This window comes from Mesorhizobium silamurunense (assembly GCF_014843905.1).
Lineage (GTDB): Bacteria > Pseudomonadota > Alphaproteobacteria > Rhizobiales > Rhizobiaceae > Mesorhizobium > Mesorhizobium silamurunense.
Genome location: NZ_LPVS01000069.1, coordinates 1 through 114,417, shown reverse-complemented (window position 1 = coordinate 114,417; position 114,417 = coordinate 1). Strand labels below are relative to the sequence as shown.

The following is a 114,417-nucleotide window of genomic DNA, read 5'->3' as shown; positions in this document are numbered from 1 at the left end:
TTCGATCCGGACTATACGACCCGGCCACTGGAATTCTTCGCGCCGATGGTGCGCGAAGTCTTCGCCCGCATGAGCTATGATCCCGCCGTGATCCGCGCGGGCCAGAGGGAGGCGCTGGCGAATGCCGCGCTCGCCGCGGCACGCTCGGCGATCTAGCGAGCGCTCTTCGGCTGGGCACATGGGGACACGACCCAGAGCGCGCGGACGCTACCACAAAGCGCCGCCGGTGATCTGTATGTTTTCCATGGTGATCCCCTTGGCGAGATCCGAGCACAGGAAGACCGCGAGCGCGGCGATCTCCTCCGGCTGCAGCATGCGCCCCTGGGGGTTGCCTTTCCTGAATTCGTCCATCGCGTCCTCGACGCTGCGGCCTTTGCCCTCGCGCTCGACGACCTGCGCGACGTTGCGGCGCATCAGCTCGGTCTCGACCCAGGTCGGGCTGATCATGACGCAGGTGACGCCATGCGCAGCACCTTCGAGCGCGACGCAGCGGGTCAGCCCGAGCAGGCCGGCCTTGGACGCGCAATAGGCGGGGTTGTCCTTCCAGCCGACGGAAGCGGCGGTTGAGCCTATGTTGACGATGCGACCCCAGCCGCGTTCGATCATGGCGGGCAGCACGGCGCGGGTGACGCGGAACGCGCCGGTGAGATTGGTGTCGACGATCTTGTCCCAGAGCTCATCGGAATGGCCGCAGACCGGTTGCTCGGCGGTGGTGCCGGCGGCATTGACGAGGATGTCGATCGGCCCGAGCGCCGCCTCTGCCTCGACAACGAAATGGTTGGTGAGAAAACTGTCGCGCACATCGAGATGGGCGGCATGCACCCTGGTGCCGTGGGTGGCAAGCGCCGACTTCACGCGCTCGATCTCCTCCGCGCCGGGATAATAGGCGGCGTCCGCCCTACCTGCCTGTGGCAGCGCCACATAGGAGCCGACGGCGACATTGGCGCCGGCCTTGGCAAGTGCGGTGGCGATGGCAAAGCCCATGCCGGAAAAGCCGCCGGTGACGATGGCGCTGCGGCCGGTGAGGTTGGTCATCGCAAGCGGTCTCCGTATTCACACTGCAAGATAGCCTCCGTCGACGACCATTTCGGAGCCGGTGACGAATTTGGATTCGTCGGACGCCAGGTAGAGGACCATGTAGGCGATGTCGTTGGGCTCGCCGAGGAAGCCGATCGGATGGCGCGACAGCGCCTTGGCCTTTTCCTGATCGAGCGTGCCGAGGTCGCGCAGATAGTTCTCGGTCTGCGGCGTCCAGATGTAGCCGGGATGGATGGAGTTGCAGCGGATGCCGTAGCGCCGCTCGGCACAGTGCACGGCGACGGCCTTGGTCAGGGTGCGCACACCGCCCTTGGAGGCGCAGTAGGCGGCAAGCTCTGCCTCGCCGATGATGCCGTCGATGGAGCACAGGTTGATGATCGATCCGCCGCCGGATTTCTTCATCAGCCTGATGCCCTCCTGGCAGCCGAGGAAGACGCCGTCGAGGTTGACCGCCATGGTGCGCCGCCATTCGGGTAAAGAAGTGTCCTCGATGTTCCTGGCGATGGCGATGCCGGCATTGTTGACCAGTACATCGAGCCGCCCGAAGCGCTGCTCCGTCGCCGCCATGACGGCCGGCCAGTCCTCGGGCTTCGACACATCGTGGCGAAGAGCCAGCGCCTCGCCGCCTGTCTTTACGATCTCGGCCGCCGTATTGCCGGCGAGACCTTGGTCGATGTCGCTCACGACCAGTTTTGCGCCTTCCAAAGCCAGAAGAAGCGACGACGCCCGCCCGAGGCCGAGACCGGCCCCGGTAACCAAAGCTACCTTGCCTGCGACGCGACCCATTCTGGCATCAGCCTCCCTTGTTAGCCGGCTCCAGCGGCTTGCCCAGCCAGTCGCGATAAAAACCTTCGAGATCCGGCTCGAAGTCGTGGACGATCGGATACCCCGGGGCGGCCGCCTCGACCTCGTGCAAGGTGCCGCATTGCGGGCAGATGAACTCGCGGATTTCCATCCACTCCGGATCCGGCAGGTCGCTGTTGGGATAGATCTCGCGCAGGGATTCCTCTGTGTCGCGCACGATGATCGACGCCTTCAGCTTCCAGTTCTTGCGGTAGTCGCCGAAGGAATGGCCGCATTCGCATCTCGTCACCCGCTCGTCGCCGCTCTGGCAGATGAAGAGGTGGTCCCCTACGGGGAGCAGGATCGGATCGCTCCAGCCGACGCGGTCCTGCAGCACCGACACATATTTGAAGAAACGGTCGTCGTCCTTGTAGGCGCTCATGATGCGGCGCGTCTGCGGCCAGGGCAGCGTGCCGGCAACCAGATCGGCGATGACTTCCTTGCTGTATGAGGTCATGGTCCCTTACTCCGCGCCGAAGGCCGATTTGGCGTCGACATCCCAGAAGGTTGAAAAGTCTTTTGCGAAGCGCGGCGAAAGCTTGATGGCGCTGGCGTACATCTTCTTCACCTCCGGCGCGAAATCGGCCGCCTTCACGCGCTCGCGCTCCTTGGCCATCCACTCCGAAACCGGCCTGGCGCGCGCCAGGCGCCTGGCCCGCATCTCGGCGCGATGGCGTTTGGTGGCCTCCAGATTGGCGACGGGGAAGCCGTCCTCGTCCTCGTCGAGCACGATGCCGAAGATGCCTTCCGCCGCTTCCCTGGTGAGGAAGCCGTTCTCGACATCCCAGGAGGTCTTGACCGGATCGCGCTCCAGCACGTCGCCATAACCGCCGCCGCCATTGTAGGAGTGGGTGAAGACATCGCCCGTCTTGTGCGGCGCGGTGATGTAGGGCCCCTCCATTGTCACATGCTCGCCTTCCAGCCGGATTTCCAGTTCCGAACGGTAGGGGTTAGTTCCGGTGTGGTGCGCCAGCGGCGCCCCCTTCTCCGCCAGCTCGAAGATGTTTGAGTCGCGCACCGCGCGATGCTTCTGGCAGGTCGGCGCCGGATAGCCGCCGCACAGGCCGCCATTGTCGAAGACGCGCGAGGAATGCTCGGACGTCACCAGCCTCAGATGATCGGTCTTTGAGACCAGCCAGGTCGACAGGAACGAGCAGCCGCCGCGATATTTGCCGGCGCCGCCGGAATTGGGAACGATGGAGCGGCCGATATAGAGCATCGGCATGTTCTGTTCCCAGATCTCGATATTGCCCATGTCGGATTCCGGGTTCCAGCCGACATAGGCGGTGTCGAGCCCATCCTTGATGGCCAGCGCGCCCGAGCCGGCGGCGGCGCATTCGAAATGCGCCATGCCGAAGGCCGTGCCGTACTGGCTGGTACCGCCCATCTCGATCATCGGGCTGTTGACCTGGCCGACAAAGGCCTCCTCGACGAAGCCGCGGGCGATGAAGGAGCGCGACAAGAGCCGCTGGAAGACGCCATAGGCGGGCAGCAGCAGCGCCCAGGAGGTGGCCGTCGCCACCATCTCGTTGTCGGGATTGGTCCAGGTACCATGCGGCAGCTTCAGCTCGGTCGCCATCCAGGCGCCGTCATTGACCAGGCCCTCGAAATTCATGTGCTGGGTCAGCGTCACGAACATGCCGCCGTCCATGCCGGCCGGGGTGCAATTCATCGAATGGTAGCCCCAGGGCTGCGTACCCTCGAAGTCCATCTTGATCTTGCCGTCGGTGGCGATCTCCATCTCGATCGGAATGTTGTAGAGCCAGTCCGGATCGCCGAGCGGCTGGTAGCCTGGCTTGCCCTTGGTGACGTGGCCATAAAAAGTGTGGCCGCGATAGATGCCGGGTACGGCGAGCTGGCGCGTGCGGGCAAGCTGGGCGCGGCGGCCCTCCTCGATGAACTCCTTCGACACCTGCATCCAGTAGTCGAAGCCGATCTCGTCGATCAGCGCCTTGACGCTTTCCCGCATGTCGATGCAGGAGGCGACCTTGGCCTTCTCGTCCAGCACCCAGTAGATCGGCATGCGGAGATTGCGCTCGCAGCGGATGACGTAGTCGCGCCTGAGCTCGTCATTCTCGCCGACCTTTTCGGCGCAGACGAACAGGCCCTCGGTGAAGCGCTCCTGCGCCAGCGCGACATCGCCGCCTGGCGTGATGCCTCCGGCTTCCAATTCATGGCAGACCGCGCCGGCCCAGCCGACGAGCTCGCCCGAATGGAAGATCGGCACGACGTCCATCACGTCGGGCACCTGAACGGTGCCGATGAAGGCGTCGTTGTTGGCGAAGATGTCGCCGTCGCGGATCTGCGGGTTCTCCTCGTAGCCGTTGCGGATCATCCATTTGATGAACCGGCTCATCGTGTGCACATGCACCATGATGCCGTTGGAGAGCGCGATGGCGTCGCCTTCCGGCGTGTAGATGGCGACGACCATCTCGCCGACCTCGCGCACGCCGGGCGAAGCCGAGATGCGGCGGGCCATCTCGCGGGCCGAGACGCAATAGGCGCGCAGCTTGGTGTGCAGCGTCTCGAACTTCAGCGGGTCCTGGTTGCGCAACTTGAGCTCGGTGATGCCGTCATAGCAGCCGGTCTCGTCCATCAGTCTTTCGGATTCGATCAGCCGCTCGCGAATGCGGAGCGCGGAGGCGGGTTTGTCCAGCATGGCGTTCGCCCTCTCAAGCATGGGAGTAGTGGAGCAGCGTCCATTCGTCGACGAAGACGCGGTCGTGCGGATGGACGACGAGCGTCGTCGCCGGATGTTCGATGATGGCCGGGCCGATCACTTCATGGCCTGGCTGCAGAAGGTCCATCTCGTAGAGATTGGCCTTGTGCCAGCGGCCGCCGATATAGGCCTCGCGCACGCCCTTGTGAGCCGGCGTTGGATCGGGCTTGCCGAGCGGCCGCTTGACCAGCATGGGCTTCACCTTGTCGGCGGTGGCGATCAGCCCGAGCTCGGTGATCGAGAAGCCGGCCTCGCCATAGCGCGAGACGCGGTGGTTGACCTTGGCGTAGACCGCCTCGAACTCGGCGATGACCTTGCGCATGTCATCGGCGGAGTGAACCACCGACAGCGGCGCCATCACCTCGACGTCCTCGAGCTGGCCGGTGTAACGCATCATCAGGAACGGCACGGTCTTGACCTTGGAGAGCGCGTGGCCGTCGGCGACCATCTCGTCGACCGCTGCCCTGGTCAGATCGTTCCAGACCGCGGTGACCTTCGCGCCGAACGGGTGCAGCTCGTCATCGCTTGCCCGCGCGCCGATATCGATCTGCGTCGACACCGAATGCCGGCGCATGAAATCGGCGGTGGTGCAGCCAAAGGCCGAGAAGGCGGCGGCGAACTGGAAGGTGATGATGTCCTTGAAGCCGATGCCGCGCGAACAGCCGGCGAGATGCAGCGGCCCCGAGCCGCCATAGGACAGCAGCGTGAATTCCGACGGATGAATGCCCTGGCCGGAGATGACGCGGCGCAGCGCGTTGTTGGCGTCGGCTTCCAGCATGTCGATCATGCCTTCCGCGGCCTCCTCGACGCCGACGCCGAGCACGCGGGCGCATTTCTCCTCGAAGGCTTTCCTCGCCTTCTCGACCTGCAGCACGACCTTGCCACCGAGGAAGTAGTGGGGATTCAGCCGGCCGAGGATGGCGTCGCAGTCGGCGATGGTCGGTTCGGTGCCGCCCTTGGCGAAGCAGATCGGGCCGGGATCGGAGCCTGCGCTTTCCGGTCCGAGCGAGACCTTTTTCGTCAGCGGATCGACCTTCAGGATCATGCCGGCGCCGGCGCCGATCGTGTCGAGATGCAGCGTCGGCACGTTGAGCTTGAAGCGGTCCATCAGCGGTTCGTTCTCGATCCGCGTTTGGCCGCGCGTGATGACGCCCATGTCGAAGGACGTGCCGCCCATGTCCGAGCAGATCAGCGAGTCGTTGCCGATCAGCTTGCCGACATAGGCCGCACCCAGGATGCCGCCGATCGGGCCGGAGATCATCGTCTCGTGCAGTCGCGGATGGTCGATCGAGGTCAGGCCGCCGAATGAGAGCAGCGTCTGGACGCCATATTTGAAGCCGTATTTCTTCGAGACGTCCTCGATGCCCTTCAACTGCCTGCGGCCGCGCGAGGTAGCGTAAGCTTCGATCAGCACCGAATTCAGCCGCGACTGCTCGCGGATGACCGGGCGCACCTCGTGGCTGGTGTAGACGAGGATGTCAGCGCCGGCGGCGGCGATCTCCTCGCGGCAGATCTCGGCGATGCGCTTCTCGTGCGCCGGATTGACGTGCGAGAAGACGGTCATGATGCAGATCGCCTCGACCTTGTCGGCGATCAGCTTTTTCGCCGCGGCATGCACCTCGTGCTCGTAGAGCGGCAGGATGACGTCGCCGAACTGGTCGATGCGCTCGGTGACGCCGTGGGTGCGGCGGCGCGGCACCAGCGGGTCGGGATGATGGTGGGTGACCGCGTGCAGCCGGTCGGCGTAGGAATAATCCGCCCAGGCCTGCAGGCCGCGGCCCATCAGGATCATGTCCTCCAGGCCCTTGGTGGTGATCAGCCCGAGCTTGCGGCCGGTGCGCGACAACAGCGTGTTAAGCATGCCGGTGCCGGAATAGAGCACCACGTTTACGCCCGAGAACAGGTCCTGCAGCGAGATGCCCCAGGCGTCCGCCGCGTCCTCGGCCGAGGCGAGGAAGCCCTCGGCCTCGTTCTTCGGCGTCGTCGCCGACTTGCCGATCTTGAAGTGGCCCTCCTGATCGACAAGAATCGTGTCGGTCATGGTGCCGCCGGCGTCGATGCCGATGACGATTGGGTTGGTGGTGATCTGGTCCACGGTCGCTTTCCCTTGCCGAGAATGACCACAGGCTAGATTCGCGCGGCCTGATCGCGCCATATGCCTAAAGACACAATGACGGGCAGGCCGGGTTCGCCGAAAAAAGGGCATGCGCATGGGCAATATCTGGGCGCCGCTGGCAAAGGCGATCGCGGCCACCGGCACGGACCGGCATGTCGATTGCCTGATCGACCTGATCGGTGCCGACATCGCGCATGACCTGGTGACCGTGACGCGCTATTCGGCCACCAAGACGCCTGAATTCGTCAAGCACCGGCGCTTCTCCGACGAGATGGTGCGGCGCTACCTCGACAACTACTACGTCTTCGATCCCTTCTATGCCTCGTGGCGGCGCGAGCGCCGGCTCGGCATCATGCCGCTCAAGGGACTTGCCGACGAGGAGGCCAAGCGCGGCCAGTACATAGCCGGCTTCCTGGCGCAGTCGGAGATCTGCGACGAGGTCGGCATCATGCTTGCCGATGGCGGCGACTGGTGTCTCGGCATCTTCCTCGATCGCTCCACCGTGTCGTTCAAGGACAGCGAGATCGCGCTGCTGACCGACCGGCTGCCGGTGTTCGAGGCGCTGCATGCGCTGGACATCAAGGCCCGCGGCAGCGATTTTTCGCGCACCTCGGCGCCGAGCGGCCCCGGCGCCTCGCCGCAGCAGAAGCCGAGCATCCCTGTGAGCCTTTGGCCGGAGCTTTCATCGCGCGAGCGCGAGCTGGTGCAGCTTATCCTCGCCGGACACCCGACCGCCAATATCGCCGGGCGGCTCGGCATCACCGTCGGCACGGTGAAGAACCACCGCCGCCGCATCTATGAGAAGCTCGACATCACCACCGAGCGCGAGCTGTTCCTGCAATTCTTCCAGCACCGGGTGGACGGATAGCGCCGCGTCAGTCGTGCAGGTCCCTCGCGATCGGCGGACCGACCACAAAGTCGGAGAAAGTGACCTCCAAGCCTTCGCGCTGCGGCGAGCAGCACATCATGCCGACATCGACGGTCCTGGAGGTCGGGAACCAGGCCAGCCGCACCGGTTTCCAACGGCCGTCCGCGACATCCCGATACTGGATGCGGATCGCCTCGGCGTGGCGGGTGAGACGGATCCGGACGCCGTTCGGATCCGCGGGAATGGCGACCAGCGACCAGTCGGACCTGTCGTTGGTGACGACGACGGAGAAATAGGCCAGTCCATCGGTGTACTCGATGCCGGCCTTGATCCAGTGTGTTTCGCTCAGGCGCAGCATCAGCCCGGCCTGATCGTAGAGCGCCTTGTATTCGCCCTTGATCGTAACCTCGACGCTGAAGTCGCCCGCGACCGGACGGTAGAGGAAGTGGCCGTTATCTCGCCGGAAGCCGTAGAAGGTCTCACGCCAGAAATCGGTCTCCTTGCCGGTGCGGACATGGAGCGTCCCGTCACCGAACACATGGTGCGGCGGCGGGTTGAGCCAGGTCATTGCGGCAAGGTCGGACGTCATCGACCCTGCCCGTCAGCCGGCAAACGTATAGGCCGTCTTCACGGTGGTATAGAACTCCATGGCGTAACGGCCTTGCTCGCGCGGGCCATAGCTCGAGCCCTTGCGGCCGCCGAACGGAACATGGAAGTCGACGCCCGCCGTGGGCAGGTTGACCATCACCATGCCGGCTTCGGAATTGCGCTTGAAATGCGTCGCGTGCTTCAGGCTCGTCGTGCAGATGCCGGACGTCAGGCCGAACGGCGTGTCGTTGGCCACAGTCAGCGCCTCGTCATAATCCTTGACGCGGATAACGTTGGCGACCGGACCGAAGATTTCCTCGCGCGAGATGCGCATGGCATTGGTGGCGCCGGTAAACAGCGCCGGCCTGAGATAAAAGCCGGGCGTCTCGCGTTCCAGCCGTTCGCCGCCGAAGGCGAGCTCGGCTCCTTCCTGGCGGCCGATGGCGATGTAGTCCTCGTCCTGCTTCAGCTGGGTCTGATCGACGACCGGGCCGATCTGCGTCTTGGCATCCAGCGCGTCGCCGATGACCAGCTTGTCCAGGCGCTCCTTCACCGCTTCGACGAAACGGTCGTGGATGCCTTCGGTGACGATCAGGCGCGAGGACGCGGTGCAGCGCTGGCCGGTCGAGAAATAGGCGCCATTGACGGTGCAGTCGACGGCGACGGCCAGGTCGGCGTCGTCTAGCACGACGAGCGGGTTCTTGCCGCCCATCTCGAGTTGGAACTTGCGCATATGCTCCACACTTGCCTCGGCGACGCGTTTTCCCGTGCCGACCGAGCCGGTGAAGGAGATGGCGTTGACGTCCGGGCTGTCGAGCATGGCCTGGCCGACCACCGAGCCCTTGCCCATGACGAGGTTGAGCACACCCTTGGGCAGGCCGGCGCGATGCAGGATATCGACGATGGTCCAGGCGCTTTCGGGAACCAGTTCCGCCGGCTTGAAGACGATCGTGTTGCCGTAGGCGAGCGCAGGCGCAATCTTCCAGGCGGGAATCGCGATCGGGAAATTCCACGGCGTGATGATGCCGACGATGCCGACCCCATCGCGCGTCATCTCGACGCCGACGCCCGGCCTGACGCTCGGCACCAGTTCGCCCGTCAGGCGCAGCGTCTCGCCGGCGAAGAAATCGAAGATCTGCGCCGCGCGGATGGTCTCGCCGACGCCTTCGGCCAGCGTCTTGCCTTCCTCGCGGGCGAGAGACCGGCCGATCTCGTCCTTGCGCGCCATGATCTCGTCGGAGGTCTTCTTCAGCACGGCGTGGCGCGCCAGCGGCCCGGAGCGCGACCAAGCCGGGAAGGCCGCCTTGGCGGCCGCAATGGCTTGTTTTGCTTCCTCCGGCCCGGCCGAGGCGTATTCGCCAACGACGTCATCGGTGTTCGACGGGTTGATGTTGCGCGAGCCGGCCTCGCCCAGCCACTCGCCATCGATCAGGTTCTTGCGGAGCACGGTCATCTTCATTCCTTCGAGATTGGCTTATTTCTTCGAGATTGGCTGGGGCGGCAAAGCGCCGGTCATTTGTCAGACAAATGATATACGCATTGTCCGGCAAAAGGTCTACCCGAGACCCTTGGATAAACCTAGGCGCGCGGCGGCGGAAGTCCATCGAGCCGTCCGCGACCACCTGTCACGATGTGGTGGCTCTCAGACGGAGAACGACCAGAACAAGCAGGCGAGCGTTACCGCGGCGAAGACGACGAAGAACAGGCTTCTGAGCAGGATGTTGCGGCGAAGCTCGTTCATGGTGAGATGCGCCGCCACGATCGCCGCGACGAAGACGAAGCGCCAGTTGAGAAGCGCCCATATCACGTCGTGCTGACCGAAGGCCCATCGGGCGAGAAGTGCACCGACAATGGTCGCGAACAGCACGATCGTCGCCCAGAAGATCGCGTCGGCGGCATGCGTCAGCACCACGCCGGCGGCGCGGATGGGCAGGATCATCATCAGCAGCGCGCTGAAGAAATAGATTGCGGCGATGGCGAGGAAGGACCCCGCGTCGGCGACGCCGTCGAGACGCTTCACGCCGAAGGCGCCTTGGGGATAGCCGTGCCTGGCGACCGCGAGCGAGAGCGCCATCAGCAAGGCGCTCAGGACCGTGACCAATGCGAATGTGCCGAGGGCCTTGCTCATGCCGTTTCCTGTCAAGACGAATCAACGAGGGCCTACTAGAGCAATTCCAGGAACAGTGTGTAACGGTTTTCCATCCGGAATTGGGCGGAAGCAACCGGTTACAACATGGTCACGAAAAGCCGCCATTCACCTCTCGACATTCTCGAAGGCCTCAGGCTTCTGCGAAGCCGCAACGAGCTCGCCCTTACGCCGGGCCGTCTCCAAGCCGACTTCAATGAAGCGTCTGGCATGGCGGGCAAGCTCCATGTTGTCGGTCCACAGATTGCGCCAGATCGCCGTCTTCTTCGACAGGTTCTCGTCGACGATCTCGGAGGAGAAGGATTCGAAGCTGAGTTCGTCGCTGTAGCCGATGGCCGTCAGCGCATCGAAGATCGCGGCGAAGTCGATGCTGCCGGTGCCGAGGAAGCCGCGATGGCTTTCGCCGATATGGACATAGCCGATCTTGTTCGCGGCATGGCGAATGGCCAACCCGACATCGGCCTCCTCGATGTTCATGTGGAAGGTGTCGAGATGCAGGAAGATGTTGTCGGAGCCGGTATCGTCGATGAAGGCAAGCCCCTGCGAGGCGGTGTTGAGCAGGTTGCTCTCGAAGCGGTTGACGATTTCGAGGTTGAGCGTGACGCCGGCAGCCTTGGCGGTTTCCGCGACGCTCGCGAGCGTCGCGGCGCTGCGGTTCCACTGGTCGCGCGTCGGCGGCTCGGTCTGCAATCCGTGGCTGGTCGAGAGGATGCCGCCGACTTTGCGGCCGCCGAGATCGCGGGTGAGCGCTATGGTGCGGTTCAGGATGTCGACGCCGTGCGCGGCGACCGCCTTGTCGGCGCTGGAAATGTCGCCCTCGGCCGGCAGGCCGATGCTGATCGCGACGCCGAGGCCGAGATCGGCGATGCTTTTGGCCAGGCTGCCGATATCGACATTGGCCGGGTCGAGATAGGAGAACTCGATCAGGTCGAAGCCGGCCTCTTTTGTGTTGGCCAGCGTACGCTCGAGGTCTTTCTGCGCCGAGCTCGCCGACCAGACGAAAGAGTGGATACCAATGCGCGACATGTTCGTCTCCGTCTGCTGCGAAGGATCAGACCCGAGAACCGGTCCTGGTCCGACGACTGGATAAGGGTGCGGCCGGCGCCGCCGGCCGCACTGCGCTAGAGAGGATCAGCGGGCCGCGGTCCAGCCCTTATAGTCCTTGAGGTTCTCGGCGGTGATCAGCTTCGGATCGAGCAGGACGACCGGCTCGGCCGGCTTCTTGCCGGCAAGCACGTCGGCCGCCATCTGCAGCGACTGGCCGGCCATCACATAGGGATCCTGCGAGGCCGAGGCCTTGATCATCGAGGTGCCGGAGGCGAATTCCTTCTCGATATCGGGAGCGCCGTCGACCGCGGTGAAGATGAATTCCGAGCGGCTGAGCTGCTTGGCCGCGAGCTGCGCGCCGATCGCCGTCGGGTCGTTGATGGCAAACACCGCGTCGATCTTGTCGAAGCGGGTGAGCAGCGACTGGAACACCTTCAGGCCGCCGTCGCGCGAGCCTTCGGCGTTCTGGTCGTCGGACAGGACCTTGATGTCCGGATGCTGCGCGAGAACGTTCTTGCACCCCTTGACGCGCTCCAGGATCGACGACGATGCCGGGCCGTTGAGGATGACGTAGTCGCCCTTGCCGCCGGTGTGGTCGACCAGGTACTGGCAGGCCTCCTCGCCGGCCTTGACGTTGTTGGTCATCACGGTGACGTCGGCGCCCGGCGCCGAAACGTCGAAGGCAGCGACCACGATGCCCGCCGCCTGCGCCTTCTTGACGGCAGGCGCGATCGCCTTGGCGTCGACGGCGTTGAGCATGATCACGTCGACGCCGGCGGCGATGAAGGAGTCGATCTGCGAGACCTGCTTGTTGAGATCGTAGTCCGCCGATACCGACGTCACCTCGACCTTGGGATTGATCTTCTTGGCCGCATCCTCGATGCCCTTGATGGTGGCGACGAAGAAGGGGTTGCCGAGCAGGCCGACCGAGATGCCGACCTTGTTCAGGTCCTTGGCCGATGCCGGCGCGACGGCGAGAGCCGCGAGGGCTGCGCCGCAGAGCAGTTTGGCGATGGTCTTCATTTACTTGCTTCCTCCGATTGCCCCGCGCCTCTCACGGTGCGTTAAACACAGTCCGGCCCGTCCGGGCCGGCGACCAAGGTCAATCACGTTCTTGCTCCGGCCTGGAGCCGGTAACGGTCGAGGGCGACCGCCACGATGATGACCAATCCCTTGATGATGTACTGCCAGATGTCCGAAACACCGGCCAAAATGAGCCCGTTGGAGAGCACGGCGATGATCAGGCCGCCGATCAGCGTGCCCCAGATCGAGCCGACGCCGCCGACGAAGCTGGTGCCGCCGAGAATGACGGCGGCGATGGCATCGAGCTCGTAGGACTGACCGAGCTGCAGGCCGTTGGCGGCGTAGAGCCTCGCTGCCGACATGACGCCACCGAGGCCGGCGAGCAGACCGGAGACGCCATAGACGAAGAGCAGCACCAGCGGCACCTTGATCCCGGTGAGGCGTGCCGCCTCGGCATTGCCGCCCACGGCATAGATCCAGGTGCCGAGCACCGTGCGCTTCAAGACCAGCCAGGACAGCACCACCACCGTCAGCGCGATGATGACCAGCCACGGAATGCCGAACAGCGAGCCATTGCCGATGAAGTCGAACGGCAGGTCGGAATTGAACACCGTCGTGTCCTCGCCGAGCAGGCGGGCGACGCCGCGCACCGCAGTAAGCGAGCCCAGGGTGACGATGAAGGGCGGCAGCCTGATATAGGCGACGAGCAGCCCGTTGACGACGCCGAAGCCGAGGCCGATCAAGATGGCGGCGGGAATGCCGAGCATGCCCAGTCCGGCACCAGCGACACCAGCACCGCCACCATCGCCGACGCAGCGAGGACCGAGCCGACGGAGAGATCGATGCCGCCGGTGAGGATGACGAAGGTCATGCCGGCGGCGAGCACGATGTTGATCGACGATTGCTGGGTAACGATGAGCAGGTTGGTGCCAGTGAGGAAGCGCGGGTTGATGAACTGGAAGCCGGCCGCAAGCAGCACCAAGACAGGCAGCATGCCGAGCGCGGCGAAGGCCGTGCGCAGCCGCCGGCTCCTGACCGCCGCCTGATCCGCTGTCTTCGTCACGGTTGTGCTGCCGGTCATCTTGTCGATCATTCCTGGGCCGCTCCCGTCGCAAGTTCCATGATCGCTTCCTGGCGAAGCGGTTCGCCCGCGGACGCCGTCACCTCGCCGGCGATGGCGCCGTCGCGCATCACCAGCACGCGGTCGGCGACTCCGATCACTTCCGGCAATTCGCTGGAGATCATCAGGATGGCGATGCCCTTGTTGGCGAGACTGTCGATCAGCCGGTAGATCTCCGACTTGGCGCCGACATCGACGCCGCGCGTCGGCTCGTCGAGGATGATCACCTTCGGCGCGGTCTCCAGCAGGCGGGCGAGCAGCACCTTCTGCTGGTTGCCGCCCGACAGCGAGCCGGCATTGGCCTGCGCCGACCTCGTGCGGATCGACAGTTCGGCGACCGCCTTGGCGGCGCGCCGTTCGGCGGCGGCGAAGTCGCGAAAACCGCCGGCGCGCGCATCGCTCGCCAGTACGCCCATGTTGATGTTGTCGGAAATCGACATGTCGAGGAACAGGCCAAGTTCCTTGCGGTCCTCGGTGAGATAGGCGATGCCGGCCTCGAGCGCCTCGCGCGGCGAGGCGATCGCGAGCGGTTTGCCGTCGAGCTCCAGCTCGCCAGCGCTGCGCCGGTCGGCGCCGAAGATCAGCCTGGCGAGCTCGGTGCGGCCGGAGCCGACCAGCCCGGCCAGCGCCAGGACCTCGCCGTGATAGAGGTCGAACGAGCAGTTCTTCAGCAACCTGCCGTCCGACATACCGCGCACCGACAGCGCCACCTGGCGCTTGCTGTCCGGCGGGCGGTGATCCTTCTTGTAGAAGGCCGACAGATCGCGGCCGACCATCATCGAGACGAGGCGCGAGGCGTTGAGATCGGCACGTTCCAGCGTGCCGACATAGCCGCTGTCGCGCAGCACGCTGACCCGGTCGGCAAGCTGGTACACCTCTTCCATGCGGTGGCTGATATAGATGATGGCGATGCCTTGCGCCTTGAGCGTGGCAATGACCTCGAACAGCCTTTCGGTCTCGCGCGACGTCAGCGAGGTGGTCGGTTCGTCCATGACGATGATGCGGGCGCTGGTCGACAGCGCGCGGGCGATCTCGACCAGCTGACGCTCGCCGAGCGACAGGCTGGAGACCAGGGCACGCGCCGAGAAGGAAACGCCAAGCCGCCCGATGATGTCCCGGGCACGCCGGTTGCATTGGTCGCGGTCGACGATGCCGAACCTGCGCGGCTCGTTGCCGAGGAAGATGTTCTGCGCCACCGTGAGGTTCGGCGCCAGCGACAGCTCCTGGTAGATGACGGCGATGCCATGGGCGCGGGCCTTGATCGGATCGCCGGTGGCGACCGGCGCGCCGTCGATCAGTATTTCACCGCCGGCATCGGGCCGATAGGCGCCGGACAGCACCTTCATCAGCGTCGACTTGCCGGCACCGTTCTCGCCCATCAGCGCGTGCAGCTCGCCGGCATTGACGGTGAGCGACACGTCCTGCAGGGCGCGGATGGGGCCGAAGGTCTTGGAGATGTGACGCATCTCCAGCACCGGTCTCTGCACCGCCTCGACATGGGCGATGGCGCTCATTGCGCACCTCCCGCCGACCGGGCGATGCCGCGCCCGGCAATGAGGGCGCGCCAGCCGTCGCGGTAACCGGCCAGGCCTTTGAAGCTTGCGGCGCGCACCGGCTCCGGCGTGTCGGCGGCGAATTCGCGGCCGACGCTCTCGAAGGCGAGCGCGGCGGCGCCCGTGGCGCTGCCTTCCAGCGTGGCGCCCTGCATGAAGGACTGGCCGGGGCGCAGCGCGGCCAACAGGCCGGCGAGCAGGCCGCCCGCGTTCAGCCCGCCGTCGACGATGACGGTGTCTCGCGACCGGATCAGGTCGAGCGACAGGTCGACCATTAACGCAACGTAGAGCAGCGCCACGGCCGCACGTTCCTCGGCCTCGGAAACGCGGCCGACGATTTCGCCTGTCCGGCCTGGCATCGGCCCGCCGGGCGCGAAACTCGGCAGCGCCATGACGCCGGCATCGATCGCGCGTTGTATCGAGGCCGGAGCAATCGTGCCCTGCCAGTTGCCGCTGATGGTCGCGAATTCGCGCCCGCCCATGAAACGGATGGTCGGCACCGGACCGCCATCGACATCGACGTTGACCAGCATGTCGCGGTCGCGGTCGAGCGCGTCGAGCGGGCAGTCCGGATTGAGCACGATCACCCAGGTGCCCGTCGACACCACGGTGAGCGGTCCGAGTTCCTGCCGCCGATAGGCATGGAGCGCGGCGTTGCTGTCATGGACGCCGTTGTGGATGGCGACCGGCAGGCCGGATCTGCCGAAGCGCCGCTCGCCGATGACGGCGCCGGCGCGCGCGAAGGCGGGCATGCGGCCGCGCCAGCCTTCGGCGTCGACCAGCGAGGAGAAGTCGCGCCGGCGCGGCGCCCACAGATGCGAATGACAGCCGAGATAGGACACTTCCGAAACGGCCCGGCCGCCGAAGCGCCAGCTCCAATACTGCGGATAACCGAGGATCGCCTTCGCGGCGGCGAAGGCGCCGGGCTCCACTTGCTCAAGCCACAGCATGTGGCGGCCGTAGTTGAAGCCAAGCGGGAGGCGCGGCGAAAAGGTCTCGGCGAAATCGGGAATGCGGCGATCGATCCGCGCTGCGATCTCGGCCGACGGTTCCTGCTCATAGTCGAGAATGGGATGCGTCAGCGCCGCCTCATCGACCAGGGCGAAGGTGCAGCCATGGCCGGACACCATCAGGCCTTCGATGCCATGACCGTCGACGGCCTCGTTGACGGCATCGAGCGCCCAGTCATACACGGTCGCCTCGTCAAGCACGCTGAGGCCGCCCCTGCGAATCCAGTCAGGACTGGTGCGCCGCTCGTCGACGATGCGCCCGTCCTGACCGAAGACGAACAGCTTCGAGTTGGTCTTGCCGAAGTCGAGCACCGCCACCTTCACGGGAGGGCTCCCGAGGCCGGGGCGATGCGCACGCTGACACCGGCGTCCTCCAGCATGCGCGCATCGGCATCGGAGAGGCCGTCATCGGTCACCAGCGTGCCGATGCGCGACAGCGGCATGGCGACGTTGCGGGCGTGGATCGACAGCTTGCGGCTGTCGGCCAGCACCACGATCTGATCGGCGCAGAGGCTGAGATCGACGATCGAGCGCACCAGCAGCGGATGCGATTCCAGAACGCCTTCATGGCTGAGGCCTTGCGCGCCGAGAAAGAATTTCGAGGCGTAGAACGGAACGGCCTGGGTGAGCGAATGGATGATGCCGGGCTCGCGGTGCAGGTCGCCGCCGGCGATGGTCAGGCTGCAGTGGCCATGATCGCTGAGATAGGCCGCGAGCGGCATGGAATTGGTGAAGAGGCGGATGTTACGGTCGGCAAGCCTCACGCCGAGATGGAAGCAGGTCGAGCCGCCGTGGACGATAACGGCGTCGCCATCGCGCACCATGGTCGCGGCGACGGCGGCGATCTGCCGCTTGGCGTCCACCGCCAGGTCGCGGTTCTCGTCATAGGGCCTGGCATAGGCGACCCCCGCATGGGCAGCGCCATCAAGGGCGGATATGCCGCCATAGACCTTCCGCGCCTCGCCAGCCTCGTCGATCTTGTCGATGTCGCGCCTGACCGTCGCAGCCGAAACGCCGAGCCGCTCCTGCAGTTCGCGCACCGATGCAAAGGGGCGATCGCGCAAGAGCTCGACGATCTGACGCTGGCGGCCGGAATCGCTCAACTCTCTCCTCCTCACATGCCATTTTCCACGGCAATTGGCGCAACTTACTCAACATTAGTCAGATTGCAAGCCAGTTTTGACGATACTAGATCACTGTTGACGTATATCGCTCGCATCTGCGATATCACACCAAATGCTCCCGACGACGGGAGATCATGCGAGAACCAGGCCCGAGAACCAGGGCAAGCCGTTGGAGGAGAAGCGCCATGGCGACCCAAGCTGATGCGCAGGAACTGGCCGCCTTGCGGGCGCTTTCGGCCAGGATCGGCAGCAACCCGCACCTGACCCAGGCGGCCGGCGGCAACACGTCGCTGAAGGCCGGCGACACGCTGTGGATCAAGGCCTCCGGCACCTGGCTGAAGGATGCGCTGTCCGACGACATCATGGTGCCGGTGGCGATGGTGCCGCTGATCGAGGCCGTCGAACGGCGCGATCCGGCTGCCGATAAGCCGCAGGCATTTGCCATCGGCGCCCTCAATCCACGCGGCTTGCGCCCGTCGATCGAGACCACCGTGCACGCGCTGATGCCGCAGCGGGTCGTGCTGCATGTCCATTGCGTCGATACGATCTCGCTCGCGGTCCAGGCCGATTGCGAGATCAAGGCCGCGCGGCGACTAGAGGGCGTCGAATGGGCCTATGTTCCCTATCGCCGGCCGGGCCTGCCGCTTGCCCAGGGCATTGCCGAACGGCTGCGGCCCGGGGTCGACGTGCTGATCCTCGGCAATCACGGGCTGGTCGTCGCCGCCGAAACCGTGACCGATGCGGAGCGCCTGCTGCATCGGGTCAGATCGCTCCTGGCGCGGACGGCGCGGACGGCGGCGAATGCCGATGCCGCGGCGCTGACGGCGCTTGCCGGCGACAGCAGCGGCTACAGATTGCCGGCGGATGTCGAGGCGCATGCGGCGGCGCTCGACGCGGACAGCCGCCGCATGGCCGAAGCCGGCAGCCTCTATCCGGACCATGTCATCTTTCTCGGCCGGAGCTCCGTGGTGGCAAGGCCCGGCGAACATGTCGCCGACGTCATCGCGCGGCTGGGCGTCAAGCCGGCCGCGATCCTCTTTCCCGGCGTCGGCGTGCTGATGCGCGGCGATGCCAGCACCGGCGCGGACGCCATGCAGCGCTGCCTTGCCGATGTGACTGCCCGGATCGACATCACGGCACGCCTGAATTATCTGACCGCCGCCGAAAACGACGAACTGATCAACTGGGATGCCGAGCAGTATCGCCAGAAACTCAACGCCGCGGGCTAGGCGCATGGCGCCGCTTGCCATAGGCATCGACGTCGGCACCTCCGGGTCGCGCGCCGTCGCGATGCGTCCGGACTTTTCCATCGCAGCACGCGCCGCCGCGCCGCTCGATCGCTTCGGCGCGAACGGCCGCGATCCCGCTGTCTGGTGGGCCGCGGTCGAGGCGACGCTGAAGGAGTTGCTCTCCGGCGTCGATCGCGCCGCGGTGCGGGCGATCGCCGTCGACGGCACGTCGGGCACCGTGCTGCCGGTGGACGGCGCCGGGCGGCCGCTGGCCGAGCCGCTGATGTACAACGACAAAGTTTCGGACGACGCCATGCTCGCCGCGATCGCCCGCACGGCGCCGGAAACCAGCGCCGCGCATGGGGCGACGTCCGGGCTTGCCAAGGCGCTCTGGTTCCAGCGCATGCCCGGCGTCCATGCCGTGCTGCACCAGGCCGACTGGATCGGCGGGCAATTCTCCGACCGTTTCGACGTCAGCGACGAAAACAACAGCCTGAAGACCGGCTATGACGCCGAGGAACGCCGCTGGCCTGACTGGATCGCGGAAACCGGCATGCGCCTGACGCTGTTGCCTGGAGTCGCCAGGCCGGGCAGCGTGACCGGCAGGCTCACGGCCGCGGCAGCCGACCTGTTCGGACTGCGGCGCGAGGTGGCGGTGGTTGCCGGCACCACGGATGGCTGCGCATCGTTCCTGGCGACGGGCGCGGCGGATGCCGGCGACGGCGTCACCGCGCTCGGATCGTCGCTGACCATCAAGATGCTGTCCGACCGGCCGATCTTTGCGCCGCGCTACGGCATCTACAGCCATCGGCTGGGCGACGCCTGGCTGGCGGGCGGTGCGTCGAATACCGGCGGCAAGGTGCTCGCCCAGCATTTCCCGCTCGCGCGCATCGTCGAACTCAGCGCCGCAATCGATCCGGCGGCCGAGACCGGCCTCGACTATTATCCGCTCGGCGCGGCCGGCGAGCGCTTCCCCATTGCCGATCCTTCGCTGCAGCCGCGCCTTCTGCCGCGGCCAGAATCCGACGCCGAGTATCTGAAGGCGATGCTCGAGGGCATCGCAGCCATCGAGGCGCTCGGCTACCAGAGGCTTGCCGAACTCGGCGCGCCGAGATTGACCTCGGTGCGGAGCGTCGGCGGCGGCGCCGCCAATGCTGCCTGGACCGAGATCCGGCGGCGCAAGCTAGGCGTCGATTTCCTGCCGGCACTCTCCGATGATGCCGCAGCCGGGACGGCAAGGCTGGCGCTGATGGGTGCAAGAGAGGCGGGGCTGCTGTGAGCATGAAGCAAGCCAGACATCTCGGCGGGATCGGAGCGCTCGCCGATCGCTACGACGTGTTCCTGCCCGACCAGTTCGGCGTGCTGCATGACGGGCAGCAGCCCTATGCGGGTGCGGTCGAAGCCCTGTCGGCGCTGAAGCGCGCCGGCAAGACCGTGGTGCTGATCTCCAATTCCGGCAGGCGGGCGGAGCCCAACGAGCGGCGGCTGCTGAAGCTCGGTTTCGAGGCGGGAAGCTGGGACCATTTCGTCTCGTCCGGCGAGGTGGCCTGGCGGATGTTCAAGGACATGGTGGGCTCGGGCGTCTTGAAGGCGGGCACAAGATGCCTGCTGATCAGCCGTGACGGCGACCGTTCGGCGATCGAAGGCCTGCCCTTGACCCTGACCGAGCGGGGCGACGACGCAGAGCTGGTGCTGCTCTCGGCCAGCGAGGGCGACCGCTATGATCTCGATCATTACGGCACGCTGCTTGACCCGGCCGCCGCACGACGGGTGCCGTGCTTCTGCACCAATCCCGACCGGATCATGCTGACCGCGGTCGGACCGCGTTTCGGCGCCGGCGAGATCGCCGACCTCTATGAACGCCTCGGCGGCAGCGTCACCCGTGTCGGCAAACCCTATCCGGCGATCTTCGAAGCGGCGCTGGCGCTGGCCGGAAATCCGGCGCGCGGCGACGTTGTCTGCGTCGGCGACAGCGTCGAGCATGACATCGCCGGAGGCAGCCGCGCCGGCGTCGCGACCGCACTGGTCATGTCCGGAATATTGGCCGATGCCGGCGACCTGACCGGGCTGTTCGAAGAGCTTGGCGCGTGGCCGGACTACACGATGGATGCCTTCCGCTGGCGTTGACCTACCCTATACGACTGCCGGCTGCCGGATCGAACAGATGCAGTGACGTCGGATCGGCGGCGAGGTGGATGATGTCGCCCGGCTTCACGTCGCTGCGGCCCATGACGAAGACGCAGATCTGCTGGTTGGCCAGCCTGACATAGAACTGCGTCGACAGGCCGAGCGGCTCGACGACCTCGACCTCGGCCTTCAGCGCGCCGTCGTCGGCGAGCCTGATGTGCTCGGGCCGGAGCCCAATGGTGAGCGCATCGCCATCGCTCAGCGGCAGGCCATCCGGCAGCCGCAACTTCTGGCCATCGGCGAGCACGGCGTCGACCTTGCCGCCCTTGGCAACCTTAGCCGGCAAAAAGTTCATGCCGGGCGAGCCGATGAAGCCGGCAACGAAAGTGTTGACCGGCCGGTCGTAGAGTTCCAGCGGATGGCCGACCTGCTGCACGTAGCCGTCATGCATGACGACGATGCGGTCGGCCATGGTCATGGCCTCCACCTGGTCATGCGTGACATAGACCGATGTGGTCTTGAGCTGCTGGTGCAGCGCCTTGATCTCGGCGCGCATATGAACGCGCAGCTTGGCGTCGAGGTTGGACAGCGGCTCATCGAACAGGAACACTTTCGGGTCGCGCACGATGGCGCGGCCCATGGCGACGCGCTGGCGCTGGCCGCCGGACAATTGGCGCGGAAGACGGCCGAGATAGCTGTCGAGGCCGAGGCGCTTGGCGGCGGCGCCCACCCTGCCGTCGATCGTCGTCTTCTCGGCCTTCTTCAGCATCAGGCTGAAGCCCATGTTGGAGGAGACGTCCATATGCGGGTAGAGCGCATAGGACTGGAACACCATTGCGATGTCGCGGTCCTTCGGCGCGACATCGTTGACCAGCCGCTCGCCGATGCGGATCTCGCCGCCGGTGACCTCCTCCAGCCCGGCGATCATGCGAAGCAGCGTGGACTTGCCGCAGCCTGACGGGCCGACCAGCACGACGAACTCGCCATCGGCGATCTCGAGGTCGACGCCGTGCAGGATGCGCAGCGAGCCATAGTCCTTCTCGACATGTTGCAGCGTGACGGAAGCCATCGATTATCCTTTGACCGCGCCGGCGGTGAGGCCGGTGACGAGATAGCGTTGCAGGAAGGCGAAGAAGACGCAGACCGGGATCAGCGCCAGGATGGAGGCCGCCATCATCTGCCCCCAATCCACCGCGAACTTGCCGATGAAGGTGAGCAGGCCGACGGCAAAGGTCTTCTGCGCGTCGCTGGAAATCAGCATCAGCGCGAACAGCAATTCGCTCCAGGCCGCGGTGAAGACGAAGCCGAGTGTCGCGCCCATGCCGGGCAAGGTCAGCGGCACGATCACCCTGCGCATGGCTTGGGCACGCGTGCAGCCGTCGATCATCGCCGCCTCCTCCAGATCCTTCGGGATGCCGTCGAAGAAGGACTGCATCAGGAAAGTGGCGAAGGCGGTGTTGAAGGCGGTGTAGATGATGATCAGCCCGGTCAGGCTGTTGGTCAGGCCGAGATCCCCCATGATGCGGTAGATCGGTGGGATGACCATGACCAGCGGGAAGGTCTGGGTGAGCAGCAACAGGATGGCTAAAGTCGCCTTGCCGCGGAAGGTGAAGCGCGACATCGCATAGCCTGCGAGCGTGGCGATGACTGTGACCAATGCCGCCGTCGACAGCGAGACGATGACGCTGTTCAGGAAATAACGCGGGAAGTCGGAGGCTTCGAGCACGGTGACGAAGTTCTGGAAAGTCATCTCGGACGGCCAGAAGGTGATGCCTTCGGAATAGAGCAAGCGTTCGGGCGTCACCGAGATCTTCAGCGTCCAGAAGATCGGGAACAGCGCGAAGATCACGTAGGCGGCGATCGCCGCGTAAAGGCCGATGCCGCCGACGATGCGCGAGGAGGTGGAGCGACCGGCGATCATCAGACGTGCCTCACAAGCGTGCGGCGAATGGCGATCAGGCCGATGGCATAGGCTATCAGCAGCACCAGAAGCAGCACCGCGACCGCCGAGGCGTAACCTTTGTCGAGCGACTTGAAGGCGCTGACATAGATGTAGACGGGCACCGTGCTGGTGGAGCCTGCCGGTCCGCCCTCGGTCATGACGAAGATCAAATCGGCGAAGGTGGCGATCCAGATGGTGCGCAGCATGACGGTGATGACGATGGTCGGCGCCAGGAACGGCAGCGTCACCTTGGTGAAGCGCTGCCAGGGCGAAGCGCCGTCGATGGCCGCGGCTTCATGCAGCTCGGAGGGGATCGACTTGAGCGCCGCAAGCAGCGTGATGGCGAAGAAGGGGATGCCGAACCAGATGTTGGCGACGATCGGCCCCCACATGGCGGTGGCCGGATCGGACAGCACGTTGGTCGGCTCAGCCTTCAGCCCGAGCGCGAAGAGCCAATGCGGCAGCGGACCGATGATCGGATTGAACAGCCAGGCCCAGGTAAGGCCGGAGAGGAAAGACGGTACGGCCCAGGGCAGGAACACCACTGCCTGCACGACCTTGCGGCCGTGGAACGGCTTGTCGAGCAGCAGCGCGAGAGCCAGGCCAAGGAAGAACTGGAAGAACAGGCTGGCGACCGTCCACCATAGCGTGTTGACCAGCGCCTGGCCGAGCACGGCGTCGGAAAGCATCGCCTGGTACTGGCCGAGGCCGACATATTCCGACTTGAAGGCCGAGAATTTGCGGAAGGAATAGCTGATGCCGATGATGAGCGGCACCAGAAGCACCACGACCAGCAGGACAATAGCCGGCGAAAGATACAGCCATGGCTCGATTGCCGCCCTGCTCAACCGTTGCTTTCGCGGCCGGCCGGCGGCTCGGATTTCGGACACTGCGTAGGTCATGCGGGTGGCGCTCTTTAGCAACTTGCGGCGGCAGACTTGATGTGGCGACGGCGACAGCCTCCTTCCCTCCGTTCACGGGGAGAAGATGCCGGTAGGCAGATGAGGGGCGGCGCTAGCATGGCAGAACTCGGCACTGCCCCTCATCCGGCTCTTCGAGCGACCTTCTCCCCGCAAGCGGGGAGAAGGAAGGCCGCCTACTTCTTGTTCTTGGCCAGCCAGGCCTGCTGTTCCTTGGTCAGGAACGCCGCCCATTCGTCGGCCACCTGCTTGGCCGGCTTCTGGCCGAGCAGCACTTCCTGGAAGTTCTTGATCGCCACCTGGTCTACGAAGTTGCCGAGGTTCTCCAGATGGGTCGGCGGCGTCACCATTTCATATTTGGAGCTGTCGCTGAGCTCGGTGAACCAGCCCTTGAACTGCTCCGTCTTGAAGTGGGCATCCTGGTCGGCACCGTTATGGATCGGGACGACGCCAACTTCCTTGGCCCATTCCAGATTGTCCTTCGGCGACAGCAGCGTCGCCATCAGCTTCCAGGCCTCGTCCTTATGCTGGGAATTGGCGAACATCGCCCAGCCGGCATAACCCAGCGTCGGATAGGACTTGCCGCTCGGGCCGACCGGCAATGGCGCGACCGCGAAATCGTCGGCGCTCATCTTGTCGGCGATGCCGAGCAGCGCGTCCGGGTCCTGGTTGAGCATGGCGCAGGTGCCGGAATAGAAACCGGTCACCGTTTCGTTGAAGCCCCAGCTCACCGCGTCTTTCGGCGCCAGGCCGTTCTTGTACATGTCGGCCAGCATCTGCAGGCCCTTGACCGAACCCTCGTCATTGATGGTCGAGGTGCCGTCCTCGGTGAAATAGCCGCCCTTGCCGTCGGCGATGTTCATGAACATGTGCATGCCGTTGAAGGCGCCGGGGCCGCCGCGCAGGCAGTAGCCGTATTTGCCGGGAATCGCCGAGATTTTCTTCGAGAATTCCACGAACTCGTCGAGGGTTGCCGGCGGACGGTCGAGGCCCGCTTCCTTGAACAGCTTCTTGTTCCAGAACAGCGCGTTCACATAGTAGCCGTAAGGGATCATGAACTGGGTGTTGTTGACGGTCGAGCCGAATTGCTTGGCGCGCTCGCCGAGCGTCTTGGCGTCGTCCCATTTGGCCATGTAGGGGCCGAGATCCTCGAGCTGGCCGTTATTGGCATAGAGGCCCATCCAGCGCTCCGGCATCTCGACGACATCGGGCGTGTCGCCGGCCTGCACCATGGTGAGGAATTTTTCGAAGGCCTGGCCCCAGGGCAGCGAAACGAGCTCGACCTTGATGCCGGGATTGGCCTGCTCGAACTCGGCGATCTGCTTCTTCAGGAATTCGGTGCGCGGCGGGCTGGTGATGACCTCGACCATCTTGACGGTGGTGTCGGCCAGCGCGGTTCCGGCGGAGATCGCCAGGCCGGCAGCGGCGGCAAGCATGATTGTCAGTCTTTTCATGTTCAGGACTCCCATTTTTGAACACATTATTTTTTTGCTCTGTCGAAGGCCTGGGCGATGTCGGCCCAGAGGTCCTCGACATTTTCCAATCCGACATTGAAGCGGATGGTTCGGGGGCTGACGTCGAAGCGAGCCATCGAATTGAGACCCGGCGTCTGCTCGAGCGAGGCCTTGGCCGGCACGACCAGGCTTTCATGGCCGCCCCAGCTGACGCCGATGCGGAAGAGCTTCAGCGCATCGACGAAGGCAGGAATGTCGACATCCTCGGTGACCTCGAAGGAGAACAGCCCGGCATAGCCGGCGAGCGTCTTCTTGCCGGGATGATTGGAATAGGCGGGGTGGTTGACCCGCTCGACCTTGCCATGCGCCTTCAGCCGCTCGGCAAGGATGAGCCCGCTCTTCATGTGGTGCGGCAATCTCAGCGGCAGCGTGCGCAGGCCGCGCAGAAGCAGCCAGCCCTCGAAGGGCGACAGCTTGCCGCCGAGCGAGGAATAGGTCTGCTCGTTGATGTGCTTGATGTGCGCGGCCGAGCCCGCCACCACGCCGGCGACGGTGTCGCTGTGGCCGCCGAGATATTTCGAAGCCGAATGCAGCACCAGATCGACGCCATGCGCAATCGGCTTTTGGAAGACGGGCGTGGCCCAGGAATTGTCGATGGTGGTGACGATGCCCTCTTCCTTCGCCAGCCGCGTCAGATGCTCAATGTCCTGCAGCTCGAACATCATCGAGGTCGGGCTTTCGAGATAGAGCAGCTTGGCGCCGGGAAGTGCCGCCGCGACCGCGTCGGGATCGGAGCCGTCGACGTAGTCGACCTTGATTTGCAAGCGCGGGAACAGCCGCTCGAACAGCCGGTAGGCATCGCCATAGCAATTGCGCACGGCGACGATGCGCTCGCCGGCGCCGACGAAGGCAAGCACCGTGGCGCTGATCGCCGCCATGCCGCTGGAGAAGCCGCGGGCGGCTTCGGCGCCTTCCAAAGCCGCGACGCGCGCTTCGAATTCCATCACCGTCGGGTTGTCGCCGCGCGAATAGATCGGCTGCCTTCTCCTGCCGGCAAAGGTGTCGGCCATATCGGCATAGTTGTCGAAGGTGAAGAGCGAGGTCTGGTAGATCGGCGGCACCACCGCGCCGCCGGGAAACGGATCGTCATGCGCGAGAAGCGTCGCCGCCTCGCCGAGATAGTCGCTGGCCAGGGAAGCCGGATCGAAGGCGGCGGGGTGCTCGTTCATTTGCGGTCCAAAAGTTTGAGGTTGGCGGCGCCGCGCTTCAGGTCGTCCTCGACCGTGGCGATGAGCTTCAGCGCCTCGCCGCGGGCACCCTCGGGATCGTGCGCGGCGATGCAGTCGAAGATTGTGCGGTGATAGGGAAAGCTGGCGTGGCCGAAGTCGCGCACACCCAGCGGATGTTCCCAGAAGCGGTGGAACAGCTCGTGCATGGCGCTGATGATCTGCTCGAACAGCGGATTGCCGGAGGCGCGGTAGACCGACTGGTGGAATTCCCAGTCCTCTTCCGACGACATGCCCGCGCGGGTGTGGAAGGCTTCTTCCATGATGTCGAGCTTGTGCTCGATCTCGGCGATCTCGGCCTTGCCGGCGCGGATCGCGCAAAGTGCTGCCGCCTCGGCCTCCAACGCGCGGCGGATCTCCAGCGTGCGCATCAGGCCGGCGAAATCGTTGCCGCCAGCAAGCGTCAGCGGCATGTGCAGCATGTCGGGCGAGACGGCCGCCTTGAGATAGGTGCCGCTGCCCTGGCGCCGCTCGACGAGGCCTAGCCCCTCCCAGCGCGTCAGCGCCTCGCGCACCGTGTTGCGGCTGACCTTCAGGCGTTCGGCTAGGATGCGCTCGGTCGGCAGTTTTTCACCGGGCCCCAGCGCCTCCTGCCTGACGAAGCCGGCCAACGCCTTCAGCACCGCGTCATCGCGGGCCGTCGTCTGAATGGGCGGGAGGCTGTCTGTCACGCCAGCGGGGGCCTAAAGTGGTTCAATGGTCCAACCAATTTCTGCACAGACCGAATGGCGAGTCAACAGCCGAAATCGAGATAGGACCGAACGGCGCGGCGATACGCCATTCGGTCCGACCGGCTCAGAGCGGTTCACCGTTTCACGGAAACGGCAAACCACTTATCTCTTTGTTTTGACGCAATTCCGGACGGAAAACCGTTTCACGCTTTTCCCGGAATTGCTCTAGCCGTGGACGCGCTCCGGTATGGCGCGATCGCTGCGCCAGCGGGCAAACATTTCCTCGCGAGCCAGTCGCGAAGCCGCAAGGCGTGCCTTCGCCTCCGCCAGCACGGCCGGCGAAGCCTCGGCGGGCGTGCCAGACCGGAAGGGAGGCGCCGGAGCGTATTCGAGCGAAAGCTGCACCGTTTCGGCCTCGGCCTGTCCGAGCAGCCTCGCGACCAGCGCCAGACCGAAATCGATTCCCGAGGTGACGCCTCCGGCGGTGATCAGGTTGCCGTCCTCCACAATCCGCTCGTCGACAGGAATCGCGCCGAACTCGGCGAGGAAATCATGCGCGTACCAATGCGTCGTCGCCCGCTTGCCCTCGAGCAGCCCGGCCGCGCCGAGCACCAGGGCGCCGCTGCACACCGAGGTGACATAGCGGGCCTGCGCCGCGCGCTGCCTTACGAAGTCGAGGACCGCCCGGTCCTCCAACAGCGCGTTGACGCCTCCCCCGCCCGGAACGCACAGCACATCGAGAGGCGGGCAATCGTCGAAGGTCACGGTCGGGTTGAGGGACAGTCGCGTCGACGACATTACCGGATTGCGGTCCTTCCAGATCAATTCCACTTCGGCGCCCTTGGCCGTCGCCAGGACTTCGTAGGGCCCGGTGAGGTCGAGCTGCTGGACGTTGGGGAATACGAGAATGCCGAAACGAAGGGACATGGAAATCTCCGTGGGTTGACTCCCGGTAATCTACGGCATCATGTTTTGGCACGATTGCCAATCATCCCTCGTTTCAAGCCAAACCTATGCGCCGTATCGAAATCCTCGCCTATCCCGACGTCCAGCTCCTCGATGTCAGCGGACCGCTCCAGGTTTTCGCCAGCGCCAACGACTTCAGGACGCAGGCCAGCGAACCGCCCGTCTACGAAGTCTTGGTCGTCGCCGCTTCGCCGCGGATCAGGACATCGTCCGGTCTCGTGCTGGAGGCAGCAGCGCTGCCGGCGCACGGGCTCGAGATCAACACGGTGATCGTGCCCGGCGGGTGGGGCGTCAACGCTGCCTGCGAGGATCCTGAGCTGGTCCAGTGGATCATCGGCCGGTCGCACGACGCCACGCGAACGGCGTCCGTCTGCAGCGGCGCCATGCTGCTGGCAGAGGCGGGCCTGCTCGACGGCCGTCGCGCGGTCACCCATTGGGGACGCTGTGCCGAGTTCGCCCGGCGCTTTCCGGCGGTCCGCCTCGAACCCGACCCGATCTTCATTCGTGACGGCAATGTCTGGACGTCCGCGGGCGTGACGGCGGGCATAGATCTTGCCCTTTCTTTCGTCGAGGCCGACCTTGGCCGGCGCATGGCGCTTGCGGTGGCGCGCGAGTTGGTCGTCTTCCTGAAACGCCCTGGCGGCCAGGCGCAGTTCAGCCAGACCCTCAAGCTGCAGGATGGCGACGAGCGCTTCGATAAGCTGCATGGCTGGATCCTGGACAATCTGGGCGGCGACCTTTCGCTGACGAGATTGGCCGAACGCGCCAATATGAGCCCGCGCAGCTTCTCGCGGCACTATCGGGAGGCAACCGGCCGTACGCCCGCCCGCGCGATCGAGGAGATACGGATCGAGGCGGCGCGGCGGATGCTGGAGCAGGGACTGGCCGTCAACCAGGCGGCCCGCCGCTGCGGCTTCGGCTCGGAAGAGACGATGCGACGCGGCTTTTTACGCACCCTCGGCACGAACCCGCGCGACTATCGCGAGCGTTTCTGAAGCATCGCCTCGTCTATGAATGCTCGCTACAACGGGCTCACCCCATCTGATAGCACGGCGGCATGGCCGAGCTCGGTCAGCGCGTAGATGCCGCGCTCGGCCCGGGCGAACCAGCCATAGTAATTGTGCAGCAGGATGCTGGCCGCGCGCGGCGAAAGAGCCTTGAGGTCGCGCGGCCGCTTCGGGCCGTCGGCCATGGCGGCGGCGCAGGCAATCGCTTCCTGGCGATAGGCGGTCATGATCGGCCTTTGCCGCGTGCTGCCGCCGATGGACGGATCGCCCTTGCGGCGGTGATGTTCCTCGACCAGGCGCGAGCGCCGCCTCGGGTCGCGCCGCGGCGGCGCGGCGGCGGGGCTGAGCAGCAGCTCGACCTTGCCCTTTCCGTCAACCGCCAGCAACCCGAAACCGAGACGCCGGCATAGCGCGCGAAAACGGCGGTCATGCTCTCGGCCCTTGCCGCGCGCCGACATCCGGGCGGCGAGCCAGACCTCGTCGCAGGCGGCCGCGCGATCGACCCCCTGCAGGACGAGCTCGAGATTGAACTGCAGCTTCAGCTCGCAGATGACGACCACGGGCGGCTCGCCTTCGCGCAGCCCGACGATGTCGCAGCCGCCGACTTCGCCCTTGACGGTGAAATCCAGGCTCTCGAGGAATCGCTTCACCGGGGCATAGAGGGATGTTTCCTGCATGGCAGAGGCATAGCCGATTCGGACCGGTCCGGCCCAGCAGACGACGGCACTATGGCAATAGGTCAGGCCGAGGGAGGGTCGTGGTCGATTGCCAAGAGAGTTCCGTGGATTATTGCCTGGCGAACGAGCCCGTATAGGTATGGCCGGCAAGTGTGTAGGTGACCGCCAGCGTTCCGTCGGGGAGCATCGCAAAGGTGATGTCGGCGCCATTCGGAAGGCGGCCGAGCTTCAATGTGTTCCCGGCAATCCTGCCGGCGCCGTCGGCCACTCCCGGCTTGTTGTCGGCCACATCGCCCCAAGCATAGCTGACCGTCACCTGCCCGCCTGGGGAAACCGTCAGCACGGCCAGCTTGCCTTCATACATGCCATCCAGCCGTCCGGCCCATATGCCTGAGAATGCGGCATACCTGGCCGGAACGCCCTTGCCGGGAGGCGTGACCGCCACGGTTTGGTCCAGCACCGCCAAATCCGGAGAAGCCGGAGCCGCGACGGCAGCCGGGGCAAGTTGGGGCGGCGGAGACGGCGGCGCTTCAGGCGCCGATTGGCAAGCAGCGAGCGTGAATGCCGCGAAACCGAGCATCACAGAAAGACTGTTTGGTGGAGCCAATCGGAATCGAACCGACGACCTCTTGAATGCCATTCAAGCGCTCTCCCAACTGAGCTATGGCCCCACTCCCGGCAGTCAGCCGGCGCCGTTTCCGGCGAAGAGATCCGGCGCGGCTGGGAACCGCGCCGTCGTTTAGTGCTGGCGGCTTCTAGCGCCGCCTTCGGTCAAGATCAAGCCTTCAAAAGCCGCTTTTTCGTCACAGGCCGAAATGGCCGGCAAACGATCGCGCCAAGGGCTAATCAGACCTCGTCCTCGTCGTCGCCGACGCCGATCATGTCGGCGACGTCGTCGTCCTCTTCTTCCTCGTCGGCAAGGAAGGTGTCGTCGTCATCGTCCCCGAGATCGACATCGTCTTCATCGTCGCCGAGATCGGGAAGATCGTCGCCGCCGCTCTTGGTCTCTTCGTCCGCGTCTTCCAGCGAGACGATTTCGGCGCCTTCTTCTTCCTCGGCGTCGATTTCCTTATCGGCGACGTCCTCATCGTCCTCGATAGCGGAGATCTTGCCTTCCTCGAAATAGGAACGCGGATAGCTCTTGCCGGTATAGGGCGAGACGATCGGGTCCTTGTTCAGGTCGTAGAATTTCCGACCCGTTTCGGGGTCGACACGTTTTGTGCCAAGTTCGGGTTTTGCCACGGCAAGCCTCGTCAAAAAAAGAATGGTCCCCTTAACCGCAGTTTACGGCGCTGTCAAAGCCAAAAGCCGGCATCGCAAAACCTTGCGTTCGAAGGCCTCCGCCAGGGGATGACCATTGCCGCGCGCCGTGATACGAGACCGCCGCAACATGACGAACCGAGCCGGCCAGCCGGCATTACATTTGGAAGACAAGGATGTCTCACTCCGCCGCCCCGAAGCCGGCCACGGCCCGCAAATCAGACGCGTTGAGCGGCACGGCGCGGGTGCCGGGCGACAAGTCGATCTCGCACCGCTCCTTCATGTTCGGCGGCCTTGCCTCAGGCGAGACGCGCATAACCGGCCTGCTCGAAGGCGAGGACGTGATGCGCACGGGTGCCGCGATGAAGGCAATGGGCGCGCATATCGAAAAGAAGGGCACCGAATGGGTGATCCGCGGCACCGGCAACGGCGCTTTGCTGCAGCCCGAAGCCCCGCTCGACTTCGGCAATGCCGGCACCGGCTCGCGGCTGACCATGGGCCTCGTCGGCACCTATGACATGGAGACGACCTTCATCGGCGACGCCTCGCTTTCCGGACGGCCGATGGGCCGGGTGCTGGAGCCGCTGCGCCAGATGGGCGTGCAGGTGCTGAAGGCGGCGCCCGGCGACCGCATGCCGATCACGCTGCGCGGGCCCAAGCACGCCGCGCCCATCACCTATCGCGTGCCGATGGCTTCGGCCCAGGTGAAATCGGCGGTGCTGCTCGCCGGCCTCAACACGCCGGGCATCACCACGGTGGTCGAGCCGGTGATGACGCGCGACCACACCGAAAAGATGCTGAAAGGTTTCGGCGCCAACCTGACCGTCGAGACCGACGAACGCGGCGTGCGCCACATCTTCATCGAAGGCCAGGGCAAGCTTACCGGGCAGACGATTGCCGTCCCGGGAGACCCGTCCTCGGCCGGCTTCCCGCTGGTGGCCGCACTCATCGTGCCGGGCTCCGACATCGTGATCGAAAACGTGCTGATGAACCCGACGCGCACCGGCCTGCTCCTGACCCTGCAGGAAATGGGCGGCCGCATCGACATCCTCAACCCGCGCAACGCCGGCGGCGAGGACGTCGCGGACCTGCGCGTGCGTTCCTCCGATCTCAAGGGTGTCGTAGTGCCGCCGGAGCGCGCGCCGTCGATGATCGACGAATATCCGGTGCTGGCGGTTGCCGCGAGCTTCGCCGAAGGCGAGACGCTGATGCAGGGCCTGGAGGAACTTCGGGTCAAAGAGTCCGACCGGCTGTCGGCGGTCGCCAACGGGCTGAAGCTCAATGGCGTCGATTGCACCGAGGGCGAAGCTTCGCTCGCCGTCCGCGGCAAGCCAGGCGGCAAGGGGTTGGGCGCCCACCCCAACGGCCCCGATACGGCGGTGAAGACGCATCTCGACCACCGCATCGCCATGAGTTTCCTGGTGATGGGGCTGGCGACAGAAAAGCCTGTGACGATCGACGACGCCAATATGATCGCGACGAGCTTTCCGGAGTTCATGGGGCTGATGAAGGGACTGGCCGCGGAGATCGAGTGACGGGCGATGGCAATCGCAAACTTTCGAGATTGGCACCCGACATCCTTCCCGTCGTCATCCTGGGGCGGAGCAAGGAGCGAAGCGACGCGGCGAAGACCCCAGGATCCATGCCGTGACGCCGACGCGGTGCAACGGTGCAGAATTCTGGCTCGCAGCATTCTTCGGCTGATGTCACGGCATGGATCCCAGGGTCTCTGCTTCGCTACGCCCTGGAATGACGGAGGCGCGAGGGTTTGTCGCCAAGCACACGAAGCGATGGCCAACCAATGACCCACACCTTCACCATCGCCATCGATGGCCCCGCCGGCGCCGGCAAGGGAACGCTGGCGCGGCGGCTGGCCGACCATTACCGGCTGAACCTGCTCGACACCGGCCTCACCTACCGCGCCGTCGCCCATAAGCTGCTCGAGCTCGGCCTGCCGCTCGACAACGTCTCGGCCGCCGAAACCGCGGCGCGGCAGGTCGATCTCTCGAACCTCGACCGGACCGTGCTTTCGGCGCATACGGTGGGCGAGGCTGCCTCGAAGGTCGCCGTCATTCCCACTGTACGGCGCATCCTGGTCGAAAAGCAGCGGGAGTTCGCCAAGGCACCGCCCGGCGCCGTGCTCGACGGCCGCGACATCGGCACGGTCGTGTGCCCGGACGCCGACATCAAGCTCTATGTGACGGCGAGCGCCGAGGTGCGGGCCAAGCGCCGTCTGGCCGAAATCGAGAGCATGGGCGGCAGCGCCGATTTCGCCACGATCCTCGCCGACATAGAGCGCCGCGACGAGCGCGACATGGGCAGAACCTCCTCGCCGCTCAAGCCCGCCCCTGACGCGCACTTGCTTGATACCAGCGAAATGGCTATAGAGGCCGCGTTTCTCGCGGCGATGGCGATCGTCGACGACGTGCTCGCCAAGAGAGACAAGGCCTGATCCGGGTTTTTCCTTGGGCTTCCGTTGCCGGAGGCGAAGAAAATACCCATATCGGGCACGAACCAGCCTGCCAGCATTCTTCATGCGCCGGACTTGCCGCTTGAAAGCGGCCGAGGGCTCTTCAGCCCGGAACGCCGGCAGGCTCACGCAACGCTAACCCACGGCGCCCGCTCCGCTCGTATGCGGAGCACTCCAGGAGAAACAATGTCAGCTGCAAATCCCACTCGCGACGATTTCGCGAGCATGCTCGAAGAATCATTCACCGCCGGCCATTCCGGCGAGGGCCAGGTTGTCCGGGGCACGATCACCGCGATCGAAAAGGACATGGCCATCATCGACGTCGGCCTCAAGGTCGAAGGCCGCGTGCCGCTGAAGGAATTCGGCGCCAAGGGCAAGGACTCCTCGCTCAAGGTCGGCGACACCGTCGAGGTCTATGTCGAGCGCATCGAGAACGCGCTTGGCGAGGCCATGCTGTCGCGCGAGAAGGCCCGCCGCGAGGAGAGCTGGGTGCGCCTCGAGGAGAAGTTCACCAAGGGTGAGCGCGTCGAAGGCGTGATCTTCAACCAGGTCAAGGGCGGCTTCACCGTCGATCTCGACGGCGCCGTGGCGTTCCTGCCGCGCAGTCAGGTCGACATCCGTCCGATCCGCGACGTCTCGCCGCTGATGCACAACCCGCAGCCCTTCGAAATCCTCAAGATGGATCGCCGCCGCGGCAACATCGTGGTGTCGCGCCGCACCGTGCTCGAGGAGAGCCGCGCCGAACAGCGTTCGGAGATCGTGCAGAACCTCGAGGAAGGCCAGGTGGTCGAAGGCGTGGTCAAGAACATCACCGACTACGGTGCGTTCGTCGACCTCGGCGGCATCGACGGCCTGCTGCACGTCACCGACATGGCATGGCGCCGCGTCAACCATCCGACCGAGATCCTCAACATCGGCCAGACGGTCAAGGTGCAGATCATCCGCATCAACCAGGAAACCCACCGCATCTCGCTCGGCATGAAGCAGCTCGAGAGCGATCCGTGGTCGGATATCGGCACCAAGTTCCCGATCGGCAAGAAGATCAAGGGCACCGTCACCAACATCACCGACTACGGCGCGTTCGTCGAGCTGGAGCCGGGCATCGAGGGCCTGATCCACGTTTCGGAAATGTCGTGGACGAAGAAGAACGTGCACCCCGGCAAGATCCTGTCGACGACGCAGGAAGTCGACGTGGTGGTGCTCGAGGTCGATCCGGCCAAGCGCCGCATCTCGCTCGGTCTCAAGCAGACGCTTGAGAACCCGTGGGAAGCCTTCGCGCGCAGCCATCCGGTCGGCAGCCAGGTCGAGGGCGAGGTCAAGAACAAGACCGAGTTCGGCCTGTTCATCGGTCTCGAAGGCGACGTGGACGGCATGGTGCACCTCTCCGACCTCGACTGGACCCGTCCGGGCGAGCAGGTGATCGAAGAGTACAATCGCGGCGACATGGTCAAGGCGCAGGTGCTCGACGTCGACATCGAGAAGGAGCGCATCTCGCTCGGCATCAAGCAGCTGGCCCGCGACACCGTCGGCGAGGCGGCGAGCAGTGGCGAGCTGCGCAAGAACGCCGTGGTCACCTGCGAGGTCATCGCGGTGAAGGATGGCGGTCTGGAAGTGCGGCTGGTCGACAGCGGCCTCGAGACCTTCATCAAGCGTTCGGACCTTTCCCGCGACCGCGACGAGCAGCGCCCCGAGCGCTTCACCGTCGGCCAGAAGGTCGACGCCCGCGTCATCGCCTTCGACAAGAAGACCCGCAAGCTGCAGGTCTCGATCAAGGCGCTGGAAATCGCCGAGGAGAAGGAAGCGGTCGCCCAGTATGGCTCGACCGACTCCGGCGCCTCGCTGGGCGACATCCTGGGCGCGGCGCTGAAGAAGCAGGGCAACTAGAGCATTCCAGGAAAACTGCTTAGCGGTTTTCCGTCCGGAATTGCGTAAGCCCTTCGCCAGGACCAAACAAAACCCCGCCGGAGCGATCCGGCGGGGTTTTTGTTTGTCCTTTGATCTGTGAGGTCAGGCCCGCCCGTAGAGCGGCACCAGCGTGCCGCTCATCGCCTGGTTGGCGGGCGAAGCAAGATAGGCGATCGCTTCGGCGGCAGCTTCGAGGCTGACCCATTTGGTGAAATCCGCGTCCGGCATGTCGGCGCGGTTGGCGGGAGTGTCGAGCGTCGAGGGCGCCACGGCGTTGACCAGGATGCCCTTGTGCTTCAGCTCCTCGGCCATCGCCTGCGTCATCGCGGCAACCGCCGCCTTGCTCGCGGCATAGGCGACCATTCCGGCCCCGCGCCTGGGATCGACCCCGGCGCGCGCGGTGACATTGACGATGCGCCCCGCCGTGCCGGAAGCCAGCAGCGAGCGCACCGCGGCGCGGCTGCAGAGGAAGGCGGTGCGGGCGTTAGTGTCCATCATCTCGGCAAAGGATGCCGATTCGATCTTTTCCACCGGCGCCATGGTGAAACCGCCGGCGAGGTGGATCGAAGCCCAAAGCTCCGGAACCTGATGGTAGAAGGCCTCGACCTTGGCGGAATCCGAGAGGTCGACATTGTGCGCCAGGTGGACGCTGGCGTGGGCGGCGTAAGGAAAGTGCGGCGGAGCCGCGGCATGGGCATTGGGCACATGGCAGATCGCTCCCTGCTCCAGCAACCTGCCGACAACCGCGCCGCCGAGCGCCCCAGTGCCGCCCGTCACCACGACATGCCTGCCGTTAAGCGTTTCCGTCATATTTCGACTGCTCCTGTCGTATTCTTATGGTTATGCCGCCCCAGCATCGAACGTCGCGCCTTTCGCGCTGTCACTCAATTGAAATATCGACATGGCAGGCGTCCCGTCTTTGCATGCGTCGAGACGCCGCCGCTTGACGTCACGCGGTGGCGTCTCGGCTGATGGATGGGATGGCCGCCAAGACCTTCAATCGACCGTGATTTCGATAACGCGCGGCTTGCCGGCCGCTCGCGCCCGCTTTAGCGCATCGGCGAGGTCGCCGATGCCGGCCAGCCGCTCGGCCTCTATGCCATAGGCCTCGGCGAGCTTGCAGAAATCCGGCGGCGCCGGCGACACGCCGACCGGCTCGACGCCGACATCGAGCATCGAGGTCTCGATCTCGCGATAACCGCGATTGTTCCAGACGACGAAGATCACCGGCGCCCCTGCATCGAGCGCCGCACCCAGCTCGGGCAAGGTGAACTGGAAGCCGCCATCGCCGGTCAGGCACACCACCGGCGCCTCCGGCACCGCAAGCGCTGCGCCGATCGCGGCCGGCGGGCCGTAGCCCAGCGCGCCGAAGCCGGTCGCGGCGTTGAACCAGCCAGCCGGACGGTCGTGGTCGTAATAGAGGTTGGCGGCGTAGATCGGCTGGGTCGAGTCGCCGACGATGATCGCGCCGGGCAGCGCGTCGCGAATTGCCTCCACCGCGCGCACCTGTGCCAAGTAGTCCGGTTTCAGTTCGGCCAATGCAGCCGCGCGCCCAGCGGCGGCGCGGGCCTCGCCGTCCTTCGCGGCGACATGAGCGGGCCCAAGCTCGGTCAGCAGCGCACCAAACGCCTCGGCGCAATCGGCCTGGAGGCCTACCGTCACCGGACGGCGGGAGAGCTGGTCGGCACCGATGTCGATGCGGATGAGGTTCGGCGGCAGCACGAAACCGCCGTCGCCATAGCCGTCATAGTCGGTCGGGCCGAATTCGGTGCCGGCGGCAATCACCAGATCGGCGTCCGCCATCAGAGCGCGCACCGCCTTCAAGCTCGGGCTCGCCGGCACACAGAGGGGGTGAGCATGCAGCAAGCCGCGCGCATTGGCGGTCTCGACGACCGGAGCGCCCAGCGCTTCCGCGAAGCGCCTGAGCGCCGCGTCGGCCTTCTTGGCGCCGCCCCCGGCAAGGATCAACGGCCGGCGAGCCGCCTTGATCAACCTTGCAGCGTCGGCGACCGCCGCAGCTGCCGGAGCGGGCGGCGCGCTGTTGCTGAGCACCGGCGCGAGCCCTTCGGCGGACTTCACCATGACGTCGGTCGGGATCTCGATATGGACCGGACCCGGACGCGACGAGGAGAAGACGGCGAAGGCATGGGCGAGAGCGCCCGGCAGCTCTTCGGCCTCGGTGACACGCTCAGAGAACAGCGCCACCTTCTCCATCATGCCGCGCTGGTCCGGCAATTCGTGCAGGAAGCCGAGCCCCTTGCCCAGCGTATCCGTGGCATTGACGCCGGAGATCACCAGCATCGGCACCGAATCGGCGCGCGCCTGGCCCATGGCGGTGATGGTGTTGGTGAGGCCCGGCCCGGTGATGACGAAGGCGACGCCCGGCCGGCCGCCGGCGCGGGCGTAGCCATCGGCCATGAAGCCGGCGCCCTGCTCGTGGCGCGGCGTGACGTGGCGGATCTTCGAGCGCGCCAGGCCGCGATAAAGTTCGACCGTATGCACGCCCGGAATGCCGAAGACGGTGTCGACGCCATGCGCCTCGAGCAAGGTGACGAGCGCTTCGCCGATGGTGGTCATTGGTTTTCTTCCCTTTCCGGCGCCAGGCCGAGTTCGGCCTCGACAGTCTTGATGCCAATCGCCGCCAGTTCGCCGGGCGAGAACATCTCGCCGGCCAGGCAGCCTTCGATCCAGAGCCCGTCGATGATCGCATTGATCGCGATGGCATGGTGGCGCAGCTGGCTTGCGTCCGGTTTGCGCTGTTCGGCGGCGAGCACTTCGGCCACAACCGCTTCCACCTCGTTGCGAAAGCCGAGATAGCCTTCGCGGTGGGCACGGGCCAGGGTCGGATCCGCACTGGCTCGGCCGAGGAAGGTTGCCCAGAGCGAAAACACCCGCGCGTCGATGATCGGCGCGTTGAGGTTGGCGGTGACGAAAGCCGCAAGGCGCTGGCGCGGCGAGGCATCTTCCATGACCAATGCTGCTTTCGCCTGCTCGGTCATGCGGCCGACCAGCGCGGTATAGGCTTCCTGCAGCAATTCTTCCTTGCCGGGGAAATAGTGCCGGATCAGCCCGGCGGTGACGTCGGCACGCAGTGCGATGGTGCGCAAGGTGGCGCCCTCAAGGCCATGTTCCGCCACGCTGTCCAGAGTCGCCTCGATCAGATCCTGCCGCCGCCGCTCCTCGCCCTCGCGACGGAACTTGCGGCGCGCATTCATTGGCGCAGGATCGGCCGCGTCAGGCATGTCGGCCCGCCTTCACAAGCGATGCAGAGCGCATCCGCCTCGAATATCTCAACCGAGCAGCCGGCGGCTTCCATCGCGGCCCTGGTCTTGGGAAAGCCTGCAACGGCAATGACCTTGAGCGGGCTGGTCGGCAGCACGTTCAGGCTGAGGCCGTTGGAAGCGGCGAACTCTTCGGCGTCGCCTTCGACCAGCCGGATGCCTCGCGCCTTCAGCATCTGATAGAACGGGGCGGGCAAAAGCGGTGAATAGACCAATGCAAGGTCGTCGGCCAGCGGGCTGATCACCGACATCAGATGCAGGCACGCCTCTTCGCCCTGCCATAGCGGCAGATCAAAGCCGTAGACGGAAATGCCGAGCGGCGTCAGCAGGTTGGAAACCTGCTGGATGCCTTCCTGGTTGGAGCGGACACCGCGGCCGATCGCCAGCGTGCGGGCATCCACCCATACACAATCACCGCCTTCGACCTGGCCAGGAGCCTCGACGCGGCCGAGGATCGGAATGCCTAGTCTCCTGTAGGTTTCCTCATGCAGGGAGGGCTCCCCGGCGCGCAATGGCTTGCCCATGGACAGGATCAGCGCGCCCCGATCGGTCATCAGCGATGGATCGTGCGTGAACACCGAATCCGAAAGGCCGTCGGCCTTGTCCTCGATCCATTCGATTTTGGCGCCGGAAGCCGCCACCAGTTCAGCAAGGATCGCATGCTGCAATGCTGCTTTCGCCGGGTTGAACCCCGGGCCATAGTGCCAGGCAGCCCTGTCGGCGTCGCGCATGGCGTTGGCCGCCGACCGCATCAGCACACGTCGCAGCGGTGCCGCCATGGATTGTGATCCGAAAGCGCTCATCGATGCCCTTTTTAAGCTGAAAAAAATCGAAAAAATTTCATGGAAGGCTATTTATACACTTGCATAACAAGGCCGCAAGTGCCGTAATGAGCGGGATTGACGGGCTCGCGCTGTTGGGTCCATGCTGAAGTCTGGAGTGGGCCGTACAGCGTATGTTGATTAGCCGGATAAACGTTCGACGAACTGCCTTCGACCAAATAGAGGTCACCCGGTGAGCGCGGTGGAAGCCGCCACAGTCCCATCCGGCGAGGCGCAAAGCGGCGCCGCCGAAGCCATCCATGTCGAGAACCTGCACAAGAAGTTCGGCCAGTTGCATGTGCTGAAGGGCGTTTCGCTGTCGGCACGCGACGGCGAGGTGATCGCCATCATCGGCGGCTCCGGTTCCGGCAAGTCGACGCTGCTGCGCTGCATCAACTGCCTGGAGAACCCAACCAGCGGCATCATTCGCGTCAACGGCGAGCAGATCAAGCTGAAGGCCGACAACCACGGCCACACCGTTCCCGCCGACCGCAAGCAGATCGAGCGCATCCGCTCAAGGCTCGGCATGGTGTTCCAGAACTTCAACCTGTGGAGCCACATGACGCTGATCGAGAACGTCATCGAGGTTCCGGTGCACGTGCTTGGCGTCAAGCGCGACGAGGCGATCGCCCAGGCCGAGAAGCTGCTTGCCCGCGTCGGGCTGGCGGAGAAGCGCGACGTTTACCCGGCATTTCTGTCGGGCGGCCAGCAGCAGCGCGCCGCGATCGCCCGGGCGCTCGCGATCAATCCGCGCGTCATGCTGTTCGACGAGCCGACCTCGGCGCTCGACCCGGAGCTGGTCGGCGAAGTGTTGAAGGTGATCGGCGACCTGGCGCGCGAGGGGCGCACCATGGTGCTGGTGACGCATGAAATGAAGTTCGCCCGCGAGGTCGCGACCCATGTCGTCTACCTCTACAACGGGCTGGTCGAGGAAGAAGGCCCGCCGGAACAGCTGTTCGGCGCGCCCAAATCCGAAAGGCTCAAGCAATTCCTCCGCAACGTCGGCTAGGGCCGGCGTCAAGCGGGGCGAAAAACCGGGAACAACAACAAACTGGGAGTCCTGAAATGAAGACTGTTCTCAAGACCTTCGCCGCGGCGCTGCTGTTCGGCGTCGCCGCGATGGGCGTGGCCAAGGCCGATCAGGTCAAGATCGGCGTCGCCGCCGAGCCTTATCCGCCCTTCACCTCGCCGGACGCGACGGGCAAGTGGGTCGGCTGGGAAATCGACTTCATCGACGCCGTCTGCGCCGAGGAGAAGCTCAACTGCGTCATCACGCCCGTTGCCTGGGATGGCATCATTCCGGCGCTGACTACCAAGAAGATCGACCTCATCGTCTCCTCGATGTCGATCACCGACGAACGCAAGAAGACGATCGACTTCTCGGATAAGTATTACAACACGCCGACGGCGATCATCGGGCCGAAGGACCAGAAGTTCGGCGCCACGCCGGATGACCTGAAGGGCAAGGTGATCGGCGTCCAGGTGTCGACGGTGCATGCGGTCTACGCCAAGAAGCACTTCACCGGCGCGCAGGAGATCAAGGAATACCAGACGCAGGACGAAGCCAACAATGACCTTGCGGCCGGCCGTCTCGATGCGGTGCAGGCCGACTCCATCGCGCTTGGCGAATTCCTCAAGACCGACCAGGGCAAGGCCTGCTGCGACCTGAAGGGCATGGTCGCGCCGGACGATGAGGTGCTCGGACCGGGCGTCGGCGCCGGCGTGCGCAAGGAAGACACCGCGCTCAAGGAAAAGGTCAACGCCGGCATCAAGGCGATCCGCGCCAGCGGCAAGTATGACGAGATCTCGAAGAAATACTTCGACTTCGACATCTACGGCGGCGCCACGCAGTCGAACTGACGTCTCCGCACGAGCTTAAGGGGCATGGCCGAGCGTCATGCCCCTTAGCCGAAACCTTGCCACGCATGCCTGCCGCTGAACGCTGCCGTCGGCGGTTGCCAGCAATCCGGGGGTGAAGCTGATCGACGTATTTCTTCCGGCCTCGGCGGCCGGCATCATCGAACTCCTGTCACCCGTGCCGCCGGGCTGGGGCGGCACCTTGCTGGTCGGACTGCTGCATTCGGTCGAGATCGCCATCGGTGCCACCTGCCTCGGCCTCTTGATCGGCACCGGTGGCGCCTGGGGCAAGCTCTATGGCGGGCCGGTGGCGCGCGACCTGCTCGCGGTCTACACGACCGTGGTGCGCGCCGTGCCTGAACTGGTGCTGATCCTGCTGCTCTATTACGCCGGCACCGATCTGATCAACCAGGTGCTGGCGGCGATGGGTTACCGGCGCGTCGACATCAGCGGGCTGGCGGCCGGCATCTTCGTTCTCGGCGTGGTCCAGGGCGCCTATTCGACGGAAGTCATCCGCGGCGCCATCCTGTCCATCCCGCAGGGGCAAATTGAGGCCGCCCGCGCGTATGGCATGTCGCCAGGCCTGATGCTGAGGCGAATAACGCTGCCGGCGATGCTGCCCTTCGCCATTCCAGGTCTCGCCAATCTCTGGCTGATCGCGACCAAGGACACCGCGCTGCTTGCCGTCGTCGGCTTCTTCGAACTGACGCTTGCGACGCGGCAGGCGGCAGGCGTGACCAAGGCCTATCTGCTCTTCTTCGTCGCGGCAGGTGCGCTCTATCTCGCTTTGTCGCTGTTCTCCAACCTGATCATCGGCCGTGTCGAGGCCTGGTCGCGGCGCGGCATGCCTTCGATCAAGGAGGCGCGCTGATGTCGTTCGAGGCGACCGCGATCAACATGGCGGCGCGTGCCTCGCTCTGGCTCAAGCCGCACCGCATCGCGCTGATCCTGATCGCCCTGGCATTGGTGTTCTGCGCGGCCTTCTTCATGCGCTGGGACTGGCTGCCGCAATATTGGCAGATGGGGCTGCTCGGCATCTGGCGGTCGCTGTGGATCCTCGTCGTCACCTGCGCGCTGGGCTTCATGCTCGCCGTGCCGCTCGGCCTTGCCCAGGCCGGCGGGCCGTTCTGGTTCGCCGTGCCGGCAAAGGTCTTCTGCACCATCATCCGCGGCACGCCGCTGCTGTTGCAGCTCTGGCTGCTCTACTACGGGCTCGGATCGCTTTTCCCCCAGTATCCATGGATACGCGAGTCCTGGATGTGGACATATCTGAGACAGGCCTGGCCCTATGGCGTGGTGGCGCTGACCTTGTCCTTCGCCGGCTATGAGGGCGAGGTGATGCGCGGGGCCTTCGCCGGCGTGCCAAAAGGGCAGTTGGAGGCGGCCCGCGCCTTCGGCATGAGCCGCTTCAAGATCTTCCGCCGCATATGGCTGCCGCAGGCTTTCTACCGGGCGCTGCCGACGCTGACCGGCGAAACCGTGCTGCAGCTCAAGTCGACGCCGCTGGTGGCGACGATCAGCGTCATCGATATCTTCGCCGTCTCCTCCAAGGTTCGACAGGACACCTACCTGACCTACGAACCCTTGCTGCTGCTGGCGCTGATCTATATGTCGATCACCGGCATTCTCGTTCTGATCTTCAGCCGGATCGAGGCGCGGATTCCGGTCAAGATCGGTTAGTGAGTGGTGAGTAGCGAATAGTGAGTAGTGGGCTGCTCGCTGGCTTATCTACTCACTACTTCCTACTCACTCAGGAGCAGCCCGATGCAACTCACTCTCGACCAGGCAACAGGGCTGTGCCGCATGGCGGCATTGGGCGCCGGCGCCAACGAGGAGGCGACACAGTCGCTGGTCGCCTCGATCATCTCGGCCGAGGCGGAAGGCCTGTCGGCGGTCGGCCTGTCGCATTTCATCGACTATCTCGAGGCGATCGAGGACGGCCGCATCGACGGCAATGCCGACCCGGTCGTCACCAGGCCGGCGCTGGCCGTCTATCTCTCCGACGCGCGAGGCGGGCTTGCCCATACCGGCTTCGATCGCACGATCGAGGATCTCGCCAAGGCGGCAAGACTGTTCGGCGTCGCCATTTTCTCGCAGAAGAACGCCTATACCTGCGGCGCGCTCGGCTATTTCACCGGGCGCCTGGCCGCACAGGGGCTGGTCTCCTTCGCCGCCACCAACGGGCCAGCGGTGCTCGCCGGCTCCGGCTCGGTCAAGCCGGTCTACTGCACCAACCCGATGTCGTTTGCAGCGCCGGCCGTCGACGGCCCGCCGCTCGTTATCGACCAGTCGTCGAGCGCCACCGCCTTCGTCAACATCCGCAAGGCGGCGGAAGACGGCAGGAAAATCCCCGAGGGCTGGGCGCTGGACGCCAGCGGCAACCCCACCACCGACCCGGCGGCGGCGATGAAGGGCGCGATGCTAGCCTTCGGCGGCCAGCGCGGCGCCAACATCGCACTTATGGTCGAGGTGCTGGCGGCAGGCATTTCCGGCGCCAACTGGTCGCTCGACGCGCCGTGGTTCTCCGGCGGGCCGGACAGCCCCGGAACCGGGCTCTTCGTTTTAGCCATCGAGCCCAAGCTGCTCGACCCGGATTTCGAACAGCGCATGCGTGACCAGCTCGACCGGCTGCGGCGGCGCTACGGCGTGCACATACCCGGCCGCGCCCGGGCCGAGGCCGCCGAGAAAGCGAGCGCACGCGGCATCGACGTTCCGAAGGCGGTCGTGCAGCGCATTTCCGAATTCGCCGAGCGCTATTCGGCCTGATCAAAGCCTCACCCGGCGACGGGCCGCGCGCTTCTCCACGCGCGCCCGTTGAACCTTTTTTCGCCCCGCAGCGACCCATCAGCGGCACCCACATCGCAAGCCGCAAAGGGTGGCTTGGGGTCGCGGCTTGCGGTTGGCGGCGCCGCGCCGGGCGTCCAGGGCCGGGGCGGGCGTGCTTGCTTCACGCCGCCTTGATACCGTCTCAGGTCAGGCCGCCTCGTTGGTCCCTGTTTCGGTGCGCGCACTGCCCGGAAAACCCCGCTTCGGCGGGGTTTTCTGCGTCGCCTGCCCTGGCGGCGATCCTGCTCTTCTTGGCATCCTTGGCGGTACCTGTCATTCGGTCGACGCATATCGTCAAGGCGTTCCGGCAGTGCTCAAAATTGGGCGCCGGCGACACCCGGTCGCCCTTTGCCTTTGGCGCGAAACCGACTATGAACGCCTCTAGCCAAGCCTAGCACGCCGGAGCCAGCCATGACCGAAATCCTGCAGACCCCCAAGCTAGTCGTCGTCTTCGGCGGGTCCGGCTTTGTCGGCCGTCATGTCGTGCGCGCGCTCGCCAAGCGCGGCTATCGCATCCGGGTCGCCTGCCGGCGGCCCGACCTTGCCGGCCATGTGCAGCCGCTCGGCAATGTCGGTCAGATCCAGCCGGTGCAGGCCAATGTGCGCGTGCGCTGGTCGGTCGACCGCGCCGTGCAGGGCGCCGACCACGTCGTCAACCTGGTCGCCATCCTGCATGAGACCGGCCGCCAAAAATTCGGCTCCGTGCACGAGTTCGGGTCGCGCGCCGTGGCCGAGGCCGCCCGCTCGGTCGGCGCCGGCCTCACCCATGTCTCGGCGCTCGGCGCCGACCTGAACTCGCCGTCAGGCTATGCCCGCACCAAAGCGCTCGGCGAGAAGGCGGTGTTCGAGACGATACCCGATGCCGTCATCTTCCGTCCGTCGATCAATTTCGGACCCGAGGACAGCTTCTTCAACCGCTTCGCCAACATGGCGCGCTACTCCCCTATCCTGCCGCTGATCGGCGGCGGGCAGACAAAATTCCAGCCGGTCTATGTCGGCGACGTCGCCGAGGCGATCGCGCGCTCGGTCGACGGCAAGGTCAAGGGCGGCGATATCTATGAGCTCGGCGGCCCGCAGGTGCTGACCTTCAAGGAATGCATGGAGGAGATGCTCGCCGTGATCGACCGCAGGCGCCTCCTGGTGCCGGTGCCGTGGTGGATGGCCAACATCCAGGCCTCGATCCTTCAGCTGTTGCCCAATCCGCTGCTGACCAAGGACCAGGTGCTGCAGCTGCGCGAGCACAACGTCGTCTCCGAAGCCGCCGCCAAGGCGAACAGAACGATCACCGGCCTCGGCATCCTGCCGCAGGCGATCGCGACGATCCTGCCAAGCTATCTTTGGCGCTTCCGCGCGGCGGGTCAGTTCCAGCAACGCCGGCCGATAGCCGACCGGTAGAGCAATTCGAGTAGAGCAATTCGAGCAAATGCCCGGCGGGGGTTTCCGTCCGGGATCGCTCTGACCTACGAGAGCGCCTCAGCGGCGACGGGAAACCTGCATCGGTAGTCCGCCCTGCGGCTGCGTGGTCAGTTTTTGCACCGGCCATGGCCGGGTTTCCGACGTTACATCGAAGCGGAAGCGCGACAACAGGATCGCCAGCGCGATGATCGCCTCCTGCATGGCGAAGCTGGCGCCGATGCAGACGCGCGGTCCGGCGCCGAAAGGCAGATATTGGAAGCGGTCGATCCGGTCGCGGTTTTCCGGATGGAAGCGCTCCGGCATGAAGGCGTCCGGCCTGTCCCACAGCTTGCGGTGGCGGTGCACGACCCAGGGCATCACCAGCACGGCGGCGTATTTCGGGATGTAGAGACCGTTCCAGGTTTCCGGCTCGATCGGCTCGCGGTTGATCGAGGGCGCCGGCGGATAGAGCCGGAGCGCTTCCTCGAAGCCGGCGCGGGTGAGCGGCATGGCGTCCAGCCACTTTGTCGGATCGGGCTCCCTCGCCAGCATCGCGTCGACCTCGCGCTCGATCCTCTCGCGCTCCCAGGGCGCTTCGGCGAGGCAGTAGATCGTCCAGCCCAACGCCCGCGCAGTGGTCTCGTGACCAGCGCCGATGAAGGTGATGATGTTGTCCTCGACTTCCGAGCGGGTGAGGCCATCCGGCCCTTCGGCCCTCAACAGAAGCGTCAGGAAATCCTGCGGCACGCCGTCGGGGTCGCGCTTCAACCGCTCCTCGCGCATCTTCACCGTGTTGGCGACGATGTTGCGGAAATAGGCCATGGTCTTGCGGCCGCGGATGCGGGTGAGGCGCGGCAGCCATTCCGGCGCGCGCAACAGGTCGAGCGGGTCGACCCGGCCCATGGTCTCGAACAGGCGGTCGATCTCCTTGGCGAAGCTGCCGGGCTCGCCGGCGATCTCGCCGGAAAACAGCGTTTCGGCAAGGATGTCGTAGGTGAGCAGCGTCATGTCATGCGCGATGTCGGACGTGCCGCCGGCCTCGTAGCGGGTGACGAATTCCAGGGTGCGCTTCAGCATCGGCTCGGCGAAGCCGAAGATGTGGCGCGGCGTGAACATCGGCGCCATGGCCTTGCGCGAGCGCTTCCACACCTCGCCCTCGGCGGTGAGCAGGCCGTCGCGCAGGATCGGACGCAGGATCAGCTGGCGCACCGTCGCCATCTTGTAATTCCTGGCGTTGTCGATCAGGACATGGCGGATCAGGCCGGGATCGTTGGCGATAACCAGCGGACCGCCGATGCCGGTCACCGAGATCCAGGGCTCGTTGTAGGTGTGCTCGCCCCACAGCTCGAGCGGGTTACGGTAGACGATGCGCATCATCTCCAGCGTCGAGGGCGGCTGGGTGCGCGGCTTCGGCGCGGGCGGCACGAAAGGGGCGGGCTTGGTGTCCATGGGCATGCTCCGCTACGAGCGCAAATGTAATGCGCGGCAAAGCGGGCGTCCATGTGGCCGAACGGCAAGTCCGCGAACAGACCGTCTCGCCTGAATGTGAACGGCGCCGGTCAATGGCTGCTTGTTGACGGTGACCGCTTACTTTAGTCGCCAACGGGCACCGTCAATCAAGGAGTCACCCGTGAAGCACCAGCTGAACATCATCATCGGCAGCACGCGGCCGGGGCGCGCCGGCCCGATCTTCGCCGAGTGGCTGGAGGGCTTCGCGCGCGAGCACGGCAAGTTCGAGCCGGTGCTGACCGACATTGCCGCCTTCAAGCTGCCGCTGCTCGACGAGCCGCATCATCCGCGCCTGCGCAAATACGAGAACGACCACACCAAGGCCTGGTCGAAGGCGATCGATGCCGCCGACGCATTCGTCTTCGTGGCGCCGGAATACAATTATTTCGTGGCCCCGGCGATTGTTAACGCTGTCGACTACCTGCTCAAGGAATGGCGCTACAAGCCGGCCGGGATCTTCAGCTATGGCGGCGTTTCGGGAGGCCTGCGCGCGGCGCAGGCGCTGAAGCCGCTGCTGACCTCCGTCGGAGTCATGCCGATTCCGGAAGGCGTGGCGTTGCCTTCCTACAGGACCTTGCTCGACAAGGACGGCGCGTACCATCCGAGCGACCAGGTGCTGGGCGGCGCAAGGACCATGCTGGAGGAGTTGTTCCGCTGGAGCGAGGCGCTGAAGTCGCTGCGCGCCGGCCTCCCTTCGGAATAGCAGACGTCCCGACGTGACTGCTGCAGGCCGCGCTCGGGCGCGGCTTTCGCAAGCGGCATAGTCCCGATGTCCGCGCGCCCTTTCCCGGTCCATCGCGCTGGAGATCATGAACGGCCGCTCGCCAGCCGGCAAAATGCCCGCAAACCTTGGAAAACCGGCCATTTGCGCCTATATCTAGGACATCAAAACGGCGCGATTCGGGGCCATTTTTCCGCGCCGGATCAGCGACATCAATCAGACAGGTATTTATGAGCGACCAGACCGAAAGCGCCATTGGCGCGGAAGCCGAGTACGGCGCCGATTCCATCAAGGTTTTGAAGGGGTTGGACGCCGTTCGCAAGCGGCCGGGCATGTATATCGGCGACACCGATGACGGCTCGGGCCTGCATCACATGGTCTATGAGGTGGTGGACAACGCCATCGACGAGGCGCTGGCCGGGCACGCCGACCTCGTCTCGGTGACGCTCAATCCCGACGGCTCGGTGACGGTGATCGACAATGGCCGTGGGATTCCGACCGATATCCACCCCAGCGAGGGCGTCTCGGCGGCTGAAGTGATCATGACGCAGCTGCATGCCGGCGGCAAATTCGACCAGAACTCCTACAAGGTCTCGGGCGGCCTGCACGGCGTCGGCGTCTCGGTGGTCAACGCGCTCTCAGCATGGCTGAAGCTCAAGATCCGCCGCAACGGCGAGATCTTCGAGATGGGCTTCACGCATGGCAATGCCGACGCGCCGCTGAAAGTCACCGGCAGCTACGAGCAGGACAAGCGCCCGGGCACCTATGAGGGCCGCAGCGGCAGCGAGATAACCTTCTTCCCGTCGGCCGAGACCTTCACCATGGTCGAGTTCGACTACAATACGCTGGAGCACCGGCTGCGCGAGCTCGCCTTCCTCAATTCCGGCGTGCGCATCGTGCTGACCGACGCCCGCCATGCCGACCTCGTGCGCCATGAGCTGCACTATGACGGCGGGCTCGAGGAATTCGTCAAATATCTCGACCGGGTGAAGAAGCCGCTGATCGAGAAGCCGATCGCCATCCGCGCCGAGCGCGACGGCATCACCGTCGAGGTGGCGATGTGGTGGAACGACAGCTACCACGAGAATGTGCTGGCCTTCACCAACAACATCCCGCAGCGCGACGGCGGCACGCATCTGGCCGGCTTCCGCGCGGCGCTGACGCGGCAGATCACCGGCTATGGCGAGTCCTCCGGCCAGACCAAGAAGGAGAAGGTTTCGCTCACCGGCGACGACTGCCGCGAAGGCCTGAGCGCCGTGCTGTCGGTCAAGGTTCCGGACCCGAAATTCTCCTCGCAGACCAAGGACAAGCTGGTGTCATCGGAAGTCAGGCCGGTGGTGGAAAGCCTGGTCAACGAGGCGCTGGGCACCTGGCTGGAAGAGCATCCGACCGAAGGCAAGGTGGTGGTCGAGAAAGTGATCCAGGCGGCCGCCGCACGCGAGGCCGCGCGCAAGGCGCGCGACATCACCCGCAAGAGCACGCTCGGCGTCACCTCGCTGCCCGGCAAGCTTGCCGACTGCCAGGAGCGCGATCCGGCGAAGTCGGAAATCTTCATCGTCGAGGGCGACTCGGCCGGCGGCTCCGCCAAGGGCGGGCGCTCGCGCCAGAACCAGGCGATCCTGCCGCTGCGCGGCAAGATCCTGAATGTCGAGCGGGCGCGCTTCGACCGCATGCTCAGCTCCGACATGATCGGCACGCTGATCACCGCGCTCGGCACCTCGATCGGCAAGGACGAGTTCAATGCCGACAAGCTGCGCTACCACAAGATCATCCTGATGACGGACGCCGACGTCGACGGCGCCCATATCCGCACGCTGCTGCTCACCTTCTTCTTCCGGCAGATGCCGGAGCTGATCGAGCGCGGCCATCTCTACATCGCCCAGCCGCCGCTCTACAAAGTGACGCGGGGCAAGAGCTCGCAATACCTCAAGGACGAAAGCGCCTATGAGGAATATCTGATCGAATCCGGGCTTGAAGAGGCTTCGCTGACGCTCGGCTCCGGCGAGGTGCGCACCGGACAGGACCTGCGCAGCGCCGTCGACGACGCGCTGGCGGTGCGGCATCTGATCAACGGGCTGCACACACGCTACAACCGCAGCGTCGTCGAGCAGGCGGCGATCGCCGGCGCGCTCAATGCCGACGTGCTTGCCGATCTCGGCCGCGCCACCGCCATGGCCGAGCGCGTCGCCGGGCGGCTCGACATGATAGCCGAGGAGACCGAGCGCGGCTGGACCGGGCGGCTATCGACCTCCAATGACGGCTCGGGCGGCTACGTCTTCGAGCGTACCGTGCGCGGCGTCAAGGATGTGGTCCAGCTCGATGCCGGGCTGATCAACTCGGCCGATGCGCGACAGCTCGACCGCTACGCGCCGCGGCTGGCGGAAGTCTACGGCGAGCAGCCGGTGCTGCGCCGCAAGGAAACTTCCGAGCTTCTTTCGGGGCCGCTGGCGCTGCTCAACGCGGTGTTCGCCGCCGGCCGCAAGGGGCTTACCATGCAGCGCTACAAGGGCCTCGGCGAGATGAACGCCGAACAGCTCTGGGAAACCACGCTCGACCCGAATGTGCGCTCGCTGCTGCAGGTCAAGGTGAATGACGCCACCGACGCCGACTCGCTGTTCTCGCGGCTGATGGGCGACGAAGTGGAGCCGCGGCGCGAGTTCATCCAGGACAATGCGCTGTCGGTCGCCAATCTGGACATCTGAGCAGCCGACAGTCTCCTGCAACGAAAAACCCGGCGGACTGCACTGTCCCCGTAAAGTTGGACACAACCTTCGGGGGTCAGTTCAGGGCGCCGGGCTTTTTTGTTGCGGAAGCTGCGGCTGATCAGTGATCCATGGCCTTGACGATTTCCTCGGTCATCTTCTTGGCGTCGCCGAGCAGCATCATGGTGCCGTCCTTGTAGAACAGCGTGTTGTCGATGCCGGCATAGCCGGAGCCGAGCGAGCGCTTGACGAAGAGGCAGGTGCGGGCCTTGTCGACGTCGAGGATCGGCATGCCGTAGATCGGCGAGGACTTGTCGTCACGCGCGGACGGGTTGGTGACGTCGTTGGCGCCGATGACATAGGCGACGTCGGCCTGCGCGAACTCGGAGTTGATGTCCTCCAGCTCGAACACCTCGTCATAGGGCACGTTGGCCTCGGCGAGCAGCACGTTCATGTGGCCGGGCATACGGCCGGCGACCGGATGGATGGCGTATTTCACTTCGACGCCGTTGGCCTTCAGCTTGTCGGCCATTTCGCGCAACGCATGCTGCGCCTGCGCCACCGCCATGCCGTAGCCCGGCACGATGATGACCTTCTGCGCGTTCATCATCAGATAGGCCGCGTCGTCGGCCGAACCCTGCTTGACGGTGCGCTCGATGCCGTCATCGGCCGCAGCCGCCGACTCGCCGCCGAAGCCGCCGAGGATGACGGAGATGAAGGAGCGGTTCATGCCCTTGCACATGATGTAGGACAGGATCGCACCGCTGGAGCCCACCAGCGCACCGGTGATGATCAGCGCCAGGTTGCCGAGCGTGAAGCCAAGCGCCGCTGCGGCCCAGCCGGAATAGGAGTTCAGCATCGACACCACGACCGGCATGTCGGCGCCGCCGATCGGGATGATCAACAGCACGCCGAGCACCAGCGAGGCAGCGACGATCAGCCAGAAGACAAGCTTCGATTCGGTGGTGACGAGCAGCACGATCAGCACCACAAGTGCTGCGCCGAGCGCGATGTTGATCAGGTGGCGGCCGCCGATCATGATCGGCTTGCCGGACATGCGGCCGTCGAGCTTCAGGAAGGCGATGACCGAGCCGGTGAAGGTGATGGCGCCGATGGCGACGCCAAGGCTCATCTCGATGAGCGCCTGGGCATGGATGTCGCCGGCCGTGCCGATGCCGAAGCTTTCCGGCGCGTAGATGGCGGCTGCCGCAACCATGACGGCGGCAAAGCCGACGAGGCTGTGGAAGGCGGCGACGAGCTGCGGCATCGAGGTCATGGCGATGCGCCGGGCCACATAGGCGCCGACGCCGCCGCCGATGGCGAGGCCGAGCACGATCAACCCGAAGCGGCCGGCCGAGGGCAGCGCCAGCGCCAGCGTGGTGGCAATGGCAATGCCCATGCCGATCATGCCGTAGAGATTGCCCTGGCGGCTGGTGGTCGGATGCGAGAGGCCGCGCAGCGCCAGGATGAACAGGATGCCCGAGACCAAATAGAGGAAGGAAGCGAGATTGACGGTCACGTCACTTTTCCTTCTTCTTGTACATGGCGAGCATGCGCTGGGTGACGAGGAAGCCGCCGAAGATGTTGACCGAGACCAGCACCAGGGCGATGAAGCCGAAGCCCGCAGCAAGGCCGGAGGCCGCGATGCCGACGGCGAGCAGCGCGCCGACAACGATGACCGAGGAGATGGCGTTGGTGACGGCCATCAGCGGCGTATGCAGCGCCGGCGTCACCGACCACACGACATAATAGCCGACGAAGATCGCCAGCACGAAGATGGCAAAGCGAAAGACGAAGGGATCGATGGCGCCGCCCGAGAGTGCATGCGCCGCGTTACCGGCAGCCTCGGCGCCGGCGGGCGCGTTGGCCAGATCCTGCACGGCAAGGCGGACGGCGGCCGTCGCCTGATCGAGCTGGTCGAGGGCTTTCTGCAGCTGTTCCATCACGCGCTCCCCTTCGGCTTGGCCGCGGCCTTCCTGTTGTTGGTTTTCCGGGGCGTCGGTTTCTTGTCGGCGGCATCTGCGACCAGGACCGTGGCCGGGATCGCAGCCGGTTCCGTGCGCGGCAGCTGATCAGCCTTGGCGAAATTGGGATGCACGACCTTACCGCCATCGGTCAGCATCGTCGCCTTGACCAGCTCGTCGTCGCGCTTGATGGCAAGCTGCTTGGTCGCCTTGTCGACCATCGTCTCAAGGAAGGCATAAAGGTTCTTGGCATAGAGCAGCGAAGCCGACGCCGCGACGCGGCCCGGCACGTTGAGATGGCCGACGATCTTGACGCCGTTTTCCGTCGTCACAACCTTACCGGGCACAGCACCCTCAACATTGCCGCCGCGCTCGACGGCGAGGTCGACGATCACCGAGCCCGGCTTCATCGAGGCGACCATCTCGCCCGAGATCAGCTTCGGCGCCGGGCGGCCGGGGATCAGCGCCGTGGTGATGACGATGTCCTGCTTGGCGATATGCTCGGCGGTGAGCGCCGCCTGCTTGCCCTGGTATTCCTTCGACATTTCCTTGGCGTAGCCGCCGGCCGTCTCGGCCGCCTTGAACTCCTCGTCCTCGACCGCCAGGAATTTCGCGCCGAGCGACTGCACCTGCTCCTTCACCGCCGGACGCACGTCGGTGGCGGTGACGACAGCACCGAGGCGGCGCGCGGTGGCGATGGCCTGCAGGCCGGCGACGCCGACGCCCATGATGAAGGTTTTCGCCGCCGGCACAGTGCCAGCCGCCGTCATCATCATCGGCAGGGCGCGGTCATACTCGGCAGCCGCGTCGATCACCGCCTGGTAGCCGGCGAGATTGGCCTGCGAGGAGAGCACGTCCATCACCTGCGCGCGGGTGATGCGCGGCATGAACTCCATGGAGAAGGCGGTGATGCCGGCCTTGGCCATGGCGGCCACCGCGGCATCGTTACCGTAGGGATCCATGATGGCGATGACGGCCGCGCCCGGCTTGTAGCCCTTCAGCTCGGCATCCGTCGGCCGGCGCACTTTCAGCACGACATCGGCCTTCTTGGCATCGGCCGTCGTTCCGATTGTGCCGCCGGCACCGGCGAAATCCTGGTCGGGGATGCGCGAGCCGAGGCCAGCGCCCTTCTCGACGATCACCTCGAAGCCCAGGCTCACCAGCCGTTTTACCGTCTCAGGCGAGGCCGCGACACGCGGCTCGTTCGCATCAAGCTCACGAGGGATGAATACCGTCTGCCCCACCGCATGATCCTTTCGGCTGGAACCTTGCTGCGCAAGGCGTCGGCCGGGACCTCCGGCAGGACGTCGAACGCAATGGCTTGGAAAGTCTACCGCAGAATGAAATAGCCGACGGCCATGATCACGATGAACAGGATAGTCGCCGAGAAGAAGCCGCCTGCGAAGAAGCCAAAGGCCATGGCCAGCAGGATCGCGGCGCAGACGAGCGAGCCGTATTTGGCGAGCGAGAGGAACGCCCTGTAGGTGCGATCATGCTCGGCATAGTCCATCTGCGCACCCAGTTCGACAGGACCGGTCGGCGTGTGATCAGCCATAGGAATACCCCTTCGAAAATGCCTTCGAGGCACATAGCGAAAAGCCGGACCAAGAGCAATGGCGCTATTGCCGCACGGCCGGCGACAACAGCCTCAAATGAAAGTTGAAGGCCGGTGGCCGTTGCAGACCATGGTTGGCGCCGCCGATCCCTTCAAGACGTCTGAACGTGCGATGATAATTTCGCGCTTTCCGGCTAAACGTGACGTGACTAAGCTTGCCTGCACCAACGACTGGGCAATCACCCGCATGATGTCGCCGACAGAGAGACTTGACTGGGAAGGCACCAGCATCGCCTGGGGTTCGGCCGGCTCCGGTCCTCCGATCGTGCTCGTGCATGGAACGCCATTTTCCTCGCATGTCTGGCATTGCATTGCCCCCGAACTGGGGCGCGAGCACACGCTCTATTTCTACGACCTTCCGGGGTATGGCCAGTCCGAGAAACGCGAGGGGCAGGATGTTTCGCTGGGCATCCAGAACAAGGCGCTGGCGGCGATGCTGGCGTTCTGGCAGCTCGATCGACCGAACATCATCGCCCATGACTTCGGAGGCGCCACCGCCTTGCGAGCGCATCTGATTGACGGTTGCGATTATGAAAGACTGCTGTTGATCGATCCGGTGGCGGTGCGGCCGTGGGGCTCACCCTTTGTCCAGCATGTCAGGCGGCATGAATTCGCCTTTGCCGGCGTACCGGACTACATCCAGGTAGCGATCCTGAAGGCGTATATTGCAGGCGCGGCAGCCAAACCTTTGTCCGACGACGAACTGCAGCCGTACATCGCACCATGGACCGGTTCGGATGGCCAGGCGGCTTTCTATCGGCAGATCGCGCAGATGGATCAGCGTTTCACCGACGAGGTCGAACCGCTCTATCGCGAATTCCGCTGCCCGGTAGCTTTGCTGTGGGGAGAAGAAGATCGCTGGATCTTGCCGCGGAGCGGCGAGAAGCTTGCGGCCATGCTGCCGGATTGCACCTTGACGCTGGTTCCGGGCTCCGGTCACCTCATGCAGGAGGATGCACCGGAGGCGATTGTCGCTGCCGCGCTGCGCTTTTTCGCCAGCTGAGAGTTCTTTCAGCTGGCGAGGTGCGGAAACAGGCCGAGAATGCCGACGACGATCAAGTAGAGCGCGACGATGTAGTTGAGCAGGCGCGGCATCACCAGGATCAATATGCCGGCGATCAGCGAGATCAGCGGCGTGAGCGCAAGCGAGTGGATGGTCATGACCGTATCCTTCCCATGAACAACGCGATATGAGCTGGCGAAACGCCTGCTGGGCAAGAATGCGGCGTCGCCCGATCGCGACGCCGCTACTCGTAACGCGGGAATCGCAAGAAAGGTCCATGATGCGCGGAAGGACGCCCTTTCAGGCGGCGTCGCGGTAGTATTTCGCCGTCGGTACGATGGACAGGGGGGTCAGCCGATTGATGGCCGGATTGGCGAACATCATCCGCTGTTCCACCGGCGTCGACTTGAAGAACGGGAACCGCTCGAGCGTCTGGCGCAGATTTTCGCCGCAGGGGATTTCGAACAAAGCGATCGGCGCAAGAACGCCTGGAAAGACCTTGCCCTCGGTCCGCTGCACGGCATGGAATATGCGGGCATAGTAAGCGGCATGCTCGACCTTGACCGGCGTGAGCACCGCGGTCTGGCCAAAGTAACAGGAGGCCACCATGCCGAGCCTGAGCGTCAGGAACGGCAGAACCCCCGGCGCGGGCGCGCCGTCCGCATCGGTTGCGAAGCGGGTTCCGTCGATGAAGCTCTCTCCCCGGGCAAGCCGTTCGGCCAAAATCTCCGGATAGGCGTCGACGGAAGGCGAATAGGGGTGCTCGCGGGAGATGTAGTGGAGCCGCAGGGTGCTGACCAAGTGGCCATCGAAATAGACGCCGAAGCGATAGGAATTCGGCAGATTGTCCCAGCGATCCTCGAACATCCCGCTGGCGATCGGACCGCACATGCCCGAGCGCAGGTAGGACTGATAGCGGAGGCGGTAGATCGCCTCCAGATCCTCGCCCCCCGTGATGAGACGATAATCGACATGCTCCAGCAATTGCATGATCGAACGGTTCAGCGCCGACCCAGCGTTTGCGCCGGCGCCAGCCTGCGCATCGTTTCTCGCAGCATCCATTCTCAAGTCCTCGTATCCGCCTGTGAATAGGCTATTCGAGTTGAAATGGGACACAAGCCGAAAATTCGATACTGCTGATTTACCCTTCGTTAACCTTAATAACCGGCGGAACTCCTCGCCGGTAAAGTTGCGCTGAAAAAGCCGACCGAGCGCCCTGGCCTAAGCTCGCATTCGGGATGAAGAGCGCCGAAAAACTCGGCAATTAGAACTGTTTATGTAACTCATATTCCGATAGAATCACATTTCTATTGAAAATATTTTTTTATACAATTTACCATAGAAAACAGCCTCTCGCTTTGACCGCAATTGTTTCGAAAGATATTGCCAAAGCGCCTTCAAAGCTTGAGCTTCGTGCAAATTGCTTCTCAGCCAAAGCAACGCGCGTTGTCGATCCGGCGAAATTTGCAAATACGGCTACCTGGCCGTCCGCTTGGCCGCGAGGCGCAGGTCCGCGGCGAACGGCCAGGTGACGTTCGACATCGTCTCGATGCCGGACGCGCTCAGCGCGGCGCCGAAGAGGAACCCTTGCACGAGGTCCGGTTTGACCGAACGCACCAATATCTTCAGCTGCTCGAAAGTCTCGACCCCTTCGACGGTGACGACCAGGCCCAGCGTCCGGGTCAAACCGACGATACCCTTCAGAAGGTCGAGCGACTGGGGACTCTGGGTCACGTCGATCAGGAAGGAGCGGTCGATCTTGATCTTGTCGAGCGGCAGCTTGTGCAGGTAGCTGAGGCTGGAATAGCCGGTGCCGAAGTCGTCGAGCGCTATGCGGACGCCCAGGGTCTTCATCTCTTCGATCAACTCGCGGGTCAGCGATTTGTCGTCAAGCAAGGCGGTCTCCGTGACCTCGATTTCGAGCCGGTGCGGCGCAAGGCCTGACGCCGCCAGGGCATCGCGCACCTTCTGCACGACGTCGCGGTTGCGGAAATCCTTGGCCGAGAGGTTGATCGAGACGCTGGTCTGCGCCGGCCATTTGGCGCATTCGGCGCAGGCCGCCTGCAGCACGAAGGCGCTGATCTCGGAGATGATGCCCATCTCCTCGGCCAGCGGAATGAAGATGCTTGGCGAAATCGGACCAAGATCGGGATGATCCCAGCGGCAGAGCGCCTCGCAGCTGGCGATGCGCATGGTGCTCATCGACACGATCGGCTGGTAGACGACGCGCAATTCCCTGGCTTGAACGGCGCTGCGCAGATCGGCCTTCATCAGCTGGCGGTTGCGAAAGGCGGCATCCATCGAAGCCTCGAACAGCCGCCAGCTGTTCTTGCCGAGCTCCTTGGCCTTGTAGAGCGCAAGGTCCGCCTTGACGATCATGGCGTCGACATCGGTGTCCTTGACCCAGGACAATACTGCGCCACCGCTGGCCTGGATGCGCAGGCCGTGGCCGGCGACGTCGACCTCGCCCTGCAGGTCGGCGAAGATCTCGTCGAGCAGGCCGCCGAGATGGCTCTCATCCTCGATGCGGTCGAAATAGATCATGAACTCGTCGCCGCCGAAGCGGCTGACATTGATGCCAGGCCCGGCGACCGCCGCCAGCCGCTCGGCTACGGCATAGATCAATCCGTCGCCGACCGGATGGCCGAGCGTGTCGTTGACGCTCTTGAAATCGTCGAGGTCGAGCACCGCCAGGCCGCAGAGCCGGTCGCGGTCGCCGGAGGCCATGGCCTCGCCGACCAGCTCGTGGAAGTAGGCACGGTTCGGCAGACCGGTGAGGTTGTCGTAGCGCGCCATGAAACGGATCTTTTCCTCCGCCTCAACGCGGGCCGTCACGTCCTCGAAGGTGATGACGCCGAGTTCCTGGCTGCCTTCGCGCGCGGAGAATTCGTAGTGCTGGCCGTTGGCAAGCGACACCAGCACCTTGCGGTCCCGGCCCTCGCGCAGGGCGCGCGTCAGCTGGGCCTCGATGTAGCGGCAATCCTTCGGCGCCAGCATGCCGCCGGCGACGCCGCGCATCAGAAGCCCGTGAATCGAGCGCCCGAGCAGCGCATCGGCCGATTTCAGCGACATCAGATGGGCGGCCTCGGCATTGGCGACGGCGACGCGTCCGTCCGGGCCGAGCATGACCAGGCCATGCGACATGGTGTTGAGCGCGCGGTCGAACCTGCGCGTCAGGTTCCTCGCCTGCTTGTGCCCGATGACCGCCGAGAACAGCACGTTGCGGACATGATCGGCGCCGGTGATGGTGATGAACGTCATCGGGATGATCATCAGGCCGAGGACGACGGAGGGCGCGTCCATGCGCAGCAGGAGCGCAAGCGCCGCCGGACCGATGAAGGTCACGGAAAAAATCCGCACCATGCGCGGAGACCCGTAGTTGCGGGCGACAACCGTGACCAGGGTCGCCAGGGTCAGCGACATCGCCGCCAGCTCGGCGAAGGGATCGGGATAAACATAGATCGACACGAAGCATAGCGCGCCCAATCCGAGACCCTGGAGGCAGCCCTTGAGGATGTAGCTGCGCTCCAATCGCTGCGCGTGTTCGACATCGGCAATCACGCCGCCTGTCTTCAGGAAGCCGCGAATGCCGAAGTAACGGATAAGGCTGACGGAAAGCAGAGCAAAAGAAAACGCCAGGAACAAGGGATTGTGCGTACGCAGATTGATCATGAATCCGAGGATCCAGTAGCACGCACCACCGATCAACAACATGTGCGCGTTGTCGAACAACGACCGCACAAATTGGATATAAACATCCGCAGGGATGCTTTCGGTCTTTGTTTTGCCCATAGGGTCGGCCCAACGCTAAGCCTTGTCATGACACAACCGCCTTAAGAAAGGCTTAGAACAGGAAGCGCTTAAGCAACGGCTTCGGCCCGCCCGCCCGCCAAAGGCGCAAGGGTCGAGGCCGACCTGAAAAAGCTTCGGGCAATCGGTTTGGTGCAATCACTCAGCGGCGCTGAGAATCGGCGCCGGCTCGGCCTGGGTCAGCCGCTGCAGCAGCCTGGAGCGCTCCTCCGCCGCCTTTGCGGCACTGGCTTGCCGGACATGGCCATAGCCGCGGACGAGCGCCGGCACGGAGGCCAGAGCGGCGGCGGCATCGATCCTGCCCGGCGCAAGTGCCGCGGCGATCAGATCGAGATCGGCCTCGTATTGCGCAAGCAGCCGCCGCTCGGCTCGCCGTTCGGCGGTGCGGCCGAACACGTCGAGCGCGGTGCCGCGCAGGCCTTTCATGGCAGCGAGCAGGCGAAATGCCTTCATCATCCACGGGCCGAAGCTCGATTTCCTTGGGCGACCGTCATTGCCGCGCCGCCCGAGGACCGGCGGCGCGAGGTGGAATTCCAGCCTTTCGTAGCTCTGGAACTGCCTTGCGAGGTCGGCGGCGAAGGCGCCATCAGTATAGAGCCGCGCCACCTCATACTCGTCCTTGATCGCCATCAGCTTGAACAGGTTCTTGGCGCCAGCCTCGGTCACGGCCGTCGAGCCGGGAACCGCTCTCGCCTCGGCGGCACGCAGCGCGGCGACCCTGTCGGCATAGCGCCTTCCATAGGCGGCGTTCTGGTAAGCGGTGAGGAAAGCGACGCGCCGGGCGATGATGTCGTCGATCGTTTCGGCGGGTGCCGACGCCGGCTTGCCCGTCTTGCCGACCAAGTTGCGCACGAAATCCGGCTGGTGCGCGGCGCGACGGCCCCAGCGGAAGGCAGCGATGTTCATCGCCACCGCTTCGCCGTTCAATTCGATAGCCTTTTCAACGGCTTCGGCCGAGAGCGGCAGCCCGCCATGCTGGAAGGCGAAGCCGAGCATGAACATGTTGGCGCCGAGCGAATTGCCGAACAGCGCGGTCGCCGTGCGGGTGGCGTCGAAGAAGTGGGCCTTGCCGTCGCCGGCGGCGGCACGGATCGCCTTCTTCAGCCGCTCGACCGGCAGCGAAAAATCGGCCGAGCGGGTGAATTCGCCGGGCATGATTTCGGCGGTGTTGGCGAGAAATATGGTGTGGCCTTCACGCACCGCGGCGAGCACTTTCTTGGCCCCGGAGACGACGAGGTCGCAGCCGAGCACGAGGTCGGCCTTGCCGGCCGAGACGCGGATGGTGTGGATGTCCTCGGGCGTCGCGGCAATGCGGACATGGGTGAAGACCGAGCCGCCCTTTTGGGCAAGACCCGCCATGTCGATCATGCCGCAGCCCTTGCCCTCGAGATGGGCGGCCATGCCGAGCACCGCGCCGATGGTGACGACGCCGGTGCCGCCGACGCCGTCGATGATCGCTGCCCAGCCCTGGTCGCCGAGCGGAAATTCGGCGGGTGACGGCACGCCGTCCAGCGGATCGCTCTTGCCGGCAATACCTTCGGCCTTCCTGATCTTGCCGCCGTGCACCGTCACGAAAGAGGGGCAGAAGCCGTTGAGGCAGGAAAAGTCCTTGTTGCAGCTCGACTGGTCGATCCGGCGCTTGCGGCCGAATTCCGTCTCGACCGGCTGGATCGAAACGCAGTTCGACTGAACGCCGCAATCGCCGCAGCCTTCGCAAACCAGCTCGTTGATGAAGACGCGCTTGTCGGGATCGGGGAAGGTGCCGCGCTTGCGGCGCCGGCGTTTTTCTGCGGCGCAGGTCTGGTCGTAGAGAAGCACCGAGACGCCTTTCACGCCACGCAATTCGCGCTGGACGAGGTCGAGATCATCGCGGTGATGGATGGTGGCGCCGGCCGGGAAATCGGCCTTGCCGGCATATTTATCCGGCTCGTCGGTGACGACCGCGATGCGCTCGACGCCCTCGGCGCGCACCTGCCTGGCGATCATATCCACCGTCAGGCCGCCTTCATGGGGCTGGCCGCCGGTCATGGCGACCGCGTCGTTGTAGAGGATCTTGTAGGTGATGTTGGCGCCGCTCGACAGCGCGAAGCGGATCGCCAGCAGGCCGGAATGGTTGTAGGTGCCGTCGCCGAGATTCTGGAAGATATGATCGCGCCTGGAGAACGGCGCCTGGCCGACCCATTGCGCGCCCTCGCCGCCCATGGCGGTGAAGCCGACGGTGTTCCGGTCCATCCACAGCGCCATGAAGTGGCAGCCGATGCCGGCGGCGGCGAGCGAGCCCTCGGGCACCTTGGTCGAGGAATTGTGCGGGCAGCCCGAGCAGAAGAAGGGCGTGCGCGAGCCGATGTCGACGGTGTCGGCAAGCATCGCCTGGAACTGGCGCAGCTTCGCTACCCGCGCAGCGATCTCCTCCGAGGGGCCGATGGTGCGCAGGATCCGCTCGCCGAGCGCGATCGCGATCTCGTTCGGGTCGAGCGCGCCCTTAGCCGGAAACAGCCAGTCGCCGCGCTCGTCCTTCTTGCCGACGATGGCCGGCTGGATGGCGGAGCCGTAGAGGTTCTCGCGCAACTGCACCTCGATCAGCGATCGCTTCTCCTCGACGACGACGATGGTGTCGAGGCCGCGGGCGAAGTCGGCGATATGCTGATAGTCGAGCGGCCAGGGGCAGCCGACCTTGAACAGGCGGATGCCGATGCGGTTGGCCGCCGCTTCGTCGATGCCTATATCCTCGAGCGCCTGGCGGACGTCGAGATAGCTCTTGCCGATGGTGATGATGCCGAGCTTCGGCTTGCGGCCGCCGGAATAGACGATCCGGTTCAGCCCATTGGCCTGGATGAAGGCTGAAGCCGCGGCGCGCTTATGCTCATGCAGCCGCTCCTCCTGCCCGAGCATGTCGATCTCGTGGCGGATGTTGAGGCCGCCGGGCGGCATGTCGAAGTCCGGAATGACGATGTTCAGCCGCTCGATCGAGGCGTCGACGGAGGCTGTCGATTCGATGTTGTCCTTGACGCATTTGATCGCCGCCCAGGTGCCGGCGAAGCGCGACATGGCAAAGCCATAGAGGCCGTAGTCGATGATCTCCTGCACGCCGGCCGGGTTGAGGATCGGCACCATGGTGTCGACGAACAGGAATTCGGTGGCATGCGCGTTGGTCGAGGATTCGGCCATGTGGTCGTCGCCCATCAGGGCGAGAACGCCGCCATTTCTCGACGAGCCGGCGAGATTGGCGTGGCGGAACACGTCGCCGGAGCGGTCGACGCCCGGCCCCTTGCCATACCAGACGGCAAAGACGCCATCATGCGTGCCTTCGCCGAGCAGTTCGGTCTGCTGCGAACCCCAGCAGGCGGTGGCGGCGAGCTCCTCGTTGAGGCCCGGCTGGAAGACAATGTCGGCCTGGGCAAGCTGCTTCTTCGCCCGCCAAAGCTGCATGTCGAGGCCGCCGAGCGGCGAGCCGCGGTAGCCGGAAACGAAGCCCGCGGTGTTGAGGCCCGAGCGGCGGTCGCGCTCGCGCTGCATAAGGAGCATGCGCACGACGGCCTGCGCCCCGGACAGGAAAACGCGCTCCTTGCCAAGGTCGAACTTGTCGTCGAGCGCGACGTCATGCAGCGTCATCAGGCATTTCCTCTGCGGAGGCACGCCTCGGATCGGGCGGCCAACGTCGGAGTGGGAGGCCGCAGTCTTTCTTCCCTTGCGGGAGAGGTCAAACAAAATCGCAGAGGCCAGGCGGGACGCAACAAACGGTCCGGGTGAACCCACCCAGCGCATTTAAGATGAAGCCAACCGCTTCATGAAGCACGAAAGTTTCGGCAGCCGGCGCTTCCCGGTCGAGCATGATCTTTTCGAACCAAAGGTTTGGGATCGTGCCCTAGACCGCCTTCGAGCAATCAGGCTTGGGCGCATCGGGCAGCTTGCCGTCGGGATGGCCGGCAAGGTCCGGATTGAGCTCATATTTCGGCCCGATCACCAGCGGCCGGTCCGGCAGCATCGTCTGATCCTCCGTCGAGGCCATTGTCGTCTCGAGGCTCTGGAGCAATGTGCCGCTGGAATCCTCGATGCGGATCGTAACGGAATAGGGCTTGTCCTTGACGACGCAGGTGAGCGGCGGGCTGGTAAGCGTGATGTGGGGAAGCTTCGGCCAGATCTTCTGGTTGACGACGAGCGGATCGCCGCCGGCCGGATTCTGGAAATTGACGACCGCAACCTGTCCCTCACCCATCGGCCGCAGCGGCCTCAGCGTGATGACATAGGTGGCGATGCCGAGCCGGTAGTTGAACTCGAACAGCTTGCCGGAAATGGCGAAGAGCTGCTCCTTGCCGGTATCGCGGCAGGCGCCGAGCGCCGTCGCGGCAATCAGGGCCGCGCTAAGGGCGATCGAACGGAATTTGCTAGGCATTGGTGGTCTCCCTGGCCGCCGTGCGGCGGCGATAGTAACGATTCGCTTTCTGGCGGTTGCCGCACACCGCCATGTCGCACCAGAGGCGGCTGGAGTTGCGGCTGCGGTCGACGAAGAGCCAGCTGCAGTTCGGACAGATCCTGAGCCTGGCAACGGTGTCATCCCGCAGCAGTGAAAGCGCCGAGACGGCCAAAGCCGCCTCGAAGGCGATCGGTGTCGACGGATCGCCAAAGGGCCTGCCCGGCGCGCCGATTTCGGTGCTGCTGCCGGAGAGCCCGTCGGCGCAGGCCGTCAGGAAATCCGGCAGATGGCCGGCGGCGATCGCGCCTTTCGCTATGGCATGGCGGAACAGGCGGTCGGTCGCCTCGCGGATCGACAGCACAACCGGGGCGATGCCGTCCGGTTCCGGCGCCTCCAGCCGCCGGCCGCCGAGTTCGGCGGCGCGAAAGCCGCTTGCCGCCTCGGCAAAGCGGGCGATCTCGGCCGGATCATCGAAGCGGTCGAAGGTCTTTTCCGGATCGTTGCGAAGCACGACCGTGTTCGCCGTGTCGAGCGCCAGGATGCCGCCGGTGAAGCGGTGCGGGGTCCAGGATACCGTCATGCCAGAAATCTAACCGATAAAACGGATTTGACAAGTTAGATTCCGAGTGCAACGGTTCCAACGGGGCCAGGTCGCACAGCCCCAGAGATGCTTGATGCTCTATTTCTACCAGCAGGTGCTGAACGGGCTGCATTCGGGCGCGCTCTATGCGCTGCTCGCCTTCGGCTATGTATTGACCAACGGCATCCTGCATCGCACCAACCTTGCCTATGGGGCCCTGTTTGCCTTTTGCGGCCACACCATGATCCTGACCGCCGCCTTCGGCTACCAGGCGCTGTGGCTGACGCTGTTCGCCTCGGTCGCGCTCGGCATCGTTGCCGCCCTGCTCTACGCGGTGCTGATCAGCCAGGTGCTGTCGCGCAGCGTGTTCGAACGGCTTGCCGCCCGGTCGCCCAATGCCATCGTGGTGACGACGCTCGGCATCCTGCTGTTCCTGTCGGAAGCAAGCCGCATCGCCGCCGATACCCATGATCTCTGGATGCCGCCGATGCTCGCCCAACCCGTCATCTTCGCCCAGGACACCGGCTTCAAGGTGACGCTCACCGTCATCCAGTTGCTGGACTGCGCAGCCGTGATAGCGGGGGTGGCGCTGGCCGCCTGGCTGTTTTCGCATTCGCGCTTCGGCCGCGCCTGGCGGGCTGTATCCGACGATCCGAAAGCGGCTGCGATGTGCGGCATCGACGTTCGCGCCGTGTTCCGCCGCGCGGTGCTCTGCAGCGGCTTCTGCGCGGCTTCTGCCGGCGTGCTCGCCGGCCTCTATTACGGCAACATCAGCTTCGGCACCGGCCTCGTCTATGGCCTCAAGATCCTGTTCGTGACGGCTGTCGGCGGCTATATGTCGCCGCTGAGGGCGGCCCTTGGCGCCGCTGCCTTCGGCATGGCCGAATCGCTATGGGCCGGCTATTTCCCGATCGAATGGCGCGATGGCTGGATCTATCTCTTCCTCGTCGCCATGCTGGTGCTGATCGGGGCCGGCCGCGACCAGGCCAAGGTGGCCTGAACCCGTCAGACTTTGGTTGCATGACGTTCGGTGAACCGGCAGGTTTCCACCGGCGCCATCGTTTGGCGCGCCTTGTCGTGTTGACCTGTCAGACCACGCACTGCATACCGTTGGGCCAAGCGGCGCGCCACCGGATGGGGGAATCGGGCACGCGGCATGACCAGGGAGGAAATGCATGACAGTGCTGCTCGCTCTATCCAGGACGATCGACCGCATCAACGAGTTCATCGGCCGTTGGGTCTCGTGGGCGATCCTGCTTGCGATCCTGGTGAGCGCCGTCAATGCCGTCATCCGCAAGGTGTTCGACATCTCGTCCAACGCCTGGCTGGAGCTGCAGTGGTACCTTTTCGGTGCCGCCTTCATGCTGGCTGCCGCCTACACGCTGAAGCAGAACGACCATATCCGCATCGACATCGTCTACGGCATTTTTTCCCGCCGCGTACAGCACTGGATCGACCTCCTCGGCCATCTGCTCTTCCTGATGCCGTTCGCGGTCTTGATGGTGATCTACTTCGTGCCTTACGTGTCGCTGTCCTTCCACAGCGGCGAGATGTCGACCAATGCCGGCGGCCTGATCGTCTGGCCGGCGAAGGCTATCCTGCTCGTCGGTTTCTTCCTGTTGGCGCTGCAGGGCGTTTCCGAGATCATCAAGAAGGTCGCCATCATGCGCGGCGACATGGAGGATCCCAATCCCTTCATCTCGGCGCATGAGCAGGCCGAGCTCGAGGCCAAGGCGCTTGCCGAGGAAGCCAAGGCGTTGGCCGGCGAGGTGCGCTCATGATCGAGTTCATCGCGCAGAACATGGCTCCGATCATGTTCGCCTCGCTGATCATCTTCCTTTTGATCGGCTACCCCGTCGCCTTCTCGCTCGCGGCAAACGGGCTGTTGTTCTTCTTCATCGGCGTGCTCTTGTCGCCCTATTCGGGCGGATCGATCAACCTCGCCTGGCCGCTGCTGCATGCGCTGCCGGACAATTTCTACGGCACCAGGGTGATGTCGAACGACACGCTGCTGGCCATTCCGTTCTTCACTTTCATGGGCATCGTGCTGGAACGGTCCGGCATGGCCGAGGACCTGCTCGACACGGTCGGGCAGCTCTTCGGCCCGATCCGCGGCGGGCTCGCCTATGCGGTGATCTTCGTCGGCGCGCTGCTTGCCGCGACGACCGGCGTGGTGGCGGCTTCAGTCATCGCCATGGGGCTGATCTCGCTGCCGATCATGCTGCGCTACGGCTACGACCGGCGCCTCGCCTCGGGCGTGATCGCGGCTTCCGGCACGCTGGCCCAGATCATCCCGCCCTCGCTGGTGCTGATCGTGCTGGCCGACCAGCTCGGCCGCTCGGTCGGCGACATGTATGCGGGCGCCCTGATCCCCGGACTCGTGCTGACCGGCATCTACATGCTCTACATCCTGATCATGTCGATCGTCCGGCCGAACGCAATGCCCGCATTGCCGCTCGAAGCCCGCACGCTCGGCCACGGCGTCATCTCGTTGATCGTAGCGCTGCTGGTGGCCGGCGCGATCTCCTATGCCGCCTATCGCTACCTCGTGCCGACGCATGGCGACAATGCGGACATCCTCGGCGCCGCCGTCGGCGTGATCGTCATCTACATCGTGGCGATCGCCGACCAGCGGCTCGGAATCCACATGATGTCCAAGCTGGCGCAGCAGGTGGTGATCGTGCTCATCCCGCCGCTGGCGCTGATCTTCCTGGTGCTCGGCACCATCTTCCTCGGCATCGCCACCCCGACCGAGGGTGGCGCCATGGGCTCGGTCGGCGCTTTGACTATGGCGGCTGCGAAGGGACGGCTGTCGCTGGATGTGATCAAGCAGGCGCTGGCCTCGACGACGCGGCTCTCCTCCTTCGTGCTGTTCATCCTGATCGGCGCGCGCGTCTTCTCGCTCACCTTCTACGGCGTCAATGGCCATATCTGGGTCGAGCATCTCCTGACCTCGCTGCCCGGCGGCGAGACCGGCTTCCTGATCGGCGTCAACATCCTCGTCTTCGTGCTCGCCTTCTTCCTCGATTTCTTCGAGCTCGCCTTCATCATCGTGCCGCTGCTGGCGCCCGCCGCCGACAAGCTCGGCATCGACCTGATCTGGTTCGGCGTGCTGCTCGGCGTCAACATGCAGACCAGCTTCATGCATCCGCCTTTCGGCTTCGCGCTGTTCTATCTGCGTTCGGTCGCCGCGCGCGTGCCCTATCTCGACCGGCTCACCGGCAAGCAGATCGCGCCGGTCACCACCGGCCAGATCTATTGGGGCGCGGTGCCGTTCGTCTGCATCCAGGTGATCATGATCGGGCTCACCATCGCCTTCCCGCAGATGGTGATGCGCTACAAGGGCGCCGCCGTCGAACCAAGCACCATCGACATCAAGCTGCCGGAGATGCCGGGATTGGCGCCGCTCGGCACGCCGCCGACCGACAATGGCGCGGCGCCCGCCAACGGCGGCGCCGCACCGGCCGCGCCCGGCACGCCGGACCTGTCGCAGCCGCCGAATTTCGGCGACACTGCGCCTGCCAAGCCGGCGGCGCCGGCGCCCGACCTTTCGAAGCCGCCGAGTTTCAATTGAGGTGACCGCATCATGAGAGCAGTCCGGCTGGAAGCAATCGGCAGCATCGCGCTTCTCGAGGTCGACAGGCCTCTGCCGGGGCCGGAGGATGTTCTGGTGCGGATCGAAGCTTGCGGCGTCTGCGGCACCGACAGGCACCTGTTCCACGGCGAGTTTCCGTCAAAGCCGCCGGTGACCCTCGGCCACGAATTCTGCGGCATCGTCGAGGCGGCCGGAGAGGCCGTCGCCGCTATAGCCGTCGGCGACCGCGTCACCGGCGATCCCAACGTTTCCTGCGGGCGCTGCAGCCAGTGCCGCGCAGGCCGCGTCAATCTGTGCAGCAATCTCAGGGCCATCGGCATCCACCGGGATGGCGGCTTCGCCGATTATGTCGTGATGCCGCAAAGCCAGGCCTTCCTCCTGCCCGCCGACCTCAAGCCGACGCATGGCGCCTTCTGCGAGCCGCTGGCCTGCTGCCTGCACGGCGTCGACCTCGCCGCCATCAGGCCCGGCGCCGCGGTCGTGGTGCTCGGCGGCGGCGTCATCGGCCTGCTCACGGTGCAATTGGCGAAGCTCGCGGGTGCCGCGACCATCATCCTTTCGACCAGACAGGCCTCGCGCCGCGCGCTTGCCGAGGAACTCGGCGCGACCGCAACGGTCGATCCAAGCGCCGGCGATCCCATCGAGGCCATAGCCGGAAAATCCGGGCTGGTGCCGGGCGGCGTCGACGTGGTGCTCGAATGCGCCGGGGTTCGCGACACGGTCGAGCAGTCAGTGCGGCTGGCCAGGGCCGGCGGCACGGTCATCATCGTCGGCGTCGTCCCGCAAGGGATGAAAGTGGCCGTCGAGCCTTTCGACCTGCTGTTCCGCGAGTTGAAGGTGCTGGGTTCCTTCCTCAATCCGTTCACGCATGGCCGCGCGGCCCAGTTGATTGCCTCGGGCGCGATCGAGATCGACAAGCTGATATCGAAAGAAGTGAGCCTCGAAGAGGCGCCGCAGGTGATCTCGAACCCCGCCGCTCCGGGCGAGGTCAAGGTGCTGGTGGTGCCGGGCCGGGGCTGATCTGCCCTGAAAGGCGCCTAAGTTCGCTTCCCAACCACGCGCCGGCGCCGCCCCTCACCTGCCTGCCGGCATCCTCTCCCCGTATAGTGACGAGGAGAGGGGCGCTGTCATCGGCGGTTTCGCCAATCGCCGGCGTTGCAGGAAATGCGCGGAGGCTGCGGACATCCCTTTCTCCCCGTCACTATACGGGGAGAAGATCCCGGCGGGGGATGAGGGGCAGCGCAAACCTCGGCGATTTTGCGTCTCCGCCACCGGCAAAGAAAACCCCGGGCGAAGGATCCCGGGGTTCCTGCAAGAAGAGTCGAAGTGCCTACAGCTTGCCGTTGCGCTGCTGCACCATCATGAAGGTGTCGTAGTTGTACTCGGCGACCTGAGCCCAGAGATAGTGCTCCTTGCGGAAGCCCTTGATCGAGTCCCAGATCTTCTTGAACGGCGCGTTGTTGGCCTCCATTTCGGCATAGACCTCGTTGGCCTTTTCGAAGCAGGCGGCCATGATTTCCTGGCTGAATGGCGCCAGCTTGGCGCCACCCGCCACCAGCCGCTTCACCGCCGCCGGATTGAGGTAGTCGTATTTCTGCAGCATGTTGGCGTCTGCTGCTTGGGCAGCGGTATGCACCAGCGACTTGTAGGCCGGCGAAAGCTCCTCGTACTTGGCCTTGTTGAACATCAGATGCACGGTCGGGCCGCCTTCCCACCAGCCGGGATAATAGTAGTAGGGCGCGACCTTGTAGAAGCCGAGCTTCTCGTCGTCATAAGGGCCGACCCATTCGGCGGCGTCGATCGTGCCCTTTTCCAGCGCAGGGTAGATGTCGCCGCCGGCGATCTGCTGCGGCACGACGCCGAGCTTCTGCACCACCTTGCCGGCAAAGCCGCCGATGCGCATCTTGAGACCGGAAAGATCGGCGACGGTGTTGATCTGCTTGCGGAACCAGCCGCCCATCTGCACGCCGGTGTTGCCGCCCGGCAGGCCGAACAAGCCTTGCGTGGCCAGGAACTCGTTGAACAGGTCGATACCGCCGCCGTGGTAATGCCAGGCATTCATGCCGCGCGCATTGAGCGAGAACGGCACCGCGGCGCCCAGCGCCCAGGTCGGGTCCTTGCCCCAATAATAGTATGCGACCGTGTGGCAGGCCTCGACGGTGCCGGCGGCGGTGGCGTCGGCCGCCTGCAGGCCGGGAACCAACTCGCCCGACGCAAAGACCTGGACCTGGAAATTGCCGTCGGTGGCTTCCGACAGCATCTTTGAAAAGACTTCCGCGCCGCCATAGATCGTGTCGAGCGATTTCGGGAAGGACGATGCCAGCCGCCACGTCACTTTCGGATTGGACTGGGCTATCGCCGGCGTGGCAAGCGCGGTGGCCGCCGCCGCGACGCCGACACCGGACGCACCGGCCTTGCGGATGAATGAACGACGATCCATGCAGTTTCCTCCCGTTTCGGATCAACAGACCGACGTTCGGACATCCTCGCTGCCCTGGTCGGCTGCGCGAAACAATACACGGGCAAGATGTCGAGTCCAGCATCGCGGGCAACGTGCAACTATAGTCTAACGCCAACCGCCCTGGCCCATCCGGAGAGACGAAACTTGCCATGGCAAAGTGCCATCGGATCGCCTATTTTGTAGGCAGAATAATTCGTTAGCCCTCAATGGAACCCGTATCCAAAATGCAGCAGCCGCTCGTTGCCGTCTCGACCGATGTCCGCCAGTTCGACAACTACACCTGGCATGCCGCGCCGCAGCAATATATCGAGGCGGCGATCGTCGGCGCTGGTGTGTTCCCGCTGCTGGTGCCATCCTTCGGCGACCGACTGGATTTCGTTGAGCTGCTGTCCTCGGTCGACGGCGTCATGGTCACGGGGTCGAAATCCAATGTGCATCCATCGCTCTACGGCGGTGATCCCAGCGAGGCCAACGGCCCCTACGATCCGGCGCGCGATGGCACCACCCTGCCGCTGATCCGCAAGGCGATCGAGCGCGGCGTGCCGCTGCTCGCCATCTGCCGCGGCATCCAGGAACTCAACGTGGCGCTGGGCGGCACGCTGGGCACCGAGATTCAGGAGCGCGAGGGCTTGCTCGATCACCGCGCGCCTGTGAGCGACAATCAGGACGAGCGCTTCGGCATCCACCAGACGATTTCGATCAAGCCCGGGAGCTGCCTTGCCGGCGTGTTCGGCGCCGGCGACATCAAGGTCAATTCGCTGCATCGCCAGGCGATCGATCGGCTCGGATCGAAACTGCAGGTCGAGGCAGTCGCCACCGACGGCACGATCGAAGCCGTCTCCGTCAAGGATTCGCGTGCCTTCGCGGTCGGCGTTCAGTGGCACCCGGAATATTGGGTGAAGTCGGACAGCAACTCGGCGAAGATCTTCCGCGCCTTCGGCGATGCCGTGCGCCTGCATGCGGCAGCAAAGGTCGGCGCACGCGCCGCGGCGGAGTAAGCCGGCCGGCAATCGTTATTCGTTGTTGTTCAAGGCCAGCAGCGGCGCAACCGGCGCGTAGGATTCGTAGCCGTCGCCATCGGCGACGCTGAAAGTGACGATCGGGTCGATGCCGTTCTCGCTGAAGACGACCGTGCCGTCGGCCTGCTCGCGTCAGAACTTTGCGCGCTCGATGCCGGGCATCAGCTTGCGGCAGTCCGAAGCGACGGTGAGCTGCGACAGACCGTTCGACACCTCGGCGCCGCGCCTGACAGCGCAGGCCGCTTCGTCGCCATTGGCCGTCAGCCGATAGCTGTTGGATGGTGTGGCCTCGCTGGCGATGCTTTCGCCGCGGCCGCCGTGAAAGAGCTGGACGCCACCGGCCAACGCGGTAACCGCCATAAACATGGAAAGCATCCTCACGCCGTTTCTCCGTACCTTCGAAACGCGCGGCTGCGCTTCGGACTTTGCCCCCATGCACAAAGCCTGAACCACACGCGGCTTCGGTTCATGCATAACGAAGTATACATAGTGATTCCAAAGCGTTAAGCGCGCGTTAAGCGTTAACGTTAATAAGTGCGGCAGTCGCTCGGTCAGCTTCTCGGCTTGACCTGCGCGGTTTCCGGCACCGGGGTCAGCGGCCGGCGCTCGCCGAACCAGGAGACGAGATTGTCGACGCACAGATCCGCCATGGCCCGGCGGGTATGGTCCGACGCCGAGCCGACATGCGGCAGAAGCGAGGTGTTGGGCGCGTCGAGCAGCGCCTTGGGCACATTCGGTTCGTCGGCAAAGACATCGAGCCCGGCGGCGGCGATCGTGCCATTCTCGAGGGCGGCGGCGAGAGCCGCCTCATCCACCGTGCTGCCACGGCCGATATTGACGAAGACGCCGTTCGGGCCGAGCGCCGACAGGATTTCCGCATTGATGGCCTTTTCCGTCGCGGCACCGCCGGGGGCTATACAAATCAGCGTATCGACCGCTTCGGCGAGACCCTTCAGCGTGGCATGATATTCGTAGGAAAGGCCTTCGACCTTGCGACGGTTGTGATAGACGATCGGCAGGCCGAAGGCCTCGAGGCGATGGGCAACGGCAAGGCCGATGCGGCCCATGCCGAAGATACCGATGCGGCGGCCGCGCAAAGTGAGCCGGCTCAGACGGTAATTGCCCTTCTTCACCCAGTCGCCGTCGCGCAGCCATTTCTCGGCGCTGTAGAGCTCTCGCACGGTGTTGATCAACAGGCCGATCGTGGTGTCGGCGACCTCTTCGGTCAGCACGTCCGGTGTGTTGGTGACCATGACGCCGCGCGTGGCCGCGTGGCGGGCATCGACCGAATCATAGCCGACGCCGAAATTGGCGATGATTTCGAGATTGGGCAGCGCGTCGATCAAGGCTGCATCGATGCCGCCGAAGGAGGCGATGCCGCGTACGGCTTGCCGCATCTCGCCGGTGACGAGGGACGGATCGGCGCGCTCGATCCGCACGCGCTTGAACGCCTTGTCGATCCTGCCGATCGCATGGTCGTTGAAATGCCCCGGCACCAGAATGGCGACCGGGAAATTTGCTTCGGCTTTTGTCATTGACGCTCCACCGGCTTGCCGGTGGACTGGCGCACGTGCAGCTCCGGCTTGATCAGTTCCTGCGAGGGTCGCACGGCCTGCCCGTTCAGCTTGTCGAGCAGCGCGCTGGCCGCGCGGCGGCCGACCTCGCGCTGGCCATTCCAGACCGTTGTCAATGCCGGCGTTGCTATCGCAGCCTCCTCCAGGTCGTCGTAACCGGTGACGGAGATATCGACGCCCGGCACCAAGCCGGCGCGCGCGATGCCGTTCATCAGCCCGATCGCAACCAGATCATTCCAGCAGCAGGCGGCGGTCGGCTTGTCTTTCAGCGCCAAAAACTGTCCTGCGGCCTCGAAACCGGCCTGCTTGGTGCGCGGCCCGGGAATGCGCCAGGACGGCTTCACCTCCAGCCCGGCCGCCTCCATGGCGTTGAGATAGCCCTGATAGCGGTCGCGGCCGGTGGACGTCTGGTCGGTGCCGCCGATCATGGCGATGCGTTTGTGACCGAGCGAGATCAGGTGGTTGGTGGCAAGCGCCGTGCCATAGGCGTCGTCGCCGCGGAACACCGGCACGTCGGCTCCGGCAACCGTGCGCGCGATCAAGACCGCCGGCAGACCGTTTTCCTCGGCCATGATGATGTCCTCGGCCGGCGTGCCGATGGCCGGCGACATGATGACGCCGTCGGCGCCGAGCTGCAGCAGCGTGTCGATGAAGGTGCGCTGCTTCTCCAGCTGATCGTAATGATTGGACAGGATGAAGGTCTGGCGACTGCGGTCGAGCTCGCTTTCGATCGAGCGCAGGATCTCGGCGAAGAACGGGTTCATGATGTCGTGCACGACGACGCCGACGATGCCGGAGCGCGAGGTGCGCAGCGAAGCCGCACGGCGATTATAGATATAGCCGATGGCGCGGGCGTGTTCCTTGATGCGCTCGCGCGTCGAGCCCGCCACCAGCGGACTGTCGCGCAACGCCAGCGATACCGTTGCCGTGGATACGCCGAGCGCGTCCGCGATCGTCGAAAGCTTGATCTTCTGTGCCAGTGCCCTTCGCTCCCCAGGGTCTTTAAAATTTTTAAATGCGGCCTTATGCCATCGGTTTTGGAGCAAATCAAAGTTTTTTAGCGAGTGTTTCGGCTTCCGTGTCCAACGAGGCGGAGTTGCGCAGGCGAAGCCTGTGCTCGCGGTGGATGATGTAGAGGCCGCTGGCGACGATGATGGCAGCACCCAGCAGCGTCCAGCGATCGGGAAGCTGATGGAAAATCAGCCAGCCGGAAATGATCATCCACACCATCTGCGAATACGGATAGGGCGCCAGCGCCGTCGTCGTCGCCAGGCGATAGGCCTGGACCAGCAGCCAATGGCCGCCGGCGCCGAACACACCCAGCATCAGCAGGATCACCCAGTGCCAGCCGTCCTGCGGCAGCGCATGCGAGAACGGCAGCATCGGCACAAGCAGCACCGCGGGCGCCAGAGCAGAAAACAATATCAGGCTCTCCGACGTTTCGCTGGCGGACATGCGCCGGGTCATGATGACGTAAAAGGAGTTCGACAGCATCGAGCCGAGCGCGAAGAGATGGCCGATGCCGAAGACGCCGACACCGGGCCGGGTGATAATCAAAACGCCAACGAAACCGGTGAGGATCGCCAGCCAGCGCCGCCAGCCGGCCCATTCGCCAAGCAGCGGACCGGCCAGTGCCGTGATCACCATCGGGCCGAAGAAATAGATCGAGGTGGTTTCGGCGAGCTGGAGCGTGCGCAGCGCCAGGATGTTGAACATGGTCGAACCGAAAAGGAGGCATCCGCGCAGGATGTGTGCCGGCAGGTTGTTGGCGCGGAAGCGCGACGGCTCGCGCCAGCCGCGCAGAAAGACGCCGACCAGCAGGACATGGACGGTGAAACGGACCCAGGCGACGATCAGCGCCGAGACGCCGGCAAGCACCAGATATTTGCTCGAGGTGTCGAGAAAGGTGAAGCAGACATAGACGCAAAGCATCAACAGCATCGCCGCGGGCGGCGTTGCGCTGTCGTCTTGGGTTCGGGAAACGGACAAATTCAGGCCGGAAGGAAGCGAAGGCGGACACCCCACCTTTGCGGCAATCAAAGCTTGCCGGCAAGCCAATTATGGGGTGTGGCCGGACCGAAAGCAGCCGCTGCAACAACGGCTTGGCCGCTCAGGCGTGCATGCGGGCACCCTTGGTGATCTTGTCGACCAGCTTCTTTTCGGCGCGCAGCGCGATGCCGACCACCCTGGCGTCGTCGGGCGCGAATTCGGCGAAGACGGCGCGGTTGGCCACATCATGGCCGGTCGCGAACATCTCCTCGACATAGGCCGATGTCGTGACGCCGCGCTCCAGGGCCCGACGATGGATCGCGGCAAGTGCGGGCCCGTCCGCCGAAAGCACGATGACAGGCTGGATCGAGAGCGGATTGAACTGATTGCCGGCTCGGTCGCGATAAGGCTCGCCAATGATTTGAGGAAACTGCGCGACGATGCCGCTGGTCAGGAATGCGGTGACGTTGAGCTTCTGCCAGACCGCGAGGTCTTCCTTCAGCACGATTGCAAATTTCGTGTCGAACACCAAAATGTTTCTCCGAGAGGTGGCCCGCAGCAGCGGGCATGGATGAGGCGATGGCGCACGGTCTAGGCAATGAGGCGCTGGAAGGTCTTGAACGTTCGTGCGCCGAGGACGACCGGATCGTTTCGGCGCCCGGCGTCACCGGACTCGAGCGCATCGAGGCACGCTTCCATGGCAACGCCTTCGACCTGCACCGCCACGACACCTATGCCATCGGGGTCACGCTCGATGGCGTGCAGCGTTTTCACTATCGGGGCGCGGTGCGGCATAGCCTGCCCGGCCAGGTGATCGTGCTGCATCCCGACGAGTTGCATGACGGCGGCGCCGGCACCGAGGACGGCCTACGCTACCGGATCCTCTATCTGGAGCCATCGCTGCTGCTCGACTGCCTCAACGGTGCGCCGCTGCCTTTCGTGCGGGATGCCGTGGTGAGCGACCCGGCCTTGCGCGGCACGTTGCTCTCAGCCCTGGCGCCTCTGGACGAGCAGCTGGACGATTTGTTCGTCGCCGATTTCATTGCGCAACTGGCGCAGCAATTGAAACGCCATGCCGGACAGCCGGCAAAGCCGACAGGAAAGATCGCTTGGCGGGCTGCAGCGCTGGCCCGCGACTATCTCGAAGAGAACGCCGAACGGCCGGTGCGCTCCGATGAACTTGAGGCGATCACCGGGCTCGACCGCTACGCGCTGTCGCGCCATTTCCGCGCGACCTATTCGACCAGCCCGCATCGCTTCCTTGTGATGCGCCGGCTGCAGCGGGCCCGGCGCATGATCGAAGCCGGAGAGCCATTAGCCGAAACAGCTGTTGCGGCCGGCTTCAGCGACCAGAGCCATTTCAACCGGCATTTCAAGAAGGCGTTCGGGTTGACGCCGGGACGATGGGCGGCGCTGGTGCGTGGCGCGGGGGCGTAGAATCGGACAGTTTGCGCCTCTATCGGGACAACGCTGACGCGTTGCCCGTTAACTGAAACGTCGCGGTTGTGCGACGACGCTGACGCGTCGCGCTCGGGACGACGCTGCGCGTCGCTCGTTAATCATCCAGCTCGGCGTCGTCGTCTATGAGGACCAGCTCTTCGTTCGACAGGTTTGCCTCGACGCGGGCAAGCAGCTTGAACAGCGCCTTCTGGTCCTTCTTGTCGAGGCCCTTCAGCGCCTGCTTCTCGGTCTTCTTGACCGACTTCTCGATGGCGCGGATGGTCTCGCGGCCGGTATCGGTGAGGAAGATGTGAGCCTGGCGGGCATCGGCGTTGGAGGCGCGCTTCTCGACGAAACCCTGCGCCTGAAGCCTGTTGATGGTCTTGGTGATGGTCGGCGGACGGACGCCGAGCTTGCCGGCGAGATTGCCCGGGGTCTGGCCATCCTCACGGTCGAGCGCCAGCATGATCTGGTCCTGGCCGGCATAGAAGCCGTGCGCCAGAAGCCGCGCCGCAAGTGCCGTTCGCGCCAGCCGCGCAGCCGAATGCAGCCGGCCCATTGTCGCTGTCTTGTCCGCCTTGGCCATGGTCGTTCCCTCTTCGGCCGAACCGGCGCGGGCAGCATAGAGGCTGTCCGACGGCTGGCAAATGACGATTTAAAGAGTCCAGCTTGCAGAACGCTTTGCCGGCAAGCATTGCGGTGCCCGCGCAGGTGATGCCAGATGTTTATTTCAGTTAGATGACAAACGACTTTTGGCCCGGCGAGATTCACAGCGGAAGCCCGCAAGGATGAGGCGACGCCCGTGCCGGCTGCCCCATTTGGCCAACTTGATCACCGCCATTCCATCCACGGCGCCGGCTCCGATCGGGAGACCGGCTGGCCCATCGGTTTGGCGCGTGCAAAAGCGCGGTTCACATCCTATATGAGGCCGACAAATCCTTTAGGGCACAGATTTTCGAGGCAAGCCATGAGCGATGCACAGACGCAGATCCCTGTAACCGTCCTTACCGGCTATCTCGGCGCGGGCAAGACGACGCTGCTCAACCGCATCCTGTCGGAGAACCACGGCAGGCGGTACGCCGTCATCGTCAACGAGTTCGGCGAGATCGGCATCGACAACGACCTGATCGTCGAATCCGACGAGGAAATCTACGAGATGAACAATGGCTGCGTGTGCTGCACGGTGCGCGGCGACCTGATACGCGTCGTCGAAGGCCTGATGCGGCGGCCCGGCCGCTTCGACGCCATCGTGGTGGAAACCACAGGCCTCGCCGACCCGGTGCCGGTGGCGCAGACCTTCTTCATGGATGACGACGTGCGCTCCAAGACGAAGCTCGACGCTGTGGTGGCGCTGGTCGACGCCAAGCATTTGCCGCTGCGCCTGAAAGACTCCAAGGAGGCCGAGGACCAGATCGCCTTCGCCGATGTCGTGGTGCTGAACAAGACCGATCTCGTCACGCCAGAGGAACTCGAAAAGGTCGAGGCGACGATCCGCGCCATCAACCCGGCGGCCAGGATCCATCGCACAGAGCGCGCCGGCGTGGCGCTCCGCGAGGTGCTCGATCGCGGGGCCTTCGACCTGTCCCGCGCGCTGGAGAACGACCCGCATTTCCTCGAGGCGCACGACCACGATCATGACCACCATGATCATGATCACGACCATCACCACGACCATGACGGGCACGACCACCATCACCACGACCATCCATCCGACATCCATGACGTGACGGTGAAATCGGTATCGCTGCGCGGCGGCGAGATGGACCCGAAAAAATTCTTCCCCTGGATCGAGAAAGTGACCCAGATGGAAGGACCGAATATCCTGCGGCTGAAAGGCATCATCGCGCTCAAGGGCGACGACGAGCGCTATGTCCTGCAGGGCGTGCACATGATCCTCGAAGGCGACCACCAACGCGCCTGGAAGGACGGCGAAAAGCACGAGAGCCGGCTGGTGTTCATCGGCCGCGAGCTCGACGAAGAGCGGCTCAGGAAAAGCTTCGAGGCCTGCCAGGCGGCTTGATTTCCTAACTTTGCAACGTTAGCGCTGCCCCTCATCCGCCTGCCGGCACCTTCTCCCCGTGAAGAACGGGGAGAAGGGAAGGGTGAAGGGCAGCGCCAACTTGGATAATGTCTCGCATGCCCACAGTCGCCCCGCTTGATCTCGAAGGCCATTGCGTCGCCGCCGTCTTCCTGAACGATGTGCCGCATTTTGCACTCGCCGACGGCGCGATCCATCGGCTGGATAGCGGGCAGAAGACGGTGCAGGCCAATGACGGCCTGCTTGCCGCCTTCCATGATGTTGCCAACGACCGGCTGATCACCGGCGGCGAGGACGGCAAGGTGTTTTCCGTCAAGGCCGGCGGCGAGGTGACGGAACTGGCCAGCGCCGGCAGAAAGTGGATCACCAGCGTCACCGCCGGGCCGCAGGGCGCGGTTGCCTATGCCTCTGGCAAGATCGCCTTCGTGCGCTTTGCCGACGGCAAGACCAAGGAATTCGCCCATCCGCGCTCGGTCGAAGGACTGGCCTTCTCGCCAAAGGGCATGCGCTTCGGTGTCGCCCGCTACAACGGCGCGACGCTGCATTTCCCAGCGGCCGAAGGCAAGCCGGTCGAGCTCGAATGGGCCGGCGCCCATACCGGCATTACCTTCTCGCCGGACGGCGCTTTCCTCGTCACCACCATGCAGGAGAACGCCCTGCATGGCTGGAAGCTGGCCGACGGCAAGCACATGCGCATGAGCGGCTATCCCGGCAAGGTCAAAAGCCTGTCGTGGAGCGTCAAGGGCAAATGGTTGGCGAGCTCGGGCGCGCCGGCGGCGATCGTGTGGCCATTCGCGAGCAAGGACGGGCCGATGGGCAAGGCGCCGCTGGAGCTCGGCACGCGCGGCAACACGATGGTGACCTGCGTTGCCTGCCATCCCAGCCAGGAGGTCACGGCCATCGGCTATGAGGACGGCATGGTGATCGCGGCGCGCTTCGCCGACGCCAAGGAGGTGCTGCTGCGCCGCCCCGGCAAAGGCGCCATCACCTCGATGATGTGGGACAAGGAAGAGCGCCGCATAGCCTTCGGAAGTGCGGCCGGGGATTGCGGCGTGATCGATATCACTGCGTAAGGGAATAGGCAGTAGGGGGAAAAGAGAGCCCTACTGCCTACTGCCTACTGCCTAGCCTACTGCTGAGCCAACGCCCGCCCCCGCCTCGGCCAATTGCGGTTTTGCCAACTGGTTGGCAGAGTGCCGCGCCAACAGAGGGGGTTTCATGCAGGCATCGAATTCGTCCATCGGCGGCATTGCTGCCGCCCGCATCGCGGAACTGCGCGAGACGGAAGCGGCCGCTTTCTGCAAGGCGCGGCCGAAATCCGAGGCGAAGGTCGGCAACGGCATGGCAGGCTTCCTCGGCGGCGTGCCGATGCACTGGATGACCGACTGGCCGACGCCGTTTGCGATCCTAGTCGATAGTGCCAGGGGCGCCACGATCACCGATATCGACGGCAACAGACTCGACGATTTCTGCCTCGGCGATACCGGCTCGATGCTCGGCCATTCGCCGCCGCCGGTCGCCCGCGCCATCCGTCGGCAATCCGGGCGCGGCCTGACCTATATGCTGCCCAGCGAGGATGCGCTGGCCATCGGCCCGCTCTTACAGCAGCGTTTCGGCCTGCCCTACTGGCAGATTGCCACCACCGCCACCGACGCCAACCGCTTCGCGCTGCGCGTCGCCCGCGCGGTGACGGGGCGGGAGAAGATCCTGGTCTTCAACGGTTGCTATCACGGCTCGGTCGACGAGACGATGGTGCGGCTGATCGGCGGCAAACCGGTCAACCGGCCGGGACTGGCCGGCGAATTCCGCGACCTCACGCGGTCAACGAAGATCGTCGAATTCAACGATATCGCGGCATTGGAAACGGCACTTGGCGACCGCGATGTCGCCTGCGTGATCAGCGAACCGGTGCTGACCAATTCCTGCATGGTGCTGCCGGAGCCCGGCTTCCACGACGCGCTGCGGCGGCTCACCCGCGCGGCGGGCACGCTGCTTTTGATCGACGAGACGCACACCATCTCCACCGGCCCCGGCGGCTATACGCGCAAACATGGGCTGGAACCCGATCTCTTCGTGCTCGGCAAGCCGGTGGCGGGCGGCGTGTCGGCGAGCATCTGGGGCATGAGCGAAGAGGTCGCTACCCGCTACGGCGCCTATAATCGCAGCAAGGAGCCCGGCTATTCCGGCATGGGCACGACGCTGTCGGCAAACCCGCTGCAATTCGCGGCGATGCGCGCGACGCTGGAAGAGGTGATGACCGAGGAGGCCTATGCCCATATGGACCGGCTGGCGTGCCGCCTCGACGCCGGGCTGACCGCCGTCATCGACCGCTATCATTTGTCGTGGCACGTCGCGCGCGTCGGCGCACGCGTCGAGTTCATCTGCGCGCCCGGACCGCTGAAAAATGGCGGCGAGGCCGAAAAAGCGCATGCGCCGGAACTCGAGGCCGCCATCCATGTCGCGCTGGTCAATCGCGGCGTGCTGATCGCGCCGTTCCACAATATGATGCTGATCTCGCCGGCGACGACGGCGGCGCAGGTGAGCCGGCTGATCAGTGCTTTCAGCGCGGTTGCGGCCAGACTTACGGCATGAGACAAGCAGTTGGAAGATTGGCGGCCATGGACAATCCGAGCACAGTTGCAACCTCCCCTTCGGGCTCGACGCCCGCCGAGGCGAGAGCCTTTCTCGACGCCCATCCCGAGATCGAGGCGTTCGATATCGTGCTCACCGACGCCAACGGCATCGGCCGCGGCAAGATCGTGCGCCGCCACGAGCTGATGAGCATCTTCGAAGGCGGAAGGCATATGCCGATCTCGATCCTCGGCCTCGACATCACCGGCGAGGATGTCCACGACACGGGCCTGATCTGGGACACCGGCGACGGCGACCTCCGTGCATGGCCGATCCCCGGAACGCTGGTGCCGCTCCATGGCACCAAGCCGCCGCGCGGCCAGGTGCTGATGTCGATGTATCACCTCGACGGCCAGCCGATGTCGTCCGATCCTCGACTGGTGCTGGCGAGGCAGGTGGAGCTGCTCGCCGCGCGCGGACTGCATCCGGCCGGCGCCTTCGAGCTGGAATTTTTTCTCCTTGCCAATGAGCGCGATGCAGACGGCAAGGTGCAAGCCGCCCGCGCCGTGCTCGACGGCCGCCGCTCGGCCAAGACCGAGGTCTATTCGGTCGACCATCTGCACGGCATGGAGCCGCTGTTTTCCGACATCTACGCCGCCGCAAAGGCGCAAGGCATTCCGGCCGAGACGGTCATTTCCGAATATGCGCCCGGCCAGTACGAGCTGACGCTCAACTACCGCAAGGATGTGATGCGGGCGGCGGACGACCTCGTCATACTGAAACGGCTGGTCAGGGCGCAGGCGCGCCGGCATGGCGTCACCGCCTGTTTCATGGCGAAGCCCATCGAGACCTATGCCGGCTCGGGCATGCATTTCCATGTCTCGCTGCAGGACGACGCCGGCAGGAACGTGTTCACCGAAACGGCCGGCGAAAAATGGTCGCCGAAATTGCTGAATGCCCTTGGCGGCCTGGTCGGCACCATGGCGGAATCGATGCTGGTGTTTGCGCCGCACGCCAATTCGTGGCGGCGCTTCGTCTCGCAGTCCTACGCGCCGGTGGCACCGACCTGGGGCGTCAACAACCGGTCGGTGGCGCTGCGCGTGCCGGCGGGCGACGCCAAAAACCGGCGCATCGAGCACAGGCCGTCCGGCGTCGACGCCAACCCCTATCTGGTGGCGGCGACGGTGCTGGCCGGCATCGTCAAAGGCCTAGACGAAGGCTTGGACCCCGGCCCGGAAACGACCGGCAACGGCTATGAGCAGGCGACGGGAGCGTCGACCATGCCGGCCGACTGGCGCGCCGCGATCGAGGCGGCAAAGGCCTCCGATTTCCTGAAATCGGCGCTCGGCCCCGACCTGCACCGGACCTTCGTGGCGATCAAGCAGGCGGAATACCTGCGGGTTGCGCGCACCGTCAACGAGCTGGACTACCACCTCTACCTGCACGAGGTGTGAGGATCGGGAACCATCGCCAGGCTCGCCCATTTCAAGTTTGAAAGCGGGCGAGACAGAACGATGGCAACAACACCGTCAACAACGGCCTTGCGGCGTGAAGCGAGGCGTCCAGCCAGGCGCGTCCCTGCGCCTGAGACAGAGCCGGCCGCAGCGGAAGATGCCAGCTCCATCGGCGAGGCGCGCGAGGCGGCAAAGGGCTGCCGTCGCTGCCAGCTCTGGCGCATTGCGACGCAAACCGTGTTCGGCGAAGGACCGGGGAACGCCGAGGTGGTCTTCGTCGGCGAACAGCCCGGCGACCAGGAGGATTTGGCCGGCAGGCCCTTTGTCGGGCCGGCGGGCAGAATGTTCGACAGCATCCTCGACGACGCCGCGATCGACCGCCGCAAGGTCTATGTGACCAATGCGGTAAAACACTTCAAATTCGAGCCGCGTGGCAAGCGGCGAATCCATTCCAAGCCGAATGCCGGTGAGGTGCGGGCCTGCCGCTGGTGGCTCGACAAGGAGCTCGACCTGATCAAGCCGAGCCTCGCCGTGGCGTTGGGCTCGACAGCTGCACAGTCGCTGCTCGGCAAGGCGGTGCCGGTGCTGAAGTTGCGCGGCGGCGTGATCGAGCGCGAGGACGGGCTGCGCGTGTTCATCACCATCCACCCTTCGCTCATCCTGCGTATCCGCGAACCGGCGGACAAGGACGCCGAGCGCGAGCGGTTCCTCAAGGATATGAGGAAGGTGAAGCGGCTGATGGCTGCGTGATCAGCTAGCCAGAGTGTTGAAATGACCTGTTGCAACGCGACGATTAAGGATCGCCTGTCTGCGCCGCCCCTCATTGCCCTGCCGGGCATTTCTCCCCGTATAGTGACTGGGAGAAAGACGCTGTCGCGCATGATTTCGCCAACCACCAGCGTTGCAGAACTGGTCCCGGCGCTGCGGCCAGTCCGCCTTCTCCCCGTCACTATACGCGGAGAAGGTGCCGGCAGGCGGATGAGGGGCGGCCTACGCTTGTGCAGGAGCAATGCGGCAGGCTTAACGGACCAGAATCGCCCTCAGATCGTTGACGTTCGTGCCGGTCGGGCCGGGCACGAAGAGATCATCTACAGCATTGAAGGCCGTCCAGGCATTATTGCCGGCAAGCATCGCTTTGGCGTCGACGTCCGCGGCGCGCATGCGCGACACCGTCGAGCCGTCGGCGAACGCGCCGGCATTGTTCTCGGAGCCGTCGATACCGTCTGTGTCGGCGGCTAAAGCATGAATGCCATCGATGCCGTCGACGCCAATGGCCAAGGCGAGCAGGAATTCGGAATTGCGGCCGCCCTTGCCTTTAGCCCGCAGCGTCACCGTGGTCTCGCCGCCGGAGAGGATCAGCACCGGCTTGGCGAAGGGCCGGTTGCGCGTCGCCACCTCACGCGCGATCGCGGCATGGACGCCGCCGACCTCACGCGCCTCGCCCTCGATCGAATCCGACAGGATGACGGCCTCGAAGCCCTGCCGTTTCGCTTCGGCAGCCGCCGCTTCCAGCGAGACGCCGGCCGAGGCAATCAGGTGCACCTCATTGCCGGCAAAGCGCGGATCGCCCTGTCGCGGCGCATCGGCCTCAGGCGAGTTGATATGCGCCATGACCGAGGTCGGGAGCTTCATGCCATAGGCGGCGATCGAGCCCAGCGCGTCCGCACGGCTGCCGGTATCGGGGACGGTCGGACCCGAGGCGACCATTGCCGGATTGTCGCCGGGGATGTCCGAAACCACCAGCGACACCACCCTGGCCGGATGGGCGGCGGCGGCGAGGCGCCCGCCCTTGATGGTCGAAACATGCTTGCGGATGGTGTTCATCGCCGCGATCGGCGCGCCGGAGGCGAGCAGCGCCTCATTGACGGCGATCTCGTCGGCTAAAGTCAGGCCGGGCGCGGGAGACGGCAGCAGCGCCGAGCCGCCCCCCGAAATCAGCGCCACCACCAGATCGTCGACGGTGAGCCCGCGCACCTTCTCCAAGAGCCGGCGCGAGGCCTCGAGGCCGGCGGCATCGGGAACAGGATGCGCCGCCTCGATGATCTCGATGCGCTCGCATTTGGCGCCATAGCCGTAGCGGGTGACGACCAGCCCGTCGATCGGCCCGTCCCAGACCTTCTCGAAAGCCGCCGCCATCTGGGCCGAGCCCTTGCCGGCGCCGATGACGATGGTGCGGCCCTTCGGTTTCGCCGGCAAATGATTGCGGATCGTCTTCTCTGGGTCAGCGGCGGCGACGGCCGCGTTGAAGATCGCGCTGAGGAATGTTTTTGGATCGAGCAAGGTCATACTTGGCCGCCATCGGTGTTCTGCAGACTGAGCAACCGCCGGCGCCGCCCCTCACCCTTACCCTCTCCCCGTGAAGAACGGGGAGAGGGGGATCGGCAGCGTTGCGGCCAAGTCCCTTCTCCCCGTCTTTCACGGGGAGAAGGTGCCGGCAGGCGGATGAGGGGCAGCGCCGGCGTCACGACTTTTCTTCCGGCGGCAGGGCTAATTGCTTACGATCAGCGCCAAGATGGGCGCAAAGCGCATCGACCACGACACCGTGGTCCTCGCGCTCAGGCAGGCCCGAGACGGCGATGACGCCGATCACGCCGGCGCCCTTCACGGTGACGGGAAAGCCGCCGCCGGCAAGCACGTAGTCGGCAATGTCCAGACCCTCGCCGACCTTGAAGGTGCGGTCGGGCCGCTGCTGCTCCAGCACCATGCGATAGGTGCTTCTCAAATAGCGCTTCACGACATTGATCTTGCGCCGCGCCCAGTCCGGATTGGAGGCGTTCGAGCCCGGCATCGCGGCATAGAACAATTGCCGGTCGAACGTCCTGATGTCGACGATGATGGGCAGGTTTTCCTTGAGCGCCCGGTCTCTGATCGCCGAGCCGACCTCGAAGGCCACGGCCTCGTCGAAGGCCGGGAAGACCAGCGTGGCCTCCTGTTTCTTGATCAGAGCGATGTCGTCGGCGGCAGCCATGGCGTTCCCCTGTCAAATGTCGACGCACGCTTTGGCCGATGGCTGACGCGGGGTCAAGCGAAGAGCGCACTTAATCTATGCGACAATCGCGCTCTTTGCCGGCCGGCCCGCCACATAGACCTCGCGCACGGCGCGATCGTCGCCCAGCGTCTGCAGCAGGAAGAGTTCTTCCGCCAGCGTTTCAACCGTCTCCATCCTCAGCCGCATCGCCGGCGTGGCGTGAGCGTCGAGCACGACGATGTCGGCATCGGTGCCTTCATCGAGAGTGCCTATTTTTTCGGAAACCGACAGCGCCTCGGCGTTGCCGCGCGTCAATTGCCAGTAGGACTGGAAGGGGTTCAGCTTCTCGCCGTTCAGCGCGATCACCTTGTAGCCTTCGTCCATGGTGCGCAGCATCGAATAATTGGTGCCGCCGCCGACATCGGTGGCTGCCGCGATCCTGAGCGGCTTCTCGCGCCGGCGATAGCGTTGGTAGTCGAACAGGCCGGAGCCGAGGAAAAGGTTGGAGGTTGGGCAGAACACCGCCACCGAGCCCGATTGCGACAGCGCGTCCGCCTCGCGTTCCGACAGGTGGATGCAGTGGCCGAACAGGCTCTTTTTCCCCAGCAGGCCGTAATGCTCATAGACGTCGGTGTAGTCGCGCGACCAGGGATAGAGCTCCTGGGTGAAGGCGATCTCGGCGTGGTTCTCCGACAGATGCGTCTGCATGTGGAGATCGGGATGCTCGCGGCAGAGCGCGCCGGCCATTTCCATCTGCTCGGGCGAGGAGGTGATGGCGAAGCGCGGCGTGATGGCATAAAGCTGGCGGCCCTTGCCGTGCCATTCGGCAATCAGCGCCTTGGTGTCGTCATAGCCGGTCTGCGGCGTGTCGAGCACGCCGTCCGGCGCATTGCGGTCCATCATCACCTTGCCGGCGATGTTGAGCATGTTGCGGTCATGCGATTCGGCGAAGAAGGCTTCGGCGGAAGATTTGTGCACCGAGCAATAGGCGACGACGGTCGTCGTGCCTTGGCGCATCATCTCGTCGAGGAAGAGCCTGGCGATGCGGCGGCCATGCTGCGCGTTCTGGAACTTAGACTCCTCCGGGAAGGTGTATTTGTTCAGCCAGTCGAGCAGTTCGGCGCCGTAGGATGCGATGACCTGCATCTGCGGGAAATGCACATGCGCGTCGATGAAACCCGGCAGGATGAGATGCGGGCGATGATCGATCGTCTCGGCGCCGGCGGCCGCGCGCTTCCGGACCTCGGCATACGGACCGGCGGCAATGATCTTGCCATTATCGATCAGCAGCCCGCCATCCTCTTCGTAGCGCCAGGCGGAACGGTCGTCTATCGCTTCGGGCCAGCGCAGGAAGGAGAGCGTGCGGCCACGCAGGAGCTTTGATGTCATGCTTACTTTCCGGCGCCTTCGAACCAAGCCACCAAAAGGGCTCGTTCCTGGTCGGTTATCTGGGTGACGTTGGCGGGCGGCATAGCGTGGGCGCGGCCGGCCTGGAGGTAGATTTCACGCGCATGCTCGGCGATGCGCGCGTCGGTGTCGAGCATCACGCCCTTCGGCGCGTGGTAGATGCCTTCGTAGACCGGCTCCTCGGCATGGCACATCGAACAGCGGCCTAGCACGGTGTCGCGCACGGCCGAAAAATGGGCCGAAGCCATATAGACCTGGGCCGCGGCGGATGCGGCGGAGGTTTTCGGCTCGCCGGTCAAAACCTTCGGCACGGTCGACAGCCAGATGATGATCATGAACAGCACGGCGGCGCCGAGCCAGGTCCAGGTCGGGTTGCCCTTGCGAGCGTGCACCGTGTTGAAATAGTGCCGGATCAGCACGCCGATGATGAAGACCAGCGAGGCGATGACCCAGTTGAACTCAGTGCCGAACGCCAGCGGGTAGTGGTTCGACAGCATCAGGAACAGGACCGGCAAGGTCAGGTAGTTGTTGTGCAGCGAGCGCTGCTTGGCGATCTTGCCGTATTTCGGGTCCGGCTTGCGGCCGGCGATCAGGTCGGCGACGACGATCTTCTGATTGGGGATGATGACCATGAAGACGTTGGCCGACATGATCGTGGCGGTGATGGCGCCGAGATGCAGGAAGGCGGCGCGGCCGGTGAAGAGGTGCGTCAATCCCCAGGCGATGAACACCAGCACGCAATAGAGCACCAGCATCAGGCCGGTGTCGCTTTTGCCTAGCGGCGAGCGGCAGAGCAGGTCATAGACGATCCAGCCGACGCCGATGGTGGCCAGCGACAGCAGGATGCCGACCGGCACCGAGATGTTGAGCACGTTGGGATCGATCAGGAACAGATCGGCGCCGGCGTAGTAGACCACGCAGAGCATCGCGAAGCCCGACAGCCAGGTGGCGTAGGATTCCCATTTGAACCAGGTGAGATGCTCCGGCATTTCGGCCGGCGCCACCAGATATTTCTGGATGTGGTAGAAGCCGCCGCCATGCACCTGCCATTCCTCGCCGAAGGCGCCGGCAGGCAGGCCCGGACGCTGCCGCAACCCGAGATCGAGGGCGACGAAATAGAAGGACGAGCCGATCCAGGCGATGCCGGTGATGACATGCAGCCAGCGGACGGCGAAGCTCAGCCAGTCCCAGAAAATCGCGAAATCCATCATTGCAGCCGTCCCCGGGAAATCGTCCCTGCCGATCAGGCGACTTTACGGTCTGGAGCGCAAACGAAAAGAGGCGAGGTGCGCGATGACTTTCAAAAAAAAATGGAAAATACTAGGGTTACCCCACACAGCCCTTTGAGAGCCACGAACGCCGTATGGCCTATCTCGACAACATCGCCGTCTTCGTCCGTGTCGTCGAGCTCGGCAATTTGTCGGCGGCGGGTCGCGACATGCGCATCTCGCCGGCCGTGGCCTCCAACCGCATCAAGGAACTGGAGAAGCACCTCGGCGTCAGGCTGTTCAACCGCACGACCAGGCAATTGATGCCGACCGAGCATGGCACGGTCTTCTACACCGGCGCCAAGCAGGTGCTGGACGCCATCACCGAGGCGGAGGCCGCTGTCGCCGCGCTCTCCGGCCAGCCGCGCGGCACGATCAAGGTGACTGCCCCGCTCGGCCTCGGCCGGCGGCTGATCGCCTCCGGCATTCCGGACTTCCACGACAGATACCCCGATATCGAGGTGCGGCTCAGGCTCTCCGACCACAATGTCGACATCATGAAGGAAGGCATCGACGTCGCCTTCCGGCTTGGCATCATCGAGGATTCCAGCCTTCGGATGCGCGGCATCATGGAATGCGAGCGCGTGCTGGTGGCGGCGCCGAAATATCTGGAAGCGCGCGGCGAACCGTCCGAACCGCAGGAACTGGTCGGCAAGAAGCATGACTGCCTGATGCTGCGCTATGCCGGCACGCGCGAATTCGTCTGGACGCTGCAGACGCCGACCGGCGTGCAGAAGCTCGAAGTGCATGGCCCTTACGACACGGACGACGGCGATGTGCTCACCGGCTGGGCGCTGTCGGGGCGCGGCATCATCAACAAGCCGCGCTTCGAGGTGGAACCCTTCATCCGCGACCAGCGGCTGAAGGTGATCCTGGCGAAGACGCCGCCGACGCCGGTGCAGTTCGCCGCCGTCTATCCGCACAAGAAGCTGCAGGACCCGAAGGTGCGCTTGCTGCTTGATTTCATGGCCGATCGCTGCCAGCGGCTGATCAAGGATATTCTGGCCGGCAGATAAGGGCTGGCCGGCAAGTGACGGCCCGCTGGCCCAGCCGATCGGGCTTGCCTTGCATGAAGGCGAACTTAGGTTCGTGGCATGCATCTCGCCGTCTCGCTCAACAACGCTTCCGCCGACGGACAATCCACCGGGCTGGGCTTCGGCCATCTGGTGAAGTTCGTGCAGAGTGCCGAAGCGGCCGGGATCGATATGGTCGTCATTTCGGATTCCACGGACCAGCTATCGAGCAGTCCGTTTGAGGCGACGACGCTTCTGGCGGCACTGGCGACGGTGACCGAAAGCATCGGCCTTGTTGCCAGCGCTTCGACGTTCGCGCACCAGCCCTACAATCTGGCACGCCGTTTCGCTTCGCTCGACATCATCAGCCACGGGCGCATCGGCTGGAACGCGACCTTGGCGCAGAACCCGCGCGAGGCGGCGAATTTCAGCCGGCCGGAAGGCATTGCCGACGAAGATTTCCGCCGCCGCGCGGAAGAGTTCATCGGTATCGTGCAAGGCCTTTGGCGAGGCTGGGACGCGGACGCCCTGCTGTTCGACAAGGCCGGGGGCCGTTTCCACGATCCGGAAAAGATGCATTTCCTTGACCACAAGGGTGAGTTCTTCTCCGTGCGGGGGCCGCTCAACGTCGCCCGCTCGCCGCAGGATCTGCCGGTGCTGGTGATGTCCGGCTTGGCGGAGGCCGATCGCGATTTCGCCGCCAAAGTCGCCGACGTCGTGCTCATCGAGGCGGATGGCGCCGGAGCCGCCTATGGCGATCTCAAGCGCCGCGCGGTTGCCGCCGGACGTGAGCCGGAAACCATGAAAGTGCTGATGCCTGTTGGCGTGAACAACCTTGCGGCCGGCGAGGCGGAGGGCTGGTTCGACACCAAAAGCTGCGATGGTTTCAACCTGGCTTTGCCGGCTGATCTTTCTCTGCTCGATCACTTCACCGACCGCATCCTGCCGGAACTTCGCCGTCGTGGCCTGGCCCGATCCACTTATGCCGGGGCGACGTTGCGCGACCGTCTCGGTCTTGGCGCGGGAGGCGAAAAATGAGCGGGCGCCAGATGAAGCTCGGGCTGTTCCTGTGGGCCACCGGCCACCACATCGCCGCCTGGCGCCATCCGGACGCTCATGTCACGGCCGGCATCGACATCGACCATTACATCAAGCTGGCGCGGACGGCGGAAGCGGCGAAGTTCGACATGGTCTTCTGCGAGGACGCCGCGGGGCTGCGCGAGGCCAATGTCCAAATCGCCAGCCAGACCTCGCGCTCGATCGGCTTCGAGCCGATCAGCCTGCTTTCGGCCCTTGCCGCGCAGACCGAGCGCATCGGCCTCGTTTCGACGGCATCGACCAGCTACAACGAGCCCTACGGGCTGGCGCGCATGTTTGCCTCGCTCGACAATCTGAGCGGTGGGCGAGCCGGGTGGAACCTGGTCACCTCTGCCAGCCCGATCGAGGCGGCGAATTTCGGCTCGACGGGCCTGAGGCCGCATGCCGACCGCTACGAACGCGCCCGCGAATTCGCGACCGTGATCACCGGTCTATGGCGCCACAGGTGGGGCGGCCATGACGGCCAGAGCTTTTCGGTGCGCGACCCGCTCGACATACCGCCCTCGCCGCAAGGCGCGCCGGTGATGGTGCAGGCCGGAGCATCGGACGACGGCAAGGATCTGGCCGCGCGGACCGCCGATGTCGTGTTCTCGGCCGCGCAGACTCTTGAGGAGGCCAAGGCCTTCTATGATGATCTCAAGGGCCGCCTCGCCGCCTATGGCCGCCGGCCGGACGACGTGAAGATCATGCCCGGCGTGGCGCCGATCGTGGCCGCTACAAAGGCTGAGGCCCAGGCCAAATACGATGCGCTGCAGGAGCTGATCCCCGACGATGTCGGCGTGGCGCTGCTCTCCAGCTATCTCAGCATCTCCGACCTCTGGCGTTATCCGATCGACGGACCGCTGCCCGAGCTGCCGGAAAGCGAAGGCATGAAAAGCCGGCAGGCGCTGGTCATCGAGCAGGCGCGCCGGGACGGTCTCTCGATCCGTGAGCTGGCGCGCTATTTTGCCGGCGCGCGCGGCCACTGGCGGGTGGTCGGCACGGCCGAGCAGATCGCCGACGAATTGCAGGCACGGTTCGAAGGCGGCGCTGCCGACGGCTTCAATGTGATGCCGTCATGGTTTCCCGGCGAGTTGGATGCCTTCGCGGCGCTGGTCGTGCCGGAACTGCAGCGGCGCGGCCTGTTCCGCAAGAACTATGAAGGCCGCACATTGCGCGACCATCTCGGCCTGAAGCGGCCTGCGTGAAGCGCCTCAGCCGGCTTCCATCAGCCGGGCCTTTCCGGAGACCTTGATCGAGCTGCCGGGCTCCGGCGGAATGTCGGCATGGAGGCGCGAGCGCACGCCCATGTCCTCGCCCTGGACAATGTCGATCGAGCCGCCATGCGGCCAGCCGAGGTCGCGCAAATAGCCGGCGAAGGCGGCGGTCGATGCCCCCGTCGCCGGATCCTCATAGACGCCGCCGGAAGCGAAGGGATTGCGCGTGTGGAAGAGGCGCGGCGTTTCGGCAAAAGCGAGAAGGATCGTGACCAGCCCTTCACGCCGCATGAAGGCCTGGCCCTCCTTGAAATCATAAGCCATCGCGGCAAGCGCTCCGCGTGAATTCAGCGCCAGCACGAAATGGTCGGAGCCGCCATGGATCAGCGCCGGGGGAATGGCGGGATTGATGTCACCGGCCGCGTAACCGAACAGCGCCAGCATTTCGGCGACAAGTCCTGGCGATGCCGGCTTGCCGCGCGTTGGTGGTGACTGCAGCGCGGCGACAATGTTGGAGCCGTCGCGGAATCCTTCGACGGTGATGTCGGCCTGGTTGAGGCTCAGCTTGAAAACGCCGTCGCCGAACTGTCTGACCAGCGCCGCGCCCAGCGCAATGGTGGCGTGGCCGCAAAACGGTACTTCCGATTCCGGCGAGAAATAGCGCACGCGCCAGCCTTCGCCATCGGGCGCGGCGAAGGCGGTTTCGGAAAAGCCGACCTCGGCCGCGACGCGCTGCATGTCGGCCGCGTCGGGCAGGACATCGCCAATCACCACGCCTGCGGGGTTGCCGCCGGTGTTCCCATCCGAAAATGCCGCTATCCGCAAAACGTCCATGTTGCTCGCCCCGTATTCGCCACTCGTATTCGTCAGGCGCGCAGAAAACACGGTTCAACCCGGTTTGGGAAACGAAGAAAGCGACGAGCAGCTGTGAGCGCCAGTCATATCTCCATCGGCCATGCGCTCCTCGATTCAATGCGGAACGAAACCCGCCCCTTTGCCGTTCTGGCGACTGGTGGCCGTGCAGGCCGCCCTTCAATCCTCAGCCCAGCGACGCAGCGCGACAGGAGCCGACCATGGACGCCATCGTCACCAAGAACGACCTCAAATCCGACGCCAAGAAGGAATCGATCGATCTTCTCAACGCCAGGCTTGCCGATGCCATCGACCTGGCGCTGATCACCAAGCAGGCGCACTGGAACGTCAAGGGACCGCAGTTCATCGCCATCCACGAGATGCTGGATGAATTCCGCGAAGAGATCGACGGCCATGTCGACATCATCGCCGAGCGCGCCGTGCAGCTCGGCGGCACCGCGCATGGCACCTCGCAGGAAGTATCGAAGGCGACCAAGCTGAAGCCCTATCCGACCGACATCCACAAGACCAGGGATCATCTGGCGGCACTGATCGACCGCTATGCCTCGGCCGCCAAGCTGACGCGTGAAGCGATCGACGACGCGGCCGACGCCGGCGATGCCGACACCGCAGACATCTTCACCGCCTATTCACGCTCGCTCGACAAATTGCTGTGGTTCCTGGAAGCGCACACGCAGGAAAAGGAATAGCCAAGCGGCTTCCCGTTTCCCGCATGGCCGGCTGGATCAGCCGGCCATCGCCTTTTCAGGCGTGCTCGAAGCCGATGCCTGGGCGGAGTGCGACACCAGCGCCGTCATGATCTCGGCGGCGGCAAGCGCGGCAATCACCGGCGGGCGCTTGTCCTTTACGGCATTGCCGCCGATCGGCGAGACGAGGCGGCTGAACTCGGCCTCGCTGCCCTCGGCGGACTTCAGAAACCAGTTCTTGAAGGTCGCCTTCTTGGTCTTCGAGCCGATCATGCCGACATAGGCGGCGTCGTCGCGTTTCAGCGCCTCGGCGACGATCAGGAAATCGAGCGCATGGTCGTGGGTGAGGATGGCGAAGGCCGATCCCGCCGGCGCCTCGCGCACCACGGCCTCGGGCATCGGCGTCAGTTTCGTCTCGACCGTTTGCGGCATGCCTTCCAGCGCATCGGCGCGCGTCTCGACGACCACGGCATGGATGGGCAGCAGCGCCAGCGACGCGGCCAACGCCTGGCCGACATGGCCACCACCGAAGACGTAGGCGTGGGGGAGGTGCGCCTCCTCGGCCTCGGCCCTGGCGATCAGCTCTTGTTCGAGCGCTGCATCGACCGGCCGGATCAGCACCTCGACGCGACCGCCGCAGCATTGGCCGATTTCGGGTCCGAGCGGGACGTCGAGCGTGGCGCAGACTTCGTCGACCTCGATGCGGGCCTCCCTCCCCCTTGAGGGGAGGGTGGCGGCGAAGCCGCCGGGTGGGGTCGTCGCGGCCGTGCCCGGCGCCCTTGTGGTGCCTTCTGAGAGGACCCCCTCTGGCCGCTTTGCGGCCATCTCCCCCTCAAGGGGGGAGAAAAGGAGCTGCCGCGCCTTGTCGATCGCCATGTATTCGAGCTGGCCGCCGCCGATTGTGCCCAAAATCGCCGATGCCGAGACGAGCATGAAGGCGCCGGCCTCGCGCGGGGTCGAGCCCTTCGTGGCCGCGACCTCGACGAGCGCGACCCGGCCAGCCCGGCCGAGAAACGCCTTCAGGCTTTGCACGTTCGAGTTCATCGTCTGCATTCCTAGCACCGAAATATAGGGTTTTTCGGCCCGAATTGCACGTTTCTTGGCCCGTTCAGGCCTGTTTTGCGGCTTCCCGCTTCAGCCGCTCGATCGCCATCAGCACCCGTTCCGGCGTCGCCGGCGCGTCGAGGCGCGGGCAGATCTTGTGATCCGCAACACTCGCAACCGCGTCGGAGAGCGCATGCAGCACGGACATGCCGTGCGGCAGCGGCGGCTCGCCGACCGCCTTGGAGCGATGGATAGTCGGCTCATAGGCCGATGACCAGTCGGTCAGCTTGACGTTGAAGATTTTTGGCCGGTCGGAAGCGAGCGGGATCTTGTAGGTCGACGGCGCATGCGTGCGCAGCCGGCCGCTGTCGTCCCACCACAGCTCTTCCGTCGTCAGCCAGCCCATGCCCTGGATGAAGCCACCCTCGACCTGGCCGAGGTCGATCGCCCGGTTGAGCGAGCGTCCGGCATCATGCAGGATATCGGTGCGCTCCACGACATATTCGCCGGTGAGCGTGTCGACCGAGACTTCCGAGCAGGCCGCGCCATAGGCGTAATAATAGAAGGCATGGCCGCGGCCCTTGCTGCGATCCCAGTGGATCTTGGGCGTCTTGTAGAAGCCGGCCGCCGAGAGCTGGACGCGGTTGATATAGGCCTGCTTGACCAGATCGTTGAAGGCGACTTCCTGATTGCCGACCCGCACCCGATTGGGCAGGAACACGACCTGATCGAGCGGCACCTGGTATTTTTCCGCCGCGAAATCGGTCAGTCGCTTGCGGATCTGACGGGCGGCGTCCTGTGCCGCCATGCCGTTGAGGTCGGCGCCGGAGGACGCAGCCGTCGGCGAGGTGTTCGGCACCTTGGCGGTGGTCGTCGCGGTGATCTTGACCCGGTCGAGGTCGATCTGGAACTCCTCGGCAACGACCTGCGCCACCTTGAGATGCAGACCCTGGCCCATCTCGGTGCCGCCGTGGTTCATATGCACCGAGCCGTCGGCATAGACATGCACCAGCGCGCCGGCCTGATTGGCCTCGGTCTTGGTAAAGGAGATGCCGAACTTGACCGGCGTCATGGCCAGGCCGCGCTTGATGAAGCGGCTGTTGTTGTTGAAGGCGCTGATCTCGCGCCGCCGCCGCGCATAGTTGGCGCTCTCTTCCAACTCCGCGACGATGCGGTGGATGATGTTGTCCTCGACCTTCTGATGATAGGGCGTGAAGCAGCGCTCGCCGATGGCATCCATCGGGTCATAGAAATTGAGCTTGCGGATTTCGAGCGGGTCCTTGCCGACCGCGAAGGCCACCTCGTCGATGACGCGCTCGGCGCCGACCATGCCTTGCGGGCCGCCAAAGCCGCGGAAGGCGGTGTTCGAGACAGTGTTGGTGTAGAGCGGCGCCGACTTCGCATGCACCGCCGGATAGAAATAGGCGTTGTCGCAGTGGAACAGCGCGCGGTCGCCGACCGGACCCGACAGGTCGGCCGAAAACCCGCAGCGCAGCGCATAGGTGAAGTCGACGCCGAGGATGTTGCCCTCGTCGTCAAAGCCAACTTCATAGTCGATGGCGAAATCGTGCCGCTTGCCGGTGGCAGTCATGTCCTCGTCGCGGTCGAGCCTGATCTTGACCGCGCGGTTGAGCCTCTTGGCGGCGATGGCGGCGATGGCGGCGCACTGGTTGGCCTGTGTTTCCTTGCCGCCGAAGCCGCCGCCCATGCGGCGTACTTCCACCGTCACGGCATGGCTCGGCACGCCGAGCGTGTGCGCGACCAGGTGCTGCGTCTCGCTCGGGCCCTGCGTCGAGCAATAGACGATCACCTCGTCATCCTCGCCGGGAATCGCCAGCGAGACCTGGCCCTCGAGATAGAAATGGTCCTGACCGCCGAGCCACATACGGTTCTTGATGCGGCGTGGTGCGGCCGCAATCGCCGCGGCCGCGTCGCCGCGCTTCAGGATGAGCGGCGTCGTGACCTGCTTGTCCTTGACCGGATCGAGGTCCCATATGTCGATCACGGCCGGAAGCTCGTCATATTCGATCCTGGCCAGGCGCGCCGCACGGCGCGCCTCCTCGCGGGTGTTGGCAACCACGGCGAAGATCGGCTGGCCGTAGAACTGCACCTTGCCTTCGACGAACACCGGATCGTCATGCATGTTGCTCGGCGAAACATCGTTCTCGCCGGGTACGTCGGCGTGGGTCAGAACATCGACGACGCCCGGTGCTGAACGCACCGCCGAGAGGTCGACGCTCTTCAAGGTGCCGTGCGCGACCTTGGCGAGGCCGAGGCCGACATGCAGCGTGCCAGCCGGCTCCGGCATGTCGTCGATATAGACGGCGGCGCCGCTGACATGCTTGTGCGCGGAATCATGCCGCTGTTCGGTGGCGACGCCGCCGACGATCTTTTCGGCCTTGAGGTTGGGGGTGGCGTGCTTGTTCATCAGGCCGCCTCGTTGCGTGACACCTGGAACGGCGCCCTGGTGCCTGTGGTTTCCACATAGAAGCGCAGCAAAAGGTTCTTTGCCGCCAGCGCCCGGTACTCGGCAGTCGCGCGCATGTCGGTGATCGGCGTGAAGTCGCTGACGTATTCGGCCATCGCGGCCTCGACAGCCGCTTCGCTCCAGGGCTTACCGATAAGGACCCTTTCAACCGCAGCCGCGCGCTTCGGCGTCGGCGCCATGCCGCCATAAGCGATGCGGATATCGGCCACGGTGCCATCCTTGGCCAGGGTCAGATAGAAGGCGCCGAGGGTCGCGGTGATGTCCTCGTCGCGGCGCTTGGTGACCTTGTAGACGGCAAATTTCGTGCCCTCTGCCGGCACGGGCACATGGACCGCTTCGACGAATTCGCCGGTTTGGCGGTCCTGCTTGCCATAGGCGATGAAGAAAGTTTCGAGCGGGATCGTGCGGCGCGCCTCGCCCTTGCGGAGTGTCAGTTGCGCGCCGAGCGCGATCAGCGGCGGCGGCATGTCGCCGATCGGCGAGCCGTTGGCGACGTTGCCGCCGATGGTGCCCATGTTGCGCACCTGCTCGCCGCCAATGCGGTCGACCAGCGGTCCCAGCGCGGGGATGCGCTTGGATAGCGTCTCGAAGGCCTCGGTGTAGGTCACGCTGGCGCCGATGGTGATAACTCCGTCGGCCTCCGAGATGTTGCGCAAGCCGTCGAGACCGCCGATGAAGATCGCCGGCGAAATATCGCGCATATGCTTGGTGACCCACAGGCCGACATCGGTCGAGCCGGCAACGATGGTGGCGCCGGGCTCCTTCTCGAGAACCGCTGCGAAATCGTCGACGTTGGCCGGCACGATCAGCCGCCGCTTGCCCGACCCGACCTCGACCCTGGCGCCGTCGCGCAGCGCTTCCAGGCGCGCGGTAATGTCCTTGCGTTCCACCGCCAGCGGGTCCTTCGCCGCCTTGCCGTAGCTCGAAATGGCACGCGCGGCGCGCATGATCGCCTCATAGCCGGTGCAGCGGCAGAGATTGCCCTGCAGCGCCTTTTCGATCGCCGCATCAGAAGGGTTGGGCGTCTTCATCCAGAGCGCATAGAGCGACATGATGAAGCCCGGCGTGCAGAAGCCGCATTGCGAACCATGGAAATCGACCATCGCCTGCTGCACCGGGTGCAGCTTCTCTCCGTCGCCGCGCAGATGTTCGATTGTGACGACATGGGTGCCGTCGAGCGAGCCCATGAAGCGGATGCAGGCGTTGACGCTTTCATAGACGAGGCCTTCTGCGGAAAGCTTGCCAACCAGCACCGTGCAGGCACCGCAGTCGCCTTCGGCGCAGCCTTCCTTGGTGCCGCGCAGCGACCGGTTGAGCCGCAGCCAGTCGAGCAAGGTCGCATCGGGCTCGACGTCGGCGAGCGCAATGTCGGCGCCGTTCAGGATGAAGCGTATCTTGTTACGGGTCTTGTCGGCCATGTCTCAGCTCCCGCGATAGGTCGAGTAGCCGTAGGGCGAAATCAAGAGCGGCACGTGATAATGGCGCTCTTCGGCCATGCCGAAACGGATCGGCACAGTGTCGAGGAAAGCCGGCTGCGGCAGGCTGATGCCTTGCCCGCGCAGATAGTCGCCGGCAGCAAAGACCAGCTCATATTCGCCGGTGCGGAAATCGGCGCCGGCAAGCAGCGGCGCATCGCAGCGCCCGTCATCGTTGGTGATGACGGTCTTGAGAAGCGTGCGGGCCTGGCGCTCGATGCGGAAAAGTCCAATCGAGAGGCCTTTTGCCGGCCTGCCGGTCGCGGTGTCGAGCACATGGGTCGTCAGACGCCCGCCATCGGCTTTCGACGTTTCTGCCACTGGCCGCCTCCCATTTCCTGTACAAACCGATTGGCCGGTACAGTCCAACGTTTTCAGGTCAATTGTGCGCCAATTAAAGGCGATGCATAAGTCCCGGTCGAGCGGAGTGCGGCAAAAAGCACTTTCAAAAATTTTCGGGGGAATGCACAGGCACTCCTTTCGATATCTTAACTCCAACAATCGGGCAGGAGCGACCCAATGCGTTACGAACGGGACATGCGCGGTTACGGGGCCAATCCACCGGATCCGAAATGGCCCGGCGGCGCACATGTCGCGGTGCAGTTCGTCGTCAACTACGAGGAAGGCGGCGAGAATTGCGTGCTGCACGGCGACAAGGCTTCCGAAGCCTTCCTGTCGGAGATCGTGGGCGCCGCCCCTTGGGTCGGCCAACGCCACTGGAACATGGAATCGATCTACGAATATGGCGCTCGCGCCGGTTTCTGGCGGCTCTACCGGCTGTTCACCGAAGCCCAAGTGCCGGTGACCTGCTACGGCGTCGCGACCGCGCTGGCGCGTTCGCCTGACCAGGTCGTGGCGATGCAGGAGGCAGGCTGGGAGATCGCCTCGCACGGCCTGAAATGGATCGACTATCGCGAACACAGCGCGGAGGACGAGCGGCGCGACCTCGAAGAGACGATCAAGCTGCACTACGAAGTCACCGGCGCGCGGCCCACCGGCTGGTATACCGGCCGCACCTCGGTCAACACGGTGCGGCTCGTCGCGGAGGAAGGCGGCTTCGACTACGTCTCCGACACCTATGACGACGAGCTGCCCTACTGGTTCGACCGGGATGGGTTGGAGAAGCCGCAGCTCATCATCCCTTACACGCTCGACGCCAACGACATGCGCTTCGCCACCCCGCAGGGCTTCAACTCGGGCGACCAGTTCTTCGCCTATCTGAAGGACAGTTTCGACACGCTCTATGCCGAGGGCAAGGCAGGGCGGCCGCGCATGATGAATATCGGCCTGCATTGCCGGCTGGTCGGCCGTCCGGGCCGCGTGGCGGCGCTGAAGCGCTTCGTCGACTATGTGAAATCACATGACAAGGTCTGGCTGACGCGGCGCATCGACATCGCCAAGCATTGGCGGGAGACGCATCCTTACCAGGTGCCGACGCTGCGCCCTTCGCGGATGGAGTTCGAGGCCTTCGTGCATGCCTTCGGCGGCGTGTTCGAGCATTCGCCTTGGATCGCCGAGCGCACCTACGAGCTGGAGCTCGGCCCCGCGCATGACAGCGCCGGCGGCCTGCACAACGCGCTCTGCCGCGTCTTCCGCGCGGCGACGGAAGCTGAGCGGCTTTCCGCGCTCAACGCCCATCCCGACCTCGCCGGAAAGCTGGCGGCGGCGAAGCGGCTGACGCCGGAATCGGCCAAGGAACAGGCTTCCGCCGGGCTCGACGCGCTGACCGACAAGGAGCGCGAGCTGTTCTCGAAACTCAACGCCGCCTACGTCACCACTTTCGGCTTCCCCTTCATCATCGCGGTCAAGGGCAAGACGAAGGATCAGATTCTGGCGGAGTTCGAGGCGCGCATCGGCAACGGCCGCGGCGTCGAGTTCGAAACCGCCTGCAGACAGGTCGAGCGCATCGCCTTGCTTCGGCTGAAAGACATGCTGCCGCGCTGACTACACAGTTTTTCTGGAATTGCTCTAAGGGTCAGGACCCCATGGAAATGATCAAGACGTCCGAGCGAACCTACTACGCACCGCATGGCGGCCATCCCGGCCAGACCGAGTTGCTGACCGGCCGCGCCGTCTTCACCGAAGCCTATGCCGTCATTCCCAAGGGCGTGATGCAGGACATCGTGACCAGCCCGCTGCCGTTCTGGGACAAGACCAGGGCATGGATCATCGCAAGGCCGCTCTCCGGCTTCGCCGAGACGTTTTCGCAATACATCGTCGAGGTCCTGCCGGGCGGCGGCAGCGACCGACCGGAACTTGACGCCGAAGCCGAGGGCGTTCTGTTCGTGGTCGAGGGCGAACTCACCGTCTCGCTTGCCGGCAACAAGCATGTGCTTCGCCCGGGCGGCTTTGCCTTCCTGCCGCCGTCCAGCGGCTGGACGGTGCGCAACGAGAGCGGCGATGCCGTCCGCTTCCACTGGGTCCGCAAGGCCTACGAAGCGGTGGACGGTCTCGATGTACCGGAAGCCTTCTTCACCAATGAGCAGCAGATCGAGCCGAGCGCGATGCCCGGCACGGAAGGCCGCTGGGCAACGACGCGCTTCGTCGACCCGGCCGACATGCGCCACGACATGCATGTCACGATCGTTACGCTCAAGCCCGGCGCGGTCATTCCCTTTGCCGAGACGCATGTCATGGAGCATGGGCTCTACGTGCTCGAAGGCAAGGCCGTCTACCGCCTCAACCAGGATTGGGTCGAGGTCGAGGCCGGCGACTTCATGTGGCTGCGCGCCTTTTGCCCGCAGGCCTGCTATGCCGGCGGTCCGGGGAACTTCCGCTACCTGCTCTACAAGGACGTCAACCGCCACGCCAAGCTTGGCGGCGCCCTCGGGGGTCGCGCGCGGTGACCCGCATCGTCGCCCAGCCGCTGACGCGCGATAACTTCGCGCCCTTCGGCGACGTCATCGACATGGGCGGCGACAACCGCTACCCGATCAACGGCGGCAAGGCGATGCGCTATCATGACCTCGCCACGGCGGAAGCCGCAGGGCCGAATGCTCGCGTGCTGATCTCGATGGTGCACGGCACGCCCTACGAGATGCCGCTGAAGCTCGCCATGGTGGAACGCCATCCGCTCGGCAGCCAGGCCTTCATTCCATTGTCGCCGCGCCCGTTCCTGGTCGTCGTCTGCAATGATACCAAGGACGGGCCCGGCGAGCCGCACGCCTTCATCACCGCGCCTGGGCAGGGCATCAACTACCGCCGCAACCTCTGGCACGGCGTGCTGACGCCGATCGGCGAAGAACAGGATTTTCTCATCGTCGACCGCGGCGGCGACGGCTCCAACCTCGAAGAGTGCCATTTCTCGCACCCTTACGAGATCCACCTTCCCTGAACGGTGACATTCCTCTCATGACTGACATTTCGCTGATCGACCGCCTGCTCGACGTGATCGAGCACGATATCGCGCCGAAGACCGCCGAAGGCGTGGCCCACGGCAACAAACTGTTCGGCGCCGCGATCCTGAGGAAAGACGACCGCTCGCTGGTGCTCGCCGAGACCAACAACGAGATGGAAAATCCGCTCTGGCATGGCGAGGTGCATTGCCTGAAGCGCTTCTACGAGATGCCGAAGGCCAAGCGCGTCGACACCAGCGACGCTATCTTCCTCGCCACCCACGAGCCCTGCTCGCTTTGCCTGTCGGCCATCACCTGGACCGGCTTCGACAATTTCTACTACCTGTTCAGCCATGAGGATTCGCGCGACAGCTTCGCCATCCCGCACGATCTCAAGATCCTGAAGGAGGTCTTCACCCTCGACCCTGGCGGCTACAACGCCGAGAACGCCTATTGGAAGAGTTTTTCCATCCGCCGGCTGGTCCGCGCCTTGCAGGAGGCGGAGCGCAAGCGGCTGGAGGCGCGCATAGGGAAGATCTCCGCGCACTATGATGAACTCTCCGGCGCCTATCAGGCGAGCAAGGCCGAGAACGACATTCCGCTGAATTGACGCGGATTGACCATCCGATTTCGCCGGCTGGCCCACGACGTATCCCTGGCGGCTCCATCATTTGCTCCGTCATGAAAACCGTCACCGAATTTCCCCGCAAGATCGTCGAATTTCCCGATATGGGCATCGTCATGCCGGATGGCTGCCGGCTGTCGGCGCGCATATGGATGCCTGAGGATGCCGTGGACAATCCGGTGCCGGCGATCCTCGAGCATCTGCCCTACCGCAAGCGTGACGGCACCATCTTCCGCGATCAGTTGACCCACCCCTACTTCGCCGGCCACGGCTACGCCTCGATCCGCGTCGACATGCGCGGCAATGGCGATTCCGAAGGGCTGATGGACGACGAATATTCCGAGCAGGAATTGCAGGACGCCTGCGACGTCATCGCCTGGGCGGCCGCGCAGCCCTGGTGCAACGGCAATGTCGGCATGATGGGTATTTCCTGGGGCGGCTTCAACTGCCTGCAGGTGGCCGCAAAGCAGCCGCCGGCGCTGAAGGCGGTGATCAGCCTGTGCTCGACCGTCGACCGCTATGCCGACGATATCCACTACAAGGGCGGCTGCCTTCTGCTGGAAAATTTCGGCTGGGCCTCGACGATGCTCTCCTATTCGTCGCGGCCACCGGATCCGGAAATCGCCGGCGGCAACGGCTGGCGCGACCTGTGGCTCAGCCGGCTGGAGAACCAGCCATTCCTTCTGCCGCTCTGGCTCAGCCACCAGCATCGCGATGCCTACTGGAAGCGCGGCTCGATCTGCGAGGACTTTTCCGCGGTCAAGGCGTCGGTGCTGTCCATCGGCGGCTGGCATGACGGCTACCGCAACACGATTTCCAATCTCGTCGCCAATATCCAGTCGCCGGTGAAGGGCATTGTCGGCCCGTGGATCCACAAATACCCGCATTACGCGGGGCCCAATCCAGCCATCGGCTTCCTGCAGGAGGCGCTGCGCTGGTGGGATCGCTGGCTGAAAGGTGTCGAGACCGGCGTCGAGGCCGACCCGGATTATCGCGCCTATGTCATGGACAGCGTGCGCCCGGCCCGTTGGCACCCGGAGCGGCCCGGCCGCTGGATTGCGGAACAGGAATGGCCGTCCTCCAATATCAAGCTTGAGACGGTCGAGCTCATTCCGGGAGGTTCCAAGCCGGCGATCGTCGCTTCCCCGCAAAGCTGCGGGCTTGCCGGCGGCGAGTATTTTCCTTTCACCTTCGGTCCCGAGTTGCCGGGCGACCAGCGTCCTGACGATGCGCTTTCGGTGTGCTTCGACCAGGCCGAGCTCGAGGAGGCAATCGATATCGTCGGCGCGCCGGAGTTGGGGGTTCGGGTGGCCTCGGACCGTCGCCAGGCCAACATCGCGGTACGTCTCTGCGACGTGCATCCCGATGGCGCCTCGGAACTGATCTCCTACGGCGTGCTCAACCTCAGCCATCGCAACTCGCACGAATTCCCGGAAGCCCTGGTGCCGGGCGAGATGGTTTCGGCGCGCGTCGTGCTCGACCAGTGCGCCTATCGGGTGCCGGCGGGCCACAAACTGCGCATTGCCGTCTCAAATGCCTATTGGCCGATGATCTGGCCTTCGCCGGAGCCGGTGACGCTCAAGCTGTCGGCGGCGACGCTCAAGCTGCCGCTGCGCCCGCTGGCGAAAGGCGACGAGGTCTCGTTCGCAGAACCGGAGGGGGCCACGCCCTGGGCGACCGAGACGATCAGGCCCGCCAACTCCGAGCGGCATGTCGACCGCAACGAGAAGACCGGCATCGTCACGCTTTCCATAACGGACGATTTCGGCGAGGTGCGCGACCTGGAGCACGGATTGGTCAACGACAGCATCGTGCGCGAGACCTGGGCGATCCATCCCGACGATCCGCTGTCGGCCACGGGCAGCACCCATTGGACGCAAACCTTGTCGCGGGATGGATGGTCGGTGCGCACCGAAACCTTCGCCAACATGCGCGCAGACGATCAGAACTTCATCCTCAGCGCCAGAATCGAGGCCTATGAGGGTGAGAATCTGGTGTTCGAGCGCGATTTCGAGCAGACGATTCCCCGCGCCCTCGTCTGAGTGCTGACAGATTGGTCCAAACGCGACGCGCCATTTACGCCACGGCATGTCGCATTCGGTCTTGCTTACCGCTTTCCCTTACGGTCATTATCCCTCACAAGAAAACAAGAAACGGCCGCTAGGCCGAACCATCAGAGTGAGGAACCTACAATGTCAAACGAACTGGACTATCTCAGCCGTCGCGTCGCTTCCGGCAAGCTCAGCCGTCGTGATTTTCTCGGCCGCGCCGCCGCGCTCGGCGTCTCGGCTACCTTTGCCAATTCGCTGCTGTCGAGCGCAGCGCGCGCCGCCGGCCCAGTCAAGGGCGGCACGCTGAAGGCCGGCCTGGTTGGCGGTGAATCCACCAACAGCCTCGACCCGGCACTGATGATGACCCAGGTGCCGTTCGCCTTCGGCAAGTGCTGGGGCGAAATGATCGTCGAGCTCTCTCCCGACGGCAAGCTCGAGAACCGCATCGCCGAGGAGATCGGCGCTTCGGATGATGCGAAGACCTGGACACTGAAAATCCGCGACGGCGTCGAATTCCACAACGGCAAGACCGTGACCGCCGAGGACGTCGCCGCCACGCTCGAGCGCCATTCCGACGAGAAGTCGAAATCCGGCGCGCTGGGCTACATGAAGGGCATCGAGACCATCAAGGCCAGCGGCAAGGAAGTGGTGCTGACGCTGAAGGAGCCGAACGCCGACCTGCCCTATCTGCTCAGCGACTATCACCTGATCGTCCAGCCGAATGGCGGCAAGGACAAGCCCGATGCCGGCATCGGTGCCGGCCCCTACAAGGTCAAGGTCAACGAGCCGGGCGTGCGCCATGTCGGCGAGCGCTTCGCCAACTACTGGCAGGGCGACAAGATGGGCCATGCCGACCAGATCGAAGTCGTCGTCATCAACGACGCGACGGCGCGCACGGCGGCCCTGCAGGGCGGCCAGGTCAACATGATCAACCGCGTCGAGCCGAAGATCGTCGACCTGATCAAGCGCGTGCCGGGCGTCACCATCCGCAACCACTCCGGTCCCGGCCATTACGTGTTCATCATGCATTGCAACACGGCGCCGTTCGACAATAACGACCTCAGGATGGCGCTGAAGCTGGCGATCAACCGCGAGGAGATGCTGAACAAGGTGCTGCGCGGCTACGGCTCGCTCGGCAACGACTTCCCGATCAACGCTTCCTACCCGCTGTTCACCGAGATCGAGCAGCGCAAGTACGATCCGGACAAGGCCAAGTTCCATTACAAGAAGTCGGGCCATGACGGTTCCATCCTGCTCAGGACCTCGGATGTCGCCTTCCCCGGCGCCGTCGATGCCGCGCAGCTCTATCAACAGAGTGCGGCCAAGGCCGGCATCAAGCTGGAAATCAAGCGCGAACCGGGCGACGGCTACTGGAACGAGGTCTGGAACAAGCAGCCCTTCTGCGCCTCCTATTGGGGCGGCCGCTCGACGCAGGACCAGATGTATTCGACTGCCTATCTGTCGAGCGCCGACTGGAACGACACGCGTTTCAAGCGCCCGGATTTCGACAAGATGGTGCTGGCGGCGCGCGCCGAGCTCGACGAGGCCAAGCGCAAGCAGATGTACCACGACATGGCGGTCATGGTGCGCGACGAGGGCGGCCTGATCCTGCCAATGTTCAACCAGTTCATCGACGCGACGGGTCCCAAAGTCGCCGGCTGGGTGGAGGATCCGCACCAGGAGCTGTGCAACGGCTACGCTTTGGCGAAGTGCTGGCTCGAAGCCTGAGCCCGGCCTTGCGCTCATGTCCGCACCCATCGTGAAACTGGTGGCCCAGCGCATTGCGCTGGGCATCCTCCTTTTGCTGGCCGTTTCGGTCCTGATCTTCGCCGGCACCCAGATCCTGCCCGGCGACGTCGCGCAAGCCATCCTTGGACAATCGGCGACGCCGGAGTCGCTCGCCAATCTGCGCGAGCAGCTCGGGCTCAACCAGCCTGCCTATATCCGCTACTTCCATTGGCTGGGCGGCGCGCTCACCGGCGACCTCGGCACCGCCATGTCGAGTGGGCAGGACATAGCGACATCTATCAAGGAACGGCTGTGGAACACGCTGTTCCTGGCCTTCTGGGCGGCGATCGTTGCCATCCCGCTGGCGGTCACGCTCGGCCTGATCGCGGTGCGCTACCGCAATGGCTGGGTCGACAAGCTGATCTCCGGGGTGGCGCTCGCCTCGACCTCGTTCCCGGAATTCTTCATCGGCTATCTGCTGGTCTTCTACTTCGCGGTCCAGCATCAATGGTTCCCCGCGATCTCGACCGTCTATGAGGGAATGTCTTTCGGCGAGCGCTTGCAGGCGATCGCGCTGCCGGCGGCGGCGCTGACGCTGGTGGTGCTCGCCCACATGATGCGCATGACGCGCGCGGCGATCCTCAACGTCATGCAGTCGGCCTATGTCGAGACGGCGGAGCTCAAGGGCCTGTCGGCTTTCGCGGTCATCCGCAAGCATGCTTTCCCGAATGCGATCGCGCCGATCATCAACGTCGTCATGCTGAACCTTGCCTATCTCGTGGTCGGCGTCGTCGTCGTCGAGGTGATCTTCGTCTATCCGGGCATGGGGCAATATCTCGTCGACCATGTCACCAAGCGCGACGTTCCCGTCGTCCAGGCGGTCGGCCTGATCTTCGCGGCCGTCTATATCAGCCTCAACATCATCGCGGACATCGCGGCGATCGTCGCCAATCCGCGGCTCAGGCATCCGAAGTAGGGGGCGGCCGATATGCTCGATATCAGACGCATTCCTATCGCGGCGCTGATCGGCATTGTGCTGACGACGCTCTTCGTGCTGGCGGCGGTCTTCGCGCCATGGATCGCCCCGCACGGCAATGCCGAGATCGTCAGCGACGTCCCCTGGGAGCCGATGTCATCCGTGCACTGGCTGGGCACCGACAATCTCGGCCGCGATCTCTTGTCCCGCATGATCTATGGCGCCCGCATCACGCTGTTCATCGCCGTGCTCGCCACCGCGCTGTCCTTTTCGCTCGGCGCCATTCTGGGCTTCTCCGCGGCGGTGTTCGGCGGCTGGTTCGACACGATCCTCTCACGGCTCGTCGACCTGCTGATGTCGATCCCGACGCTGATCATGGGCCTCGTCGTGCTGTCGGTGCTGCCGTCGAATCTGGTGACGCTGATCCTGGTGATGGGCATTCTCGATTCGACCCGCGTCTACCGCCTATCGCGCGCGGTGGCGGTCGACATCAACGTCATGGACTATGTCGAGGCCGCGAAGCTGCGCGGCGAAGGGAGCGGCTGGATCATCTTCCGCGAGATCCTGCCCAATGCGCTGTCGCCGCTGGTCTCGGAACTCGGCCTGCGCTTCATCTATGCCGTGCTTTTCCTGTCGACGCTCTCCTTCCTCGGCCTCGGCGTGCAGCCGCCGGACGCCGACTGGGGCGGCATGGTGAAGGAAAACAAGGACGGCATCGTCTTCGGCATCCCGGCGGCGCTCATCCCCGCCGCGGCGATCGCGGCACTGGCGATCTCGGTCAACCTCGTCGCCGACTGGGTGCTCAACCGCACGACCAGCCTCAAGGGAGGGCGCGGGTGATGGCTGACAATAAGGCAAAGTCCGGGCAGGCAAAATCGGGCCGGCTCCTCGACATCCGCAACCTTCGTATCGAAGCCACGGTCTACCCGCCTGGCGAGCCGCCGAGGACCATCACCCTTGTCCACGATGTGTCGCTGACGCTGGAGAAGGGCAAGGTGCTCGGCCTGATCGGCGAATCCGGCGCCGGCAAATCGACCATCGGCCTGTCCTCCATGGGCTATGGCCGTGGCGGCGTACGCATCACCGGCGGCGAGGTCATCCTCAACGGCCGCGACATCCTGAAGGGCGGCAAGGAGGGCTTGCGCAAGCTGCGCGGCCGCGAAGTGTGCTATGTCGCGCAGTCGGCGGCGGCGGCCTTCAATCCGGCGCACCGTCTTATGGACCAGGTGGTGGAAGCCACATTGCTGCATGGCACGGCGACGCGGGCCGAAGCCGAGAAACGCGCCGTCGCGCTGTTCAAGAAGCTCAGCCTGCCCAACCCCGAAACCATCGGCGAACGTTTCCCGCATCAGGTCTCCGGCGGTCAGCTGCAGCGCGTGATGACGGCGATGGCGCTCTGCTCGGAGCCGGACCTCATCGTGTTCGACGAGCCGACGACGGCGCTCGACGTGACGACGCAGATCGACGTGCTGGCGGCGATCAAGGACGCCATCCGCGACACGCATGTGGCGGCTTTATACATCACCCACGACCTTGCCGTCGTCGCGCAGGTCTCGGACGAGATCGTGGTGCTGCGCCACGGCCGGCTGGTCGAATGGGGCGGCACCCGCCAGATCATCAAGGAGCCGCGCCAGGAATATACCAACGCGCTAGTGTCGGTGCATGAGATCGAGCATCAGGAACAGCAGCCGGGCACGGCGCCGATGCTGTCGGTGAAGAACGTCACGGCCGCTTATGGCGGCGGCCACGTCAAGGTGCTGAAGAACGTCTCGGTCGACATCTTTCCGGGCCAGACGCTGGCGGTGGTCGGCGAATCCGGTTCCGGCAAGTCGACGCTTGCGCGCGCCATCACCGGGCTGCTGCCGCCGGAACAAGGCAGTGTCGTCTTTGATGGCCGCACGCTCGGCAACAGGCTTGCCGACCGGCCGAAGGAGGATCTGCGCCAGCTGCAGATGATCTACCAGATGGCGGACGTGGCGATGAACCCACGCCAGACGGTGGGCACGATCATCGGACGGCCGCTGGAGTTCTACTTCGGCATGAGGGGCCGCGAGCGCGACAAGCGCGTCGCCGAGCTGCTCGACGAGATCGAAATGGGCAAAGGCTTCATCGACCGCTATCCGGCCGAGCTTTCCGGCGGCCAGAAGCAGCGCGTTTGCATCGCCCGCTCGCTCGCCGCCAAGCCCAAGCTGATCATCTGCGACGAGGTGACCTCGGCTCTCGATCCGCTGGTAGCCCACGGCATCCTCAAGCTGCTGCTCAATCTGCAGCAGGTTGAGAAGGTGGCTTATCTCTTCATCACCCACGACCTCGCGACAGTGAAGTCGATCGCCGACTCGATCGCGGTCATGTATCGCGGCGAGGTGGTACGTTACGGCTCCAAGAGCAAGGTGCTGACGCCGCCCTTCGACGCCTACACCGATCTTCTGTTGTCCTCCGTTCCCGAAATGGAGATCGGTTGGCTGGAGAAGGCCATCGCGGGCCGGCGCATGGAGAGCGCCGGCAACTAAGCTGGCTTCCTCTTCTCTACGCTCCTGGGCCTTGGCCGGATCGGCCAGGCCCTCGATGCTGATCTCTCCCGCAAGATCGCATGGAATTGCCCGTGCCGCTCAAATCCAAACTGCTGCTCATCATCCTCGACGGCGTGCCTTACCGGAACTGGCGCCGGCTGATGGGCAATCTCGAAGGCTGGGCGCAGTCCGGAGAAGCGCAAGTATGGAAGATGCGCTCCGTGCTGCCGTCGACCTCCGCCTGCTGCTACGCCTCGATCCACACCGGGGTCACGCCGCAGGTTCACGGCATCCTGTCCAACGAGAACCGGTTCCGGGTCAAGCAGCCCGATATCTTCTCGGAGGTCAGCAAGGCCGGCGGCAAGACCGGCGCGGTGACACACTCCTACTGGTCGGAGTTCTTCCGCTCCTACCCGTTCGACCTGGTCGAGGACATGGAATTCGACGAGCCCGGCGGACCGATCACGCATGGCCGCTTCCACACCATGACCGGCTACAATCTCAAGAACCAGATGACGCCGAGCGACGTCGACCTGTTCGCGACGCTGACGATGCTCGCCAGGCGCCATGCCATCGACTACGGCATCCTCCACACCTGCACGCTCGACTCGATGGGCCATCGCTTCGGCCACGACTGCCACGAGATGGACCATGCCTGCTACGCGATGGACGGCATGCTCGCCGCCTTCCTGCCCCAATGGCGCCAAGCCGGCTATGAAGTCATCGTCACCGCCGATCACGGCCAGACCGACCGCGGCCATCACGGCGGACACGATGACGAGATGCAGCATTTCGCGCTCTATTATTTCGGTTCGGGCAAGGGCCCCGAGACCGATGCGCTGCTTGACCAATTGCAGCTCGCGCCGACGGTGCTGAGCCGGCTCGGCGTGGAAATACCGGCGACGATGAAGGCGAAGCCGTTTTTGAGCTAGCTCCTCCCTTCTCCCCTTGTGGGAGAAGGTGGATCGGCGCGTAGCGCCGAGACGGATGAGGGGTGCACGACGGAGCGGGGCGCAAAAAACTGAAGGATTTGAAACGCCTAATCTTTCAATGCCGTGCTCCGTCCAGCACCCCTCATCCGACCGAGCTTCGCTCGGCCACCTTCTCCCACAAGGGGAGAAGGAAAAGCGCGCCTCTGGCAACGCTCCCTTTCTTCGGTTAGCTTCCGAAAATTCCTTGGCGGAGGATGAACCTTTTTGGACCGACAAGCGACAGAGCCACGAGGAGCCAGGCGGCTCGACCGGCCATGAATGCTGCGACGGAAACCGATCGCGCGCTTGTAGACCGGGTCGCGAAGGGCGACCGGGCCGCCGTGCGGCTCCTGTTCATGCGTCACCACGCGCGGATCTACCGTTTCGTGGCGCGCCAGACGGGATCGGAAATGATGGCCGACGATATCACCAATGAGGTCTTTCTCGAGCTGTGGCGGCAGGCGCCGGGCTTCGAAGGCCGCTCCGAAGTCTCGACCTGGCTGCTCGGCATCGCGCGCTTCAAGGCGCTGTCCTTGCTGCGCAAGAAGAAGGAAGACTGGATCGACGACGATGACGCGGCGCAGGTTCCCGACAGCGCCGACACGCCGGAAGTCGTCACCATGAAGGAGGACAAGGCCGCCGCCTTGCGCCGCTTCGTCGATGCCTTGCCGGAAGAACACCGCACGGTGATCGACCTTGCCTATTACCATGGCCAGTCGGTGACCGAGATCGGCGAGGTGCTCAATATCCCGGTCGCGACCGTCAAGACGAGGATGTTCTACGCCCGCAAGAAACTCGGCGAGGCCTTGAAGGCCGCCGGTTACGACAGGGGGTGGCCATGAGCGCCGCTGAAAAGATGTCGCGCCGCGACGAGATGGAGACGCTGCTGCCGTTCTACCTGAACGGCTCGCTTGAAGGCGCCGAGCTGGAAGCCGTCGAGGAATGGCTGGCCTCCGATCCGGCGGCGATGGCGGCCCTTGGCGAGGCGGAGGCCGAATTCTCCGGCACCGCCGCTGCCAACGAGGCGATCCGGCCGCCTGCCGATGCGCTCTCGCGCTTCGCCAGGGCGCTCGACGCCGAGGCCGGTCCGGCGCGCGCGGCTGCCGGCCAGTCGTGGCTGGCGAGGATCTTCGGCCGCGTGACAGCAATGCCTGCCGGCGTCGCCTGGGCGGCGGCCGCGGCGCTGCTTGCGCTGGTCGTGGTGCAGTCCTTCGAGCAGCCCGGCGGCAAGGGCAATGACTTCGAGATCGCCGGTGCCCAGGACGACCTTGCGAAGCTGCCCTTTGCCCTGGTGAAGTTCAAGCCGGATGCCAGGATGTCGGACATCGCCGCCTTCCTCGACCAGAACGGGCTGAAGATCGCCGGCGGGCCGACCGCCGACGGCGTGTTTCACGTGACGATCCCGGCCACTACGGCGGCCGACTACGACAACCTCGTAGGCCTTATTGCCGCCCAGTCTTTCGCGGAGGCTGTGGTGCAGGGAAGGAAACCGGTCGATGGCGGCTAAGGCGGTCATTCTGCATGCGGCAATCCTCGCGGCGGCGGCATTTGTCGCCGCGCCTGCCTTTGCGCAAACCAATGACCCGAACCTTTCGCAGAAAGAGGTCGACTGCCTCAATCGCAAGACGGCCGGTGCCGATTGCGACAAGGACGGCGGCGGCAAGAACGATGGCGGCAAGCCTGGCGCGGGCACAACAACCGACGGCGTCGTGTTCCTGCCGGCGCTGATCGTCGACCTGTTTCCGAACCCGCCGGCAAGCGCCGCCCCGCCGACGCCGACACAGCCGAACGGATCGCCGACGCCGAGCGGTTCAGCCAACCCGCCAGCGACGCCCGCCCCCGCGCCGACCGGACCTGTTACTCCACCCACCGGCCTTAATCTGGCCGCGCCGCCGCGCGCGGTGACAGGCGAGTTCGTGCCCGACGAGGTTCTGGTGACGGTCGCCGGCGACGCCGGCGCGGTGCAGCAGATCGCCACCGCGTTCGGGCTGCAGGTGCGGTCGCAGCGCCAGTCGCTGCTGCTCGGCAACACGCTGGTGCGCTACGGCATTCCCGACGGGCGCCCTGTCGGCGTGGTGCTGGCGCAGCTTGCCGCCGACGGCCGCACGCAGCGGCGCGAGCCCAACCACATCTATTCGCTGCAGCAGGCGGCCGGCATCGTGAACTATGCCTTCGAGCGCATCGCGCTCGATGCCAGCCGAGCGAGCGGCGAGAATGTGCGCGTCGCCGTCATCGACACCGGCATCGACGACACCAATCCGGCGCTGAAGGGCGTGATCGCCGACCAGTTCGATGCCATGCCGAACGTGCCGATCGAAAAGCGCGACCACGGCACCTCGGTCGACGGGCTGATCGCCGGCGTCGGCGCGCTGGAAGGCATGGCGCCGGGCGCCAGGATCTATCACGCGCGGGCCTTCGAAGGCGGCAAGTCGACCATGGATGTCATCCTGTCGGCGCTCGACTGGGCAGCTGAGCAGAATGTGCGCATCATCAATATGAGCTTCGTCGGCCCGAAGAACGACCTGCTCGGCACCGCCTGCCGCAATGCGCGCGCGCTCGGCATGGTGCTGGTCGCCGCCGCCGGCAACAACGGGCCGAAGGCGCCCTACGGCTATCCGGCGGCCTTCGACGGCGTCATCGCGGTAACCGCCACCGATGCCAAGGACGGGCTGATGCCGCAGGCCAATCGCGGCGCCTACGTCTTCATCTCGGCGCCTGGCGTCGAAATGGTGGCGCCGAGCGGCGCCGGCTCCGATGTGGTGACCGGCACCTCGTTTGCCGCGGCCATCGTGTCCGGCGCCATCGCCAACCTGATCCATGCCGCGCCCGACCGGTCGGCCAACGACATCGAGAAGGCGCTGGCGGCAACCGCCAAGGATCTCGGGCCGAAGGGGCGGGACAATGATTTCGGCTATGGATTGCTGGATATTGAGGCGGCCGGAGCGGCGAAGGAATAAGGGCTAACGGCGCTGCGCTGTCGCGGGCGGCATCCGGCAGCTTCTCTGTCAGATCATGCTGTTGCCATGTAGATCGCTTTCGGCAATCGGCTGCCGGACCTCCCAATGCTCGACGAGCTTGTCGGCAGACAGGCGGAAGATATCCACGATGGCAAGGCCCGCCTCCTTCGGATCCCTCTTGGCCAGCATGTGGACGATAACATAGTCCCCCTCCGCGACGATCCGCTTCACCTCACCGCGGACGTCAGGGAACGTCTGCCGAAGCTGCCGGACATAGCTGCGGAAACCCTCAACCCCGTCAGCAATATTCGGATTGTGCTGGATGTAGGCATCGCCGAAATGCGCAGAAGCGGCATCGATATTTCCTCGATTGACTGCCTGCTCGATGAAGTCGAGCACGATAGCCTTGTTGCGCGCGAGGGTGCTGCCGGTGGAACTGTGTGAAGGTGTCTTTTCCTGATCGTTCATGGTTCGAGGTCCTTTGGGTTTTCCGTGCGCGGCGGGAGCTGAAACGTAACGCCGTAGCCGGAGCAACCTAGGGGCGTCGTATGAGACATTCGATGGTTTATACTTGCAATCTTTTATCCACACGTCTCAAATGCCCCTGGGTGCGAAACGAAGATATGAGACATGGACGCTTTATCGGAGATCCTGTCCTCAGTGCGGCTCGGCAGCGCAGTGATCGGCTACGCGCGCCTTGCACCGCCTTGGGGCATCGCGGTAGATCCGGCTCGCGGCGCGGCTATCCATCTCGTGCAGAACGGCAATTGCTGGCTGCGCCTGCCCGACGCAGAAGCGCCGATCAATGTGTCCGAGGGCGACATCATCCTCGTCGCCAGCGGTGTAGCGCACGCCCTTAGCAACCCGGCCGATGCGCCCGTGGCTCCGATCGCTGACATGCTGTCGAAGGCGGCCGCCGGCATGGGTTACTCTCACGGTATTGAGGCGACGACGCTGCTCTGCGCGAAGTTTTCGCTGGACGAGGGGGCATCGCATCCGATGATCTCGCTGCTGCCACCCCTGATTCACCTGACCCGCGTACAGATCGAGGCAAATCCATCCCTGCATCTGGTGGTCGAGCTTTTACGCCTGGAGGCCGCCAGCGACATGACTGGACATGACATCGCGGCGCCACGGCTCCTCGACAGCGCGCTCGTCTTCCTCCTGCGCGCTTGGCTCGACAGCCTGCCCCTCGGGGCAGGTGGATGGTTTGATGCCTTGCGCGACAAGGGTATCGCGCGGACGCTCCGGCTCATCCACGAAGCCCCAACGGAGCCCTGGACCGTCAAGGAGTTAGCCAAGCGTGCGTTACAGTCCCGGGCGACCTTCGCCCGGCGGTTCACCCGGCTCATGGGAGTGCCGCCCCTGACCTATGTTGCGCGATGGCGAATGAATCTCGCTGCCCGGGCATTGCGGGAGACGAACCAGACGGTTGAGGAGATCGCACACACTGTCGGTTATGAATCGGCACCGTCATTTTCGCAGGCCTTCAACCGGATTGTGGGTCAGGCGCCAGGCGCATACAGAAATAGCTTCAGAATGGCAAAAAGGGATGCGACGCGACCGTCGCCAAGGACGGATTGATGCCGCAAGCCAATCGCGGCGCTTCATCTCGGCGCCGGGCGTCGAAATGGTGGCGCCGAGCAGCGCCGGCTCCGATGTGGTCACTGGCACCACGTTTGCCGCCGCGATCGTATCCGGCGCCATCGCCAACCTGATCCATGCCGCGCCCGACCGCACGGCCGACGAGATCGAGAAGGCGCTGGCGGCAACCGCCAGGGATCTCGACCCGAAGGGGCGCGACAACGATTTCGGCTATGGGTTGCTGGATATTGAGGCGGCCGGGGCGGCGAAGGAGTGAGTTTGGGCGACGTGCATAGGGGCCAGAACTCAATCGCTGGCTGTCGCCAACGACCGCGGCAATACCAGTGCTGAATGACCGATATCCGCCATTGAACGAACCCGCTCGCGCGGGAGGGCGCGGGTTTCGAGGTGTGCGG

101 protein-coding genes, 1 tRNA gene and 3 pseudogenes (1 of these 105 only partly in view) are annotated in these 114,417 nt (G+C 64.7%); 48 read left to right on the top strand and 57 right to left on the bottom strand.

The annotated features are described in order from the left end of the window. Positions 1 to 156, top strand: the 3' end of a protein-coding gene (locus AU465_RS18945) for an HD domain-containing protein (protein WP_192251081.1). It extends 468 nt beyond the left edge of the window; 156 of the gene's 624 nt are visible here — the last part of the coding sequence; its start codon lies beyond the left edge, outside the window; it ends in the stop codon at positions 154 to 156. 51 nt (positions 157 to 207) lie between these two features. On the opposite strand, the gene AU465_RS18940 is transcribed toward AU465_RS18945, so the two are convergent. Genes AU465_RS18940 through AU465_RS18920 form a run of 5 tightly spaced genes read right to left on the bottom strand, consistent with a single transcriptional unit; the run spans position 208 to position 6,695 of the window. Then, positions 208 to 1,035 carry an SDR family NAD(P)-dependent oxidoreductase gene (locus AU465_RS18940; RefSeq protein ID WP_192251078.1) on the bottom strand — a complete coding sequence of 276 codons (828 nt, stop codon included), beginning with the start codon at positions 1,033 to 1,035 and terminating at the stop codon, positions 208 to 210. Between the two features lie 18 nt (positions 1,036 to 1,053). Then, complete coding sequence (locus AU465_RS18935; protein WP_192251075.1) at positions 1,054 to 1,824, bottom strand: glucose 1-dehydrogenase; 771 nt, start codon at positions 1,822 to 1,824, stop codon at positions 1,054 to 1,056. A 7-nt stretch (positions 1,825 to 1,831) separates the two neighbouring features. Continuing rightward, positions 1,832 to 2,338 carry an acetone carboxylase subunit gamma gene (locus tag AU465_RS18930; protein ID WP_192251072.1) on the bottom strand — a complete coding sequence of 169 codons (507 nt, stop codon included), beginning with the start codon at positions 2,336 to 2,338 and terminating at the stop codon, positions 1,832 to 1,834. Between the two features lie 6 nt (positions 2,339 to 2,344). After that, complete coding sequence (locus AU465_RS18925; protein WP_192251069.1) at positions 2,345 to 4,540, bottom strand: hydantoinase B/oxoprolinase family protein; 2,196 nt, start codon at positions 4,538 to 4,540, stop codon at positions 2,345 to 2,347. Positions 4,541 to 4,553: 13 nt separating this feature from the next. Next, a complete protein-coding gene (locus tag AU465_RS18920; RefSeq protein WP_192251066.1) occupies positions 4,554 to 6,695 on the bottom strand; it encodes a hydantoinase/oxoprolinase family protein in 2,142 nt (713 codons plus the stop codon). A gap of 109 nt (positions 6,696 to 6,804) precedes the next feature. Between AU465_RS18920 and AU465_RS18915 the strand changes: the two genes are divergently transcribed. Then, on the top strand, positions 6,805 to 7,584 hold the full coding sequence (locus AU465_RS18915; RefSeq protein ID WP_192251063.1) for a helix-turn-helix domain-containing protein: 780 nt from the start codon (positions 6,805 to 6,807) through the stop codon (positions 7,582 to 7,584). Between the two features lie 7 nt (positions 7,585 to 7,591). Here the strand turns inward: AU465_RS18915 and AU465_RS18910 are convergent, their stop codons facing one another. The 9 genes and pseudogenes from AU465_RS18910 to AU465_RS18870 form a co-directional block, all read right to left on the bottom strand. Then, complete coding sequence (locus AU465_RS18910) at positions 7,592 to 8,173, bottom strand: DUF1349 domain-containing protein (protein ID WP_192251060.1); 582 nt, start codon at positions 8,171 to 8,173, stop codon at positions 7,592 to 7,594. 12 nt (positions 8,174 to 8,185) lie between these two features. Further along, the gene (locus AU465_RS18905) at positions 8,186 to 9,625 is read right to left on the bottom strand and encodes an aldehyde dehydrogenase family protein (protein WP_192251058.1); all 1,440 of its coding nucleotides are present in this window, start codon (positions 9,623 to 9,625) and stop codon (positions 8,186 to 8,188) included. Positions 9,626 to 9,814: 189 nt separating this feature from the next. After that, entirely contained in the window at positions 9,815 to 10,300 is a 486-nt protein-coding gene (locus AU465_RS18900) for a hypothetical protein (protein ID WP_192251056.1), read from the bottom strand. 126 nt (positions 10,301 to 10,426) lie between these two features. Next, a complete protein-coding gene (locus tag AU465_RS18895; RefSeq protein WP_192251053.1) occupies positions 10,427 to 11,344 on the bottom strand; it encodes a sugar phosphate isomerase/epimerase family protein in 918 nt (305 codons plus the stop codon). 105 nt (positions 11,345 to 11,449) lie between these two features. Next, the gene (locus AU465_RS18890) at positions 11,450 to 12,388 is read right to left on the bottom strand and encodes an ABC transporter substrate-binding protein (RefSeq protein ID WP_192251049.1); all 939 of its coding nucleotides are present in this window, start codon (positions 12,386 to 12,388) and stop codon (positions 11,450 to 11,452) included. An 83-nt stretch (positions 12,389 to 12,471) separates the two neighbouring features. Beyond that, positions 12,472 to 13,469, bottom strand: a pseudogene (locus tag AU465_RS18885) (ABC transporter permease subunit). Between the two features lie 8 nt (positions 13,470 to 13,477). After that, entirely contained in the window at positions 13,478 to 15,022 is a 1,545-nt protein-coding gene (locus AU465_RS18880; protein ID WP_192251046.1) for a sugar ABC transporter ATP-binding protein, read from the bottom strand. Next, the gene (locus AU465_RS18875; RefSeq protein ID WP_192251043.1) at positions 15,019 to 16,395 is read right to left on the bottom strand and encodes an FGGY-family carbohydrate kinase; all 1,377 of its coding nucleotides are present in this window, start codon (positions 16,393 to 16,395) and stop codon (positions 15,019 to 15,021) included. The genes AU465_RS18880 and AU465_RS18875 overlap by 4 nt, the downstream gene beginning before the upstream one ends. Beyond that, a complete protein-coding gene (locus tag AU465_RS18870; RefSeq protein ID WP_192251040.1) occupies positions 16,392 to 17,174 on the bottom strand; it encodes a DeoR/GlpR family DNA-binding transcription regulator in 783 nt (260 codons plus the stop codon). Before AU465_RS18870 ends, AU465_RS18875 begins: the two co-directional genes overlap by 4 nt. Before the next feature lie 206 nt (positions 17,175 to 17,380). On the opposite strand from AU465_RS18870, the gene AU465_RS18865 reads away from it, so the two are divergent. Genes AU465_RS18865 through AU465_RS18855 form a run of 3 tightly spaced genes read left to right on the top strand, consistent with a single transcriptional unit; the run spans position 17,381 to position 20,551 of the window. Then, the gene (locus AU465_RS18865; RefSeq protein WP_192251037.1) at positions 17,381 to 18,424 is read left to right on the top strand and encodes a class II aldolase/adducin family protein; all 1,044 of its coding nucleotides are present in this window, start codon (positions 17,381 to 17,383) and stop codon (positions 18,422 to 18,424) included. A gap of 4 nt (positions 18,425 to 18,428) precedes the next feature. Beyond that, positions 18,429 to 19,703, top strand: coding sequence for an FGGY-family carbohydrate kinase (locus AU465_RS18860; protein WP_192251034.1), 1,275 nt, complete (start codon positions 18,429 to 18,431; stop codon positions 19,701 to 19,703). Between the two features lie 2 nt (positions 19,704 to 19,705). Next, on the top strand, positions 19,706 to 20,551 hold the full coding sequence (locus AU465_RS18855; protein WP_192251031.1) for a TIGR01459 family HAD-type hydrolase: 846 nt from the start codon (positions 19,706 to 19,708) through the stop codon (positions 20,549 to 20,551). Between the two features lies 1 nt (position 20,552). Here the strand turns inward: AU465_RS18855 and AU465_RS18850 are convergent, their stop codons facing one another. The 7 genes from AU465_RS18850 to AU465_RS18820 form a co-directional block, all read right to left on the bottom strand. Beyond that, a complete protein-coding gene (locus AU465_RS18850; RefSeq protein ID WP_192251028.1) occupies positions 20,553 to 21,620 on the bottom strand; it encodes an ABC transporter ATP-binding protein in 1,068 nt (355 codons plus the stop codon). Between the two features lie 3 nt (positions 21,621 to 21,623). Beyond that, positions 21,624 to 22,472, bottom strand: coding sequence for a carbohydrate ABC transporter permease (locus AU465_RS18845; protein ID WP_192251025.1), 849 nt, complete (start codon positions 22,470 to 22,472; stop codon positions 21,624 to 21,626). Next, positions 22,472 to 23,395, bottom strand: coding sequence for a carbohydrate ABC transporter permease (locus AU465_RS18840; protein WP_192251022.1), 924 nt, complete (start codon positions 23,393 to 23,395; stop codon positions 22,472 to 22,474). The genes AU465_RS18845 and AU465_RS18840 overlap by 1 nt, the downstream gene beginning before the upstream one ends. A 194-nt stretch (positions 23,396 to 23,589) precedes the next feature. After that, entirely contained in the window at positions 23,590 to 24,867 is a 1,278-nt protein-coding gene (locus AU465_RS18835) for an ABC transporter substrate-binding protein (RefSeq protein ID WP_192251020.1), read from the bottom strand. A 26-nt stretch (positions 24,868 to 24,893) separates the two neighbouring features. After that, positions 24,894 to 26,096: a PLP-dependent transferase gene (locus AU465_RS18830; protein WP_192251016.1), complete on the bottom strand. Its 1,203-nt coding sequence runs from the start codon at positions 26,094 to 26,096 to the stop codon at positions 24,894 to 24,896. Continuing rightward, entirely contained in the window at positions 26,093 to 26,824 is a 732-nt protein-coding gene (locus AU465_RS18825) for a FadR/GntR family transcriptional regulator (protein WP_192251013.1), read from the bottom strand. The genes AU465_RS18830 and AU465_RS18825 overlap by 4 nt, the downstream gene beginning before the upstream one ends. A 225-nt stretch (positions 26,825 to 27,049) precedes the next feature. Further along, positions 27,050 to 27,751 carry a DJ-1/PfpI family protein gene (locus tag AU465_RS18820; protein ID WP_192251010.1) on the bottom strand — a complete coding sequence of 234 codons (702 nt, stop codon included), beginning with the start codon at positions 27,749 to 27,751 and terminating at the stop codon, positions 27,050 to 27,052. 86 nt (positions 27,752 to 27,837) lie between these two features. Between AU465_RS18820 and AU465_RS18815 the strand changes: the two genes are divergently transcribed. Next, positions 27,838 to 28,785: a GlxA family transcriptional regulator gene (locus AU465_RS18815; protein ID WP_192251007.1), complete on the top strand. Its 948-nt coding sequence runs from the start codon at positions 27,838 to 27,840 to the stop codon at positions 28,783 to 28,785. 26 nt (positions 28,786 to 28,811) lie between these two features. On the opposite strand, the gene AU465_RS18810 is transcribed toward AU465_RS18815, so the two are convergent. From AU465_RS18810 to AU465_RS18795, 4 genes are all read right to left on the bottom strand, one after another. Then, the gene (locus AU465_RS18810) at positions 28,812 to 29,474 is read right to left on the bottom strand and encodes a DUF2161 family putative PD-(D/E)XK-type phosphodiesterase (protein WP_192251005.1); all 663 of its coding nucleotides are present in this window, start codon (positions 29,472 to 29,474) and stop codon (positions 28,812 to 28,814) included. A gap of 109 nt (positions 29,475 to 29,583) precedes the next feature. Next, complete coding sequence (locus AU465_RS18805) at positions 29,584 to 29,934, bottom strand: hypothetical protein (protein ID WP_246506243.1); 351 nt, start codon at positions 29,932 to 29,934, stop codon at positions 29,584 to 29,586. A 135-nt stretch (positions 29,935 to 30,069) separates the two neighbouring features. After that, a tRNA-Ala gene (locus AU465_RS18800) sits at positions 30,070 to 30,145 on the bottom strand. A gap of 175 nt (positions 30,146 to 30,320) precedes the next feature. Beyond that, complete coding sequence (locus AU465_RS18795; RefSeq protein ID WP_192251002.1) at positions 30,321 to 30,716, bottom strand: TIGR02300 family protein; 396 nt, start codon at positions 30,714 to 30,716, stop codon at positions 30,321 to 30,323. Positions 30,717 to 30,910: 194 nt separating this feature from the next. On the opposite strand from AU465_RS18795, the gene aroA reads away from it, so the two are divergent. The 3 genes from aroA to rpsA all read left to right on the top strand — a co-directional run bounded on the left by aroA (position 30,911) and on the right by rpsA (position 35,088). Next, entirely contained in the window at positions 30,911 to 32,269 is a 1,359-nt protein-coding gene (gene aroA, locus AU465_RS18790) for a 3-phosphoshikimate 1-carboxyvinyltransferase (RefSeq protein ID WP_192250998.1), read from the top strand. Between the two features lie 266 nt (positions 32,270 to 32,535). Beyond that, on the top strand, positions 32,536 to 33,186 hold the full coding sequence (gene cmk / locus AU465_RS18785; RefSeq protein WP_192250995.1) for a (d)CMP kinase: 651 nt from the start codon (positions 32,536 to 32,538) through the stop codon (positions 33,184 to 33,186). A gap of 204 nt (positions 33,187 to 33,390) precedes the next feature. Then, positions 33,391 to 35,088 (top strand): 30S ribosomal protein S1, encoded by a 1,698-nt coding sequence (gene rpsA, locus AU465_RS18780; protein ID WP_126090587.1) that lies wholly within the window; start codon positions 33,391 to 33,393, stop codon positions 35,086 to 35,088. Between the two features lie 123 nt (positions 35,089 to 35,211). On the opposite strand, the gene AU465_RS18775 is transcribed toward rpsA, so the two are convergent. The 4 genes from AU465_RS18775 to AU465_RS18760 form a co-directional block, all read right to left on the bottom strand. Continuing rightward, positions 35,212 to 35,919 carry an SDR family NAD(P)-dependent oxidoreductase gene (locus tag AU465_RS18775; RefSeq protein ID WP_192250992.1) on the bottom strand — a complete coding sequence of 236 codons (708 nt, stop codon included), beginning with the start codon at positions 35,917 to 35,919 and terminating at the stop codon, positions 35,212 to 35,214. Positions 35,920 to 36,105: 186 nt separating this feature from the next. Then, positions 36,106 to 37,686 carry a 5-guanidino-2-oxopentanoate decarboxylase gene (locus AU465_RS18770; RefSeq protein ID WP_192250990.1) on the bottom strand — a complete coding sequence of 527 codons (1,581 nt, stop codon included), beginning with the start codon at positions 37,684 to 37,686 and terminating at the stop codon, positions 36,106 to 36,108. Further along, positions 37,683 to 38,351 carry a TetR family transcriptional regulator C-terminal domain-containing protein gene (locus AU465_RS18765; RefSeq protein ID WP_192250987.1) on the bottom strand — a complete coding sequence of 223 codons (669 nt, stop codon included), beginning with the start codon at positions 38,349 to 38,351 and terminating at the stop codon, positions 37,683 to 37,685. The genes AU465_RS18770 and AU465_RS18765 overlap by 4 nt, the downstream gene beginning before the upstream one ends. Further along, positions 38,321 to 39,193: a dimethylarginine dimethylaminohydrolase family protein gene (locus AU465_RS18760; protein ID WP_192250984.1), complete on the bottom strand. Its 873-nt coding sequence runs from the start codon at positions 39,191 to 39,193 to the stop codon at positions 38,321 to 38,323. The genes AU465_RS18765 and AU465_RS18760 overlap by 31 nt, the downstream gene beginning before the upstream one ends. A gap of 211 nt (positions 39,194 to 39,404) precedes the next feature. On the opposite strand from AU465_RS18760, the gene AU465_RS18755 reads away from it, so the two are divergent. The 6 genes from AU465_RS18755 (at position 39,405) to AU465_RS18730 (ending at position 45,289) form a co-directional block, all read left to right on the top strand. Further along, the gene (locus AU465_RS18755; RefSeq protein WP_312891288.1) at positions 39,405 to 40,220 is read left to right on the top strand and encodes an ABC transporter ATP-binding protein; all 816 of its coding nucleotides are present in this window, start codon (positions 39,405 to 39,407) and stop codon (positions 40,218 to 40,220) included. 56 nt (positions 40,221 to 40,276) lie between these two features. Then, positions 40,277 to 41,071, top strand: a complete 795-nt coding sequence (locus AU465_RS18750; protein WP_192250981.1) for a transporter substrate-binding domain-containing protein — start codon at positions 40,277 to 40,279, stop codon at positions 41,069 to 41,071. Between the two features lie 202 nt (positions 41,072 to 41,273). Beyond that, a complete protein-coding gene (locus tag AU465_RS18745) occupies positions 41,274 to 41,939 on the top strand; it encodes an ABC transporter permease (RefSeq protein ID WP_192251248.1) in 666 nt (221 codons plus the stop codon). After that, a complete protein-coding gene (locus AU465_RS18740; protein WP_192250978.1) occupies positions 41,939 to 42,748 on the top strand; it encodes an ABC transporter permease in 810 nt (269 codons plus the stop codon). Before AU465_RS18745 ends, AU465_RS18740 begins: the two co-directional genes overlap by 1 nt. A gap of 84 nt (positions 42,749 to 42,832) precedes the next feature. Further along, positions 42,833 to 43,834, top strand: a complete 1,002-nt coding sequence (locus tag AU465_RS18735; RefSeq protein ID WP_192250975.1) for an Ldh family oxidoreductase — start codon at positions 42,833 to 42,835, stop codon at positions 43,832 to 43,834. Between the two features lie 471 nt (positions 43,835 to 44,305). Continuing rightward, on the top strand, positions 44,306 to 45,289 hold the full coding sequence (locus AU465_RS18730) for a complex I NDUFA9 subunit family protein (protein WP_192250972.1): 984 nt from the start codon (positions 44,306 to 44,308) through the stop codon (positions 45,287 to 45,289). A 78-nt stretch (positions 45,290 to 45,367) separates the two neighbouring features. Here AU465_RS18730 and AU465_RS18725 read toward each other — a convergent pair whose 3' ends face one another. Next, positions 45,368 to 46,738, bottom strand: coding sequence for a cytochrome P450 (locus tag AU465_RS18725; RefSeq protein WP_192250969.1), 1,371 nt, complete (start codon positions 46,736 to 46,738; stop codon positions 45,368 to 45,370). A gap of 181 nt (positions 46,739 to 46,919) precedes the next feature. Between AU465_RS18725 and AU465_RS18720 the strand changes: the two genes are divergently transcribed. Together AU465_RS18720 and gyrB are read left to right on the top strand one after the other, a co-directional pair. After that, positions 46,920 to 47,501: an NADPH-dependent FMN reductase gene (locus AU465_RS18720; protein WP_192250966.1), complete on the top strand. Its 582-nt coding sequence runs from the start codon at positions 46,920 to 46,922 to the stop codon at positions 47,499 to 47,501. A gap of 248 nt (positions 47,502 to 47,749) precedes the next feature. Beyond that, positions 47,750 to 50,221, top strand: coding sequence for a DNA topoisomerase (ATP-hydrolyzing) subunit B (gene gyrB / locus AU465_RS18715; protein ID WP_192250963.1), 2,472 nt, complete (start codon positions 47,750 to 47,752; stop codon positions 50,219 to 50,221). Between the two features lie 121 nt (positions 50,222 to 50,342). Here gyrB and AU465_RS18710 read toward each other — a convergent pair whose 3' ends face one another. From AU465_RS18710 to AU465_RS18695, 4 genes are all read right to left on the bottom strand, one after another. Beyond that, positions 50,343 to 51,740 carry an NAD(P)(+) transhydrogenase (Re/Si-specific) subunit beta gene (locus AU465_RS18710; RefSeq protein ID WP_192250960.1) on the bottom strand — a complete coding sequence of 466 codons (1,398 nt, stop codon included), beginning with the start codon at positions 51,738 to 51,740 and terminating at the stop codon, positions 50,343 to 50,345. A 1-nt stretch (position 51,741) separates the two neighbouring features. Next, positions 51,742 to 52,164, bottom strand: a complete 423-nt coding sequence (locus AU465_RS18705) for a proton-translocating transhydrogenase family protein (protein WP_067003367.1) — start codon at positions 52,162 to 52,164, stop codon at positions 51,742 to 51,744. Beyond that, positions 52,164 to 53,429: a Re/Si-specific NAD(P)(+) transhydrogenase subunit alpha gene (locus AU465_RS18700; protein ID WP_192250956.1), complete on the bottom strand. Its 1,266-nt coding sequence runs from the start codon at positions 53,427 to 53,429 to the stop codon at positions 52,164 to 52,166. Before AU465_RS18700 ends, AU465_RS18705 begins: the two co-directional genes overlap by 1 nt. 86 nt (positions 53,430 to 53,515) lie before the next feature. After that, complete coding sequence (locus tag AU465_RS18695; RefSeq protein WP_192250953.1) at positions 53,516 to 53,740, bottom strand: aa3-type cytochrome c oxidase subunit IV; 225 nt, start codon at positions 53,738 to 53,740, stop codon at positions 53,516 to 53,518. Between the two features lie 205 nt (positions 53,741 to 53,945). On the opposite strand from AU465_RS18695, the gene AU465_RS18690 reads away from it, so the two are divergent. Continuing rightward, positions 53,946 to 54,803, top strand: a complete 858-nt coding sequence (locus tag AU465_RS18690) for an alpha/beta fold hydrolase (RefSeq protein WP_312891287.1) — start codon at positions 53,946 to 53,948, stop codon at positions 54,801 to 54,803. A gap of 8 nt (positions 54,804 to 54,811) precedes the next feature. On the opposite strand, the gene AU465_RS18685 is transcribed toward AU465_RS18690, so the two are convergent. The 6 genes from AU465_RS18685 to AU465_RS18660 form a co-directional block, all read right to left on the bottom strand. Continuing rightward, complete coding sequence (locus AU465_RS18685) at positions 54,812 to 54,961, bottom strand: DUF3096 domain-containing protein (protein WP_192250952.1); 150 nt, start codon at positions 54,959 to 54,961, stop codon at positions 54,812 to 54,814. A 142-nt stretch (positions 54,962 to 55,103) separates the two neighbouring features. Beyond that, positions 55,104 to 55,865 (bottom strand): N-acyl amino acid synthase FeeM domain-containing protein, encoded by a 762-nt coding sequence (locus AU465_RS18680; RefSeq protein WP_192250947.1) that lies wholly within the window; start codon positions 55,863 to 55,865, stop codon positions 55,104 to 55,106. A 414-nt stretch (positions 55,866 to 56,279) separates the two neighbouring features. Continuing rightward, positions 56,280 to 58,595 carry a putative bifunctional diguanylate cyclase/phosphodiesterase gene (locus AU465_RS18675; protein ID WP_192250945.1) on the bottom strand — a complete coding sequence of 772 codons (2,316 nt, stop codon included), beginning with the start codon at positions 58,593 to 58,595 and terminating at the stop codon, positions 56,280 to 56,282. 156 nt (positions 58,596 to 58,751) lie between these two features. Beyond that, complete coding sequence (locus tag AU465_RS18670) at positions 58,752 to 62,225, bottom strand: indolepyruvate ferredoxin oxidoreductase family protein (protein WP_192250942.1); 3,474 nt, start codon at positions 62,223 to 62,225, stop codon at positions 58,752 to 58,754. A 253-nt stretch (positions 62,226 to 62,478) separates the two neighbouring features. After that, positions 62,479 to 63,006, bottom strand: a complete 528-nt coding sequence (locus AU465_RS18665) for a hypothetical protein (RefSeq protein WP_192250939.1) — start codon at positions 63,004 to 63,006, stop codon at positions 62,479 to 62,481. Next, positions 62,999 to 63,607: a CGNR zinc finger domain-containing protein gene (locus AU465_RS18660; RefSeq protein ID WP_192250936.1), complete on the bottom strand. Its 609-nt coding sequence runs from the start codon at positions 63,605 to 63,607 to the stop codon at positions 62,999 to 63,001. Before AU465_RS18660 ends, AU465_RS18665 begins: the two co-directional genes overlap by 8 nt. Before the next feature lie 94 nt (positions 63,608 to 63,701). Between AU465_RS18660 and AU465_RS18655 the strand changes: the two genes are divergently transcribed. The 4 genes from AU465_RS18655 to AU465_RS18640 all read left to right on the top strand — a co-directional run bounded on the left by AU465_RS18655 (position 63,702) and on the right by AU465_RS18640 (position 68,222). Next, the gene (locus tag AU465_RS18655) at positions 63,702 to 64,607 is read left to right on the top strand and encodes a branched-chain amino acid ABC transporter permease (RefSeq protein ID WP_192250933.1); all 906 of its coding nucleotides are present in this window, start codon (positions 63,702 to 63,704) and stop codon (positions 64,605 to 64,607) included. 175 nt (positions 64,608 to 64,782) lie between these two features. Further along, positions 64,783 to 65,388 carry a TRAP transporter small permease subunit gene (locus AU465_RS18650; protein WP_192250930.1) on the top strand — a complete coding sequence of 202 codons (606 nt, stop codon included), beginning with the start codon at positions 64,783 to 64,785 and terminating at the stop codon, positions 65,386 to 65,388. Next, positions 65,385 to 67,181, top strand: a complete 1,797-nt coding sequence (locus AU465_RS18645) for a TRAP transporter large permease (protein ID WP_192250927.1) — start codon at positions 65,385 to 65,387, stop codon at positions 67,179 to 67,181. The genes AU465_RS18650 and AU465_RS18645 overlap by 4 nt, the downstream gene beginning before the upstream one ends. Before the next feature lie 12 nt (positions 67,182 to 67,193). After that, positions 67,194 to 68,222, top strand: a complete 1,029-nt coding sequence (locus tag AU465_RS18640) for a zinc-dependent alcohol dehydrogenase family protein (protein WP_192250924.1) — start codon at positions 67,194 to 67,196, stop codon at positions 68,220 to 68,222. A gap of 310 nt (positions 68,223 to 68,532) precedes the next feature. Here AU465_RS18640 and AU465_RS18635 read toward each other — a convergent pair whose 3' ends face one another. Further along, positions 68,533 to 69,642, bottom strand: coding sequence for a TRAP transporter substrate-binding protein (locus AU465_RS18635; protein ID WP_192250921.1), 1,110 nt, complete (start codon positions 69,640 to 69,642; stop codon positions 68,533 to 68,535). A gap of 245 nt (positions 69,643 to 69,887) precedes the next feature. Between AU465_RS18635 and AU465_RS18630 the strand changes: the two genes are divergently transcribed. Continuing rightward, the gene (locus tag AU465_RS18630; RefSeq protein ID WP_192250919.1) at positions 69,888 to 70,661 is read left to right on the top strand and encodes a gamma-glutamyl-gamma-aminobutyrate hydrolase family protein; all 774 of its coding nucleotides are present in this window, start codon (positions 69,888 to 69,890) and stop codon (positions 70,659 to 70,661) included. A gap of 15 nt (positions 70,662 to 70,676) precedes the next feature. Here AU465_RS18630 and AU465_RS37835 read toward each other — a convergent pair. The 5 genes and pseudogenes from AU465_RS37835 to AU465_RS18605 form a co-directional block, all read right to left on the bottom strand. Further along, positions 70,677 to 71,057, bottom strand: a pseudogene (locus AU465_RS37835) (hypothetical protein). A 176-nt stretch (positions 71,058 to 71,233) separates the two neighbouring features. After that, complete coding sequence (locus AU465_RS18620) at positions 71,234 to 72,217, bottom strand: 2-hydroxyacid dehydrogenase (RefSeq protein ID WP_192250916.1); 984 nt, start codon at positions 72,215 to 72,217, stop codon at positions 71,234 to 71,236. Further along, on the bottom strand, positions 72,214 to 73,236 hold the full coding sequence (locus AU465_RS18615; protein ID WP_052459475.1) for a LacI family DNA-binding transcriptional regulator: 1,023 nt from the start codon (positions 73,234 to 73,236) through the stop codon (positions 72,214 to 72,216). Before AU465_RS18615 ends, AU465_RS18620 begins: the two co-directional genes overlap by 4 nt. Positions 73,237 to 73,303: 67 nt before the next feature. Next, positions 73,304 to 74,188 carry a DMT family transporter gene (locus AU465_RS18610; protein ID WP_192250913.1) on the bottom strand — a complete coding sequence of 295 codons (885 nt, stop codon included), beginning with the start codon at positions 74,186 to 74,188 and terminating at the stop codon, positions 73,304 to 73,306. A 178-nt stretch (positions 74,189 to 74,366) separates the two neighbouring features. Further along, a complete protein-coding gene (locus AU465_RS18605) occupies positions 74,367 to 74,774 on the bottom strand; it encodes a DUF2000 family protein (RefSeq protein ID WP_192250909.1) in 408 nt (135 codons plus the stop codon). 50 nt (positions 74,775 to 74,824) lie between these two features. Between AU465_RS18605 and AU465_RS18600 the strand changes: the two genes are divergently transcribed. Beyond that, on the top strand, positions 74,825 to 75,682 hold the full coding sequence (locus AU465_RS18600) for an AraC family transcriptional regulator (protein WP_192250905.1): 858 nt from the start codon (positions 74,825 to 74,827) through the stop codon (positions 75,680 to 75,682). Positions 75,683 to 75,800: 118 nt separating this feature from the next. Here the strand turns inward: AU465_RS18600 and AU465_RS18595 are convergent, their stop codons facing one another. Beyond that, the gene (locus AU465_RS18595) at positions 75,801 to 76,271 is read right to left on the bottom strand and encodes a MarR family winged helix-turn-helix transcriptional regulator (RefSeq protein ID WP_192250902.1); all 471 of its coding nucleotides are present in this window, start codon (positions 76,269 to 76,271) and stop codon (positions 75,801 to 75,803) included. A 381-nt stretch (positions 76,272 to 76,652) separates the two neighbouring features. On the opposite strand from AU465_RS18595, the gene AU465_RS18590 reads away from it, so the two are divergent. From AU465_RS18590 to AU465_RS18570, 5 genes are all read left to right on the top strand, one after another. After that, the gene (locus AU465_RS18590) at positions 76,653 to 77,705 is read left to right on the top strand and encodes a CobW family GTP-binding protein (protein WP_192250899.1); all 1,053 of its coding nucleotides are present in this window, start codon (positions 76,653 to 76,655) and stop codon (positions 77,703 to 77,705) included. Between the two features lie 116 nt (positions 77,706 to 77,821). Then, on the top strand, positions 77,822 to 78,796 hold the full coding sequence (locus AU465_RS18585) for a WD40 repeat domain-containing protein (protein WP_192250896.1): 975 nt from the start codon (positions 77,822 to 77,824) through the stop codon (positions 78,794 to 78,796). A gap of 145 nt (positions 78,797 to 78,941) precedes the next feature. Next, positions 78,942 to 80,315 (top strand): aspartate aminotransferase family protein, encoded by a 1,374-nt coding sequence (locus AU465_RS18580; RefSeq protein WP_192250893.1) that lies wholly within the window; start codon positions 78,942 to 78,944, stop codon positions 80,313 to 80,315. 26 nt (positions 80,316 to 80,341) lie between these two features. After that, positions 80,342 to 81,748 carry a glutamine synthetase family protein gene (locus AU465_RS18575; RefSeq protein ID WP_192250890.1) on the top strand — a complete coding sequence of 469 codons (1,407 nt, stop codon included), beginning with the start codon at positions 80,342 to 80,344 and terminating at the stop codon, positions 81,746 to 81,748. Positions 81,749 to 81,808: 60 nt separating this feature from the next. Next, positions 81,809 to 82,498, top strand: a complete 690-nt coding sequence (locus AU465_RS18570) for a UdgX family uracil-DNA binding protein (protein ID WP_192250887.1) — start codon at positions 81,809 to 81,811, stop codon at positions 82,496 to 82,498. Between the two features lie 270 nt (positions 82,499 to 82,768). Here the strand turns inward: AU465_RS18570 and AU465_RS18565 are convergent, their stop codons facing one another. The 4 genes from AU465_RS18565 to AU465_RS18550 form a co-directional block, all read right to left on the bottom strand. Then, the gene (locus tag AU465_RS18565; RefSeq protein ID WP_192250885.1) at positions 82,769 to 84,034 is read right to left on the bottom strand and encodes a glycerate kinase type-2 family protein; all 1,266 of its coding nucleotides are present in this window, start codon (positions 84,032 to 84,034) and stop codon (positions 82,769 to 82,771) included. 175 nt (positions 84,035 to 84,209) lie between these two features. After that, positions 84,210 to 84,716: a heme-degrading domain-containing protein gene (locus AU465_RS18560; RefSeq protein ID WP_192250882.1), complete on the bottom strand. Its 507-nt coding sequence runs from the start codon at positions 84,714 to 84,716 to the stop codon at positions 84,210 to 84,212. Between the two features lie 75 nt (positions 84,717 to 84,791). Next, on the bottom strand, positions 84,792 to 86,105 hold the full coding sequence (gene guaD, locus AU465_RS18555; RefSeq protein ID WP_192250879.1) for a guanine deaminase: 1,314 nt from the start codon (positions 86,103 to 86,105) through the stop codon (positions 84,792 to 84,794). Between the two features lie 2 nt (positions 86,106 to 86,107). After that, on the bottom strand, positions 86,108 to 87,334 hold the full coding sequence (locus AU465_RS18550; protein ID WP_192250876.1) for a urate hydroxylase PuuD: 1,227 nt from the start codon (positions 87,332 to 87,334) through the stop codon (positions 86,108 to 86,110). Between the two features lie 152 nt (positions 87,335 to 87,486). On the opposite strand from AU465_RS18550, the gene AU465_RS18545 reads away from it, so the two are divergent. The 3 genes from AU465_RS18545 (at position 87,487) to AU465_RS18535 (ending at position 90,689) form a co-directional block, all read left to right on the top strand. Beyond that, the gene (locus tag AU465_RS18545) at positions 87,487 to 88,407 is read left to right on the top strand and encodes a LysR family transcriptional regulator (protein ID WP_192250873.1); all 921 of its coding nucleotides are present in this window, start codon (positions 87,487 to 87,489) and stop codon (positions 88,405 to 88,407) included. Positions 88,408 to 88,485: 78 nt separating this feature from the next. Beyond that, positions 88,486 to 89,442: an LLM class flavin-dependent oxidoreductase gene (locus tag AU465_RS18540; RefSeq protein WP_192250870.1), complete on the top strand. Its 957-nt coding sequence runs from the start codon at positions 88,486 to 88,488 to the stop codon at positions 89,440 to 89,442. Continuing rightward, the gene (locus AU465_RS18535; RefSeq protein WP_192250865.1) at positions 89,439 to 90,689 is read left to right on the top strand and encodes an LLM class flavin-dependent oxidoreductase; all 1,251 of its coding nucleotides are present in this window, start codon (positions 89,439 to 89,441) and stop codon (positions 90,687 to 90,689) included. The genes AU465_RS18540 and AU465_RS18535 overlap by 4 nt, the downstream gene beginning before the upstream one ends. Before the next feature lie 6 nt (positions 90,690 to 90,695). On the opposite strand, the gene AU465_RS18530 is transcribed toward AU465_RS18535, so the two are convergent. Then, positions 90,696 to 91,532: a PhzF family protein gene (locus tag AU465_RS18530; protein ID WP_192250862.1), complete on the bottom strand. Its 837-nt coding sequence runs from the start codon at positions 91,530 to 91,532 to the stop codon at positions 90,696 to 90,698. A gap of 239 nt (positions 91,533 to 91,771) precedes the next feature. Here AU465_RS18530 and dps point away from each other — a divergent pair, with 239 nt between their 5' ends. Beyond that, entirely contained in the window at positions 91,772 to 92,260 is a 489-nt protein-coding gene (gene dps, locus AU465_RS18525) for a DNA starvation/stationary phase protection protein Dps (protein ID WP_192250859.1), read from the top strand. Positions 92,261 to 92,296: 36 nt separating this feature from the next. Here dps and xdhC read toward each other — a convergent pair whose 3' ends face one another. The 4 genes from xdhC to uraH form a co-directional block, all read right to left on the bottom strand. Then, positions 92,297 to 93,301 (bottom strand): xanthine dehydrogenase accessory protein XdhC, encoded by a 1,005-nt coding sequence (xdhC, locus tag AU465_RS18520; protein ID WP_192250856.1) that lies wholly within the window; start codon positions 93,299 to 93,301, stop codon positions 92,297 to 92,299. A gap of 64 nt (positions 93,302 to 93,365) precedes the next feature. Then, positions 93,366 to 95,729: a xanthine dehydrogenase molybdopterin binding subunit gene (xdhB, locus tag AU465_RS18515; RefSeq protein ID WP_192250853.1), complete on the bottom strand. Its 2,364-nt coding sequence runs from the start codon at positions 95,727 to 95,729 to the stop codon at positions 93,366 to 93,368. Next, positions 95,729 to 97,207, bottom strand: a complete 1,479-nt coding sequence (gene xdhA / locus AU465_RS18510) for a xanthine dehydrogenase small subunit (RefSeq protein WP_192250850.1) — start codon at positions 97,205 to 97,207, stop codon at positions 95,729 to 95,731. Before xdhA ends, xdhB begins: the two co-directional genes overlap by 1 nt. A 3-nt stretch (positions 97,208 to 97,210) precedes the next feature. Continuing rightward, complete coding sequence (uraH, locus tag AU465_RS18505; protein WP_192250847.1) at positions 97,211 to 97,585, bottom strand: hydroxyisourate hydrolase; 375 nt, start codon at positions 97,583 to 97,585, stop codon at positions 97,211 to 97,213. 198 nt (positions 97,586 to 97,783) lie between these two features. Between uraH and puuE the strand changes: the two genes are divergently transcribed. From puuE to AU465_RS18440, 13 genes are all read left to right on the top strand, one after another. Further along, entirely contained in the window at positions 97,784 to 99,208 is a 1,425-nt protein-coding gene (puuE, locus tag AU465_RS18500) for an allantoinase PuuE (RefSeq protein WP_192250827.1), read from the top strand. Between the two features lie 47 nt (positions 99,209 to 99,255). Continuing rightward, entirely contained in the window at positions 99,256 to 100,110 is an 855-nt protein-coding gene (locus AU465_RS18495) for a bifunctional allantoicase/(S)-ureidoglycine aminohydrolase (protein WP_376774868.1), read from the top strand. Next, positions 100,107 to 100,598, top strand: coding sequence for an ureidoglycolate lyase (locus tag AU465_RS18490; RefSeq protein WP_192250820.1), 492 nt, complete (start codon positions 100,107 to 100,109; stop codon positions 100,596 to 100,598). The genes AU465_RS18495 and AU465_RS18490 overlap by 4 nt, the downstream gene beginning before the upstream one ends. A 17-nt stretch (positions 100,599 to 100,615) precedes the next feature. Next, complete coding sequence (locus tag AU465_RS18485) at positions 100,616 to 101,209, top strand: nucleoside deaminase (protein ID WP_192250816.1); 594 nt, start codon at positions 100,616 to 100,618, stop codon at positions 101,207 to 101,209. Between the two features lie 71 nt (positions 101,210 to 101,280). Further along, complete coding sequence (locus AU465_RS18480; protein ID WP_192250813.1) at positions 101,281 to 103,266, top strand: CocE/NonD family hydrolase; 1,986 nt, start codon at positions 101,281 to 101,283, stop codon at positions 103,264 to 103,266. Positions 103,267 to 103,416: 150 nt separating this feature from the next. After that, positions 103,417 to 105,003 carry an ABC transporter substrate-binding protein gene (locus tag AU465_RS18475; RefSeq protein ID WP_192250810.1) on the top strand — a complete coding sequence of 529 codons (1,587 nt, stop codon included), beginning with the start codon at positions 103,417 to 103,419 and terminating at the stop codon, positions 105,001 to 105,003. Positions 105,004 to 105,019: 16 nt separating this feature from the next. After that, a complete protein-coding gene (locus AU465_RS18470) occupies positions 105,020 to 105,979 on the top strand; it encodes an ABC transporter permease (RefSeq protein ID WP_192250807.1) in 960 nt (319 codons plus the stop codon). Between the two features lie 12 nt (positions 105,980 to 105,991). Continuing rightward, the gene (locus AU465_RS18465; RefSeq protein WP_192250803.1) at positions 105,992 to 106,819 is read left to right on the top strand and encodes an ABC transporter permease; all 828 of its coding nucleotides are present in this window, start codon (positions 105,992 to 105,994) and stop codon (positions 106,817 to 106,819) included. Beyond that, positions 106,819 to 108,489, top strand: coding sequence for an ABC transporter ATP-binding protein (locus AU465_RS18460; RefSeq protein ID WP_192250800.1), 1,671 nt, complete (start codon positions 106,819 to 106,821; stop codon positions 108,487 to 108,489). Before AU465_RS18465 ends, AU465_RS18460 begins: the two co-directional genes overlap by 1 nt. Positions 108,490 to 108,581: 92 nt before the next feature. Then, a complete protein-coding gene (locus AU465_RS18455) occupies positions 108,582 to 109,421 on the top strand; it encodes an alkaline phosphatase family protein (protein WP_312891285.1) in 840 nt (279 codons plus the stop codon). 314 nt (positions 109,422 to 109,735) lie between these two features. After that, positions 109,736 to 110,302 (top strand): sigma-70 family RNA polymerase sigma factor, encoded by a 567-nt coding sequence (locus AU465_RS18450; protein WP_040974984.1) that lies wholly within the window; start codon positions 109,736 to 109,738, stop codon positions 110,300 to 110,302. Next, positions 110,299 to 110,967, top strand: a complete 669-nt coding sequence (locus tag AU465_RS18445) for an anti-sigma factor (protein ID WP_192250794.1) — start codon at positions 110,299 to 110,301, stop codon at positions 110,965 to 110,967. The genes AU465_RS18450 and AU465_RS18445 overlap by 4 nt, the downstream gene beginning before the upstream one ends. After that, complete coding sequence (locus AU465_RS18440; RefSeq protein ID WP_192250791.1) at positions 110,957 to 112,417, top strand: S8 family serine peptidase; 1,461 nt, start codon at positions 110,957 to 110,959, stop codon at positions 112,415 to 112,417. Before AU465_RS18445 ends, AU465_RS18440 begins: the two co-directional genes overlap by 11 nt. Positions 112,418 to 112,465: 48 nt before the next feature. Here AU465_RS18440 and AU465_RS18435 read toward each other — a convergent pair whose 3' ends face one another. Then, positions 112,466 to 112,885, bottom strand: coding sequence for a nuclear transport factor 2 family protein (locus tag AU465_RS18435; protein WP_192250788.1), 420 nt, complete (start codon positions 112,883 to 112,885; stop codon positions 112,466 to 112,468). A 162-nt stretch (positions 112,886 to 113,047) separates the two neighbouring features. Here AU465_RS18435 and AU465_RS18430 point away from each other — a divergent pair, with 162 nt between their 5' ends. Both AU465_RS18430 and AU465_RS18425 read left to right on the top strand, forming a co-directional pair. Next, positions 113,048 to 114,001, top strand: coding sequence for an AraC family transcriptional regulator (locus AU465_RS18430; RefSeq protein ID WP_192250784.1), 954 nt, complete (start codon positions 113,048 to 113,050; stop codon positions 113,999 to 114,001). Then, positions 113,977 to 114,278, top strand: a pseudogene (locus AU465_RS18425) (S8 family serine peptidase); the annotation flags it as partial. The gene AU465_RS18430 and the pseudogene AU465_RS18425, both read left to right, overlap by 25 nt. Between the last annotated feature and the right edge of the window lie 139 nt (positions 114,279 to 114,417).

Bases quoted from the DNA above. Each gene is read 5' to 3' on its own strand.
- AU465_RS18820 (WP_192251010.1), bottom strand. From the start codon at position 27,751: ATGTCCCTTCGTTTCGGCATTCTCGTATTCCCCAACGTCCAGCAGCTC.
- AU465_RS18905 (WP_192251058.1), bottom strand. From the start codon at position 9,625: ATGACCGTGCTCCGCAAGAACCTGATCGATGGCGAGTGGCTGGGCGAG.
- AU465_RS18440 (WP_192250791.1), top strand. From the start codon at position 110,957: ATGGCGGCTAAGGCGGTCATTCTGCATGCGGCAATCCTCGCGGCGGCG.
- AU465_RS18760 (WP_192250984.1), bottom strand. From the start codon at position 39,193: ATGAGCGCTTTCGGATCACAATCCATGGCGGCACCGCTGCGACGTGTG.
- AU465_RS18705 (WP_067003367.1), bottom strand. From the start codon at position 52,164: ATGGAACAGCTGCAGAAAGCCCTCGACCAGCTCGATCAGGCGACGGCC.
- AU465_RS18830 (WP_192251016.1), bottom strand. From the start codon at position 26,096: ATGAACGAGCACCCCGCCGCCTTCGATCCGGCTTCCCTGGCCAGCGAC.
- AU465_RS18595 (WP_192250902.1), bottom strand. From the start codon at position 76,271: ATGGCCAAGGCGGACAAGACAGCGACAATGGGCCGGCTGCATTCGGCT.
- AU465_RS18655 (WP_192250933.1), top strand. From the start codon at position 63,702: ATGCTCTATTTCTACCAGCAGGTGCTGAACGGGCTGCATTCGGGCGCG.
- AU465_RS18850 (WP_192251028.1), bottom strand. From the start codon at position 21,620: ATGGCTTCCGTCACGCTGCAACATGTCGAGAAGGACTATGGCTCGCTG.
- AU465_RS18845 (WP_192251025.1), bottom strand. From the start codon at position 22,472: ATGATCGCCGGTCGCTCCACCTCCTCGCGCATCGTCGGCGGCATCGGC.
- AU465_RS18435 (WP_192250788.1), bottom strand. From the start codon at position 112,885: ATGAACGATCAGGAAAAGACACCTTCACACAGTTCCACCGGCAGCACC.
- AU465_RS18610 (WP_192250913.1), bottom strand. From the start codon at position 74,188: ATGCTTTGCGTCTATGTCTGCTTCACCTTTCTCGACACCTCGAGCAAA.
- AU465_RS18815 (WP_192251007.1), top strand. From the start codon at position 27,838: ATGCGCCGTATCGAAATCCTCGCCTATCCCGACGTCCAGCTCCTCGAT.
- AU465_RS18585 (WP_192250896.1), top strand. From the start codon at position 77,822: ATGCCCACAGTCGCCCCGCTTGATCTCGAAGGCCATTGCGTCGCCGCC.
- AU465_RS18660 (WP_192250936.1), bottom strand. From the start codon at position 63,607: ATGACGGTATCCTGGACCCCGCACCGCTTCACCGGCGGCATCCTGGCG.
- AU465_RS18910 (WP_192251060.1), bottom strand. From the start codon at position 8,173: ATGACGTCCGACCTTGCCGCAATGACCTGGCTCAACCCGCCGCCGCAC.
- AU465_RS18645 (WP_192250927.1), top strand. From the start codon at position 65,385: ATGATCGAGTTCATCGCGCAGAACATGGCTCCGATCATGTTCGCCTCG.
- AU465_RS18630 (WP_192250919.1), top strand. From the start codon at position 69,888: ATGCAGCAGCCGCTCGTTGCCGTCTCGACCGATGTCCGCCAGTTCGAC.
- AU465_RS18840 (WP_192251022.1), bottom strand. From the start codon at position 23,395: ATGACCTACGCAGTGTCCGAAATCCGAGCCGCCGGCCGGCCGCGAAAG.
- AU465_RS18765 (WP_192250987.1), bottom strand. From the start codon at position 38,351: ATGCCTGACGCGGCCGATCCTGCGCCAATGAATGCGCGCCGCAAGTTC.
- AU465_RS18855 (WP_192251031.1), top strand. From the start codon at position 19,706: ATGAAGCAAGCCAGACATCTCGGCGGGATCGGAGCGCTCGCCGATCGC.
- AU465_RS18860 (WP_192251034.1), top strand. From the start codon at position 18,429: ATGGCGCCGCTTGCCATAGGCATCGACGTCGGCACCTCCGGGTCGCGC.
- AU465_RS18880 (WP_192251046.1), bottom strand. From the start codon at position 15,022: ATGAGCGCCATCGCCCATGTCGAGGCGGTGCAGAGACCGGTGCTGGAG.
- AU465_RS18485 (WP_192250816.1), top strand. From the start codon at position 100,616: ATGACTGACATTTCGCTGATCGACCGCCTGCTCGACGTGATCGAGCAC.
- AU465_RS18545 (WP_192250873.1), top strand. From the start codon at position 87,487: ATGGCCTATCTCGACAACATCGCCGTCTTCGTCCGTGTCGTCGAGCTC.
- AU465_RS18890 (WP_192251049.1), bottom strand. From the start codon at position 12,388: ATGAAGACCATCGCCAAACTGCTCTGCGGCGCAGCCCTCGCGGCTCTC.
- AU465_RS18675 (WP_192250945.1), bottom strand. From the start codon at position 58,595: ATGGGCAAAACAAAGACCGAAAGCATCCCTGCGGATGTTTATATCCAA.
- AU465_RS18535 (WP_192250865.1), top strand. From the start codon at position 89,439: ATGAGCGGGCGCCAGATGAAGCTCGGGCTGTTCCTGTGGGCCACCGGC.
- aroA (WP_192250998.1), top strand. From the start codon at position 30,911: ATGTCTCACTCCGCCGCCCCGAAGCCGGCCACGGCCCGCAAATCAGAC.
- AU465_RS18620 (WP_192250916.1), bottom strand. From the start codon at position 72,217: ATGACAAAAGCCGAAGCAAATTTCCCGGTCGCCATTCTGGTGCCGGGG.
- AU465_RS18600 (WP_192250905.1), top strand. From the start codon at position 74,825: ATGGCGCACGGTCTAGGCAATGAGGCGCTGGAAGGTCTTGAACGTTCG.
- xdhB (WP_192250853.1), bottom strand. From the start codon at position 95,729: ATGAACAAGCACGCCACCCCCAACCTCAAGGCCGAAAAGATCGTCGGC.
- AU465_RS18865 (WP_192251037.1), top strand. From the start codon at position 17,381: ATGGCGACCCAAGCTGATGCGCAGGAACTGGCCGCCTTGCGGGCGCTT.
- guaD (WP_192250879.1), bottom strand. From the start codon at position 86,105: ATGACATCAAAGCTCCTGCGTGGCCGCACGCTCTCCTTCCTGCGCTGG.
- AU465_RS18565 (WP_192250885.1), bottom strand. From the start codon at position 84,034: ATGACCTTGCTCGATCCAAAAACATTCCTCAGCGCGATCTTCAACGCG.
- AU465_RS18935 (WP_192251075.1), bottom strand. From the start codon at position 1,824: ATGGGTCGCGTCGCAGGCAAGGTAGCTTTGGTTACCGGGGCCGGTCTC.
- AU465_RS18680 (WP_192250947.1), bottom strand. From the start codon at position 55,865: ATGGATGCTGCGAGAAACGATGCGCAGGCTGGCGCCGGCGCAAACGCT.
- AU465_RS18725 (WP_192250969.1), bottom strand. From the start codon at position 46,738: ATGGACACCAAGCCCGCCCCTTTCGTGCCGCCCGCGCCGAAGCCGCGC.
- AU465_RS18835 (WP_192251020.1), bottom strand. From the start codon at position 24,867: ATGAAAAGACTGACAATCATGCTTGCCGCCGCTGCCGGCCTGGCGATC.
- AU465_RS18640 (WP_192250924.1), top strand. From the start codon at position 67,194: ATGAGAGCAGTCCGGCTGGAAGCAATCGGCAGCATCGCGCTTCTCGAG.
- AU465_RS18650 (WP_192250930.1), top strand. From the start codon at position 64,783: ATGACAGTGCTGCTCGCTCTATCCAGGACGATCGACCGCATCAACGAG.
- dps (WP_192250859.1), top strand. From the start codon at position 91,772: ATGGACGCCATCGTCACCAAGAACGACCTCAAATCCGACGCCAAGAAG.
- AU465_RS18670 (WP_192250942.1), bottom strand. From the start codon at position 62,225: ATGACGCTGCATGACGTCGCGCTCGACGACAAGTTCGACCTTGGCAAG.
- AU465_RS18460 (WP_192250800.1), top strand. From the start codon at position 106,819: ATGGCTGACAATAAGGCAAAGTCCGGGCAGGCAAAATCGGGCCGGCTC.
- rpsA (WP_126090587.1), top strand. From the start codon at position 33,391: ATGTCAGCTGCAAATCCCACTCGCGACGATTTCGCGAGCATGCTCGAA.
- AU465_RS18475 (WP_192250810.1), top strand. From the start codon at position 103,417: ATGTCAAACGAACTGGACTATCTCAGCCGTCGCGTCGCTTCCGGCAAG.
- AU465_RS18925 (WP_192251069.1), bottom strand. From the start codon at position 4,540: ATGCTGGACAAACCCGCCTCCGCGCTCCGCATTCGCGAGCGGCTGATC.
- xdhA (WP_192250850.1), bottom strand. From the start codon at position 97,207: ATGGCCGACAAGACCCGTAACAAGATACGCTTCATCCTGAACGGCGCC.
- AU465_RS18735 (WP_192250975.1), top strand. From the start codon at position 42,833: ATGCAACTCACTCTCGACCAGGCAACAGGGCTGTGCCGCATGGCGGCA.
- AU465_RS18575 (WP_192250890.1), top strand. From the start codon at position 80,342: ATGGACAATCCGAGCACAGTTGCAACCTCCCCTTCGGGCTCGACGCCC.
- AU465_RS18695 (WP_192250953.1), bottom strand. From the start codon at position 53,740: ATGGCTGATCACACGCCGACCGGTCCTGTCGAACTGGGTGCGCAGATG.
- AU465_RS18750 (WP_192250981.1), top strand. From the start codon at position 40,277: ATGAAGACTGTTCTCAAGACCTTCGCCGCGGCGCTGCTGTTCGGCGTC.
- gyrB (WP_192250963.1), top strand. From the start codon at position 47,750: ATGAGCGACCAGACCGAAAGCGCCATTGGCGCGGAAGCCGAGTACGGC.
- AU465_RS18930 (WP_192251072.1), bottom strand. From the start codon at position 2,338: ATGACCTCATACAGCAAGGAAGTCATCGCCGATCTGGTTGCCGGCACG.
- AU465_RS18915 (WP_192251063.1), top strand. From the start codon at position 6,805: ATGCGCATGGGCAATATCTGGGCGCCGCTGGCAAAGGCGATCGCGGCC.
- cmk (WP_192250995.1), top strand. From the start codon at position 32,536: ATGACCCACACCTTCACCATCGCCATCGATGGCCCCGCCGGCGCCGGC.
- AU465_RS18770 (WP_192250990.1), bottom strand. From the start codon at position 37,686: ATGACCACCATCGGCGAAGCGCTCGTCACCTTGCTCGAGGCGCATGGC.
- AU465_RS18810 (WP_192251005.1), bottom strand. From the start codon at position 29,474: ATGCAGGAAACATCCCTCTATGCCCCGGTGAAGCGATTCCTCGAGAGC.
- AU465_RS18940 (WP_192251078.1), bottom strand. From the start codon at position 1,035: ATGACCAACCTCACCGGCCGCAGCGCCATCGTCACCGGCGGCTTTTCC.
- AU465_RS18530 (WP_192250862.1), bottom strand. From the start codon at position 91,532: ATGGACGTTTTGCGGATAGCGGCATTTTCGGATGGGAACACCGGCGGC.
- AU465_RS18775 (WP_192250992.1), bottom strand. From the start codon at position 35,919: ATGACGGAAACGCTTAACGGCAGGCATGTCGTGGTGACGGGCGGCACT.
- AU465_RS18590 (WP_192250899.1), top strand. From the start codon at position 76,653: ATGAGCGATGCACAGACGCAGATCCCTGTAACCGTCCTTACCGGCTAT.
- puuE (WP_192250827.1), top strand. From the start codon at position 97,784: ATGCGTTACGAACGGGACATGCGCGGTTACGGGGCCAATCCACCGGAT.
- AU465_RS18895 (WP_192251053.1), bottom strand. From the start codon at position 11,344: ATGTCGCGCATTGGTATCCACTCTTTCGTCTGGTCGGCGAGCTCGGCG.
- AU465_RS18465 (WP_192250803.1), top strand. From the start codon at position 105,992: ATGCTCGATATCAGACGCATTCCTATCGCGGCGCTGATCGGCATTGTG.
- AU465_RS18570 (WP_192250887.1), top strand. From the start codon at position 81,809: ATGGCAACAACACCGTCAACAACGGCCTTGCGGCGTGAAGCGAGGCGT.
- AU465_RS18495 (WP_376774868.1), top strand. From the start codon at position 99,256: ATGATCAAGACGTCCGAGCGAACCTACTACGCACCGCATGGCGGCCAT.
- AU465_RS18900 (WP_192251056.1), bottom strand. From the start codon at position 10,300: ATGAGCAAGGCCCTCGGCACATTCGCATTGGTCACGGTCCTGAGCGCC.
- AU465_RS18445 (WP_192250794.1), top strand. From the start codon at position 110,299: ATGAGCGCCGCTGAAAAGATGTCGCGCCGCGACGAGATGGAGACGCTG.
- AU465_RS18730 (WP_192250972.1), top strand. From the start codon at position 44,306: ATGACCGAAATCCTGCAGACCCCCAAGCTAGTCGTCGTCTTCGGCGGG.
- AU465_RS18480 (WP_192250813.1), top strand. From the start codon at position 101,281: ATGAAAACCGTCACCGAATTTCCCCGCAAGATCGTCGAATTTCCCGAT.
- AU465_RS18540 (WP_192250870.1), top strand. From the start codon at position 88,486: ATGCATCTCGCCGTCTCGCTCAACAACGCTTCCGCCGACGGACAATCC.
- xdhC (WP_192250856.1), bottom strand. From the start codon at position 93,301: ATGAACTCGAACGTGCAAAGCCTGAAGGCGTTTCTCGGCCGGGCTGGC.
- AU465_RS18635 (WP_192250921.1), bottom strand. From the start codon at position 69,642: ATGGATCGTCGTTCATTCATCCGCAAGGCCGGTGCGTCCGGTGTCGGC.
- AU465_RS18550 (WP_192250876.1), bottom strand. From the start codon at position 87,334: ATGATGGATTTCGCGATTTTCTGGGACTGGCTGAGCTTCGCCGTCCGC.
- AU465_RS18430 (WP_192250784.1), top strand. From the start codon at position 113,048: ATGGACGCTTTATCGGAGATCCTGTCCTCAGTGCGGCTCGGCAGCGCA.
- AU465_RS18685 (WP_192250952.1), bottom strand. From the start codon at position 54,961: ATGACCATCCACTCGCTTGCGCTCACGCCGCTGATCTCGCTGATCGCC.
- AU465_RS18560 (WP_192250882.1), bottom strand. From the start codon at position 84,716: ATGGCTGCCGCCGACGACATCGCTCTGATCAAGAAACAGGAGGCCACG.
- AU465_RS18450 (WP_040974984.1), top strand. From the start codon at position 109,736: ATGAATGCTGCGACGGAAACCGATCGCGCGCTTGTAGACCGGGTCGCG.
- AU465_RS18740 (WP_192250978.1), top strand. From the start codon at position 41,939: ATGTCGTTCGAGGCGACCGCGATCAACATGGCGGCGCGTGCCTCGCTC.
- AU465_RS18665 (WP_192250939.1), bottom strand. From the start codon at position 63,006: ATGCCTAGCAAATTCCGTTCGATCGCCCTTAGCGCGGCCCTGATTGCC.
- AU465_RS18470 (WP_192250807.1), top strand. From the start codon at position 105,020: ATGTCCGCACCCATCGTGAAACTGGTGGCCCAGCGCATTGCGCTGGGC.
- AU465_RS18580 (WP_192250893.1), top strand. From the start codon at position 78,942: ATGCAGGCATCGAATTCGTCCATCGGCGGCATTGCTGCCGCCCGCATC.